This window comes from Butyrivibrio sp. X503 (assembly GCF_003625475.1).
GTDB lineage: Bacteria > Bacillota > Clostridia > Lachnospirales > Lachnospiraceae > Butyrivibrio.
On sequence record NZ_RAIQ01000010.1, the window covers coordinates 1 to 103,488 of the forward strand.

The following is a 103,488-nucleotide window of genomic DNA, read 5'->3' on the forward strand; positions in this document are numbered from 1 at the left end:
AGTTGATCCGGTCAAAACTAAGCTTGGCTTTTGTTCTGTCCGTTAATTTACTAAATCTTTGTTCTGAATTATTCTCTTAATGTAATGACCAGGTCTTGCGAAATGCTTCGCATTTCCCAAGCTTTTGCGTTCGCAAAATGAAATCTGAAATAATCAGTTCTCTGCAAGCAAGCTTGCTCGACCTGCTTATTTCATCTTTCGCCCTGCTCATTGCTTTTTGGAATTTTTCAGGGTTGCATTACTGTTTATTTGTCAAGGTACAAGGAGCCTAAAACCCGCTCCAGTGCTGCGTTTGCGGCATTTCTGTCTGCATCAGCAACGAATATAAATATATCACTGCGTATCATCCATGTCAACAACTATTTTCAAAAATTTTTGATTTTTTTTGAAGTTTTATTTTTCTATGAATAAAACGCCCAGTGTTCCGGGGCCGCAATGCGAGGAAATAACGCCTCCCGCGCGGGTTTCGATTATCTCGTTAAAGCATCCGAGTTCAGTCAGATATGATCGAACCATATCTACTATCTCTTTATCGCATCCGGAATGTGTGATAAATACTCTGTCGGACTTGGCATTCTTAAGCGCATCCTCCATGTCTTTAACGTAGTCAATTATGTACTTCTTAGGAAGCCCTCTGTACTTCTTCTCTGGTCCCATCTTGCCGTCTTTTACACCGATCCTTGGATGAAGCTTTAATGCATTGCCGACTAAAGCCGCAAGGCCAGAGCACCTTCCGCCTCTGTAAAGATATGTGAGAGTATCGATGACAAAGCTTGCTCTTACCTTGGATCTGAGCGCCAGGATATACTCTTCTATCTCCGCTGCGCTCTTTCCATTGCGTGCAAGCTCACATGCTTCTATCACCTGAAGTCCTATACCGGTAGAAAGATTCTCTGAATCGATCACGCGGATCTTATCCTCCATTTCAAGCTCCTGCGCTGCAAGCTTACAATTCGAATAGTTAGCGGACATCGATGAAGATATTGTAAACACAACGTATTCATCCGCCCCATTTTCTTTTATCTTATCCATAATATCCGTAACGGAAGCTGCCGCCGTCTTGGGCGTCTCTCCTGTCTTGTCCGACCACTCATATAGTTTTCCCGGAGTAATGTTTACTCCGTCAAGATATTCCTCGTCTCCAAGTCTTACATACAGAGGAAGGATTGTGATGCCATATCTTTCAATCAGTCCTTTCGAAAGATCACATGTGCTGTCTGCAATTATTTTTACCATTGTCTTCTCCCTTTTTTCAACAAAGATAAAGGCCGATGATCTCGGCCTTTAGAAGTCTTATTTAAGTATTACTTTTGTATCCTTGCCGTCTCTTGTTACTATCAGTCCCAAGTTCTCGACGTTTGAAGTGTTCTTTTCATCTATCTGCGTAAGCACCACCAAGCTCTCATGAGCTCTTGAATCTATTGTGCCTATATACGAAGAAAGATCGTTCGGCAGGAACGTGACCGAAGTATATCCAAGGTTCTTGCCGTTTAAAAGAATCTGGAACAAAAGATTAAGCTTAAGCATATTTACGCTTTTAGCATTGTCGGACGCATTATAAAGATCGAATCTAAGTACAAGAAGTCTCTTGCCCTTATCTGCATTAACAACATAGCTCTTGGAGCTCTCAGGGTACGTCTTTGAAATGGAATATCCCTGATATGACAGGAAGATATCATCCATTATCTCTCTTGATTCATCATCCGACATTACGACCGCATTCGGATCTGCCGCGTAAGAGTCTTCTCCTGAACCGCCTTCACTGACTTCATCCGCATTCTTTTCATCGCTTTCGGAAGGCTTGGCATTTTCGTCGACCTTATTTACATCAGAGCCCTCGCTTGCCTCATTCTCATTTTCAACGTCGCTGCCATCGGATGACTCTATAGAAGACGCATCCGCAAATTCATCCCCTGAGGAAAAAGAGCTTCCTTCTTCGAACATGTCCTCAGCTCTTGGACCAACATCCGCAAAAGCATCATGCATCTCTTCTTCCTGCTTTTTATTCTGTTGCTCGATCATCTCTTGTGCAATAACCGGATCGACGTATGTAAGCTTGCTCTCTCCGTTATTGGAATATTTCATTAAAAGACCTACCGCATACTCCACGGTCTGGTCATACTGCTCCTCGGTCATTGTCGGAAACTTTTCTCCGCACGCCGTAAGAGCCAGCGCTGCACTTATAATAACAGCCACTCCCAAATACTTTTTTGCACTCATAAGATATCCCTCATATTATTTGGTCTCGAGTTCAAAATAGAATTCAACGCCGTTGTCATAATTGATAACGCCGTAATCCTGATTCATACTCTCCATTATAGCCTTAACTATGGACAAGCCAACGCCGCTTCCGCCGTACTCCCTGGTCCTTGCTTTATCGACCTTGTAAAACTTATCCCAGATATGCTCCAAGCTGTCCTCGGGGATCGGACTACCCGTGTTAAACACAGATACTCTCACCTTGTTTTCTTTCTCTGTGATCTTGATATCCACTACTCTTTCGCCGCCTATATGGTTAAGAGCATTGCTGTAATAGTTCTGCAAAACCTCTTCTACTCTGAATTCATCTCCCCATACAAATATCGGCTTATAATTTCCTATCTTAACGGTTGCTTCCTTCTGTTTGGCCAAAAGCTCCGCAGATCTGACATAGTTGGTAACCAGCTCGACGATGTCAAATCTCTCCATCGTAGCATTTTCATTACCGAATTCAAGCTGATTGAGCGTAAGGAGTTTTTTTACCATGATATTCATCTTGGACGCTTCATCCATTATGACTTCACAATAAAAATCTCTGCTCTCCTCATCGTCGTTGATGCCTTCTTTAAGACCTTCCGCATAGCCTTGGATAAGAGCTATCGGAGTCTTAAGTTCATGAGATACGTTTGAAAGGAATTCCTTTCTCATCTCATCTATTTCTTCCTTCTTGGCGATATCCTGCCTAAGAGCTATATTCGCATTCTTAAGATCTCGAAGTGACGCCTCGAGGATCTCGGACAATTCGTTCATGTTCTGTCCGAGTATATCTATCTCATTTTTATGTTCGTTTTGATCTTCATACTTAGCTTCGAAATTAAGCTTTTTCATCTCATCGGAGATCTGATAAAGCTTTTTGATCGGAGCCGTAACCTTTTTTGATATAAAAAGAACCAGTATCGCACCGATAGACAATGCAGTAAAAGCGGTCATTGCCATAAAGGTGTTGGAAATCTTAACGTTCTCTCTGATACTCTGCATGGCCGTTCTGACCATAACAATATATTTACCTTCAGTAACTCCCCAGATCTCCAGATACTCCGTATCACTCTCAAGATCCCTGTCGACCTGCATGGTAATATTATTTATCTCATCCGTTTTTATAATGGTTATTTCATTGTTCGGATTCGGCTCTTCGGTAAGAATATTGTATAATTCTTTTGCCATGGCATCACCGCTTCGCTGAGAAAACGATGTTGCTTTAACATTAGTCGGATACTCAAAGACGATCATCTCGATATTATATCTGTCACAAGTCTCTCTTGTCTTTTTATCAAATTCTACGGATGTAATATCAATACCGTTTGAAATATCTGACAATGTTGCATTGTACGCATTATGAATAGTCTCAATCTTATCCTTTACATAGAATTTCTCCATAAAAAGAACGTTCATGATAATACAAAAGCCGAACGAAATGATCATTGTCATAAGAAACGCCATGCTGATCTCAAGACGGATAGAATGAGTTATGCTTTTGTTGTAGCCGGTATTACTGGTTTGTTTCAAACTTATACCCCATTCCCCATATCGTCTTTATGAGGTCGCCTTTGTTTCCGAGTTTTCCTCTGAGCTTCTTAACATGAGTGTCTATAGTACGTGCATCACCGAAATAATCATAATTCCACACGTTATTAAGTATCTTTTCCCTGGAAAGGGCAACTCCCTTGTTCTCGAAAAAGAAGCTAAGGAGCTCGAATTCCTTGTAGCTAAGATCAACTTCTTTGCCGTCAACAAATACACTGTGGGCAACTTTATTGATAGTTATGCCACCGGCCTCCATAACCTGATTGTTGACGGACTGATTAGTCCTTCTGAGAATCGCGGAAACTCTTGCCGCAAGAATCTTGGGGCTAAAGGGCTTTGAAATATATTCATCAACTCCGAGTTCAAATCCAAGGAGCTCATCTCTCTCCTCAGACTTAGCGGTAAGCATAATGATCGGAACCTTTGAGTTGTTTCTTATCTCTCTGCAAACTTCCCAGCCGTCTCTTTTGGGCATCATAACATCAAGAATAATAAGAGAAATGTCTTTATCCTCGTAGAACATGTCCAAAGCCTGCTGGCCGTCTCCTGCCTCCAAAACAATATATCCGTCTTTTATAAGAAAGTCTTTGACGAGTTTACGCATACGGCTCTCGTCATCCACCACCAAAATCTTCAAGTCATCCACTGCCTATTCCTCCTCGAAATTCTAGTTATCACCAATATCACCATCATACCGCTGTGGTGCTTCGATGCCAAGTTTTTTTTCTGCTTCGCGAACCGCCTTTTCTCTTTCCTTGAGCTCTTCGTCCCAAGCCGAATAGCGATTCGTTATATTTCTTTTATAGTTGATAATGTTATCACTGTCACTTTTGGAAGCTATAACAAACATCACGATCACAAGTATCGCAAGTACAATATTAAGTATTATGGAAAAGATTTTTCCAAAATCCGCCGCGCCTTCATTCTTCGGCGGTTTAACTCTTTGCTGTGCGGCAATATTTTCAAACGCCGAATGCCTGGTAAAGGTAACGTTAAGTGGTATCGGAATAAGATCTTCCTGCGAATATCCGCTCTCTAAAAGCTTATTTCTAAGATCCATTAAATACTGCCAGCCTATGGGCGACTTAAATATCTTATTTTCTATAGCTTTTTCGTATACAGCTTTTATATCGCTCGGGCGGCTTGCATTTATCTTTGTTTCCAAAAGCTTTATTTTGGATTCATCCATAGAAGCCTTTTTGGCATCATCCTCATTAAGGAACTCATAACCGCCCACTATGAACTTGCTGTCAGCATTGTTGTTATCAGCCATACTCCGCTCCGTACGCCACGGTAAAGACGCTTACGCTCCTAGCCTTCAACGTCTTGTTTCTAAATGCCAAAGGCTTGGGCCTGTTGTTATAATACTTACCTTCATCATCTCCGGTATCGGCGCAAAGTGTCCAATACGAACCGGCCGGTGCTCCCGGAAGCATGATCTGTATATCTTCCCAATAAGCGTTTATCGCAATATATACTATATCATCATGTCCCTTTTTATCATAGTAGCCCGCATATCTGATACAGATTACTCTGGAATCCTTGGTTATGTTACCGTTGTCCGGATTCTCGGTATGCACGGAAATAAAGGGTAGTCCGCACTTTGCCGGTTCGAGATCTTTCCTGATACAGGGATGCTTTCTTCTAAACTGAATGATATTCCTGTAATAATCATAATAATCTCTGTTCTTTTCAATGAGACTCCAATCAAGCCACGATATCTCATTGTCCTGACAGTACGCGTTATTATTTCCAAACTGAGTATTGCCAAACTCATCTCCGGCGTACAACATAGGCGTACCTCTGCTGCACATAAGAACGGTGATTGCATTTCTCATCATTCTGAAACGAAGATCAAGGATACCCGGATCGTCGGTGTCACCTTCCGCGCCACAGTTCCAGCTTCTGTTGTCGTTGGCACCGTCCGTATTGTTCCATCCGTTTTCTTCGTTATGTTTACTATTATAAGAATAAAGGTCATAGAGTGTAAAGCCGTCATGACAGGTTATAAAGTTGACCGACGACTCATATCCGAGATACGATCCTCCATACATGTCCATCGAACCCGTAATGCGCTTAACGGCTTCCGGCGCAGCCCATATATCTCCCTTAAGATATGACCTTATATCATCCCTGTATTTACCGTTCCATTCAGCCCAGCGTTTCCAGGAAGGGAAATTACCCACCTGATATACACCGCCTGCATCCCACGCCTCGGCAATAAGCTTAACGTCTCCGAGGATCGGGTCATAAGCAATACGCTGAAGAAGCGGAGGTCTGTCCATAGGCGCACCGTCCTGATCTCTGCCCAGGATACTTGCAAGATCGAATCTAAAACCGTCTACTCTGTATTCCTCAACCCAATATCTAAGGCACTGAACAATAAACTCCTGAACCATCGGGTGATTGCAATTCATGGTATTTCCGCAACCGCTGAAATTGTAATACTCACCGTGAGGGGTCAAAAGATAATAGATATTATTATCAAATCCCTTAAAAGAGATAAACGGTCCATGCTCGTTACCTTCAGCCGTGTGATTGAAAACAACGTCAAGAATAACTTCAATACCATTGGCCTTAAGCGCATTTATCATCTGCTTAAGCTCAAGACCTTCGTTATTATGTTCCGCCTCACACGCATAGCTGGTATTCGGAGCAAAAAAAGCAATGGTATTATAGCCCCAGTAATCCAAAAGCGTTCTACCGTTATGCTCTCGCATATCCCTTGTTTCATCAAATTCAAAAATAGGCATAAGCTCAACGGCTGTTATACCAAGCTTCTTAAGGTAATCAGCCTTCTCTTTTATGCCCTCAAAGGTTCCGCCGTGTGTTACACCCGAAGATTTATCCTTGGTAAAGCCTCTTACGTGCATTTCATAGATGATCGAATCGCACATAGGTATCTCGGGATTTCTCGTTACATTCCACTCGAAATAGTTCCTTACGACTCTGGCCCTGTATTCATCCTCACCGTAAGACTTCTCTCCCCATATTCTCTGACCGGAAACAGCCTTGGCAAACGGATCGAGCAAGGTATTCTTCTTATCAAACAAAAGACCCTTCTCCGGCTCCCACGGACCGTCAACGCGATAATTGTACTCCAAATTCTCAATATCAAGGCCAAAGACGATCATAGAATACACTTTGCCTATCTTATAACTCTCGGGAAAAGGAATCTCCGCAAACGCGTTCTTATCACCTCTTTTATATAAAAGAAGTGTTATGGAGGTTGCTCCGTTGGAATATACGGTAAAGTTGATGATGGAGTCATTAAGCATAGTTGCACCATACATGCTGTAGACCCCGGGTCTGATCTTATAACCGTTCACTTCATCGAGCCAGACAAGTTGACGGTTAATATCATCCTTGGCTAGGATTTCAGCACGATGTGATTCAACATCAATCTTCTTTTTACCGGACCTATGTCTTCTATACTCACTCATGCTTTAATTTTACCACATTATTTATTAAATATCCGTGAAAAAAACGGCTGTTTAACGAAAACAGCCGTTTCAAATACACAATGAAAATGTAAAAATCGCCCCACGGTATTAACCATGGGGCGACAAATATACTCATATGAATTAAACAGGGTATGCACCGTTCTTGGTATCAGCCTCAGAAACATCAACAGATGTCTGCTGAGCCATACGATACTTGAAGAAGTCTGTTGCAACCTGAGGGAAGAGTGCGTATGAAAGAACGTCCTCATCCTGCTGCTTCCACTGCTTAACATCCTCTTCGAACTTATTAAGTCCGGGCTCGAGCTTGTCAGCGGGTCTGCATGTGATAACCTCTCTGTCGCCGATGATCTTCTTCTGAACCTCGGGATTGAAAGGCTTGATTGTCTTACCGTACTCACCTGCAAGGAGATCCTTGGTCTGATCAGTAGCAACCTTGTATCTCTCACCCATAAGTACGTTCATAACAGCCTGTGTACCAACGATCTGTGATGAAGGTGTAACAAGCGGAGGCTCACCGAAGTCCTTACGAACCTGAGGGATCTCCTCAAGCACTGTGTCGTACTTATCGCTTGCGTTCTGCTCCTTGAGCTGGCTAACCATGTTGGAAAGCATTCCGCCGGGAACCTGATACATAAGAGTCTTGATGTTAACACCAAGAACCTTAGGATCCATAAGTCCGCTTGCGAGGCACTCCTCTCTGTAAGGTCTGAAGTGATCTGCAATCTTAGCAAGAAGCTTCTGATCAAGACCTGTCTCGAAAGGCTGTCCCTTGAATGCCTCAACCATAACCTCAGTAGCGGGCTGTGATGTTCCGAGTGCGAAAGGTGAAATAGCGCAGTCGATGATATCAACACCTGCCTCAGCAGCCTTCATGTATGTCATGCTGGCAACACCTGAAGTGTAATGTGTATGAAGGTCGATAGGAAGCTTTGTAGCACTCTTAAGAGCTTTAACAAGCTTCTCTGCCTCATAAGGAAGAAGAAGTCCTGCCATGTCCTTGATACAGATAGAATCTGCACCCATAGACTCGATATCCTTAGCGATATTCATCCAGTACTCTTCTGTGTATGCATCACCAAGTGTGTATGCAAGAGCGATCTGTGCGTGGCCGCCCTCTTTCTTACATGCCTTAACTGAAGCCTCAAGGTTTCTAAGGTCGTTAAGACAGTCGAAAATTCTGATTATATCAATACCGTTGGCGATTGACTTCTGAACGAAGTAATCAACAACGTCATCGGGATAATGCTTGTATCCCAAAATGTTCTGTCCGCGAAGGAGCATCTGAAGCTTAGTGTTCTTGAAGCCGGCTCTGAGCTTACGAAGTCTCTCCCAAGGATCTTCCTTAAGGAATCTCATGCAAGCGTCGAATGTAGCACCGCCCCAGCACTCTACTGCGTTGTATCCAACCTGATCCATTGTCTCAATGATGGGAAGCATAACCTCTGTAGGCATTCTAGTCGCGATAAGGGACTGATGAGCGTCACGGAGTACTGTCTCATTGATACGAATGGGTTTCTTTTCCATATCTGCCATATCTGTAATCATCCTTTCTGATTATTCAAAAATCATTGTCCGATATTTATACACCGAACACCGCCATAAATGTACCGGCAACAACCGCTGTTCCGATAACACCGGCAACGTTAGGTCCCATAGCATGCATCAGAAGGAAGTTGGAAGGATCATATTCGGCTCCAACCTTCTGAGATACACGGGCTGCCATAGGAACGGCAGATACGCCCGCAGAACCGATAAGCGGATTGATCTTGCCTCTGGTAATAAAGCAAAGCAGTTTACCCAAAAGACATCCTGCCGCAGTACCGAAAGCAAAAGCAATAAGTCCGAGAACAACTATGATAAGAGTTGTCTTGTTAAGGAAAGCCTCAGCACTTGTTGTAGCACCAACAGAAGTTCCGAGAAGGATAACTACAATGTACATAAGTGCGTTTGAAGCTGTCTCCTGGAGCTGACGAACAACGCCTGACTCTCTGAAGATATTTCCGAGCATCAGCATACCGATAAGAGGTGCTGTTGTAGGAAGTATCATGCTGACAACAATAGTAACTATAACAGGGAAGAGAATCTTCTCGAGCTTGCTAACTTCACGAAGCTGCTGCATTCTAATGGTTCTCTCTCTCTTTGTTGTAAGAAGCTTCATGATAGGAGGCTGGATCATGGGAACGAGCGCCATATATGAATACGCCGCAACCGCAATGGGTCCCAGGATTGAAGTCTGATGAAGCTTGGATGCAAGGAAGATGGATGTAGGACCATCCGCACCTCCGATGATTGATACTGCCGCAGCCTGCTGGTCATTGAAACCGAATGCGATAGCCATGAAGTAAGCTGCAAAAATACCGAACTGAGCGCCGGCACCCATAAGGAAGCTTATAGGATTGGCAATAAGGGGACCGAAGTCGGTCATCGCACCTACACCCATAAAAATAAGTGAAGGAAGAATAGCCCACTCATCCAAGATATAGAAATAATGGAGAAGTCCACCTGCAGCACCGTTTGCGGGAGCTGCCATAATGTCCGGATAAATATTAACTAGGAGCATACCGAATGAGATCGGTACCAAAAGCAAAGGCTCAAATCCCTTGGCAATAGCCAGATACAAAAATACAAGGGCTACAACTACCATTATGTAGTTTCCCGGTGACATTGTTGTAAATGCTGTCTGATGCCAGAGATTGGTTAATGTATTAACAACGTAATCCATTTTTTATCCTCATTTCTGTTTAAACAAATTTATAATTCTCTGACATTAGTTAAGAGTTGCAAGTACTGTTCCTGCCTCTACTGCATCACCTGCAGCTACATCGATGCTGGCAACTGTTCCGTCGGAAGGAGCAACCATAGGGATCTCCATCTTCATGGACTCAAGTGTGATAACTGTATCACCCTTCTTTACAGCCTGGCCAACACTTGCGTTAACCTTAAGTACCTTACCTGCTGCTCCGGCCTCAACCTTTACAGATCCTGCGCCTGCGCTTGCCTTCTTAACGGGTGCTGCGGGTGCCTTAACTGCGGGAGCTGCTGCGGGTGCAGAAGCTACTGCGCTTCCTGCGCCTTCTTCTACTGTTACATCATATACGTTTCCGTTTACGGTTATAGTATAGTTCTTCATTGTATCTCCTTTCATCACACATCAAAGTCTGATGTGTACGATGCTTATATTAGAATTTTTTCCAATTACTGTTTACTTTTCTTATAGACCTTACACGGAAACCGTCTGTGCTTCCGCTTCCCTCATATGCCGCGATTGCTGCCGCGATAACCGCAACAAGCTCTGCGTCACTTGAAAGATCTTCCTTCTCGGCAATCTGACCCACAGTGTTGTCGATAGCCTTTTCGGCGATAGTCTTCTTATCATTTTTCTTAGTGCCAAGCTTCTGTATCAGAGGGAACAGGCATATGATAAGTGAAATTGTGATAAGGATTGAAAAGGCCATTCCCATTCCCATAAGTGTATTGAGTCCGGCATTCTCAAGCTTCTCGCCAATTGTCTTATCAGCTGTTACACCGATGTCGGTAGTCTCATAATTCATAATGCTGACAACATCAGCTACCTGTAATTCAGGGGTAGGAGTAAATTTGTTATCAAGGTAGATGACCATATCAGCATAATGTTTGGTTCCATGTAATCTACCGGTCAAAACAAGTTGCCCCTTATTGTTCATTTCATAGCTAATCGATTCGACGTTTATATCATCAGCCAAAGTGTCTTTCGAGCCATATCCTATCTGATCTATAGCTTTGTACCAGCTCTCATATCCCTTTCGGAATGTCTCATACTTTTCATCGCTAAAATAATAGCCATACACTAAAGACAGATATGCCTTTTCTTCGAAGTTTTCCGGAGTAACACCTTTTTTGTAGAATGCTTCAAAAAAGTCATCTTCGATATCATCCGCCAATTGTTTTAGATGATCCTCATCATAATATTTAGGTATATATCTGCTCTCATCAACACTGTTCTGCGCCGTCTGCTGCTCCTGCTTGCCACAACCGGTAAAGCAAAGAAGGCAGCTTAGCATAACGCCCAAAACTAAAAATTTATGCTTCATTTTGAGTGCTCCCTTCATTAAACTGTGCCGTGTTTCTTGGCAGGACGCTCATCTCTCTTTGTAAAAAGCATCTCGAAAGCTCCGATTACATACTTTCTTGTGTCGGCTGCAGCGATGATCTCATCAACGTATCCTCTTGCAGCTGCGCTCTTCACATTGTTCTGAAGCTGTGCATAATCTGCAGCAGTCTTAGAAACAGTATCTGCATCCTTGCCGTCACAAATGATCTTAGCGGCAAGAGAAGCGTCCATTGTTCCGATCTGAGCATCAGGCCAGCTGATAGTAACATCTGCTCCGATAGCCTTGGAGTTCATGATCACATAAGCACTTCCGAAAGCCTTACCTGTGATAACGTTAACCTTAGGCACTGTAGCATTTGCAAGTGCATATACAAGCTTGCCCGCAGCCTTTGCAACACGCTTCTCGTTGCACTGGCATGAAACAAAGCCTGTAGAATTTGTAAGTGTAAGAACGGGAAGATCGAAAGCATCGCAGAAGTTAACGAATTCGGCAGCCTTCTCACATGCGCCTGCAGAAAGCTTATCCTCAAACTTCTCTGCCTCTTTGCCATTCTCATCGTATACGGCTGTACGGTTACCAACAAGACCTACGGTTGCTCCGTTAAGTCTGATGAAACCTGTCACCATATCTTTTGCAAAGTTTCTCTTTGTCTCAAAGAAAATTCCGTTATCTGAAATCTGTCTTGCGATAACTGAAGGATCGGCTACTGCGCCGTCAAGATTCTCACATGCTCTGTTGAGATCGTCAGAGCACTCCTCATATGAATCTCCGTCCTCGTTGTTTGAAGGAAGGATAGAAACGAGCTCTCTGATCTGAGCATAGATTGATGCCTCATCGGCAACTACATCAATATTGCTTGTGTTGGCGCTCTGCCAATCAGCACTTGATGTATCACATTTCTCTTTATAATTACCCTCAAGAGCGTTGGGTGAGTTAACAAAAAGCTTACCCTTGGATGACTCAATGAAAGTAAAGTCTGTAATGGAAGGAATCAAAGCAAGTCCGCCACCACATGATCCGAAAACAGCTGTGATCTGAGGAACAACACCTGATGCCTCCACCTGCTTAAGATAAATCTCGCCAAATGCGTTGAGCGCATCTGTTGCCTCCTGAAGACGAAGTCCCGCTGAATCGATAAGTCCGATTACAGGAGATCCTGTCTTGATTGCCAGTTCATACAGGCGAACGATCTTCTTAGCATGCATCTCGCCGATAGATCCGCCAAGTACTGACGCATCCTGGCTGTATACATACACCAGATTGCCGTCGATAACACCATATCCGGTAACGACTCCGTCTGATGGTGTTTCTTCCTGTTTCAGATTGAAATCTGTGTTTCTGGCTGTCACAAGAGCACCAATTTCAACGAAACTGTTTTCGTCGAGCAAAGAGTTGATTCTTATACTCGCTTGTGAAGAACTACTCATTTTTTTAACCTCCGTAAATATATTTAAGTAATGCTTATTCCTAAAATGAACGCAACTTAACACAGAGTATAGTATAACATAAAAGCACCAAAAAAAAAGGGAAAACGCACAATTTTTTCGGCGTTTTCCCACTGTTTAAACCACTTAAATATCAAGTTTTACATCTATCTCTTTTTCGGCCTGAGCCTTGAATTCTTCAACCTGTACCGTTCCTATTGTCGGAAGCTCTTCAAGGGAGCGAACTCCGAAGCTTCTAAGGAACTCTTCGGTTGTTCCGAAAAGAAGAGGTCTTCCCGGAGCATCAAGCCTTCCAAGCTCTTTTACCAGTCCGAACTCAACCAGCCTGTTTACGGCATGATCACTGTTTACACCTCTTATCTTTTCAACCTCAAGTCTTGTGATAGGTTGCTTGTATGCGATGATAGACAGCGTCTCCATGAGTGAATCGGTAAGCACCGCCTTCTTGGGAGTCTTGGCTATCTTTACTAGATACTCGTACATTTCCTTTTTGGTGCAGAGCTGAACTGCGTTATCAAGCTCGATAAGTCCTATTCCGCTGTCGTCCTGTTCATATTTGTTCTTGAGATAATCGATGTGGTCCTTGACCTCTCTTACACTAACCTCCATTGCCTTAGACAACGTGCTTATCTCAACAGAATCTCCCATTGCAAAAAGAATGGCTTCTATAATAGCTGCGCCTTCTCTACTCGTCATATCTTTTAACTTGCCTTTCTCGAAGTAATTATTATATCTCCGAACGTATCTTCCTGTTCGATCTCTATCTCGCCAAGCTTCATCTCCTCAAGCATAACAAGGAAAGTAACGATGATCTCGGTCTTGCTGTGCTGCTTTTCAAGAAGACTTCTGAAACTGAATCTCTTGTGTTCACGGATATATGCCTTGATATAAAGCGTCTTGGCGTCCATGTCGACTTCTTCCTTCTCGATGTTTCCGAACTTACTTCTGATAGGATCGACCTTGTCTTCCTGTCTTTTCAAAAGATCCTGGAAAATCGCGTTAAGCTTACTCAAAGTGGCATCTCCGATAAGATCCGAGAAATCGATCGGAACCTCAAATTCGCGAACTTCCTTCGGGATATCTTTTTGCCTGTACCACTGCATGTCGGCGTCCATCTGTCTATCCTTGAGCTCGTAAGCCATATACTTGTACATCTTATACTCAAGAAGCTTCTCAACAAGCTCGGCTCTCGGATCTTCTTCCTCACCTTCTTCATTAACTTCCTTGGGAAGAAGCATCTTACATTTGATATCTATAAGTGTCGCCGCCATAACAAGGAATTCACTGGTAACTTCCATATCTTCCTTGTGCATCGCATTGATATATTCCATGTACTGTTCTGTGATCGTAACAATAGGAATATCGTAGATATCTATTTGGTTTTTATCGATCAGATGCATAAGAAGGTCCATCGGTCCTTCAAACACCTGAAGCTTGATCTCAAGTGACATCTTTTACCTCATGTAATCTGATAACATCAATTTCTCCGGGATTGAACATTCTCACGTGAATGGTGTGTGTTCCAAGCCCTCTTGAAAGGATCATGCGCTTACTTCCGATCTTAAACTCTCCGCCGTCATACTTAGGAAAAAGAGCTATCGATGGAGAAACAACTCCTCCCAGAAGCGGAAGTCTTATTATACCGCCGTGTACATGGCCCGCAAGTGAAAGATCCGCTCCCCAATTTGCATATTCGGGAAAATACTGCGGATTGTGCGCAATAAGTACTTGATATTTATCTTTGGAAGCAGAGCCGACAAGCTTTGAGATATAACCTGTATCCATCTGCTTCTTCTTTATTTTTCTGAAATACTCCAAAGGAAGATCAAGTCCGGTAATGCGGACCTTATTATCCTCCATGTTGACCGAGTCATTTTCAAGAATGATGACGCCGGCTCTTTTCAAAGTATCTTTATATCTGTCGTAGAAGTTACCGTATTTCTTGGTGAAGGTCTTTACCTTCTTTTCGTGATTGCCGTTGGCCATGTAGACCTTATATTTACCTGCAAGCTCCGTAAGAACGTGAAGTCCTGCCTCATACTGTATCCTGCCGTGGATCTTCATGCCGATGAACATGTCGCCTGCGCACATCACGGCGTCAGGTGCAATATCATCAATAGCCTTTAAAAGTCTGTCGTTGCTGTCGCCGTAAACATAGCCGTGAAGATCGGAAAGAAGGACGATCTTGAGATCGCGATCGATCTTGTCGGTATCTATGTCATAAGTGCGGACAACAAAGTTGTGAGTATCATGGTAGATGACCGCGATACATAATATAACAAGCGCCGCAACCGCAGCGATGATGATATACAAAAGCATAATCTCTTTTCCTTATTCGCATTTCAAAACAGCAAGAATATTTTAGCATATAAATGTGAAGGTCAAAAGCAAATTTACATAAAATATGATATACGAATTGCTCCATGGCTGACGCCAATATCATACAAAAAAATCCCCGGATAATCATCCAGGGATTTTAAAATCTGACTTAGTTATATTTGCGCTTTCTAGCTGCCTCAGACTTCTTCTTGCGTCTAACGCTAGGCTTCTCGTAATGTTCTCTCTTACGAATCTCCTGCTGGATACCAGCCTTGGCACAGCTTCTCTTGAAGCGACGAAGCGCGCTATCCAAAGTCTCGTTTTCTTTTACTACTACAGTTGACATCTCTACTCTTACCCTCCCTTCAGTCCCTTCAAGTACATGACTGATTGGGTTATTTATTATGATCTGAGCCTAAAAACTCACATAACATGAATAATTATATCATAAAAAATTTAGGCGTCAAGCATTATTTTCAGACTTTTACTGAAGTGCTTCTTTTAACACTTCAAGGTTTGCCTGCATTACAGAAAGGTAAGTTGTTCCGTTTGCAACATCCTCGGATGTTGTAGACTGCATCGAATCAAGAGTAAGGATGTTCTGATCCTTGCTTTTTGTATTGTTCTTGATTGTCTCGGCAATCTTCTTATCGGGACCTTCGATAGTCATGATACTCTTAAGTCCAAGCTCATCAACTTTTCCGGCAAGGAAAGCGATAGTCTCAAAGCTGGCCTCAGTCTCAGCTGAGCATCCGACAAATGCAGCATAGTAATCAAGACCATAATCATCAACAAGATATCTGAAAGGGAATCTGTCTCCGAAAAGAAGTGTCTTGTTTGCAGCTGCTGAAGTTACGCTCTTATACTCTCCGTCAAGGTTATTGAGTTTCTGCTTGTATGCATTGGCATTCTCTGTATAAGTAGCGGCGTTATCGGCATCTACCTTTGAAAGGCCGTCCGCTATAGCGTCACAGATAATAGAAGCATTTGTAAGTGAAAGCCATACGTGCTCGTCGTACTCAACTTCCTCTTCTTCTCCTTCTTCTCCCTCTTCGCCTTCTTCCTCTTCTTCAGCTTCCATTCCTTCTACAACTTCCTCTTCCTTGACATTTCCGCCAAGAACATCGAGAAGATTGATAACAACCATATCTTTATTGGTAGCTTCCTTGAGTGCATCGTCAACCCACTCATCGGATTCGCCGCCGACATAGATGAACATGTCGCAGGAAACAATCTTCATAATATCATCTGCCGTAGGCTGATAAGAATGAAGATCAACCCCGTTATCAAGAAGCATTGTGATCTCCGCTTTGTCGGAAGCATCTCCGACAATATTCTTAACCCAATCATATTCAGGGAAAATAGTTGTAACAATGCTTATTTTGTCTCCTGAAGCCACAGCTTCAACAGAAGCCTCTTCCTCAGCGGCTTCGCTGTCCATTTTGGAAAGCGTACTCTCCGTTGTATTTCCCTGTGTCGCTGCATTATTTCCGCATCCCGTGAATGCACAGACTGTGAGTATTGCAGCCATAATAAAAGCTAGTCTCTTTTTCATACCGGTCTTGTCCTTTCGTCAATATATAATCGCATACAGAATGACTATTTCTGCACAAAGAAAAATGCAATACATTTGCAAATCACTTGCAGTTTAAGATTTTAGCAATCACATAACTGCTTGTCAATAGTATTTGCAAATCTATTGCATTTTAAAACCGATAATATTTATCACTGTCTGTCCCATGTATTGGTCTTAAGGGAATGAAGCACGAATCTACCATCGCTGCCTGCCTTTCCGCTGCAGGTAGATAAGGTAAGTATAGAATCTCTTTTGGAAAAATCGATATCTGATGGAAGTTTAATGAAGCTGTTTCTTTTTATAAAAGAAACAAAGTTATCATATTCATTATCGGTTGCAACCACGCTGTAAGCGCCGCTACCGCTAGATGTCACATAATATGCAAAAGCCTCATATTCGTAAACCTTATCATCCGTATAAACATAAAGCTTTGCATTATCTCCCGTCATAAAGCTACTCTTGGTCCCGTTCAGCGTCTTAAGGGATCCAAACATGGAACCGTCTTTCATGTTATGACCAAAGATAATGTCGTGTTTCCCGCAAAAGCACGAATCACTCAATATATCTTCATACAGACATCCGGCCTTATTATAACTGCCGTCAAAGGTCCTGGTCATGTACTCATCGATCTCTTTTTCTTTTACAACGGGATAACTGATCGAAAGATACGGAAAATAAAGCCATCCGGTAAAATCGGCATTCACCGATCGGAGCTTATCTACATCTATTGAAAGACGCGGATAATCTCCAACCTTCTCAAATTCACCGGATACGTCTTTTACATTTTCTTCTCTGATCTTGTCGTACTCAAGCTTAGCGTCATTGTAATGCCTCACATCGAAATACAGATTGACGAGATGAAAAACAATTATGAAAGCAAGTACCGCTATTATTATTGATCTGATCTTTTTATCCTTAAGCATTCCCACTCTTCACTCTTTCCGGAGGATCAAGTTGCCTTTCTAAATTGTTATTTCTTACATACTCAAGAAGCGATAAAAACTCTGCTCCAAGAAGATTGCTGAGTTCGGCATCGCTGAAATTACACTGATTGAGAGCGCACAAAACACTGATGCCATATGTGTAAATCCACATATGCTCAAACAGATACCTCGCCTGTTTTGAGGACAACGAATAAACGTTTGAAATAACTTCTTCAAACTTGTTGTCTACGATATGGCTGGAAAATACTTCATCAAAGCTCGTGGGTTTGTCAAAAGAAGACATAAAGATCATCTTGAATAGATTAGGTTCTCTGGATGCAAAAAGAATGATCTGCATTCCGGCTTTTTTGAATGGGGGATCAAATTTCATCGCTTCATTTGCATAACTTGAAACGAGCATACGAGCGGCTTTTTTAACTTCACTCCTAAGCTCATCCATGTTTTCAAACGCTGTAAAGATGGGTCTTGCGGAACATCCCAGCACATCCGCAAGTTCTCTGGCAGTAAGAGCATCCGCTCCTTTTTGGCGCACAAGCTCAAGACCTGCGTCTACCATTTGTTCTCGTGTAAAACGTGGTTTTGGGGGCATAAAAACTATCTCTTTTCAATTATTATATAAGTGGTGTGACCTACTACAATCACACTATAATTATATAGCAAAAAATCGATAAAAAAAAAGGGGTTCATTGCCGCTTTCCCTTAATATATGCGTAATAAAAGTCACCCATTCTCCAAAAGCCGCGCAGAAAAGGCTTTTGGAGAATCACAGTTTATTTTTTTCTTATGCCACCAAAAAAGGATGCCCCTCTCCTGGCATCCTTTTCGGGGAATCCGTCGATTCCACCCTCACCTCATAAAAAATCATCGCAAACAACGCTTTTGCAAAAAGAAAAATAGAAATAAAACTTTAAAAGCATGCTACAAAAACATTTGTTTTGCAACACTTGTTTTATAACATTTTTTCGTTGAGTTGTCAATAATATAACAAGCGTGGTATGCAAAATTATCCAATTTGATTTTCAAGTACAGCCTTTGCTTCGGTAATGGCATCCGCAATTCCTGCGGGATTCTTACCGCCGGCCTGAGCCATATTGGGACGACCGCCGCCACCACCGCCAACCTTGGGTGCGATAGCCTTAACAAGGTTTCCTGCATGAGCACCCTTAGCCATAGCTTCATCTGTAGCCATAGTTACAAGGTTAACCTTGCCATCACACTCGGAGATAAGAACTACAACGCCCTCTCCGATCTTGGTCTTCATCTGATCGCCGAGATCTCTGAGTCCGTTCATATCAACACCCTTAAGTGATACTGCAAGAAGCTTAACGCCCTTAACTTCCTCAACCTTGTCGGTAACATCACCGAGTGCAGCCTGAGCCTCTTTACTCTTAAGTGACTCGTTCTCGCTCTTAAGTGCCTTGAGCTCATCCTGAAGCTTCTTGATGTGCTCAGCGATATCTGAAGAATTAGCCTTGAGAAGCTTTGCAGCCTCATTGAGCTTATTCTCTGTATTCTTGTAATACTCTCTTGCATTGCTTCCTGTAAGAGCCTCTATTCTACGTACGCCTGCGGCAACACCGCTCTCTGATACGATCTTGAAGATTCCCACGTGGCTTGTGTTGGCAACATGTGTACCACCGCAAAGCTCTGTTGAGAAATCTCCCATCTTAACTACTCTTACAACATCGCCGTACTTCTCACCAAAAAGAGCCATTGCTCCGGTCTTCTTGGCATCTTCCATAGACATTTCCTGAGTAACAACGGGAAGTGCCTCTGCGATCTTCTCGTTAACAAGATCCTCAACCTTCTGAAGTTCCTCAGCTGTCATAGCCTGATGATGGCTAAAGTCAAATCTTGTCTTGTCGGGATCCTGATATGATCCTGCCTGCTCAACATGGTCACCCAAAACAACTCTGAGTGCCTTCTGAAGAAGGTGAGTTGCCGAATGGTTTCTGCAAGTCTTTGCTCTGTTTTCTGAGTCTACAGAAAGCTTAACGGCTGTGCCGTTCTTGATGCTTCCCTTTACAACCTGTCCAACATGTGCAATTCTTCCGCCTGCAACATGGATAGTCTCTTCAACCTTAAACTCTGTTCCGTCAGCTGTGATGGTTCCGATATCACCGATCTGTCCACCCATTGTTCCGTAGAAAGGTGTCTTGTCTGTGATAACAGTTCCCTTAGCGCCTTCTGTAAGTTCCTCGGCAAGGCCGTTCTCATCTGCGATGGCAACAACCTTGGCATCTGCGTTAAGCTCTGTATAGCCTACAAACTCACAAGTTACGGACTCATCAAGTGAATCGAATACGTTCTTTCCTGCGTCGAGATTAGCTGAGAAGTTCTGATTGTCTCTTGCCTTCTGCTTCTGCTCTTCCATTGACTCAGCAAAGCCCTTCTCATCAACAAGAAGTCCTTCTTCCTCTGCAAGCTCAACAGTAAGCTCAACAGGGAATCCGTATGTATCGTAAAGGAAGAATGCGTCTTTACCGCCGATCTCCTTCTTTCCTTCTTCTCTTGTCTTATCAAGAATCTTCTTGAACTCTTTCATACCGTTCTCAAGAGTGCTCTCAAAACGAGCGATCTCACGAGAAAGCTCAGTAAGAACATACTCGCGGTTCTTTACAAGAAGAGGATAGCTCTCTGCATAAACCTCATCGATAAAGATAGCTGCGATTCCAAGAATCTGATCCTTGTTAAGAGAAAGAGCTCTCGCATGTCTTACCGCACGGCGAATAAGTCTTCTCAAGATATAACCTGCTCCCGTGTTTGAAGGAAGGAGCTTTTTCTCATCGCCGATAAGCATAACGGATGTACGAATATGATCGGCGAGGATACGGATAGATCTTGTTGTCTTCTCATCCTCGTTGTACTTAACGTTTGCATTCTTTTCAATATACTGAACTGCAGGTACGAAAACATCTACCTGATATACGTCCTTGGTTCCGTTAAGGAAAGCAAGGATACGCTCAAGTCCCCAACCAGTATCAACGTTCTTCTGTGAAAGAGGTGTGAGTGAACCATCGTGATGCTTCTCATACTGCATAAATACGTCATTACCAAGCTCTGTATATTTACCGCATGAGCATCCGGGACCGCAATCGGGACCGCAGTCCGGCTTATCTGCTATATAGAACATCTCTGAGTCGGGTCCGCAAGGTCCGTACTCAAGTCCCCACCAGTTATCCTCAGCGGGAAGATAATAGATATTCTCTTTCTTAAAGCCTGAAGCGATACGATACTGAGCACCCTCTTCGTCTCTGGGTGCATTCTCGTCACCTGCAAAAACAGTAGCTGCAAGGTGGTCCGCATCAAAACCGAAAACCTGTGTAAGAAGCTCAAAGCTCCATTTGCAACGCTCTTCCTTGAAATAATCTCCAAGGCTCCAGCTACCCATCATCTCAAAGAAGGTAACATGGCTCTTATCACCTACGGAATCGATATCATTGGTTCTTACGCATCCCTGAACATTGCAAAGTCTTGTTCCGAGAGGATGCTTCTTACCGAGAAGATAAGGCATAAGAGGCTGCATACCCGCAACATTGAACATAACACCTGTTGAACCGTCGGATACAAGTGAAACTGCTCCCACATCAACATGTCCGCGATCTATATAGAACTGCTTCCATGTCTTACGCAGTTCATTGGCTGTAAATTGTCTCATAATAATATATGCTCCTTCTATCCGAAAGTCTTAGAATGTAAACTTGTCGGCAAAATATGCTTCAAGCTCGTCGATGGCAACACGCTCCTGTTCCATGCTGTCTCTGAATCTAACGGTAACCTTGCCGTCTGTCTCTGAATCGAAATCATATGTGATGCAGAAAGGAGTTCCGATCTCATCCTGACGACGATATCTCTTACCGATGTTTCCACGGTCATCAAACTCGCAGTTATATTTCTTGGAAAGCTGAGTATAGATCTTCTCAGCACCCTCATTAAGCTTCTTTGAAAGAGGAAGGATACCGATCTTAACAGGTGCAAGAGCGGGATGGAAATGAAGAACTGTTCTTACATCACCCTCTCCGATTTCCTCTTCGTCGTAAGCTCCGCAAAGGAATGCAAGAACAACACGATCCGCACCGAGAGAAGGCTCGATAACGTAAGGAATGTATCTCTTATTCTGAACATCATCAAAGTAAGTAAGATCTTCGCTTGATGTCTCCTGATGTCTTGTGAGGTCATAATCGGTTCTGTCGGCGATACCCCAAAGCTCGCCCCATCCGAACGGGAAGAGGAACTCGATATCGCTTGTTGCCTTACTGTAGAATGAAAGCTCTTCCTTCTCATGGTCACGAACTCTCATCTCATCTTCTTTCATGCCAAGGCTCTTAAGCCAGTTAATGCAGTAATCTTTCCAATACGCAAACCACTCAAGATCTGTATCGGGTTCACAGAAGAACTCAAGCTCCATCTGCTCAAATTCTCTAGTTCTGAATGTGAAGTTACCGGGTGTGATCTCGTTTCTGAATGACTTACCGATCTGTCCGATACCGAAAGGAATCTTCTTACGGGATGTTCTCTGAACATTCTTGAAGTTTACGAAGATACCCTGCGCAGTCTCGGGACGAAGGTATACAGTATTCTTGGCATCCTCCGTTACACCCTGGAATGTCTTAAACATAAGATTGAACTGTCTGATATCGGTAAAGTTATGCTTACCGCAGGAAGGACAAGGAACGTTGTTATCTTCGATGAACTGCATCATCTTCTCATTGCTCCAAGCATCAACAGAGCCTTCAAGAGCGATGCCTTTCTCTGCTGCAAAGTCCTCAATGATCTTGTCGGCACGGAATCTCTCATGACACTCTTTACAATCCATAAGAGGATCTGAAAAGCTTCCCAAATGTCCACTTGCTACCCAAGTCTGAGGGTTCATAAGAATGGCACAGTCAACTCCCACATTGTAAGGGCTCTCCTGAACAAATTTCTGCCACCAAGCTTTCTTAACATTGTTCTTAAGCTCAACACCAAGGTTACCGTAATCCCAAGTATTGGCAAGTCCGCCGTAAATCTCAGAGCCCGGGTAAATAAAGCCTCTTCCCTTAGCAAGAGCTATAATTTTTTCCATTGTCTTTGCACTGTTTTCCATAACTTTCTCCATTCCTGCGAATTAAATTAGTAATTTATTTTGAAAGAAGAAGCACGATCGCACCTTCGTTTTCATCCGAAAGCACCGCTTCCTTTTTGCCGCTGACATTGACGCCCTGTGTCGCATATTCGATCTTGTAGGGAGTCTTAATTTTCACTTTTTCATCGCAAACAACAACATGCTTGTCGGCATACTGTTCCTTCCAATCATCGGGAAGCTTGTTATCTCCCGTCCCGACCATATCTGCGGATATCTCATAACCTTTCTCCTGCGCTTCGGAAAGTGTTCCGTAGAATAATGAAACACCGTTAAAGCCTGCATAATCAACTGCGCTCTCATAATTCATAACAAGCTTGATCGTCTTTTTCTCTTCGTCATATTTGATAGAATCGACGGTCACCTTTGTCGTCAGATACTCAGAGTTATAATCGGAAACCTTGGTATTTACCATCTCCGTCAACTCGTTAACATCATAGTTGGGCTCACTAAAGCTCTCACAGATATAATTCTTGACAGCGCCGTTCTTGGAAACCTCAACCCTTGTGGTATCATCAGCCTTTCCGCATGCACCCATCAATACACCGATAACAGCAATGCACATCACCGCTGCCATCTTAACTATATTTCTTTTTATCATATTTCTTTTTATCATATTTCTCTTTTCTGATATAAATGTCATATCAAATTCTCTCCAAAATATCAGTCTTTACGCAAACAAAGTTATTATATCCAAATCGTTTTTCTTTTTCAACTTTATAAAGTATCAGATACCTTCAAGCATTTCAAGACTCTTTAACGGTCTGTCTATAAACCTTCGTCTGAAATCGTCGGTTACGGCGATAAGCTGAGCCAGGACTTCGTCCTTAACGGTAAAAGAGTACAGCTTTTCAAGCGGACTTCTTACTATATAATCCATCGAGTATTTGGTTGCCTCAAGAAGATTTTTACCCTCTGGAATTCCGGGATACTCTCCTTCTATAGAAAGCGCCCTTAGCTCATAGATACATCTGACCAGCCTGTTAGGAATATTCTCATTCAAAAGAGCTTTCAAGGAAATATACAAGAGATTCAAAAGCCCAACATCTTCGCTGTTTTCTCTTGTATAGTAGCTTGCAAGCTCCAAAAGATACGTCCCGTAAAACGCCGCATCGAGATCTTGTCTGAAGCCTTCAAAAAAATTATCAATGTCGGCCTCAACTATCGTATACGATGTCTTTGATGCAAAAAGCTTGAACGTTCCAAAGCAAAAAGGTTCAACACATCCTCCGAGTTTGCTTCCGGGTTTTCTTGCACTTCTTGCAAAGGCGGTTATCTTGCCCCTGTCGGAAGTAAAAAGAGTTACTACCCAGTCGTAATCTCCCGTAGGGGAATGTTTGAGGACAATGCCTCTTACGATTACCAGATCTTCCATAGTTATTGTTACCTACTAATCCAGTGTTACTTATAGTTTTTGACGTCATAGCCAAAGCTCTTAAGCTGAGTCTTGTCATCACGCCAGTCTTTTCTTACCTTGACCCAGAGCTGAAGATTGACCTTCATTCCGACAAGTTCTTCTATATCGCGTCTTGCCGTGCTGCCTATCTTCTTAAGCATCGATCCGCCTTTTCCTATGACGATGCCCTTGTGAGAATCCCTCTCGCAGATGATCGTTGCTTCGATATCCATGAGCTCTTTGTCTTCTCTTTCGCGCATTCTTTCTATTGTAACGGCGATGCCGTGTGGAACTTCATCCTTCATGAGTCTCAGTGCCTTTTCCCTGATGATCTCGGCCACGATATTTCTCTCTGGCTGATCGGTCAGAGTATCCTCATCGTAGAAAGGAGGTCCGACAGGCAAAAACTCTTTTATCGCATTCATAACTTCGTCTATATTGATCCTGCGAAGTGCCGCAGTATGAACAACTTTGGCAAAGTCCATATGACTTCTGTATGCATCCTCAAACTTGGAAAGGTTCTCTTTATCGACCGTATCTATCTTGTTGATAACAAGGATAACCGGCTTCTTGCAAGCTTTAAGCTCTTCGATGATTCCTTTCTCACCGGCGCCTATAAAGGTGCTCGGCTCAACAAGCCAAAGTACAACGTCGACTTCATCAAGAGTGCTCTTGGCGACCTTAGTCATGTACTCACCGAGCTTGTTTTTGCTCTCATGAATACCCGGTGTGTCAAGAAAGATCATCTGACATTCATCGTCCGTGTATACGGTCATTATTCTGTTTCTGGTGGTCTGTGGCTTACTTGAGGTGATCGCTATTTTCTGCCCGATAAGTTGATTCATGAGAGTCGACTTACCGACATTGGGACGACCTATAAGTGTCACAAAACCTGTCTTGAAATTATTTTCCATCTTTACCTTCTGTATTATCCTGAGGTTTATTATCCTGCTGCTTCAATGCTGCATTTCTCTTTGCCGGATTCTTCTTATTACTGCGTTTAATAATAAATACAACTATAAATGCAACGATCGCAAGGAGCAAGAGCTGAGGAATATGGATAACGAACCAGATAAAGAATTCTTTAAGTCCGATTCCTATTGAGCGTAAGCTCTCCATAAAGCCTTCGCCCATTCTCTCAAACGCGCCCTTTTCCTCTGTGGGTGAGTACTTGGCTACTTCCTCTATGCCCAAATAAACCGTACTGTAATTTACTTTATTGTCATAAGTACGAAGCTGTGACTCAATGCTCTCGAGCTGATATCTTACATCGGAAAGCTTGTCCTGAACAGCAATAATATCTTCGATCTTTTCAGCAGATTCAAGAATTGCAAGAAGGCTCTTTTCCTCTGCCTTAAGAGCATTTTTCCTGCTCTCAAGATCCACATAGCTCAAAGTAACGTCTTCTACATTGGAAGATTTACTTGTGATGTTGGATGCGGTCTCAACAGTCTCAATAAAGCCGTTAAGCTTATCCGCGGGAATTCTTATCGTGTAATTAGCTGTTCTGACTATCTGTCCCGAAGAATATCTGCTTCCGTTGTATATATTGCTTGATTCCACGTATCCGCCAAGCTCTGTTACCCTAGCCGTTATCTTGGTTATAGTATCATCAAGATTCTCCGATTCAGCAGAAATATTCACTGTAGTAATGAGTTTACGAGTCGGATCCGATACCTGTCCCGAAGGCTCCGAGCCTTCGCCGTAATCGGCGCTCTGCTCATTGCTGTCCGCTTCAGCCATCTCGTAAACGCCACCCGCTTCTTCGGGGGCCGCATTCTTGCCGGCAAAATACTGAGTGTTACCGCTGCTTGAACTTCCGCATCCCGATATCACAATTGCAAAAGACATTAAACAAGCTAAAACAATACCAACTCTTTTTTTCATGATCAATTCCCCCGTGGAATAATAAATCATCCCTTGTTTACAAGTTGCTCGATATTATCAAACAGTTTCTTACTCTTTTCAATCTTATCCGCTGCACCGATAACGCACAGGCACTCGTCCGCCATAAACGCATCGACATATTCGGCAAGACCTCTTATCGTCTCCTTGGTCGTTCCAAGAAGCTGATCTCTGTTCCTTTGAATATTCTCCATCTTGGCATTGCACATATAAGCTGTAAGCCCGTACGTACCCTTTCCTGAAGGAGTCTTGGGCGTATCAAGATCCGATATCGCACCTATTATATACTGAAGGATAACTCTGTCATCCTCATCAAAGTTTCGAAGATACTCGGAAGCATTTTCAAATACCTTGATACTGTTGTCGAGATTGGGATCTCTGTAAGTCACAAATGCGGCGTCGCCGTTCTTGGCGTAGCTGCTCATGCAGCCGTAGGCGCCTCCCAAAACTCTGATGTTCTTCCAAAGATAATCATACCCCATCATTACCTTGAGAACTCTGAGTGCACCGTTATATACAAGTCCCTTGGTCGCAAAGTTACCTGCGCGGCACACATACTGAACCTGCCCTGCAGTCTTAAACGCCTCATTCTTCTTAACAGGCTTAAACACAAGCTCTTTTTTATCATAAGCTTCCGTAATAAGACTGTCCGCAAACTTCTTGCTCTGCTCCGGAACACCCTCGTATTCGGCCTTTGTTCCCGTTACATCGACAAGAAGATTTTCGGGTCTGAAAATAGCCTTGGTAAGCTCTTTAAGCGTACCGGTAATTTCTTTCGCTCCATCCTTTGTTTTGAACTTTGCAATTAGCTTCTCCAGATGTCTGAAATAGCCGATCCCGCTCACGCTGTCCGAAACTATAGCCGCAGGTGACACATAACTCATTGCACGAATTGCCGCGGTCTGATGTCCGGCAGATGCAAGATCTGACTGCATTCTTGCATACTGCTCATCAAGGATCTCGGAAATTCTCTTTTCATCATCAAAAAGAGAATTAATAATGATCTCTTTTACCAGGTCAAAAGCGTAGCTTAAATTGCCGTGAAGGACTTTTACGCTGACTTCAAATACCGTTTTAAACTTAGTAGGATCGTCGGCGTCTGTGTAAGTACTGATAGCTCCGCTTATTCCGCCTGTCCTGATATTGATCTCGTTATAAAGATCTTTATATGTATAATTCTTGGTATCGAGCATTCCGATCACCTTCTTCAAGGTGGCCGCATAAGGAATCATCTCCGACTCGATATTTTTAAGATCAAAAACAAAGGTTATATAGTCGATTCCGTTGGTGAAGATATCATGGAAAAGAACATCCACACCGTTCTCATTCTTTTTCTCAAAAACAAACTGTTCGGATGTTTTCTTTAAGTCTTCAAGCTTAAGAAGCGGAATCTTTTTAAGATCCTCCGGAGAATCGGGAGTATCCTGATACTCTTTAAGCTCCCTGGTCTCTCTGACAATTGTCTCGATCTCTTCTTTGCTTAGCGAATCCTTGTAATCCGAAAGCTTCTTCTTAAGCTCCTCATCCTTTTTTGCTGAAAGGCCGGGCTCGGGCTCAAGCATAACTATGGTTCTGTGAGTGTTATCAAGAAGATATTTTTGGATAAGCTCCTCGAAATAGCGCCCCTCAACTTCCTTCTTAAGCTCGGCAAAAGTTTCATTGGCTTCAACATTGATCCAAGGAAGATTGTCATCGTAAAGCCAGCTGTCGAAGGTCTGAAGTCCATACAAAAGACCCTTTGGATACCTTCCGAAATCAGCCTCTCTGTACTTAAACTCATCGTAGCTGAGTCCTGCCAAAAGAGCCTTCTTATCGATTCCGTTTTTGACCTGATTTTCCAAAACTTCTCTTATTGTCTCAACGAATTCGTCCTTCTGCTCCTTGTCGGCATTCTTGGCAATTATTGAAAAGATTGGCTGCTGAATACTGTTGTCATACTCACTGTAAACATCCTGTCCGATCCCTTTGTCGATAAGCGCCTTCTTGATGGGCGCTCCCGGTGCTGAGCAAAGCGCATAATCCAAAATGTCAAAAGCAATGTAAAGCTTTTTATCAAGTGTGGATCCGACGCTGCAGTTATATGAAAGATAAGTATTTCTGCTGATCTCGTCATCAGAAAGAACTGAATATTTCTTTTTGATCTCTTTAGGCGCATCAAAGGCAGGCTGTCTTCCGATAGCGGAATCAACCTCGATCTTATCAAAAGCTGAAAGATAAGCTTTATCAATATAATTAAGCTTCTCTTCCATATCCATATTTCCATAGAGATAAATATAGCTGTTGGAAGGATGATAATACTTCCTGTGGAAATCAAGATAATCCTCATACGTAAGTGTGGGGATCACATCGGGGTCACCGCCCGACTCGATTCCATATGTTGTATCGGGATAAAGAGAAGCCTGAATCTCTCTTGAGAAAACATCATCCGCGGATGAAAAAGCTCCCTTCATCTCGTTGTAAACAACTCCGTTTATCGTAAGCTCGGAGGACTCATCCTCCATCTCATAATGCCAACCTTCCTGGCGGAAGATCTTTTCAGTATTATAGATATTCGGATAAAAAACCGCATCAAGATAAACATGCATAAGATTCTGAAAATCAGTATCATTGCAGCTAGCTACGGGATATACGGTTTTATCCGGAAATGTCATCGCATTGATGAAAGTATTGAGTGAACCCTTAACGAGTTCAACAAAAGGATCCTTAATAGGGAAATCCCTTGATCCGCAAAGAACGGTGTGCTCTATGATGTGAGCAACTCCCGTCGAGTCCTTAGGCGGAGTTCTAAAGCCTATTGCAAAGACTTTATTCTCATCATCATTGGACAAAAGAGCTACTCTGGCGCCCGTTTTCTTATGTCTATAGACGAAGCTGTCCGAATTCAGATCGTCTATTCTTCTGCTCTCGACAAGCTCGTAAGCAGGTACATTTAAATTCTTCATTATCGGTTTCGTCCCCTCATTTGTTTTTTATTTATATGTCGAAGTCATCCCCTTCTTCCAACTGAATATCAAAATCATCGCTGAAAGTATTACGGGATGCATCTTTATTATCTACATCATTTTTATCTTTTCTGTTGAGCGCGATCTTACCTTCAAACTGCGGTACCTTCTTTTTGGGTCTTTCGCGCTTTATCTCGTCTGAATCTGCCTCAGTCTCCTTGGGAAGTACCATTCCTTCCGGTACAAAGAAAGGCTCTTCTTCCTTAGGTGCTGCCTGCATCTGTTCTTCTCTTTCTGCTATCATCTTTTCTCTCATTTCGGGAAGTGTTAATTCACGATCTTCTGGAATATCCTCAGAAGACTCTTCTTCCTCGGATGCCTCGTCTTCGTATTCTTCAGCTTCTTCGTCGACGTCCTCTTCGTATTCTTCGTCGGCAGCCTCTTCCGGCTCTTCGTCGGCGTCCTCTTCCGGTTCTTCGTCGGCGTCCTCTTCCGGTTCTTCGACAGCATCTTCTTCTACTTCTTCATCATATTCAGTAGAAACGTCAGTCTCTTGCTCTTCGTATGACTCATCATCGCGCTCGGGTCTTACAACTTCAGCTGTGCCCGTTCCAAGTGAAGCCTGCGCCTCAGGCTCATATTCTTCTTCATCCGCTGGTTCCATCGCAATAACCGAAGCAACGCAAGCGATAACAAAACCAAATAGAACGGTCAACATAAGAGCGCCGCTCATCCTGGTCGATCCCAAAACAGGAGTTGCCGCAAAAAGAATGACTATTGACAAAAGAATCGGTGAAACCTTGTCAACTTCGGTGTTTTTCCAAAAGCCAACAATAATTCCAGACATCACAATAAATATTATGAAATAAATGAGCTTAAAATCCGCAAAAGTCCAGAAAGCATCATATGAATTTACGTTGTGGAAGAAATATCCGTACCACTTGCCAATAACGGTTCCAAAGCCTGCCGCTCCGCCCTCCTGGAAGATCATAAGGAAGAACGAAATTGCTGCGCCCGCAATAACGAATATTAATCTCACAAGCTCTTTTCCCACGGTACTGTTTCGTAAAATAAGTACAGGAATAAGAAGCGGAAGCACTGCGATAAAAGTTCCCGCATCTACATAACCCATAAATCCTATAACAGCTCCGACAATTACATACCAGATGATACACAGATTGCCGGTATACGAATTATCGGAAGCTTTTCTAAGAAAGATCGCCACAAGCAATAGCTCTATTCCAAACATGCACAAGAAAAGAGGATCCGTCGTAAGCGTAAGTTCTTTAAAGCTTTCAAGGAAAGGCGGCAAAAATGCCACAAATCCGGCGTACACTAGTGAAGCTGTTTTGCCCAAAAGGAGCTTAACGGCAATTGCCGAAAGGATTATGAATATACATGATAAAACAGCGGAAAAAATATACGCTATAGACATTCTGTTGCCGGTAAAAAGTAAGATGCCGCTCAGAATTTTAGAAAAAGTAACAGATAAAAGACCGTTGTCCGGAACCTTATTTGTTCCGCCAATGACCGCATTCTCATATAAAGAACGTTGTCCGGAAATTTCTGCGTTTGAATTGGCAAGCAAAAAGAATCTGGTAATAAATCCACCGACAACAATACATATCATCAGCACGGTATATATTACGTCAAACGCTTTCTTTTTGTCTAGTTTGTACAATTCAAGAGAATCGCTCAGATTTCCGAGGAAATACGTGAGCGTATTCATAATTGCTATACCGAGAACAGTAAATGTCGCGGTATATAAAATGATATTGCTTTCAGGGAAAAGTCCTGATTTAAAGCCGGATCCCGCCACCATAAGTACATTGACGATCACGAATAAAACCCAGATGATTATTGCCGGCAATTTATGCTTAAATTTCATTTTCAGAACTCCCCTTTTCGCAAATTTTAGTTTCAGTTACTCTTCAGGCTCTTCCCAGTTATGATAAACAGCCTGCACATCATCATCCTCATCAAGAAGATCAAGGATTCTCTGAAGATACTTAACTGTCTCGGGATCAGTTACCTGAACATAGTTCTGAGGGATCATTGTAACCTCAGCAGAAGCTGTCTCAATGTTCTCTTTTCCGAGCGCCTCAACTACAGCCTGGAAATTCTCAGGTGTTGTAAGGATCTCGTAGCTGTCATCTTCCTCGTTGAAATCATCTGCGCCTGCGTCAAGAACAAGCATCATAAGATCGTCTGAAGACATGCTGCAAACTTCTTTATCGATAAGGATCTGACCCTTGTTGTCAAACATGTATGATACGCAGCCGGGAGTACCAACGTTACCGTTGCCCTTTGTGAATGCACTCTTTACGTTGGCTGCTGTTCTGTTCTGGTTATCTGTAAGTGCCTCAACGATGATAGCTGTTCCGCCGGGGCCGTATCCTTCGTATGTAATGCTCTTGTAATCTACTCCGCCTTCTGCGCCGGAAGCCTTTTTGATACCACGCTCAATAGTGTCGTTGGGCATGTTGTTGGCCTTAGCCTTGGCAATTACGGTTGCAAGCTTAAAGTTATTATTTGGATCGGGTCCGCCTTCCTTAACCGCTACCGCGATTTCTCTACCGATGATAGTGAAAATTTTTCCCTTTGCCGCATCATTCTTTTCTTTCTTATGCTTGATGTTGGCAAATTTTGAATGTCCTGACATAAAAACTTCCTTTCGTAAAAATTCTATTTTGCTATTTCAACTTCGTCGTCCTGCTCTGCGATCTCCTCCTTCGGGAGCTTCTTCATAAGCACACTCTGTATCTTATGATTTTCAACAGAAAGAATCGTGAAACTATAGCCTTCAACATCGACGCTGAATTCAACGTCATCTTCGGGTATCCTGTCGAGCTTGGAAATAAGGAAACCGTTGAGAGTCTCAAATTCTGTATCCTCAAAAGACATCTCGAATTTCTTTTCAAGCACTTCAAGCGGTGTCATACCGTCGACAATGAACTCACCCTGATTCTTGGTAGGTTTGATGTAATCCTCATCCTCGTCGTATTCATCAAGGATGTTACCCACGATCTCTTCAAGAATATCCTCCATCGACACAAGACCGGCCGTCTGACCGTACTCATCAATAACGATGACCATCTGCGTCTTGGAAGACTGCATGTTATGGAAAAGAGAATCGATATTTCTTGTCTCGGGAACAAACTTGGGCTGACGAAGCAATCCCTTGATCTTCCTGATCGGAAGGTCATTGTCTGTCTCCTCCGAGAGCTTCTTCATCGCATCTCTTATATGCATGATACCTATGATGTGATCGATGTCATCAAGATACACGGGGAATCTTGAATTGTTCGTATCCATCATAAAGTTGACTGCCTGTTTAAGCGTAAGGTTGGCATCTATTGCAACCATTGCGTTTCTGTTGGTCATGATATCCTGAGCCTCTTTATCCGAAAACTCAAAGATATTACTGATCATGTCGGCCTCAGTCTCCTGAAGCACGCCCTGTTCCTGACCTTCGGAAACCATTGACTTGATCTCTTCTTCGGTCACATCGTCAAGATTCTCGTCTCCTCTTACTCCAAAGAGATAAAGAACCGCACCGGAAAAACCGTGAATCAGAAGAACAAACGGGTAAAAGACAATCTGCAGGAACTTAACGGGATAATAGCATGCATACGCCCATCCCTTTGCCTTCCTGCCGGCAAGCCTTGCAGGAATAGCTATTCCAAAGCACATGATAAAAAACACGATAACAAAGCATGTTACAAACCATACAATTGCGCTCATGCATAAATTGTCTTTAAAACCGAAAAGGTATATAAGGTACTTGGCTATTCCCGTCACAACAACGGCGCCGAGCAGCATATTTACAAGCATGCAAACGAGCTGAATCGCTTCATCAAACATATGTCTCTTGGGGTTTTCCAAAAGACGCAAGATTCCGCTTTTCATTATGCTCTTTTTCTCTTGATTGTCTTTTTCAACATCATCTTCTTTGACATGCGCTATTGCCACACAAAAGCCGTGAACAAAGATATCCGCCAAAAGAATTATGAAAAACAAAAAAATACTGACAGAAGGCAAGCCTTCGTCCATAGTCCGTCCTCCTATAATATAAAAATCTCCCGAAAACCACGGAAAGTACCAAATTAAAATATATCATATTTTTGTCAGTTGTTCAAAAACGCTTCTTCGCTTCGGTATATTGAACGTTTATCTCTTGGAGTGCCGCGGTATCACCGTCCATGTTGTCGGGATGATAGAGCTTTACGAGACTCTTGTACTTGCGCTCTACGCTCTCTTTACTGTTGCAGCCGGCAAAGAAATTGAAGGATCCGACGTTCACGGTCTGCCGTGCACCGGAGGATGCACTTTGCGAATCATTCTCGGAATATCTTCCTCGGCGAGAATGATCCTCTATATAATCTTCGTTATATTCATCATCCTCGTAATCTTCCTCATCATAGTACTCGGGATCTTCTTCCTCATACTCTTCATCATATTCATCTACACCGTATTCATCATCGTTATATCTGTCATATCTGCGGCGATCTCTTCTGCGACCATGCTTTCCGCGAAAATAGTCGCGCTCACTGTCTTCATAGTCATCTCCGTCCAAGTCTTCTTCATCCTCGTAATCTTCTCCGTAGAACTCGTCAGCGGTCCTGCGTTTTTTTCCTTCTGCATTGGCAGCCTCTTCGTAGCCGCCCTTTTTAAGCCAATTGGCATACTTCTTCTCGTAATGTTTTTTGCCTGATTCAGGGAACATCTTGTAATAGCGTCCCATAAACTGCTCGGTAAAAGATTTTCCGAGGATAGCCCTAAGCACGTAGATTACAGCATCTATCGCCACGGCAATAAACAACACAATTCCGTATGATTCAAAAACCGTGATCATAAGAAGAACCGTCGCAACGGGAATCAACATAATAACAGTAAATAGGATCAGGAAAAAGAAAGCCACAGAACCCTTAAACGGATAGACCTCGCTCATCCACCACGTCTTGACGTTAATATAAGTATCCATGACATTCTTGCTTCCGATTATCAAAAGCTTCTCCGCTTCGTGCTTGATACCCTCACTTGCCGAACTGCTTTCGGTAATGCTTATAAGCCCACCTATGTTTCCGGTCACCAGAATAAATAAGTTGAGAACAAAAAGAAGCGCCACGCATACAGCCGTTACGGGCAAAAGACAAACCAAAAATTTAAACAGCTTAAGTATAAGCCCCAAAAACCATGAAAGCATGGAAAAAACAGCTTTTAACACCGATATAAAAAGACCTGCGACAGTTCCCGCCGCCATCGACAATAACGAAATCATCAGATATACTCTGCTCCCTTGCAAAACATTTCTTCTCAAATTTTATACGAAATAAAGCCCCGTGTCGAGCAACATATTTAGCCTTGGTACTCGACACAATCACTTATAAATGATAATGTTTATCTATCGAAATAACGCATATGACATGAAAAGAGGAGACTTTAATAAAATGGGGATAATCAAGAAATTCTTCAAAAGGCACCGCGCACTTATCTATTTTGCAGCACTGATACCGTTTTTCGTATCCTGCTACGGCTACTATATAACAGGTAAATTCTCGTTTTGGGAATTCGTATATGCAGCGATCGCCGTCTACTTTGTAAATCCCGTATCCGAAGACGTTAATGCTTTTATATTATTCGGTGAGATCACATCCGTGATCGTTACCGCAAGCATCATCTTAAGCGTCCTGAAATACGCTTACGCCAAGATCGAACACTTTTTTATCAGATTACGAAAAGACTCAACGGTTGTATACACAGACAATGACCTTGGCTACGCCCTTGCTTCGTCTTTAAAACACGGATACGCTACGAAAAATGACTCCCGTCCCGAGAAGGTAAAAAACCACATCGTGATGTTTGAAGACGATGCCAAGAATATCACATTTTACAGCCAGAACGAGACAAGATTAAAAGATCAAAAAGTATACATGATGATGTCCGAGCTTGATTCCACGCTCCTTAAGGCAACAGACACATCCGAAGCCGATCTTCACTTCTTTAATACAAACGAGCTTCTGGCGCGAGATTACTGGAAAAAATACAATCTGTACGACCACAAACGCGACAGCTTTAAGATCGCGATAATAGGTGAAAATGATGTTGCCGAAGCAATCTTTAAATACGGTTATCTCAACAACCTTTATACTTTGGAACAGTCTTTTGAATATCATATCTGGGGACTCACGGGCGCCAAGGCTACCTTCATCGGTAATCTCCCGACTGAAAACAATGATAAGATCATAATCCATAAGGAAAGCCCGTTTGAATCATGCGATTCCTTCAGGAACATAGACAGAGTGATCTACTGCCACGAAAACAACAGCATCGACATGATACAGATGATCCTCTATGTCAATCCGACTGCAGAGATTCATTGCTATTTCAAAGAAGAAACAAGCTACGAAGATATCTACGATTCTGACAAGATCATTACCTTCGGAGCTCTTGACGATCTTCTTACGGAAGAAAGCGTTAAAAACGAGAGTCTGTATCTTCAGGGCAAGCTCTTCAACTACGACTACTCCCTCAGATATTCCGAAAGAACCGCACCTTCCGACTATAAAAATGAGATGGAAAACGAGTGGAAAAAACTCAGCGGATTTAAAAAGAGCTCAAGTATCGCCAGAGCCGATCATTACTGGATAGAAATGAAATTAAAAGAAGACGGTATTCTCTCGGACGAGGACGAAGACGCACTCAAGATCGAGCATATCAGATGGAGTCGCTTCCACTTTATAAATCACTGGTCTTACGCTGAAAAAAGAGATAACGAGCGAAGACGCCATAATCTTCTCGTTCCTTACGAGCAGCTTGCCCGGTCGGAAAAAGAAAAAGACGGCATCTATGATGCCTTGATAAAAAAAGATATTGAAAGACTCATTTAAATATTTTCAATAAAATGCGCCGATGGCTTAACCATCGGCGTTTATTATTATCTTACAAATTTTCTGGGCACACGCTTATTAATATCGCATGTAAGCTCGTAGTTAAATCTTCCGCTCATTTCTCCCAAAAGCTCAGCGGATATCTCCTCTCCGCTCGTTTTGTCTTTTCCAAGGAGAATTACCTCATCGCCCTCTTTTGCTTCGGGGATATCCGTTACATCGACCATAAACTGATCCATACAGACTCTTCCAAGAATCTGAGCTCGCATTCCTCGTATAAGAACGTACCCTTTGCTTGAAAGGCTCCTTGGATAACCGTCGCCGTAGCCAACGGGAATCGTCGCAATCCTTGTATTCTTATCGCAGACATGCGTTCCGCCATAGCTTACGGGCGTTCCCGCAGCAACCTCTTTTATCATGACTATATGACTTATAAGCTCCATAACAGGCTTAAGATCCACAATATCCTTAGGCACTTCTTCAGAAGGCCACATTCCGTACATAGTAACGCCGGCTCTTACCATATCCATAGAAGACTCGGGAACGGCTATTATACTTGCGGAATTCGCGCAGTGATGAAGCTCGATCTTTCGTCCGAGCTTCTCTTCGGCATCACTTACAAAACCCGCAAACACGAGCTCTCTTTCTTTTACATTGGTAAGATCCTTCTCATCCGCTCTCGCAAAATGAGTAAAGATGCCTTCTATCTTTAAAGACTTCTCTTTTTCCGTTTCCAGAACAAAAGAGATTCCTGTATCATCCGGATGTATTCCTATTCTGGACATTCCTGTGTCGACCGCTATATGTATGGGCGCAGGCTCATTTAACGAACCTTCTTTAAGAAGCTTGTCAGCGCACTGCGAAAGCTCTTTTACCATATCAGCTCTGAAAACAGTGGGTCTGATCCCCTCTCTTAGCATTCTCTCGTAAGCATAGGGAAAAGTGTATCCGAGAATGAGAATTGGCTTATTTATGCCGTTATCTCTAAGCTCAAACGCCTCTTCAGCGGTAGCTGTCGCATATCCCCAGATATAATCTTTTGTTTCGAGGTCCTTCGCGATCTCCACACTTCCGTGTCCATATGCATCTGTCTTAATAACCGCCATGATCTTGGTACCCTCAGGTATATTGGCGCGCATGGAATCAAGGTTATATTCCACCGCCGAAAGATCGATCTTGGCGCAAACTCTCAAAAACTCGTTCTGCATTTTATTTCAGGATATCCTCCAATTCATCAACTATATCCGTCGCGGTCATTGACAGCTTTCCGTGCTTTCCGGCCGCGATATTGCCGGCTGCTCCGTGAATGTAAGCGCCAAGGCATGCCGCTTCAAATCCGGTAAGCTCATAGCCTAAAAGTGCACCTAAAACGCCAGTAAGCACGTCTCCGCTCCCTGCCGTGGCCATTCCGTCATTGCCGCTCATATTAATATAAATCTTTTTCGCATTGCTGTCACTTACGATGCTGCGCGCATCCTTGCAAATAACCGTGCAGTGAAGCTCATTGGCAAGCTCCTTGGGATACTCAAGAAGATGCTCCTTGCAATCGGCTACGCTTGTATTGTAAAGCCTTGCAAATTCGCCAAGATGCGGCGTTATTATGAGCTTCTTACCTCCAGCCGCATAGTTGGAAACAAGCCCCCTTAAGTTCTTGTCATCAGCTATTATATTGAGCGCATCCGCATCCGCAACAATATCCTTGTCGTAATTTTCAAACAGTGTCCTTACAAGCTCAATACCCTTGCCGTCCGTTCCTATTCCGGGTCCAATTATCGCACAGGATGACCATTTCATAGCTTCAGATAATTTGGGTAATATCGGCTCGAAGTCCTCATAAGTGTTAAGAAGAGCTTCGGGCAAAAGAGTCTTCACGGCATCGGCGTTTTCGGCCGCCGTAAATACCATCACCATACCTGCTCCCGATTTAAGGCAAGCCCCCGCCGCCAAAATACATGCTCCGCTTATTGTCTTGGAGCCTGCAATAACGAGGACTTTTCCGTTTGTACCCTTATTGGAATCTTTTTTCCTCTCAGGTAAAATATCCTTCACTTCATCGTCATACCAAAAGAATGTCGGTTCTTTGGTCAAAAAGCTCTCATCAGTGATCCCGGCGTCTTTAACAAGAAGTTTGCCCGTATATTCGCATCCCGGATACAACAGATGTCCTATTTTCACCTGATTGAAAGTCACGGTAGAATCAGCCATCACGGCACAGCCCATAACTTTGCCGTTGTCAGCGTTTATTCCCGAAGGAATATCTACCGAAACAACGAACATGTCATCAAGTCTCTCTTTTTTGCAATCATTGATGTAGTTAATGGCATCCTCAAAAGTGCCTGTAATATTCCTTGATAGGCCTATACCGAACATTGCATCTACTATGATATCCCATTCGGCAACGCTTTTGTTGTCTCTTATATTGGAAAAAGTGTCAGTGGTTATTCCGTAGCTTCCGCAGATCTTAAGCTGCATCAAAAGAAGGTCGCTGCATTTGGTCGGATCACCGATAACGCACAGATTTACAAGATAGCCTCTTTGCTTAAGAAGCCTTGCGATACACGCTCCGTCTCCGCCATTGTTACCGACTCCGGCAAATACGAGTGCCCTGCGTTTTCTTGTGATCTTTCTTTCCTCAGCGTATCTGTCTATCTCATCGCACACCGAAAGTGACGCCCTTTCCATAAGGATCTCGGTCTGGACGCCGAAAATCTGCGATGTGTTTCTGTCGTACTGCTTCATCTCGCTGCTTGTTACTGCATATCTCATAGTAGTTTTCCCCTTTTTGCGTTTTTTCTTTCCTTTACTGTTTCCTTATAAGATCATATTATGCGCAAAAGGCTGCCCGAGGGCAGCCTTCTAATCTTACTTATTCAACAAATTCTCCATCCTGCGCACTTCTCGGTCTTCTGATGGGATGCCTTCTGTTGGGATCGTATTTGAGATCAAATATCTCCATAACTTCAGGTCCAAATATCTGATGCATGTAGGAATAGAGATTGTAATTCTCCATCTCCGCTTCCTGCATATGGATTATATTCTTCTTGAGTTCAACTCTCACTTTGGATACCCAGTCATCAAGCTCAAGGATGTACTCGGTATTGTCGTGAAGCCTCTCATAGCAGACATTCATGGTCTCGACCATAAGCTTATAATCCACGTCGTAAATTTCTCTGGATAGCTCTGTCAGCTCTTCGCTATAAGAATCAATCCTGTCATTGCACTCAGAGATAAGCCTTGTTCTATCCTGTATCTCTTTCTCGATAGCGGGATTGTCACTCTTACCGGCCTTATCGCGAAGCGGGACGATCTCACCAAGAAGCTTCTTCTTGAGCTTCTTGATATCCTTGGTCTCTCCTCGAAGCTTGGAATCCCTCTCGACCAGTGCATTCAGTTGATCCGCCAGCTCTTTGATCTCAGGCGACATTTCCGTCTGTGTAAAAAGCTGATGCCATTTGTTATCAAGCGTCAGAATGGGAATTTTCTTCCCTTCAAGCGCAGACATATAGACTTTATTGTCTTTTGCCATTACTTTTTCTCACCCGGGTTTAATGTTTGTTCGTATCTGTTAATATTATACGATAGTTTCATCAAACTGTCAGATAAATGTACGTTCTCAACCTGTATAGAGCTCGGAACCTCGAGATCTACGTGCGCGAAGTTCCATATAGCCTTGATCCCACACTCGGAAAGTCTGTGTGCCATAGGCACGGCCTGGTCCTTTGGAATCGTCAGTACGGCTATTTCAATCTTGTTCTTACGGACAAAATCCTCGACCTCATCTATCGGGCGAACCTCAACATCTCTTATCTTGGTTCCGAAAAGCGACGGATCTCTGTCAAAAGCGCCCTTAAATACAAAACCTCTTCTGGTAAAATTGGTGTATCCGGCAATAGCCTTACCCAGATGCCCTGCTCCAATGATCACAAGACTGTGCTCCTTGTCGATGCCGAGTATCTTACTTATCTCATCATAAAGATAGCCGACATTATATCCATATCCCTGCTGTCCAAATCCGCCGAAATTATTAAAATCCTGCCTGATCTGGGAAGCAGTAACCTTCATTAATTCGCTGAGTTCCTGAGAAGAAATCCTCTCGACACCCTTTTCCTTAAGGTCACCTAAATATCTGAAATAACGTGGGAGTCTCCCTATGACGGCTTGAGAAATCTCTTTTTCTGCCATATTCAGCTCCTCCTCATAATTATTAAGCGGAATCAACATCCGAATGGATTGTTAAGAATTCCACAAGTCAATTATAGCCGCGCGTTAAATCTATGTCAAACGAAAATAACGAAAAAAACAGAGGCATCACGCCGATGATGCCCCTGCATGAATGTGTCTTATTATACATTTAAGGTTTGAAATAGCTCATTGCTTCAGTCATATTACCCAAAAGTTCTTCCTGAACCATATTTGTGTACGTATTGGTAATCTCAACACCGCTTATTATCGTAAGCACGGCTGCGATACCAACAAGAGCAACAAACCAAATCTCGTATATTTTTTAATACAATATTATTATATCAAACAGAAACATAAATGCACATTACATTTACATAGCGGGCAAAAACCATTATCATATTGAGGTACAACACGAAATCAGAAAGAGGTTTATTTATGTCTTATAAGGATTATATGGTAAGAGCTACCGCAGCAAATGCGCAGATCAGAGCTTTTGCCGCCACAACCAAAGACCTTGCGGAGTATGCAAGAAAAGTTCACGGCTTGTCTCCTATCGCGGCCGCAGCGCTTGGAAGACTCATGACAGGAACCGTTATGATGGGTACGATGATGGACAATGACGACGATCTCATCACAGTCAAGATAGACGGCGACGGTCCTATGAAAGGCGCTCTCGCAACGGCTGACAGACACGGAAACGTCAAGGGTTATGTCATCAACCCTCTTGTAATAATGGAGCCTAACGCTTCGGGACATCTCAATGTCGGAGGAGGATTTGGCGAAGGCACAATGACAGTCATAAGAGATATGGGGTTAAAAGAGCCTTATGTAGGCCAGGTACCTCTTTATTCAGGCGAGGTCGCAGAGGACTTCACATACTATTTTTCCAAATCCGAACAGACACCTTCATCGGTCGGACTCGGCGTTCTGGTAGAAAGAGAAAATTTATCGGTTATCGCGGCAGGCGGCTTTATCATTCAGCTTCTGCCCTTTGCAGACGATGCGACGATAGATCAACTTGAAGAAAACTTAAAGAAGTTTACTTCCGTAACTGATATCTTAAAGGCGGAAAAAACTCCTGAGGAGCTACTTAATATTCTTCTTGAAGGCTTTGATATCGAGATCACGGATACGGTCGATCTCAATTTTTATTGCAACTGCGACAAAGACAGAGTCGAAAGAGCTCTCATGCTCATCGGAAAAAAAGAGCTTGATGAGATGATCGAAGAAAACAAAGACTTTGATGTATGCTGTCACTTCTGCAACAAGAAGTATACTTTTTCTCCCGATGATCTTAAGAAAATAAGGCAACGTGCCAAGTAATTTTTCTTCCGCTGAGTTATAATTATTTCTATACAAAATAATAAAAGGGAAAAGGAGGTTTGGTATGAAAACAATTACCAAAATGACAAGGCTTCTTGCATCTGCACTTGCTATTGCGCTCTTCTTTACATTAAGCGTACCGACATTTGCATACGATGCACCGGCCGATGTCAGAACAATCGCAGCTATACCCGGGGAACTTACAGGTAAAACAATTATCTTACAGACGAACGACGTACACGGTGCGATCGGCAAATACGCGTATGTTGCTTCGCTCAAAGAAAATCTTGCAGGAAGAGGCGCTGATGTCATCCTCGTTGATTCAGGTGACTTTAGCCAGGGAACTCCTTATGTAAGTGCTTCCAAGGGCGCTACTGCTGTAACTGTCATGAACGCAGCAGGCTACGATGTGGTTACTCTCGGAAATCACGAATTCGATTACGGTTACGATCAGCTCAGATCCAATCTGTCACAGGCCAAATTCAAAGTTCTTTGTGCGGATGTTCTTGATGCAAACGGTAATCCTATTTATGATCCCAACTATGTACTTACCACAGCTTCAGGACTTAAGCTTGGTTTCTTCGGAATGGAAACTCCCGAAACTCAGACCAAGGTTAATCCCGGTCTCATCAAAGGAATCTCTTTCCTTTCAAAGTCAGATATCTACAAATGTGCACAAGCTCAGACCGATGCATTAAAGAGTCAGGGCGCCGATCTTGTTATTTGTCTTTCACACCTTGGTGTAGATGAAGAATCAGCTCCCGACGGCCACAGAAGTATTGATATGTATGCCAAGACTAAAGGCATCGACCTTATTCTGGACGGTCACTCTCACACTGTTATGACTAAGGGTGCCAAGAACGAGCCTGTTCTTTCTACAGGAACAAAGGTTGAAAACATCGGCGTTGTAATTATCGATAACGCTTCCAAAAAGATTGAAGACAATTTCCTTATTTCACTTGACGGTCTTCAGCCTGAAGTAAAGTCTTTCAATGTTGCCAACGATATCATCAAAAAGATTGATAACGAGTACAATGTTGTATTTGCCAAGAGCGAAACTCTCCTTGACGGAAACAAAGCTCCCGGCAACAGAACTCAGGAAACAAACCTCGGCGATCTCATCACAGATGCTCTTAAGTGGAGCGTTCTTAAGACTGACGGAGCCGTAACAGTTGATAAAGACCACGTTGTTGCGATCACAAACGGCGGTGGAATCAGAGCGACAATTAAGGCAGGCAATGTTACAAAGGCAGACCTCAACACTGTTCTTCCTTTCGGAAATACAGTAGCCGTTGTATACGTTACCGGTGAAGAGCTCCTCGAAGCACTTGAAGCTTCAACATTCGCAGCTCCCGAGGCCGTAGGCGGATATCCTCAGACTTCCGGAATCAAGTTTATCCTTGATACAACAAAGCCTTTCGCACAGGGTACAGCTTATCCGAAGTCAACCTACTATGCTCCTTCCAAGATAAACCGTGTAACTATTCAGAGCATCAACGATCAGCCGTTTAATCCTAAGGATACCTACGCCGTAGTTACCAACAATTTCTGCGCTGCAGGCGGCGATACATATTATTCATTCGTAAACGCAAGCTCACAGTACGATACGGGTATTGTAATGGATGAGGCTGTTATGGACTATGTAAACGAAGTCCTCGGCGGAACCGTTACATCTGCTCAGTACGGCAAGGTTCGCGGCGACCAGACGATCATCACTGCAGACACCGATGCAGCTACAATAGCTGATGCAAAAGCAGCCGTTCAGGGCAGCGCCGGCACTCAGGCTACCGAAGCTACGGCTGAAGAAAAAGCAGAAGCTCCTGCCGAGGCTAAAACTGAGGAAAAAGCTGCTGAGGCTGCTCCTGAAGCAATGACTGAGGAGCCCGCAAAAGCTGAGACTGCTACAGAGACTCCTGCAGAAACAGCACCCGCTGCTGAAGCTGCTCCTGCCGACACACAGCCTTCCGCTGAGACATACGTTGTTGTTCCCGGCGACAATCTCTGGAAGATTGCAGCTGCTGTATACGGCGACGGAAATAAATGGTCAGTGATCTACGACCTTAATAAAGATGTCCTCAAGGATGCAAACAGCATCAAAGTCGGACAGGAATTAAAGGTTAAATAATCTCAAATCACAAAGCACTAATAAAGGTTTTGGATAGAAAATCCCACCGGGCCGGTGCCCGGTGGGATTTTCTTAATTCTGTATCAGTAATTTTTCCTGCATAGTTTTGTCAGTATGCTCTGAGAAAACCAAGATGTTTTTCCGGCATGCATATTTGCGCTGTACTCACATTCCCCATTCTTAGTTTTCTCTATTTCATCTGAAAAAACATATTTCCCCTTTATTATCTGTGTGTGTGAATTTATAAGCGTTTCTTTCCCCATTTATAATGACCCTTCCATCTATAAACGCGGTTATAAGTCTCAATCCTGTGCTACGTCCTCTGTCTGAGCTTCTACAGCCTTAGCATCAAATTTCAATGCTGCGAAAATATCCTTAATTCTAAGGAATCCTGCTGTCTTGGAAGGCTCTTTATCCAGAACTTCAAGTCCTTCTGCATATGCAGGTGAAGTTGTATCAAAAGCGGGAATAGTCATTACCCACTCTGCTCCCTGATAATCAAAATGACATCTCTTTGCTACAGGAACTTTCTCGCAAAGGTACTTGATAACATCAGGTGTCATGGATATCTTGTCCTTGAAATAAATGTCTACAACCTCAAGTGAAGCTGCGTCCTGTCCTGCTGCGTTCATCTGTGCCTGAACCTGATCCGCAATGCTCTTGATCGCAATGTCATTAAAGTTAACGATTGCAGGAGCTGAAGGCTCTGCTGTGTTTTCCGATCTATCATCTGAGGAGCTTCCGCCCTTATTAACTACTACATCCTTTACTTCACCATACTCATTGCTGATCTGTGAAACAATGAGATTAAGCACATCAGGTGTAAAAGCAACAGTTGCATTAAGTGAAGAAATATATAATGTATAAGATCCGTCATCATTCTTGCTAAGTCCATAACCAAGACCTGCATAATTGCCGCTAAGCTGTCCGTTATCGGAGATAGCATATCCGTCTTTAGCCTTAAGTGTGATTGTACCGGCAATTTCTATAGGACTTCCGCTTTCAGCAGTCTTAACATACTGGAATTTATTAACTTCATCCTCTGTAAAACCATTGAATGAAACATCAATATTATCTGCGCCATTTACAAGTATCGCATGGTATTGATTATCTACCGTAACAAAATCCTTGTTGGTATCTGCTTCCTGTCCATAGCTGTTGATGATTCGGATCGTTCCGTTAAGATTGGTAGTTCCACTCTCTGCAACCACTTCATTACTGAGAGTTCCATAATAATAATTATCAATTGTTATGATATCTTCCGGCTTAAATCCGCTATATACCGTTCCGCCGATATTCAAGAGAATACTACCATTTCCGATACGATCATCACTGGTATAAATTGAACCGCCTAAGACCTCACCACCTTCACGATTGTTGGTAATATCTCCGTCAACCATTACAACCTGCCCGTAATTATCAATAATATGACCACCGAGCATTCCCACGGCGCCATGGTTTTCGTATACTACTCCTTCGTAATTAGCCGAGATAAAATTAGTATTATCTTCTACTACACCATAGTTGTTTGTAATCTCTAGATTATTAGTTGCAACATGACCGTAATTATTAGTAATTTGTTTATTATTGACAGCTACCGTTCCTTCTTCGTTATTATTTGTAATAAAGCCAAGATTCTCATCTACTGTACCGTTATTGTTCTCAATAACCCAAGTGTTCTCTTCTACAACTCCGTTATTGTTTTCAAGCTCTCCGTCATTTGTGACAATCTTTCCGTTGTTGTTTTCCATTGTATCCCCGTTTTCCAACTCAAGAATTGCCTCGTCCTCTTCAGTATCGGGAACCTCTGCCGCAAATGCGCTTACAGGCATTACCACTGATGCTGCTACAGGTGTAACTCCTAAAGCTGCTGACAACAAAACTACTGCTAACTTTTTTGAAACATACTTACTTCTTCTCATACCTACTCCTTTTCTGCGTTTGTGCTTTGCATTCACCCCCCGTCTCTTCTGAATACATTGCCCCTTTGTTAATTGTTATGATTATATATTAACGTAAATTTTATATTTGTCAACTATATTTTAATATTTTTTAAAATTATTTTTATAAAATTTTCAATTCATGATTCATATAAAAATACCAAGATACAAATAAACCTTGGGAAACACCAGTTTTTCCCAAGGTTTATTGTTTTATCGTCTTAAGTTGATTATAGTTAACATTTTGCAACACGTGTTGCATAACGTTTTATTACTGTGCAACTTCCGTAACAGTAAATCCTACCTTCTCAAATATCTCCGCAACCCTCATGAAACCTGCAGCTTTACCTTTCTCTTTTGACAAAGCATCAATTGCCTCAATGTACTCAGGTGAAGAAGTATCAACAACCGGTATATCCAAAGCATACAGCTTGCCTTCATAAGTAAAATAGCATCTCTTAGCCAAAGTACCGTCTTCGCAAAGAGTCTTCACTACCGGTACACTAAGATCGGTAATCGATCCAAAGCCAAGCTCCAGCACCTTGTACGAATGAGCGTTACTTCCGCCTCTGGGTGCTCTGGTCTTCTCTTCTATGGGAATATATACGCGCGGTCCGTCATTTACACTGTATACCAAACCACGACCATTATTCTCGACGCCGGGAACAGAGGCTGTATCCGACTGTCCACCGGACACACTATCCATAGGCTTCTCGCCAACAGTACCGGCAACTGCTTCGTCTTTATCTTCGGATACTTTAAGATGAAGATCCTCGAGTGTGATCGATACATTTCCCGTAAGCGATGAAAAGCTTACCGTATATGATCCGTCTTCGTTTTTGTTAAGGCTATATGCATACTTGTCAGTCTCTCCTGAAAGCTGTCCGTCATCAGAAAGAACGTGACCGGGAGTTGCCCTAAAAGTTATCTTTCCTTCAATGGGTGTTTCTCCGGAAACAGACTTGGTTTCTGTATACCACTTCTTATCCATACCATTCTGTGTAAATCCGGAATAATCAAAAACTATATTCTCTGTTTCTTCCACCTCAACAGAATGATACTGATAATCTACTGTCAGATATTCTTTTTCCGGAAGCTCCTCATCGCTGAAACTGTTGATGATATGGATAGTGCCGTGCTGTGCGTTAGCGTCTTCATAACCGGCTCCCATAAACTCATCATATCTTCGTATAGCCCCGGAATAGTAATTAACCACCACACAGTTATTCTCAGGAAGCCCGCCACTTATCACTTCTCCTCCGAGATTGTAGATAACGAAATTGTCTCCATTACCCTCATCATCTATGGCATATCCTGTTCTTCCGCCCAATACCTGTCCGCCTTCATTATTGTTTACGACAGTTCCGGTTGGATTGATAACGAAGAAATAATTGTTTTCTATCTTTCCAAAGTTAAATGGAACATTGGCATTATTATCGATAATTGTTCCGTAATTATTCTTCACAACAGCGCTTTTATCCGCATTTTCATTAATGATACCGTCATTCCTGTTTACATATCCCCTGTTGGTCTCCATGACCTCATTATCAGCTATGTTTTCCACGCTCTCATTCCTGGGATTATTCGGAACAGTTTCTTTTTCTACATTATTCACAGCTGAGCCGTCACTCGGAGTATCCCCATTATCAACTACTACATCCGTTACTTCACCGTGGTCTTCACTGATCTCAGAAACAATAAGATTAAGCATCTCAGGTGAAAGCGCAACATCCCCGGTAAGAGAAGAAATGTTTACCGTATAAGATCCGTCTTCATTCTTACTAAGAGCATACGCTATCTTATCCGTCTCTCCTGAAAGCTGTCCGTTATCGGAAAGAGAATAACCGTCTTTTGCCTTAAGCGTGATTGTACCGGCGATCTCAACAGGTTCACCATTTTTAGCAGTCTGGATATACTGTGTGTAATCCACATCATCCCGCACAAAATTGTCATATGTAACGTCTGTGTTATCGGCATCATATAATTCCACACTGTTGTATCTATTCTCTACCGTAACAAAATCTTTGTCGGTATCGCCTTTTTCACCAAACTTATTGGTAATGTGGATTGTTCCGTTGCAGGTAATTTCACCGTCAGGTGTATCTACCGTATTTTTCAGATCACCGTAATAATAATTTCTGATAGTCAGATCATCTTCAGATTTAGCTCCGCTTACTACCGTTCCGCCTCTGTTATTTGCAACAACAGCGCTGCTGATTCGAGCGTCATCAGGATCGAGTGTACTTCCGTAAACAACACCGCCCGTATAATTATTCTGCACAGCGCCTTCTTCAACAATAGTAGCTTCAGAATAATTCTCTACAATATTTCCGCTGTTCTCACCGACACTGCCGTTATTGGCTATGATCAAAGCCGAATTGTTGCCCACTGCTTTGTCATTATTCTCAATTATGTCAGTATTATTACCTACATAACCGGCATTGCACAAAACACGACCGGCGTTATTGATAACAGTGGCATCCGTATCATTTAATTCAACATAATAATTGTTGTTGATAATGCGATCTCTGTTGTTGTTAACAGTATTATTATTATCAATGACATCATGCTTGTTTTCGCCTACAACGCCATTATTACTTATAACCCTCGAATTATTTTCACCAACAACTCCGTTTTTATCGTTATTGACTATCTCAGCGTTATTGGTAAAAACAAGCCCGTTATTGTTTAAGATCGTACCGTCATTGGCCCCAACTGTAGAATAATTTGTGTTGATCTTTCCATAGTTGGCTTCAATATATTCACCTGTCGCAGGAGCAGCTTCAGGTTCTGATTCAGGAACAGTCGCCTGTTCAGCATCAGGCGCAGGCTCTGCTGTAGTCTCAGGTGCAGGTTCTTCTGTAGTCTCCGGCGTACTCTCAGTTGCGGATTCCTGTACAGCCTCAGGTGCAGGTTCCGTCGCTGCCTCAGATGCATCTTCTGATGCATTTTCCTGTGAAGCCTCCATTGCTACCTCTTTAGTCTCATCATCAGCACTCTCCTCGGCAGCATACGAATCCACCTGCATTGTCATGCCAGCAACAATAGGAGTAAACACCATCGCTGCTGATAATAAAATCCTCGCAAGTTCTTTTGAAACAAATCTCTGTCTTCTCATTTCCCTCTCCTTTTAAGCGTTTTATTTTTCCCCATATGAATATCAAATTGTTTTAAAATCTTTTCACTCAATGATTTTTGCTGACACTAAGATGCAGATCCTTAAGCGTGATCTCAGCATTTCCATTAAGATCTGTGATATTCACTGTATAAGAGCCATCGCGGTGCTTATCAAGTGTGTATGAAAACTTATCTGTTTCCCCGCTTGTTTTTCCTGTATCACATAGCTTGTATCCATGTTTAGCTTTAAGCGTAATGGAAGAATTGACCTGAACGGGTTCACCGTTTTCAGCAACAAGCGCATACTCTTTTTCATCAAAATCGCTGTAAACAAAGCCTGTATATGACACGTCTACGTTGTCGGCATCCTTGATTTCCACGAAATGATAATGCTTATCTACGCTGATGAAACTCTTATCAACAACACCCTTTTCATCCGCGATCGCATCTACACCTTCCTCGGAAAAGTCATTGAGGATATGGATCTTACCGATCTCTCCGCCTTCATCATTGGTGGGATTATCATAATTTCCCAAAACCTCACCATAATAAAAGTTGGTTACAGTAAGCAGGTCATCGGAATCATAACCGGCATAGAGCCTTCCGCCGTTGTTATATGTAACGGTTCCGCTTCCCTTTTCCGCTTCTCCGTTTTCATCATATTCAGCGCCTCCGACTACAGAAGCAGTCTCATTGTTGTTAAGCACGTTTCCGGTAATATTAAACACCAGCGCATTATGGTAATTGTTGTTTATCTCACCATAGTTGTTATGCACGCCCATTTCGTTGTAATCAACTGTTCCAAAGTTGTTTTCAACTCCCCATTCCTGAGCGTAATTCCATCCTAGGAAACCATAGTTGTTTGAAATGGAACCATCATTCTTATCAACAGTTCCGAAATTGTTTACCATGTTTTCCGACAAGAATTCCACATAACCGCCTTCCGGATTATCCGAAACCGGCTCCGCCGCAAACGTTGTGATCGGCATAAGCATGACCGATGTCGACAGCAAAGCAGCTACTGCTTTCTTTGAAAAAATTTTGTTTCTCATTTACTCTCTCCTTTTTGTTTTTATTTTTATCAGGTCAAAAAACGACCATAATAAACCTGTTACACGCTCACGCTCCGATAATATCCAGATGAAGCTCTTTTAGCGAGATCTCAGCATCCCCTGACAACGAAGTAATCCTCACCGTATAAGAACCGTCATCATTCTTATCAAGAACATAAGACAGCTTGCCCGTATCCCCTTCAAGCAGACCGTCATCAATAAGCTCATAGCCATCCCCGGCTTTTATCGTGATTGTTGATGTTATATTGACAGGCTCCGAACCTTCAGAAATCTCTGCATAATGTTTTTTATTATAGTCGCCAACAGTAAATCCTTCATAGATAATATCAGCATTGCCGGCATCTTTTACATCAACGTAGTGATAATGCTTATCTACCGTGATGAAATCATTGTTTTCAATTCCTTCTTCGGAAAAATCGTTTATAATATGGATCTTACCTTTGTTAGGCTCATTCTCGCCCGATGCAGCGCGGGTATAGCCCTGAACAATATCACCGTAATAATAATTATTTATTGTCAAAAGGTCATCAGAACAATATCCGTTTACAACAGTTCCGCCAATGTTATTGACAACAGTACTATCAGTTCCTTCTGATTCGTCAAAAGAGCTTTCTACGTCGTACTGTCTTCCGCCGATCACACCGGCTTCCTCGAAATTATTGACAACAGTTCCGCCGACATTGGCAACATAACCGCGTCTGAAATTATTGGTCACTTCCCCAAAGTTAAAATAGACCAATCCGCTATTTTGGCTTATCGTGCCAAAATTATTCAGAACTTCCGAATCCTGATTGTCTGCGCCGATCACGCCGTGATTATTCTCAATAGACGAATCGTTGGTATCGACAGTGCCATAGTTATTTGCCATGTATTCCGACACATACTCTACAAATCCATCTTTTGGATTGTCAGAAGTTACAGGCTGTTCCCACGCAAAAGCACTGACAGGTATTAGCATCGCGCCTAACGCAGGTGCGGTCGCAAACGACGCCGACAACAGTATTGCCACAACATTCTTAGAAAAACTCTTTTTCCTCATATAACTCTCCTTTCACACATATAGTTTTTGCTATAAAAAAATAGAGGAAATACCGGTGTTCCCCAGTATTTCCCCTATTAATTTATTCATGTCATTGATTATTCGGCAGCTTCCTGCTCTTCTACTACCTTAGTAGCAAATCCGAGCTTCTCAAAGATCTGTGTGATTCTAAGGAAACCGGCTGTATGAGCGGGCTCTTTATCCAATGTATCAAGACCTTCTGCATACGCGGGTGCAACAAGGTCGAATGCAGGAATAAACATTACATATTCCTGATCCTTGTAATCGAAATGGCATCTCTTAGCTACAGGCACCTTCTCGCAAAGATACTTGATAACATCAGGTGTCATATCAATCTTATCACCAAAGTAAATATCAACAACCTCAAGCGCTGCAATATCATTACCGTTAGCAGCTACCTGCTTCTGAACCTGCTCAGTGATGCTCTTGATAGCAGCATCCGTGAGATTGAAGCCTGCGGGTGCAGCTTTCTCAGCAGCGCTTCCTGAATTTGAGTTATCAGATGAAGAATGACTGCTCTCCTTTACTACGATAACTTCATCTTCTTTAATCTCATCAAGGTTTACTACAGTGTCGCCAATCTTAACTTCTGAAGCTTCATCACCCGTCAGCTCTGAAACGATAAGATGAAGCATCTCGGGCGTAAGAAGAACACTACCCTTAAGTGAATTGATGTTAACAGTATATGAGCCGTCTTCATTCTTTCCAAGGCTATATGAAATTTTCTCAAGCTCTCCGCTAGTCTGACCATCATCAGTAATCTTATATCCATCGTTCGCTTTAATTGTAATAATTCCTGTGATAGGAATATCAACTTTATTGACACCGGTCTGAACCCAAACTCCTACGTGGTGAGTTCCGCCATCCTCGAGTTTTTCCGCTACAAACTGAAATGAGTCCCCATCATCCCATGTATAAGTAGCTGTCACATTATCGATATCATCAAATTGCACTCCATGATACTGATTATCCACAAGAACAAGATCATCATCCTTGTACTCATCCTTGCCATAATTATTAATGATATGAACTTTACCTAATCTATTTTGATCAAGATCTCTATAGACTGAAATGCCACCCAAAAAGCCATATTCATCAGCAAAATCAGTATTGTATCCCGTATCAATATGTCCGGAATAAGATTCATTGATAGTTATAACATCATTTTCTCCGGCTCCATTAATAATATTGCCATAATTGATATTAACCGTGTTAATATATGGACCTTCATTCGCTTCTTTATCACAGTACGTTCCGGGATAACCTATAACTGTTCCGGTAGGGAGGTTTCTATCTACATTTCCCGTGCTATTGTAAACATATCCACTGTTATCTCCTACTTCACCGTCATTTTTAAAAATAGCTGTATATTTAGCGGTATTATCTACATGACCTGTATTATTATTAACCTCGTAATTGTTTTCATCAATTTGACCGTCATTATATCTTACGGCGTTATTGTTATCCTTTACATATGCACCATCACTGTTATGTTCAATAATGCCTTCATTTTTTGTCACAGTGCCATTGTTAACATCCATGATCTTGCCAAAAGGAACTTCATCCACCGGCTCATCAAGCGGAGCATTATTATCAGGGATAGGATCTGCACCAAGATCTTCAGCTTGAATAACGCTATCCATCTCCGCATGCGCATCAATCGGTGCTGCCATACTTCCAAAAATCGGTGCAATCACAATTGTTGCAGCCATTAAAATTACTGCTAATTTTTTCGAAATAAATTCTTTTCTTCTCATACTCTCTCCTTCTCGGTAGTATTAGTATTAGTCCGACACTTGTCCCCCTTTATGCAAAAGCCTGACCTGATTAGTATTTACTTATATATATTACCATTAATTTTATAAAAAGCTACATCTTTTTTAATATTATCCTGAATTATTTTTCTGATTGTGGAAACTCGATTTTTATTAACAGTTTCCACAATTTTATCCACAAATTTGTTCAAAGAAAAATCACATTTATAATTCAATCCAGTCATTATCATGTTTTCATGAATTTATCGAGAAGATTTTTCGTAACCTTTGTTTGACATGTTTTTATAATTTTGCTACGGTGTACGAGTGTTCCCCAAACACAAAACGCTTATAAAAGGATAGGGTATTTTATAACATCGGAGCTTCGGCTCCAAGAAAGTTCGATATTCGCGTCAAAGCGAATTCTTTAATTATAGATGTGAGTAACACTAAAATGATCTACAGTAATTGAATTTAAAAATCATATTCAAAAAATATCTAAACAGAATTCAAAATAAAAATCTCCAAACTAAACACCGTTTCTCATATCTATAATATTCTATCCTGAATTAACACAAGAAAAATTCAACCATAAGGAGGTAAAGTATTTTGAGAAAAAAAATTTTTCTTAAAAGCATGCTGACAGCCGCAATGGCAATGAGCATGTTCTGTTCTACCGTAGGTGCGACTACCGCTTTCGCGGCAGGAGACGAAGTAGTATCTTTTGATATTTCCACAGACAGGATATGCAATGAAGAAAACAACTTTTTGGATAAATTATTAGAACAAGATCTATCCGAAAAAATAATTCTTGTTTCCACCAATGATACTCATGGTGCTCTTTTGGATTTTACCTACGTTTCGCAGTTAAGAAACTTGCTCAAAGGAAAAGGCGCTGAAGTTCTTATTGTAGATTCAGGTGATTTTAGTACCGACAAAGACGTAAAAGGCGGCTATACGCAAAAGAGTACACTACTGGGAAAGCCTTCTAACAGCACAAAAGGTATTGCTCCGGTAAAAATAATGAACGCTGTAGGTTATGACGTCATATGTTTAGGTAATCATGAATTTGAAGATGACGTAACTGATTTAGATGCCATCCTTAATGAAATTGATTTCCCAATAGTGGATGCTAATATTTCGAAAAGCAAATATTCGGATAAAATTAAACCTCATTTAGTTTTAGGCGAGAATGCAAATATAGGCTTTTTCGGTCTCGATACCCTAGAAAACAATAGTTGGTATGAAGATTATAAATTTGAGCATTCTGAAAATGCAGCTTCTTTACATGATAAAGCAAAGACTGAGGTAGAAGCTTTAAAAAAAGCAGATGTAATTATCGGTCTAACCCATCTTGGAGTTGATGATGCCCCGGGCGGAAAAGTATTTAAAGATACCAAAAAAAGCGAAAAATACATAGCCCCTACCAATCCCAATCAGGATACATACGATAAATATGACAATCTATACCCTGAAGGAATCAGAAGTGTAGATTTATTTGCTGATGTTACCGGAATCGATCTTTTACTTGATGGTCATTCACATACAACATTTACAGGATGTGCAAATTTTAAAGAATTCAACATTCAGTCGAACGGAATTCAGTTCCAGAATATCGGTGTTGTAGTAATAGGAAAAGATAATAGCGGCGAATATAAAATCGAAAATAGATTTCTGATTCCCGAGAAATATTATGATGAAATCGGTGAAGACAAACAGATTTCCGGTTATATCGGATATGTTCTTGATACCGTAAAAGAGCTTACCAAAAACAACAAAAAAATAGATGCAGAAAAAGCCAGAAAAGAAATAAAGGATTACGATCCTGATACAGACTATTCTAAATACTACATAGAAATCAATAAAGATACTTATAACACATTAGGAAACGCTAATTCATCCAATTCAAACAGATCATCTAAAAGATCCGGCAAAAACAAGCGTGACTTCATCGATGAAGCTGAAGACTCCGCTTCTATCGAGGCAAGTCTCCCCGAAAGCGAACTCGAAGCAGCTGATGCAGCAAGCAGCGCAAGCCTTGAAAATACAGACGCCGCAAACGATGCAAGTTCCGAGGACGAAGCAAATATCGAAGCATCATCTGAAGAGATATCTTCAGACGCTTCTTCAGCCGAACAGTCCAAAGATAATTCAGGCAATAACGGTGGTCATCACCGTGAGCGTCATCACAATCGTAACCGAAAACACGGTTTCGGCGGCTGATGACGGTATCACCTTAACTATCTGACACATACAGCAACCCGTAAACACAACACATAGGAGGTGAATTACATTGAAAAGAAAATTCGCTTTTAAAAGTCTGCTGTCACTAGCAGTAGCGGGCACCCTCTTCTGCGGCAGCGCCATTTCTGCATTTGCGGAAGATACCGGAGATTACAAAGTACAAACGCCTAATCCCGAAGATGAAACCACTCTTGAAACAATAGCTAAAAAATATAATAATGATCTATCCAATAAAGTAGTTATCGTTTCATCGAACGACACTCATGGAGCAATACTTCAATTTGCTTATTTTGCAGCCATAAAAAACTATTTTGAAAAAGACTTAAAAGCGTCGGGAGTCCTTCTTGTTGATTCCGGTGATTTCTGTGAAGATAAAAAAGAAAAGGATAGTAAAGTTAACGGAGAAAAAGAAAAGTTAAGAATAGCAGACTATAAACTATTTGGATATTTATCTGAAGCCAAACATCCGGAAAGATCAGTAGAACTAATGAATGCTGCCGGATATGATTATGCTTGTCTTGGAAACCATGAATTTGATAAAGGCGAAGGAACTTTTAATACACTTGTATCTAACGCAGATTTCCAAATTCTGGATGCAAATATAACCAATAACGGTAAATATAATTTTAAAGATAATGCTATTGCCACTTTCGAAAAAAGTCCATTAAAAATCGGATTATTCGGTTTGGACACACATGAAATTGAGGCCTCACTCAAAAACATAAAAGGACTGAGTGTAAAAACCGGAAAAGACCTATATAATTGCGCTGCAGAACAGGTAATAGACTTAAAGCAGCAAAACGCAGATCTTATTGTATGTCTTTCACACTTAGGCTTGCAAAAAGATTTTGTTAAAAACAAAAACAATCATAATGATGTTGGAGAAGGCGGAAAAAGAAGCGTCGATGTATATGCTGTAGTTCCGGAAAAAGTAAAAGAAATATCTAAAAATGAAATAGAAGGTCAAATCGACCTCATGCTTGATGCTCACTCCCATACTGCAATATTCGCCGGAGCAAATAATGAACCTATTATGTCCGGACAGATATGGGGTAACTTCCTTGGTATTACAATAATTGACAATGAATCCAAACAAATGGATAGATATCTCCTTTCAGATCAAAACTACGAGAAAATATTTGGAACTACCGCTGAAGAACGTGTATCAAACCTTAAGGCTCATGGTGCCGGTGAAGTAATCAAGCTTCTTGAAGAATACACAGGCAAAGACGCCGAAACACTCTTCGATTACGATTATAACGGTAATTCTTCAAGCGATAAGAACCCCGGCAATACCGGCAGACACGGCAAAAACGGTAAGGACGACAAAAACGACAAAAACAACAAGAATGATAAATACGGCAGACACGGTCGAAATTCCGGTAAGAACGACGACAAGAACAATGGTAAGAACAACAATAGCAGATTCGGTAAGCGCAGCTTCGAGTACGATGAGGAAGATACCGAGTTTGAAGAAGAGATTGAGGCTGTAGAGGATTCTTCTGTAGAGGCAAGCACAACTGAGGAAGATGCTCAGATCACAAGCGAAGCCATTGATGAAAACAGCGCTACTCTCGACGAGCAGACTACAGACGAACCTACTGATGAAGCTTCACAGGACAGCAGCGAAACTTCAGAACAGGATAACGCTGAACAGAGTGAAGAAACTGATGTAGAGCCTGCAGCTTGATAAAACCAAATTTCCATTGTAACTGATATCTCACCGCTTCGGCGGAAAAAACACATAAAAATAATTGCGTAGATACATAAATATATAAAAAAGAGCACAGCCCTTTTGATACGGTCCAAAAGGTGTTGTGCTCTTTCTTATTTAAAACAATCATCACTGCTCTTATATCAAACAATTGTCACTTTACAAGGTCTCCGTAGCAAGAAGGCCTTCTGTCTCTAAATAGTCCCCATGAAGATCTCATCTTTTTAATCTCTTCAAAATCATACTCGGCATAGATAATCTCTTCCTTGTCGCGACTTGCTTTGGCGATAACATCGCCCGTCTGATCCGTAAGGAAGCTGCTTCCGTAGAAGCATAACGAAGACTTCTGACCGCCGTTTTCCTCACAAGGCTCAACATCCTCTTTTCCGATTCTGTTTGCTGCGGCAACGGGTATGATATTTGCAGCGGAATGTCCCTGCATCGTTCTCATCCAATGGCCTGAACTATCCACATCAAGAATCGGTTCCGAACCGATCGCTGTAGGATACAGGATAATATCAGCTCCGCCAAGTGCGAGGCACCTCGCTGTCTCAGGGAACCACTGATCCCAGCAGATTCCGACACCGATATTTCCGGCGAAAGTCTTAAATACTTTAAAGCCTGTATTTCCGGGAGTAAAATAAAACTTCTCCTGATAATAGTGATCGTCCGGAATATGAGTTTTTCTGTAAACTCCGACAATCTTGCCGTCAGCGTCTATCATCGCAACGGAATTATAAAAAACATTCTCATCCTTTTCAAAAACGCTTATCGGCATGACCACTTTGTTTTCCTTGCAGAACTCACTAAAATACTTAACTGCAGGATTATCAAGAATCGGAACCGCAAGCTCATAGTAGTCATATCTTCTCTCCTGGCAGAAATATTTTCTTTCAAAAAGCTCTGACAAAAGAATTATCTTTGCGCCGTTATCTGCCGCTTTTTTAGCAAGCTCTGCGGCTTTCTTTATACTGTTTTCAACCTGCTCTTTATCGGACGCACATGGCGCTCCGCAGGCGTATTGGATACATGCAACTTTCGTAAGTGACATCATCCCTCTCCTTTATTTGCATTCTTAATTATCACTCTATTTATGTATATCAAGTAGCTATTTATGACTATTATCCACGCGGTATTTGCTGCGTGATACAGTGAATATTTCCTCCGCCGAGCAAAATATCCCTCGCGGGAATTCCAATCACTTCCCTACCTGGGCACAGCTTCTTAAGTATCTCCAGCGCCCTCTTATCGCTGTTCTCATTCGCACCGCCAAACATCGGAACAAGCACAGCGCCATTTATATAGTAGTAATTGACATAACTCGCAGCAAGTCTCTCACCGACCTCGCGGAAATCCTCGCCCTCTTCAAACTCATAGTTATCAAGGTCTCTTTCCGTGATCAAAATACGATGATCCGGGATTGGAAGCTTGTGGATCACAATCTCTCTGCCCTTCGCATCCTTCTGCGACTTAAGATATTCATAAGAGGCAAAAGAAAGCTCGTACTGCGGATCGTTCCTGTCATCCGTCCACGCAAGCACAACCTCACCGGGCGCCACAAACGCGCACACATTGTCGACATGCTCGTTGGTCTCGTCGTTGTAGATTCCCCTCGGAAGCCACAATATCTTTTCCGCTCCAAGATAAATCTTTAACTTCTCTTCTATCTCTTCTTTGGACAGCGACGGATTCCTTCCCTTACTCAAAAGACAACTCTCCGTCACCATAACCGTTCCTTCGCCGTCGGAATGGATTGATCCGCCCTCAAGAACAAAAGGCGCAGCGTCATAACAGTCATAGCCCGCATGCTCCATAAACTTACAAGCAAGCGCATCGTCCTTATCCCAATCGGCATAGAGCCCATCATACTCTCCGCCCCATGCGTTAAAGCTCCAGTTGATGCCTCTGACCGATCCGTCTCCGTCAACAACAAAAGTCGGTCCGACATCCCTTGCCCAGGCATCGTCCGAATCTATCGCAATTACTTCTTTTCTCATGTCAAACTCAGAACGAGAAAGACCTGTCGCAGGAAAAAGACTCTCCAAAAAACCGCACGCCTCATCATAAAAATCCGAAGAAACAGCCAAAAAAAGCTTCTCCCTCTTCATGATCTCGGTGTGGATCCTGCCGAAAGAATTAAGCGCTCCGCTCCTGTCTTTTCCCCAGCTTCCGGGACGAGTCGGATATATCATAAGGGTTCCTTCATGCTCCGCAAACTCCGCGGGCATAAAGAAACCGTCTTTGTCAGGTGTTGTATGTAACCTCTTCATATATGTTCCTATAAATCACAATCTCATCTTGAAGTCGTCGTAACCAAAGCGCTTAAGCACCTCAACCTCGCCGTCATCATGCATTATATCGATATCGGGAAGCGGCATTCCGTTAAAAGTATTGTTCTTGACCATGCTGTAGATCGCCATATCCTCAAAATACAGCCTGTCGCCGATTCCGATCTCTTTATCAAAACTGTAGTCGCCTATAATATCCCCCGCAAGGCACGTCCTCGACGAAAGCCTGTACGTATTGGCAAGCTCTCCCGCTTCACCGCTGTCACGAAGCGGCGGCCTATACGGCATCTCAAGAACGTCAGGCATGTGACAAGCCGCCGAAGTATCAAGAATAAGCACAGGATACTTCTCCGTCTTAACAATGTCCATCACGGTCGTCACAAGAAGTCCCGCGTCAAGCGCGATCGCTTCGCCCGGCTCAAGATAAACATCGATACCGTAAGTATCTTTTATCCTCTTAACAAGCTTAATAAGCCCTTCTCTGTCGTAATCTTCCTTGGTTATGTGATGTCCGCCGCCAAGGTTGATCCACTTGATCTTGCCCTCTTCGCCTTTTCTTGTAGGGAAGAATCGTTTAAAAGAGCTTTCGACTTCAAGAAATGTCTTTTCAAGCGGCTCAAATCCCTGTTCGCACAATGTATGGAAATGAAGCCCCGAAACGCCCTTGGGAAGCATGTCTCCAAGATCCGTGTTTCTTATTCCGAGCCTTGACCCCGAAGCACACGGATCATAGATCTCATGCCCTTCCTGCGTGCTGTACTCGGGATTTATTCGAAGCCCCACAAAGAGACGTCCGTTTTTGACATTCTTCTCCCAGACTTCTCTGTGATGCTCAAGCTGCGTAAGTGAATTAAAGACCATGTGGTCGCAGATCTCACACAGCTCCTTTATCTCATCATCATTAAAAGCAGGCTCAAAAACATGATTTTCGATCTTGCGCTTCCCCTTTAAAGGTTCAACCATCTCTTCTTTTGCAAGCCTTGCTTCATATAACCCCGAAGCCGTAGCTCCGGACAAATACTCACCTATCATAGGATAAGTCTTATATGCGGAAAAAGCCTTCTGCGCAAGAAGTATCTTGGCACCCGACTCTTTCTGCACATAGCTTAAGATCTCAAGGTTTTCTTTTAATTTCTTTTCATCAATTACATAAGCAGGAGTTGTGATCTCCGATATCTTCATCCGTTTTCTCCCAGAGTTTCAATATGCAGTCAAACCGCTGCTTCTATGCACGTAGCGTCAATCCACAAGAGCGGGATTCTCATCAACCACCCAAGGAAGTCCGTACTCATTAAGCATCTCCATGTAAGGATCGGGATCGAACTCATCCGTTGTGTATACACCGGGTTTCTTCCACTGTCCGTTAACAACAAGAGCAGTTCCGATCATCGCAGGCACACCTGTTGTGTAGCTGATAGCCTGGCTTCCGAGCTCCTTGTAGCATTCCTGATGATCACATACATTGTAGATGTAAACTGTCTTTTCTTTTCCGTCCTTGATTCCGCGGAAGATACAGCCAATATTTGTCTTTCCGACTGTTCTCGGTCCAAGGCTTGCGGGATCGGGAAGAAGTGCCTTTAAGAACTGGATGGGCACGATTTCTTTTCCCTCAAAGTTAATGGGACTTGTTGAAAGCATTCCGACATCCTCAAGGCAACGCATATGATCAAGATAGCTCTGACCGAACGTCATGAAGAAACGGATTCTTTTTACCTCGGGGAAGTTTCTTCCGAGAGCCTCGATCTCCTCGTGATGAAGAAGGTACATGTCCTTCTCTCCGACCTCAGGGAAGTTGTAAACTCTCTTGATCTCCATGGGCTTAGTCTCAACCCAGTGTCCGTCCTCCCAGTAGCTTCCGTTCGCACTAACTTCGCGAAGGTTGATCTCGGGATTAAAGTTGGTCGCAAAAGCGTAACCGTGGTCACCGCCGTTGCAATCAAGAATATCGATAGTGTGAATCTCGTCAAAATAATGCTTCTTGGCATAAGCGGTAAATACGCTTGTTACGCCGGGATCGAAGCCTGTTCCGAGAAGGCCTGTGATACCTGCCTCCTTGAACTTATCCATATAAGCCCACTGCCAGCTGTAGTCAAAATAAGCTGTGAAACCCTTTTCCTTACAGCGCTTCTCGTAAATCTCGCGCCACTTCGGATCATCCGTATCCTCAGGCTCATAGTTGGCTGTGTCGATATAATCAACCTTGCACTCAAGGCAAGCGTCCATGATAACAAGATCCTGATAAGGAAGCGCAACGTTAAGAACCGCGTCAGGCTGATACTCCTTGATAAGTGCGATCAGCTCATTCACGTCATCGGCATTAACCGCCTTTGTTGTGATCTTTACGCTGCTTCCGCTCTTTTCGATCTTATCTTTTAAAGCGTCGCACTTGGAAACCGTGCGGCTTGCTATGCAAAGCTCCGTAAATGTCTTGCTGTTCTGACAGCACTTCTGTATTGCAACCTGTGCGACTCCGCCGCAACCAATAACAAGTAATCTGCTCATATATGCTCCTTTCTTATTAGATAACACGGATTGCTCCGCGCAAAGCGCTCTCGCAATCCTAAAAACATTCGGAAACCATGGGGCCCCTGCCCCACTAATTCCTCATGTTTTTCAGGTCATGAAGTAATTCGCCCACTTACAAGCAAGCTTGCAGTGGCCTCTTACTTATGACCGTGTTATCTAGACATATCCTCCTCTTCCTGTAATAAGTCTTCTACGTACTTGGGCAGCATGAACGCTCCCTTATGCAAATGCGTGGTGTAGTACCACGTCTTGATTCCTCTCTCATCCCATCTGTCAGGATTGAAATCCTTGAGCGGATGGTACTTCTTGCTGGCAAAACCAAAGAGCCAGTAACCTGCGGGGCATGTGGGGATATGCGCCTGATAAACCCTGTTAACCGGGAATACTCTGAACGCCTTCCTGTGCATCGCTCTGCAGCTCTCCTCGTCCTCATCGTAGAACGGACTTCCGTGCTGATACACCATGATGCCGTCGTCGTGAAGCGCCTTGTAGCAGCTTCCGTAGAACTCCTTGGTAAAAAGACCTGCCTCATGGCCAAGGGGCTCGGTCGCATCGTTGATTATAAGATCATACATATCCTCGCACTTACGAAGATACTTAAGTCCGTCCTGATAATAGATATGAACTCTGTCATCCTCAAGTCCGATCGCATTGTCCGGGAAATACTGCTTGCAGACATCCACAAACATGTTGTCCGGTTCAACAACGTCAATTACCTTGATCTCCTCATAGTGAGTAAGCTCTCTGGCAACACCTCCGTCGCCGCCACCAAGAACCAGGACTCTCTGAACCTTGGGGTGAACCGCCATCGGGACATGAACAATCATCTCATCATAAGTAAACTCATCCTTCTCGGAAAAGATAATATTACCGTCCGAAGTAAGGAACTTGCCAAACTCAGGTGAGTCAAAAACGTCTATTCTCTGAAATTCGCTGCTACCGGAAAAGAGCTGTTTGCTGATCCTGATGCTGATCTTAACGTTTCCGGTATGCATATCGCTAAACCAATAATCCATCTCTGCCATTATCGATCTCCTATAAACGCAACTATATAGCGTGTCTATAAACTATTATATCTTTTTAATCATCAAAAATCACTTAAGCATGATCACTTGAGTACAAAAAGCTCGGAAATATCCTCACTCTCGGGCCCCTGCATGGAACAACCTTTTTCCCTTGCAGTCGTGATGTAGTCAAGTATCTCCTCCGTGATAACCTCACCCGGCGAAAGGATCGGTATTCCCGGCGGATAACACATAACAGACTCCGCACTTATCCTGCCGACTGAATTCTCGATAGAAACAGGCTCTTTTTCCGCATAAAAAGCTTCCTGAGGTGTCGCCTTAACAATAGGTGTCACGTACTCCGCAGAGAAAAAGCTCTGCTCAGGCTTGGAATAAAGTCTTCTGATATCGGCAAGCGCTCCCGCAAGTCTCTCAATATCCTGCAGCCTGTCGCCGATTGAAATATATGCCATGACATTGGACAGATCACCAAACTCCATCTGAATGTCATATTCATCTCTCAGAAGGTCATAGACCTCGATACCTGTAAGACCGATGCTTCTGGTATTTACGACAAGCTTAGTCTCATCGAAATCATATATGCTTCCGCCGTTAATAAGCTCATTGCCATAAGCGTAGTAGCCGCCGATATCGTTGATCTCTTCTCTCGCGTACTGCGCCATCTTGGTTACTTTGGCAAAGCTGTCCGCTCCGTTGAGCGCAAGATTTCTTCTTGAAATATCAAGACTTCCGAGCAAAAGATAACTTGCACTCGTAGTCTGCGTAAGATTCACAACCCTACTGATATATCCGACATTAGCACCTTCTCCGCACAAAAGAACCGAGCTCTGCGTAAGACTTCCGCCCGACTTGTGCATACTTATCGCTGCCATGTCCGCACCCGCAGCCATAGCATTTAAAGGAAGTCCCGGTCCGAAATACAAATGCGTTCCGTGAGCCTCGTCAACAAGCGCCTTCATGCCATTCTTGTGAGCAAGCTCGACGATTGCCTTAATATCTGAACAGATACCGTAATAAGAAGGATTATTAATAAGGATAGCTTTCGCATCCGGATTCTCTTTTACCGCCTTCTTAACGTCCGCAATCTCCATTCCGAGCGGGATTCCAAGCTTCGTATCAACTTTGGGATCGATATATACCGGAACCGCGCCGCAAAGAATAAGCGCATTGATCGCACTCTTGTGCACGTTCCTCGGCATGATGATCTTCTCGCCCTTTTTAACGGTAGAAAGAACCATCGCCTGAACCGCGCTCGTCGTTCCGTTGACCATCATGAACGCATGCGCTGCACCGAAAGCATCAGCCATGAGCTCCTCCGCATCCTTAATAACCGATACCGGATGACAAAGATTATCAAGTGGCTTCATTGAATTAACGTCTACACTGACGCATCTATCTCCCAGGAAACTCACAAGCTCGGGATTACCTCTGCCCCTCTTGTGTCCCGGAACGTCAAAGGGAACAACCCTCTGCTTACGAAATCTCTCTATAGCCTCGTAGACAGGCGCTTTCTTTTGTCTGCTAAGGTCCAACTTGCCGATCCTCCTACCAAATAAAACTTCGCGAGTAAAAGGGAGCGGTGCGAGTCTTCGCACTACTCCCCGTTAAAATCCAATTGTACAGTAAACTTATAATACTATATATTGCTTCATTATGAAAGTAAAAAATTTGTATACAATCTTTTATTTGGCAAGCGCTGAAAAAAGCCTTTTTTCAGCCTCCGATGAGCTTCATATATGAATCAAGCTCTTCGTCTCTAAAGCAGCAGATATACACATTCATAAGGATTCCCTCATGCGCCGTGAGCCACTCCGTTATCGCGGTAAGAGCGACCTCCGCTGCTTCATCCAAAGGATAGCCATACACCCCTGTTGATATGCAAGGAAAAGCAACACTCTTAAATCCGCCTTCCAGCGCTTTCTCAAGGCTGCTTGTATAGCACGAAGCAAGGAGCTGTGCATCCTCATCGGATCCGCTGTACACAGGGCCGACGGTATGTATGATGGCATCGGCAAAAGAAATATCGTAAGCACCTGTCACCTTGGCATCACCCGTATCGCATCCTCCAAGTGTCCTACACTCAGAAAGAAGCCCCGGTCCAGCAGCCTTATGAATAGCTCCGTCCACTCCGCCTCCGCCAAGAAGCGTATTATTTGCGGCATTGACGATAGCCGCCGCATGAACGTCCAAAACTCCGCCTCTCACGATAGTAATAAACGCGCTCCTGTCATACTCAAGGATCATATGTATCATATCCTTATTAATAACAATCTTTTTATCCCAAGGATTGATCATATATCCAATGCACTTAGGCCAGTTATCAATTGCTTCAAAAAGAGTCTTCACCGGCTGACCTATGCAGGCCGTGGGCTGGCCCTTATCTATCTCCTCTTTACTTGTAAAAAGAGGTATGAAATACTCACCGTTTTCATTCACGACAAGATGTCTGAATTTGATCTGAATATTTTCATCAGGGTCTGCGTTATCGCCGTCGCCTGATTTCCCTTTGCCGCTCATAATATTAAGTAGTTCCTCGGAAGCATCTATAGGAACCAGGAAATCCATACCGTTTACAATCCCGTCCGAAAGCACATCAAAAATGGGCTCCGGCGGAGAATCTTCGCCTGCAAAATAACAGTTGTAGATCGCACGTTCAAGTTCCTTTAAGTTATCTCCCATATTCCCTCCTGCATTTCGCTATATATCAATATTATAACGCATATTCGGCGGCATATTCACTATTTTTCGATACAGGCCGTTATCAGAATATAATACCAAAAGTATGCTTTTCACCGGTGGCTACAATTTCATCGCCCTGTGTAACTTCAAATGTAGCGCCGTCCCAGCCGTTAAGCTTTATTATTCCTTTTACTCCTGATGCATTATCGGTAAATTCAAGCTCTCCGTTACCCTTATCAGTAAATGAGCCCTCTAAGTCTTTTTCTCTGTAAAGAGCTATTTTGGCAACGTTATCTCCTTCCATTCCTTGTGTGATCACAAGAGTGCTGTATATTTCACCCGTTCCCTGGTCATCGACGTATGTGCCGTAAATTCCTCTCTCAGGCATTTTAAAGCTGTCACCGTTAATCTTGGCAAGCTCGTTTGCAAGGACGATACATCTGTTGTAAGTAAGATTTTCCATGCAGCCATTATAAAGAAGAGGGTATATTGTTCCGCTTTCTTCTCGTGGTCCGATATCTGCAATGATCACACTATCCTTCATCGAATTCCAAGTTCTCTGCTTAGCAAGAAGATCATCCTTGCCCTTAGCATCCGCGCTTTTAGATATCCTGTCCCAAAGACTGTTAAGCTCTGAGTCCCAAACAGTAAGTGACCAATTCGATGCCATATTCATGTCAGCCTGACCCACGGCTTTGGATGCAAATTTCCGATACTTATCCGCAACCTTTGAAACCGCATCTAACTCATCCTGAACAGAACTTGCTCCTGCTATTGCCGCATCCACGTCTTTCTTAATATCGGCGCTGTAATCAGCCATAAAATCCTTGGTGGGATCTACATCGGAGCCGGTAACCGTCTCCTTGGAATCGGATGACTTGCTGCTGTCAGCCGTTTCCTGCGAAGCCTCCGCAGCACTTGTATCGCTGTCTTCCGACTTCTCAACACTTGCGCTCTCACCATCAGCCTCAGTATCTGTGACGGTATTATCCGAAGCCTCAGCGTCGCTTGAATCCTGCGCTTCTGCATCCGCACCGGATTCCTGCTCTGTCTGAGTCTCATTCACCGTTTCAAAACCCGCATCATTGCCTTCTGCAACTTCCCCACTGCATCCGGCAAGCGTTAATATTGTAATCATCAATGCACAAAAAACTGTTTTCCTTTTCATAAGCGTATTCTCCTTGATTAAAATACATGTAACATTTATATAACATGATATCACATATCAAGAAAAAATCAATTTCCGCGCGGCTTTACAGCTTTCTATCAAGCTTAATACAAAAAACAGCCCCCTTTTTCAGGGGGCTAGGATACACATATTAACTATTAATTTTTAGGGGATAATATCTTTATTTCTTGTTTTACAAACTTGTTCCATTCATCATTAAGCTCATCAAGCTTTTCTTGCTTATGTTTGCCCAACATAGAAAACTGAATAGAATTAAATACCAGCCTCTTAATAGCACCCAAACCAATCAACTGTGAATAATATATTTCCCAGAAATCATATGCTAATCCGTTATAATTGAATATCTGCGGATCGTCGTTACAAATAACACAGTTGATCCCTCGTTTCATATATTCTGCAATCGGATGGATCCGCAGATCCTGAGTATATTTAAGTAACTGGTTACTGATAGGACAAACCTCCAAGGTAACATTTCTATGCCTGACTTCCTCCAATACATCCGGGAAATGATACAAGTTAACACCATGACCGATTCTTACAGAGCCTAAAGTGACAGCAGAGAAAAGATTCTTATTATCCGCCCAGCAGCTCTCTCCATCGTGGAAGAAGAAAGGAACATCTACCAGTTTTTCATCATCAAAAAAGGCTTGGGAAACATCATGGGTATTCCATCCGCGATCTTCTTCGCTAACCAGATCATATCCAACTATAAATGGTTCTCCATCTTCCATAATTGTATTTCTATAGCATTTAACCCAATCAATATCGTTTTTATAACCGGCTATTGTTTCCTCCAAAGACTTCTTCTTTCCTCTGCTCGATGTAACTATCAAACGTACGGAAAAACTTTTCTTTAATCCTTCAGCGTATTTTTTGGCTTCTTGATAAGCTTGATAAATAAGCTCAACTGATTCGAATTTTTCCTTGCCGGGATCATCAGGTACAAAAGCCTTTTCTGATAATTCATCATCATTTGACTCCTTAAGTATACTTGGACCAAATCGAAGTTCAACATGGTTTGTATTGTCACCTATCATCTTTAAGAAGGCACGCTTATAGTATTCATAATAAATTTTTCTTATACTCAAAACATGATATACTCTCTGGAATATCTTATCGAATTCATCCCAGATATATTTTTCTTCGTTTACACTGTTCTCTGAAATGGTCAGGTACGAAAGCAATTCTCTCTGCTCCTCTTTACTAAGCTCCTTGATTCTTTTATAATTGGTTGGAATTTCGTTTTTTAGATAAAAAACAGTATACTTATAAATCTTTCGAACTTTATCATCTTTATTATAATTAACAACAACGGCGCCATCACCTTGATTGTCATAATCCATGAGCAGTTTCCAAAAATCATCTGCACTTAGCGTAGAGCTAGTGTGAATATGGAGATTTGCGCCCTTTGGCATCCTCTGAAATGTTCCATAAAGCTTGTCTGCCCCAATCATATCCTTGACTTCATAAAACGGTCTCATAGGTGGGAAAATTCTTGGCGGATCATCTGAATCTCTAACAGCATAAACATGCTTATCACCTATGAGATCTTCCCTGATATTATTCATCAATGAATCCAGTTCCTGTTCCTCTTTTGTTAGATTCACTATATAGCCGTAATCGTCCTTCATATCATCATTTACTAAGTCATTGTACTTCTTTAAATACTCCTTATAAGTCATTCCCGCGTAGCCCGATGCAATCTTCTTACCATCTTTCATTGATTATCCTCCTTTTTAGATAAACATTTACTTTCCCACTTAAATTGATCATCAGGTCTTATACTATTTTAGACACCAAAAAAGCGATAATCCCTAAATGAATTATCGCTAAAAATTATTTCAAAAAATTGTGCATGATTGCGAAAACGAAAAACCGTATTTTTCATACAATCCGTCGTGATCCGTTGAAATACATTTCCTTTTTAAGGCAATGATCACCCCGGGCTTTAACTATAATGCCTTATCCTAAGCTCAATCCCCGTATCATCGGATAACCGCTTGCATTTCTCAATGTCTTCACCGGGAAGCACGTCGACGATCGACCACTTCACATCTTTTATCTTTCCCTTACATTTTAACGCAAAATCGATCATTTTCTCAAATCCATTTTCAAATCCTGGTCTTGTCACTTCCTGATACTTCTGCGTATCCGGCGCATTTAGGCTGATCGACACGCTATCGATAACCTCAGACAGCTCGGGAACTATATTGCGTCCGTTCTCCTCATTTCCAAGTCCGTTCGTATTAAGGCGAGTCTTAAGCCCCTTTTCTTCCTTTGCGATCTTAGCCGCCGCAAGAAGTGTATTCAAAGCACAGGTCGGCTCTCCGTATCCGCAAAAGACAAGCTCGTCAAATCCCGTAAAATCATAGTTTTTAATCGCATTAATAATCTCCTCTTTCGAAGGATTCTTCTCATGCCAAAGAGTATCGGCGCTTCCGACGCCATCCTTTAAAGACCTAATGCAAAAGGTGCAGCTGCAATTACACTTATTTGTGATATTCGCATAAACCGAATTCTTGTAAGTATATAAAATATCTGCCATCGTGAAATCTCCTTACGTCGTGTATTTTAAAACAGTCTTCTTTATTCCCGCGCCGTCAAATGCCGCTCCCGCGATGTAGAAAAAGAGTGCGCTTCCGCCCGACTGAATCAGGCTTCCCGAAAACGCCGATATGATCGCAGTCTTGCTTCCAAATAAGATCATCTCTGCAATGTAATAGCCTGTTGCCGAGATAAAAAAAGCTATGACAGGTGCCAGCAGATTTCGCTTTGATAAAAATCTCTTGCTTTTGCTTGAAAACGGTAAGACGATAAGCATCTTTATTATCATCGTAGCTATCGTCCACATAGGCGCTGTCAAGAGATCCGCGATTCCTCCGCCGAGTGCTCCCACAATAAGCGCATACGGAAAGGGCAAAAAAGCTGCCGCAAGGTATATCACCGAATCGCCGAAATGAATGTATCCACCATTCATACCAACCGGGATATGAAAAATATATGCCGTAAAGATAACGGTCATTGCCGTCATCATGCCCGTTAGTGCCATAAGCTTTGTCTTTGAGCCGGATTGTATGTTTTTTTCTGTCATAATAAAATCTCCTCCGATAAGTCTTTATAGTTTATTCAAAACCTTTTCAAAAGAAACTCCGTAATTTCTGTCGCTTTCTGTGGTCGCATCAATCGCTTCACCGATAAAATCCGCAGCAGCCGTTGTCGCAGCCACAGTATCTTTTCCGTTTAAGATATTTCCCATGAGAACAGCCGCAAACAGATCTCCCGTTCCGGAATAGCTTCTTTTGTTGGTCTTACATCGAATAACCTTTGCTTCGCCGTTAGAATAAACAAGATTGCATACCTCGTTTTCTTTTCCCGGAATACCTGTGACCACAACGTCCTGCCCGTCATTTGCTCTCACCTTAAAGGCAATATCCGCTATCTTCGCAATGTCTTTTTCCTCGGTAAAAGAAATGTCGGCTTTCTTTGGATCCTCCCCGGCAAGAAGGTACAATTCCGTAAGATTGGGCGTTATAACATTGGCCTTCTTCGAAAGCTCTTTTATCTTGGAAATAAGTCCTTCTGAAAAATTCGGAAAGCACTTACCGGCATCACCCATAACAGGATCGACCAAAAGCACTGTATCTTTTCGGTTAAAAGAATCTGCAAAATCCATGACGCTGTCGACCATCTGCTCATTTGGAATATATCCCGTAATAACGCCGTCGAAGGCCTCTCCCATCTTAGACCACTCTGTTTTACTGTGCTCTACCATATCTCCCGTATCGTGCATATAAAAAGACGGAAAGCCTGTCTGCGCAGTAAGAACAGCGGTAGGAACCGGGCAAACCTCAATACCCATCGCAGATAACACCGCTATGTCCGCGATAAGCGAGCATTTTCCAAAGCCTGACAGATCATTAATTGCTGCAACCCTCATATTCTCAAGTCCTCTCGTTATAATAGTAAAATATTTAAATGAAACTTTACTCCATTTCTGGATATAGAAAAATAGTCAATTTAAGTTTTTTTCTTATAACCAGTTTTTTGGGCAAAAAAACAGCGGAGAATAATACTACTCTCCGCCGCCTCTAGCTAACTAAGTTATTATATTATTTAAGATCTTCCATCTTTACTTCGCTTCCGCTATTGATCTTATCTGTAAGACCCTCTGAAGCTTCCTTGTCAGCGATCTTCTTATCTACTTCCTTCAAAGTAAGAGGTTTAAGGCCTTCGCCCTCAAGGAACTGCATAAATGCATTGCTGCTGTCATAATTGGAATCATCGTCATTAAATACGCCGTAATAGTACTCCCAAGTATTCCTTGTCTCATCGCCGGCATTCTCGATAATTTTTGAATATGTATATACGTTATCAGAGTCGTCTTCCAAAGTATTATTAAAATCAAAACTAAGGAAAGCATAGCTGTCATCAAGCTTGATATCCTGAGGAAGTGTATGTGTTGTTCCGTTAAACCTCAGATCTCCTCTGGGTGTTCCGGGTTCAACATATTCGCTTACATAAGCTCTGTAAATAAAATGATACTCACCGTCAGCGTCGATAAAGCTCTTATCGGTTGAGAAAGCGCCCCATCCGTCGTTTCCGCTTCCGAGAATAGCACCGTACTCATTTAATTCAACGGTGTATCTATCCCATGAATCCTTTGAATAAATAAGCTTGAGCGCGCCGTCATATTCCTTTACGACTACAGTAAGAGAATAAGGTACTTCTTCAGCGTTGCTAAAGTCAAGTGCAAGCTCTTTTACACCGTCCGCGCCGCAGTCAATGTATGAATATTTTACACTGTCATACTTAACATCCATACCGCTGTCCTTACTAACGGCATCGGAAATTGCCTGCTTAAGCTCATCGAGCGTACATTCCTTACCTTTGACATCACTTAGACTGATATACTCGCCAAAGTCATTCTCTGTATCTACAAGAACTTTTGTCTCGTTATTCAAAAAACTTTCATAGAGCGCTTCACCGCTCTTATCGGATGCCGAAGTCTGAGATGAAGTATCATCTGCAGTTTCTGCATCTTCTGTCTTTTCAGTATCTGTTTCGCCTGTGCCGGTTTCCTGTCCGTTCTCAGCTGTGATCTGCTCGGAATCAAATCCTGCATCTACGCCGGTTTCATTGGAACAAGCACATAATACCAAGCCACACGCGATAATTGCTGTCAGTGATCTAAGTTTCATTTTTTATTTCCTCTCAATCTGTACACTTGCTAAGTGATGCGCCGCCACTGTAACTATCGGCAAACTTACTCTCTTCCCATGTCTCGTAATACTCAAGTGTTGAGCTGTCAGCCTCGGAAGTCTGGAATGTATACTGAACTCCCTTGCTGCTCTCAGCCTGAATCTTCACTCCGTTTGCTGTCTTCTCTGAAGACTTGATCTTATCTGAGTGATCAAGAACGAACTCTCCGTTCTTCTTGTGTCCGTATTTGATCTCTGTATCGGTAAACTGTACATAAAAATCAGGCTGCATATCATCGCCGTCCATATATCCGATGGAACCTGTTGACCATGTACCGTCAACTGTTACGCTGTCACCTGACTTGGCATCGGTTGTCTTTGAATCGGTTGTCTTTGTATCTGCCTGTGATGCACTGCTCTTACTGTCGGCAGCGTCTGAACTCTTTGCAGTATCTGCTGCTGTAGAAGCCTCTGATGAAGCCTCTGTTGAAGCCTCGGAAGCTGCCTCGGCAGATACATCAACATCTGCCTCATCCTCTTTTGTCTCAACTGAAATATCTGTGTTTGCAACTGCGCTGATCTCCTCAGAAGCTCCCTCTACAGGCTCAGTAACAGCCTCACCTGTACAAGCTGTGAGCATCATAGCTGCTGCAATTATAGGTAAAATAAGCTTTCTTTTCATAATCTTTCCTTCCTTTTATGTAAAATTAATGTAACAATTCAATAACATACTATCACAATTTTTTAAAAATGCCAACCCCTGCCATAAATTTTCATTCATGTATTGGCGCGTAGCGGTCTATGACGAATAATGGTACTCTCTTTTTTCGTTACCTACTTTGTAATAGAGCGTTTTCTTTTCCCTATCCAAGGACACGAAATCGCCCTCGTGAAGAGATGCATACCTGTTATCGTCTGCCGAAAAATCCACGTCGATATTCCTATGATCATAGCCAAACTCCACCGGTTCCATGGTATCTCCGAAATCCGACTCTCGATCAACAGCCGTGATCATAAAATAAGTAAGATCGTTCGGACTTTTATCCGGAAGACCCCATGTAGGATCTATAAAATATCCTGCTCCGTCTATAGTTACATATGACCAGGCGTGTTTTTTTTCGACAGGTCCTCCGATATATTGCACTGCGTCTACTCCGCACTGAAGAAGCAGATAATTATAGACGTTACTCAGATCGCCGCACATGCCTTTTTTGTCCTTAAAAGTCCTGTACGTGCCGTAAGTTCCTCTCGGAAGATTCGCCATTTTCTCAAAGGTGTTGTTGGCTGACTCCCTGTAATCATAAACGTAATTGTTTATCATATATTCATATAGGGCCACACACTTCTCAAAATCAGTGTAGTCTTTGCTGACATTCTCATTAAGTATATCCGTGACCATCTTCTCGAACTCTTTTTGCTTCCTTAAGAATTCATCTTTCGGAATGGCGTATTTGATATATCCGATGCCGTCAGCATAGCCATTCTCGCAATCGCTCTCCAAAGAGTATCTTGCCACAGGAAAAAACTCATCCAGCGGTCCACCGCTGAAGCACCAGTCGTAAACCTCCCTGCTCGGACACTCAAAAGTATCCTCGCCTGCCCTTAGGGCATCACATAGTTTAAAAAACGTCTCCCACTCCTCAGGTCCATAGGCTTCATAGAGCTTTTTAGGACAAACATGAGGATTAAAAGCAAACTTTTCGCCGGAATATACAGGCCTCCCTAACTCTGTACAAGCATCGATCTGCTTTATCGGCTTAAAGGAGCAAGACATCAGTAAAAGACATAATATGCCAGATGAGATAAGCAGCTTAAGTCTTCTCATACCTCAATCTCCTTATAATATAAAAACCGTCACTCGTAGTGAAACTCTTTTGTTTCTGTTCCTACTTTGTAATATAAAGTCTTAGTCTTTATGTCTAAAGACTGAAACTCACCCTCATGAAGAACCGCATATCTGTCATCTGTCGCCGTAAAATCAATTCCGGTATTCTTGTGATCGTAGTAAATAGTCAAAGGATGCATATCGGAAAATTCAGGCTCACGATCCGCCGAAGTCATCATAAAATACTGAAGATCGGTGCCCGACTGATCGGGAAGTCCCCAGGTAGGATCGATAAAATATCCCACTCCGTCAATAGTCACGTATGTCCATGCATGCCCCTCTCCGAAGACATTTCCCTCGTATTTCACCGCATCTACTCCGCACTGAAGAAGCAGATAGTTATACACTGAGCTCAGATCGTCACAGACACCTTTTTTATCCCTGAAGGTTCTGTAAGTACCGTATGTTCCCGCAGGAAGATCATTCATTTTACTAACATCGCAATACTGCAGCTCCTCATAATCATAAGCATAGTTATTTACCATGTATTCATAAAGAGCGATGCACTTCTCGAAATCAGTGTAATCCTTGTCGACATTTTCATTTACAATGTCCATGACTGTCTTCTCAAATTCTTTTTGCTTCTTTACAAATTCATCTTTCGGAATCTCATAGGTAATATGTCCCACGCCATCCGTATATCCGTCTGTAAAATTCATTTCAGTATTATGTCTGGCTACAGGCATATATTCATCCAGAGGCGCTCCGCTGAAACACCACTCATATATCTCCCTACTCGGACACTCAAAAGTATCTTCACCTGCCCTTAGGGCATCACACAGTTTAAAAAACGTCTCCCACTCCTCAGCTCCGTAGGCATCATAAAGCTTTTTAGGAGAAACATGAGGGTTAAAAGAAAAATCCTCATCCGAAACCACAGACTCCTCAGAAACAGTTGAAGAATCCGAAGATGCATCTGTTGATGCGTTCGAAGCACCGTCTGTTGATGCTCCTTCCCCGGAAATTTCTGTAGAAGCTTCTGTACTACCATCTTCCGTTGTCTGTTCATATGTTGCATTGCCGGTATTTTCAACAGGTCCCGAAGGCTTAGTACAAGCCGTCAGGATAATCCCGCAAAGTAATACTGCCAATAGATTTCTTTTTCTCATAATATATTTACTCCGTTTATGTCTCAGGCATCATAGTGGTACTCACATGTTTCACCGCCCAATTCATAATAAACAACCTTATTTTCAGTATCCATAGACAAGAACGTTCCGCCTCTAAGTACTTGGAATCTCTCATCAACGGCGCTATAACTCATACAGTTATTAAAATACTTATATCTAAATTTAAGAGGAAAAATCCTTTTCTTAATATTTGCCTTTCTTTCAGCGTCTGTCATCATAAAATATGTGAGATTGGCTGTATGGTTCTTGGTTGTTCCCCATGTAGGATCTATATGATATTCGTTACCGTTAATTCTTACGTAAGACCACCTATGACCATTCGCACCATATGTCATTGCATCAACTCCGCACTGAAGAAGCAGATAAGTATATACTCCGCTAAACTCAGCACAAACGCCGCTTCTAGTCATAATACCTTTGCGGATTCCGACATCCTCACTTTTATGATCCTCGGAAAATTCTGCTTTACCTGTTACTACATCATCCTCTTCCCAGTCGATTCCATAGTTTCGTGCTATGTAATCATAAAGTGCAAAACATTTTTCAACATCCGTATAGTCCTTGGTAACGCACTCTCTCAGAATATTTTCAACTTCCTGTTCAAATTCGCGCTCTTTTTCAACAACTTCATTCTTCGGAATCAGATAAACGATATAACCTATACCATCAGAAAAATATGAATTATTCAAATCTATATAAGGATAAGCTCCCGGAAAAAAAGCTCTCATCATGTCTAAACATAATCTAAATGTATCCTCATCGGCACACGCAAAACCATCGTCTCCGTCTCTAACGGCATCACACAGATCGTAAAATGAATTCCATGCATCATCACCGTATGAATCATGGATCAACGGAACATCTACATGTGGATTAAAAGAATAATAAATATCCGAAGAATTCTGCTCAATTGAATATTCCGTACCTTCCTCGAAAGCTCCGGTTACATTGGAAGATGTTTCGTTAGATTCAATTGTCACTGTTGATACTTCTGTCACAACATTATCCGTGTTTTCAATCTGCTGCTCAGTCGCTTTACCGGCGCATGCAGTCATCATCATTCCGCACAATACTAATGCAATAATTGCTTTAAATTTCATTTTCATTACCCCTTTCCTTTTCCCATTTCAATTTCAAAAAAATTTATAAGCGCATTGTATTTTTATTTCATTTTATATGTCGGGTATTGTAACAAAGTTTTTAAAAAAAAGCAAATTTTATATTATAAAAAGCCGGATCAAACGATCCGACTTTCAGTATTCATGCGAGTTTATCGTCAAAAAATATTAATTATCATGTCCAACCTTATGAGCATTTTCTTCGTCCCACTCGTCATAGATATCGATGGCAGGATTTTCTTTCAGCTCACGATAACAATCACTGTTGTAAAAAGCTTCAATAGCCAAGCTGTCACGGACGGGGCCGTTTTTTACTGTAGTGTAGAGACTAAGGTTCACGCGGTCAAAGTACTTAAGTCCGGTAGCAATATCTTTTTCAAGCTGCTGCATAGTCTGGCCTTCCATTCCGAACATGATGTTTATCCATGAGAAGTGGCGGGCAATCTGCTCGGGCGTCACCCCCGGAAGGCCTTTATGAAGGATGTCCTCTCTGATGTGTTCATCGAAGGTCTCAACGCCGCAGCGAAAGATTGTTTTGATCCCGCATTGTCCAAAGAAGTCTGTGAAAAAGGGATTTGCATCTCTGTAGATGTAATGTCCTTCGAGGATAACTGTGTCTATACCTTTCTCTTTGCAGGTTTCACGAATATAATTAAGCGTTGTAAACGGAAGCTCGGTATATGACGCAGAGCATGTGACTTCCAGTATATTCGAGCCTACTTCTCTTCCCTTTACCTGCGCCAGTACTTTTTTATTTACAGTATCGCAAGCTAGTACCGAAGAAGATTTATCATCCTGATAATCACAGAAAGCGCATTTCCCCCAGGAACATCCAAGGGATACAAGAAGGACGTTTTCTCTTTTCATGGAGCTTGTATTCTCGTCTACAAGCTGATAGCGTACAAGATCGTAGATCATGCGACTTTCTCCTTGGATTCGACAGCTTCATTATCATTTTCTTTTGACAATAAAATTCCACTGCTGCGGTTAAGAATACCTGCGAGGTATAAAAACGGTGTATCGCAGAGAGCGATCAGCATCTCGATAATTGAACCGGCCACAGCTATCTCAAGGCAATAAAGAAGCGGAAATGTTCCGATGAATGCAAGAACCGAAAAGCCGAAGTTCTCTGCGCAGTTGCAAAGAATGGTTGATATATTGTTTCTAAACCACATGTGCTTTCCGTTTGTCTTTTGCTTGATCTTCTGGTAAATGATAACGTCTACCCAGTTGGATAATATAAACATGACGCCGGATGCAGTTGTGATCCTTACGGACATGGCAAAAATACTCTTCATTCCGGAATCTACTGTATCGTAAGAATTTGGTATAAACGCCTGTGTAAAGAGCGCAAAGATTATGTAAGCGATAAGGGCAGCTGCTGCTATCTTAACAGCGTTTTTGCTGGCTTTTTCGCCGTATTTTTCATTGAGAATGTCCGTTGTAAGGTAGGTCGAAGCGAACATGACATTACCGAGCGCAGTTGATATTCCGGCGATGTCAACTTGCTTGGAAACCTGGATATTGGCAAAAACAACGGCAAGCGCCATCCATGTGTAGAGACCGAATTTGCCGAATAGTTTGTCCATTAAAAGTACGCCGTAAAAGCACACTATCAGTTCTAAAATTCCCAAAGATATATTCATTTCTTTATAACCTTTCTTATATGTATATGGTTGCAGGGGAAGTTAGATTCGGAGCGGATTCTCGTCGCTCGCAGCGTGGATTAGGCGTATGCCCGGCGCTTCGCGCACGGATTCTCCGAGAATAAAGCGGCATTTCGCTCGCGAAATATTTCCTATGATATAAAAAGGCTCTGCGCACAGTTACGCAGAGCTATCAGAATGTATGGTAATACACTGTTCCTAACTAGCCCTGGTTTTGTTTATCGACAGGATGGTGCAAACGAACTGTCGGGGTTACGTAATGTAACAGCCTTGGGTAGTTTACTATGGTGTGAGGATAGTGTCAAGAGGATTTTTCGGATGATTTTTTTGCAAAAGAGGTTTTGCAAGAGAGTTTTCGATGAGATTTGCAAAGCGAATCGTCGTCCGTGCACGCCAATCGCGCTTCTCTTCGATTTGACATGTCATTTTTGCCCGTATTATCAGCATTTCATTCAATATTTGGAGGAAAACGGCAGTGACTGAGCACGCATATCAAGCATTTCTGTTGAAACGCATGCTTTTTTGGAAAAATCGAGCACGCATATCCGCAAGAAAAGCCGTTTGGCATGTCGAAAAACGGTATTGTGATAAGTTTTGGGGAGTAGGCCATGCCTAGGGTGCCGAATGATTCTCAGTAAATGTGTTATACAAGAAAGTGCACTGACGGAGGTAAAGATATGGAGAAATTCTTGGATACATTTATGAATAAGATGATTACCTTTTCTATAGCTCATACAATAGAAACCGCCACCACTGTTCTGCAAGTAAGCTTGTTCACTGTGGTGGCGGTTTCTATTGTCGTCCGTTGTCGTAAAGCTCGCACACTCAAAAAATCAAGCGCGCCTACGGCGCACTATAATAACAAAGAACCCCATCATACCAAGCGAGCTTGGTGATGGGGTTCTTCATTATTAAACCACTACGTGGTGCTTGATTTTTTGAGTGATGAGTTTTACTCGTTATCGCTCACATCATCATGTTAGGATTTCCTGCGGGCATTGCGGGAGCAGGCTCTTTGATTGTTGCAACTGCAGCTTCAGTTGTAAGGAAGCTTGATGCAACGCTGGTAGCGTTCTGGATTGCGCTTCTTGTAACCTTGGCGGGATCGATGATTCCGTCCTTAACCATGTCTACATACTTCTCTGAGTATGCGTTGAAACCTACGCCTACCTTGCTCTCTTTTACCTTGTTAACGATAACTGATCCGTCGAGACCTGCATTGTTGGCGATGTGGAAAAGCGGAGCCTCAAGTGCCTTAAGAACTACGTTAGCACCTGTCTTCTCATCTCCCTCAAGCTCAGAAGCAAGCTTCTCAACTTCCTTAGAAGCGTGGATGTAAGCTGAACCACCACCGAAGATGATTCCTTCTTCTACTGCTGCTCTTGTTGCGTTAAGAGCATCTTCCATTCTGTACTTAGCTTCTTTCATCTCTGTCTCTGTAGCTGCACCGACTCTGATAACCGCTACGCCGCCTGCGAGTTTAGCAAGACGCTCCTGAAGCTTCTCTTTATCGAAATCAGATGTTGTATCTTCGATCTGCTTTTTGATCTGTGCGATTCTAGCCTGAATCTCTTTCTTAACTCCGAGACCGTCAACGATTGTTGTCTTCTCTTTTTCTACCTTGATGCTCTTAGCTCTTCCAAGGTCATCCATTGTTGTATCCTTAAGCTCAAGGCCAAGGTCTGAAGAAATAACCTTACCGCCTGTAAGGATTGCGATATCCTCAAGCATAGCTTTTCTTCTGTCGCCGTAGCCGGGAGCCTTAACTGCTACTACATTGAATGTTCCGCGAAGCTTGTTAACGATAAGAGTTGTAAGTGCCTCACCGTCAACGTCCTCAGCGATGATAAGGAGCTTAGATCCTGTCTTAACGATCTGCTCAAGAAGAGGAAGGATATCCTGGATGTTGGAGATCTTCTTATCTGTAATAAGAACAAAAGGATCCTCGAGGTTAGCTTCCATCTTGTCCATATCTGTTGCCATGTAAGCTGAGATATATCCTCTGTCGAACTGCATTCCTTCAACGAGGTCAAGCTCAGTCTGCATTGTCTTGGACTCTTCGATTGTGATAACGCCGTCGTTTGAAACCTTCTCCATAGCGTCAGCGATCATCTGTCCAACTTCGTCGTCTCCTGAAGAAACAGCGGCAACTCTCATGATCTGATCTTTGCCCTTAACCTTTGTAGCCATCTTGCTGATAGCTGCAACTGCGCAATCAGTAGCCTTCTTCATACCTTTTCTGAGCACGATGGGGTTAGCGCCTGCTGCGAGGTTCTTAACGCCTTCGTTGATCATTGCCTGTGCAAGAACTGTAGCTGTTGTTGTTCCGTCACCTGCTACGTCGTTTGTCTTTGTAGCAACTTCTTTTACAAGCTGAGCGCCCATGTTCTCATAAGCATCCTCAAGCTCGATCTCTTTTGCAATAGTTACACCGTCGTTGGTGATCGTGGGTGCACCATAGGACTTGTCGAGAACTACGTTTCTTCCCTTAGGTCCGATTGTTACTCTTACTGTATCTGCAAGCTTATTAACGCCTTCTACCATAGCTGTGCGGGCGTCAGCACCGTACTTGATTGTCTTAGCCATTATTGTTTTCCTCCATATATTAATAAAAATAATTCTCTGTACAAGTACAGAATTATTTGACCTTTCATCCCTTTATTATCGCCAGGATGTCGTTCTGCTTAACGATGATGTATGTTACGTCGTCGAGCTTAACCTCTGTTCCGGCGTATTTAGAATAGATGACGTTGTCACCCTTCTTAACCTGCATCTTAACTTCCTTGCCGTCTACAACTCCGCCGGGTCCAACAGCGATAACCTCAGCCTGCTGGGGCTTCTCCTTCTCTGCTCCGGGAAGAACGATTCCGGACTTGGTTGTTTCCTCTGCTTCAAGTGCCTTGAGCACAACTCTGTCTGCAAGTGGTTGTAACTTCATTATGGTGCCTCCTTTATATAATAGGTTCTATTATCTTTTTAATTGTTAGCACTCTTTTATCTCGAGTGCTAACTCCTAAGAACATATATTAGTTATTTAGGTCTGTATGTGCAAACGCGGATATACTACGTTTTCTCGTTATATCTTTTTATTACTCTTAATTACTCTTTATTTCTTCCATTTTCTGTTATTTATCTCAAAAAGCTGCTAAAATGCTATAAATTACGCGCGTTTGAGTTTATAGTTTTATTCCCTGCGATAAGATTTATTTTAGATTTATTTTATTATAAAGAAATTGCAATTAAACGATTTACGGAGCATAATACAATTACTTAAAATACATATCAAAACACGGAGGTTTTGAAGTTTGCATGACGCAAGCGGATTGGCAAGGAGGTAATGCCTATGAGTGCTAACATTTTCAGTAGCTTATCAGGTTCATATAATTATGTTAATGATATGAGCAATCTTGTATCCGACTACTCCAGCATCAAGAACGGATCTTACGGATCTTTGATGAAATCGTATGTTAAAAAAGTCGGCAATCAGAATGCGCTCGATGCGTATCGCAAGACGGGTTCGACAGCTTCTGTAGAAGCTCAGGAAAAAGAGACTGTTAAGACTCCCAAAACCGTTAAAACGGTTTCCGAGATGACAAAAGAAGCAGCTGCTACAACCACAAAGAAGACTGACAGCACCGTTAACACAGCCGATAAGTACGAGAAGCTTAAATCAAACTGGCTTGACAATCAGCTCAAGCAGTACGATAAGGATGCGACAAAGACAACTGCAGCGGATACATCGGTATCACTGGATACTACAGTATAAATCAATACGGGTTCGCTAAACAAAATCTACTGATCAGATCAAAATCTCTCATATAACAAACGGCAGGATCATCTCCCTGTCGTTTGTTTTTTTGTGTAGGCCGGTAGCGAGAGGGGCCACTTTTTTCGGCATTTTATTTGCTTTTTCCCCTCGATTCCTTTATAATCAGAAAATATATGGTGCATTTTTTACATAAGGGGAACACAAGTGCAGCCATACTTTTGGTAACAATACACAATTTTACGCAAAAAGGAAAGGAAGTGAATATGAACTTAAAGAAGACGAACGCTCTGCGCTTGTTCATGTCTACCGTTGTAACCACGACAACAATGGTAATGTGTGCAGCGCCCGTACATGCCGAAAACCTCGGCTCTACGATCAGCCTTGAGGAATCAGGTGCTGAGCTTGAAAATGTCGAAAGAGGTGAATGCCCGTATACATGGGTCACCGTCAGCGATGGGGCCACTCAGGTCCTCTACCCCTCCGGAGGAATGTACAGCATCATGTACGATCTTCGGTATTTTTCAAACGGTAATGATTTTTCTCACCAAGATTATCAGACCGCAAACGGATGCGGCGGCTACAAATCTCTATCAGAGCATCCCGATTTTCTTAATTCATTAAAGGAAACTCTTCAGAATGCCAGAAACAGCGGCACATCTATTGTTCTTAGATTTTCTTACGCAAGTGATAACACAGCAGGAAACGAACCTTCCAAGACAGGTGAAAACGGCGCTGAGCCCGATATCGACCTTATCCTAAAGCACATCTCTGAATTAGCACCGGTAATAAATGAATATAAAGACACTGTGCTTGCAGTTGAATGCGGAATGTACGGTCCTTGGGGCGAGATGCATACTTCAATGTACGATGAGCCTCAGTACTACAGTCAGCTTTCAAAGGCATGGCTTTCAAATCTTGATTCAAACATCAAGGTTCTCGTAAGATCACCCAAGCACCTCATGGCTCATTACGGCTTTGGTGACAAAGGTGACGAATTTGCAGCAGCTATCGATAACGGCAGCCTGAGACTTGATCCAAGACTTGGTATGTACAACGACGGTTATCTCGGTACTTCAACCGATGTCGGAACCTTCGGAGCAGAAAACAGCGGCTCTTACATCACTCGTGAGACAGCAGCGGATCTTCTTCAGAGAATGGACACTGTTCCTTACGGCGGTGAGATGGCTTATCTTACCCTATCCGATCTACAGAGCAACGGCTCTATCATCTACGACGAGCCCGCGCTCATGGGTGAGCTCTACATGACCCATTTATCATATCTTCACAATATAAACGAAAGCGGACACACTATCGCCGGCGAGCTCGATAAGCTCACTGTTTCCGAAGACTTCATTCTTCCCGGCGCTGACAAGAAAGACTTCGCACCTTACATCGACAAGTCTTACAGAGAATTTATCCGCGATCACATGGGATATCGTCTCCTGGTAAAAGAATCTGATATGTCCGAAACCCTTGATTCAGACGGAACCTTTACTATGACAGGTGCCATCAAGAACACCGGCTTTGGTAATTTCCTTACAGATAAAAAAGCTGAAGTAATCCTTAAAAACGGCGATGACACCTTCGTTTCAAGCATTGATAACTTTAATGCAAAAGAACTAAAGTCACTCGCAACCATGAATTATGACTGGAGCTTTGAAGTACCTTCGGAACTCTCCGCCGGTAACTGGGACGTTTATTTAAGGATCAAGAACGCCACCGACACAGGCGAAACATCAAAAACAGGCATCGCCTTTGCAAACAAGGACTGCTTCGATGAGGATCTTTGCGCCAACAAGATCGGAACGATCAGTATCTCATCTGACGACATAAAAGAAACTCCGGATCAGCCCGGCACTGATGCTTCAACTGATGAGCCCGGAGCTGCTACATCGACGGACGAGCCCGGCACCGACGCTTCTACCGACGAGCCCGGCACCGACGCTTCTACCGACGAACCAGGCACCGATGCTTCTAACGATGATCAGGGCAAAACCGACAAGGACAAAAAAGATTCTTGTGACGGTAAGGACAAGAAAGACAAAAAAGACGACAAACACGATCATCACAAGAAAAACGACAAAAAGAACAATTACGGAAAGAAGAATTCCAAGACCTATAAATTCAAAAGATTCAAATATAAAAAGCATTAAGTAATCATCATAATATCAAAAGAAAGGAGTGGCTAGCCACTCCTTTTCTACTCTTCTGCCTCGCGCGGAATATCTTTTCCGTGGAGGTCCACGTAGTTTTCTTTAAGGGCGATTGCCCAGTATTTCTCAGGGATATCGGGCCAATGAACGACGCCTCTTTCCTGCTCGCAAAGACGCATTGCACGAAGTAGGATCGTCTCATTGATGTCGACACCGGTGCGGATCGTGTGCATTGCTGAGGCAGCCCAGGCGGGTGCCATCGTGATAAGCTCCGATGCCTTGAATTCTCTGATAATCTCTTTTCTGTTGTAATCAAGCTGAATCTGCTCTTCTTCCCAATTCTTGCCCGTTCCGTGAAGAATGCAGAACTGCGTCTTTCCTTCGTGATACCACGGAATCCCGATAGATCCCGGATTCACAGCCTTTTTTCCTCTGTAGACATATGTATCCTGCACATGATTGTGGCCGTGCAGCAAAAGATTAGTCTTAAGATGCGCGATTATCCTCTTGGTATTTCTCTTTTCCCTAAACATAAGCTCGGCAGTGTTCTCGGGTGATCCGTGGCAGATCTCAAAAGGCGGATATCCCTTGATCTCGCATAGCATATAATTCGGCAGAGAATCAAAAAACTCAAGATCCTTTTCCGTCAGGTTCTCATATGTATAGAGGAGCGAGCCGCTCGCGGAGCCTTTTTTCCAATTGCCCTTTCCTTCCTTCCAATAGTCCAGAAGGTACTCCTCGCGATTTCCTCTGATGATATAAGTATTAAAATACTGCTTCAGCACATAAATAAGCTCCATCGTCTTCTGCGGATTGGGGCAGTCCGTCACGTAGTCGCCAAGAAGAGCAAAGTTCGTGATACCTTTGCCCATCGCATAATCAATGCACGCCTGGAGAGCCGTGTGATTGGCATGTATGTCGCTGAAAACCGCAATGTCCGTCATATCAGGTTAAAACTCCGTTCCTCAAACTGTCTTGTAAAGAGCTCATAGTAGTAGCCTTTTTGATTCATCAGCTCACTATGCTTACCTCTCTCAATTATTTTACCATCTTGTACGACCAAAATGATATCCGCATCAACAATTGTTGATAATCTATGCGCGATGACAAAAGAAGTCCTGCCTTTTGTAACGATTCCGATGGCGTCCTGTATTTTTTTCTCAGTAACGACATCGATGGATGAAGTCGCTTCGTCGAGAATCAAAATCCTCGGATCGGCGAGTATCGCCCTTGCAAAAGAAAGAAGCTGCTTCTCTCCCGTCGATAGCATATCTCCGTCTTCTCCGACATCCGCATCAAGCCCCTTGTCCATCTTTCGAACGACATCCGAAGCCGACACAAGGTCAAGCGCTTTCCATATCTCTTCATCCGTCGCATCCGGCTTACCGTATCTTAAATTATCCCTTACGGAACCCGAGAAAAGATGCGGTGTCTGAAGGACGTATCCGATGTTACTGTGAAGCCAGAGCTGCGACCTAGCCGCTGCGTCTTTTCCGTCGATAAGGACATAACCCTTTGTCGGTTTAAAAAATCTGCAGACAAGATTTACGAGCGTCGACTTTCCGGCGCCTGTCTCACCGACTATAGCAACGTTGGTTCCCTGAGGAACCTTAAGATTAAAGTGCTCAAGAACGTACTCATCTCCGTCCGGATAATGGAAGGAAACGTCCTTAAACTCGATGTCTCCGATAAGCTCCTCCCAGTTCTCTTTCTTGGGATTGAAAGTATCGCCGTATTTTTCGATAACTTCGGGAGTATCGAATACATCGGACTTTTCCTCGATCAGCTTAAAAAATCTCTCGACGTTAACCTGCACCGTGATAAGCTCGGAAAGCGTCACGATAACGTTCTGCACAGGCTCCATGAGCGCAAGCGCATATGATAAAAAGACTGAGAGCGTGCCGATTCCAAGGACCTCTTTCATCGTCATGATTCCGCCCTTATACAAAACAAGTGCAAGCGCTAACGATGAAAGCATGGTAACGGATGCGGTAAAAAATGCCGAATAATGCGCGGCGTTTACCGATGTCCTAAACATCTTCTTTGTATCTTTTTCAAAATCCGCCTGTATCTTATCCTCAACAACAAGCGTCTTTATCGCCTTGGCGCCTGTTATTCCTTCGTTGAAGTTACCCGTTATGGTCGAATTGATCTCACGGACCTTTCTGTTTATCGCGATCAGTCTTTTCTGAAAGTAAGTCGCGAGAACGACCGTAACCGGCACAATCGCCATAACAATAAGCGCAAGCCTTACGTTTTGAATTAGCATCATGATCAAAACGCAGACGATAAAAGAGCCGTTCCAGACAATGTCCATCATTCTCCACGACACCATGAGACCAATCTTTCCGGTATCACTCATGACACGCGCATGAATGTAACCCACGTTGTTCTGATTAAAGTAGGCAAAAGAAAGCTCTTGAAGATGATTAAACGCAGCGTTTCTTAAGTCTCTGTCCATGCCCATCTCGACCTGTCCGCAGATGTATGTGCAGACAAAGTTATCAACTACCAAAACAATCAAAAGAGCAACGTATAAAATTGTAAAGATCGGTAATCCCTTAAGTGTTCCCTTTCCGACAAAATTGTCGATCGCATACTTGTTGAAGATTGGAATAAACGAATCAAGGAGTGAACTCAAAACTCCCAGACTTACCATAAACACTATCTTCCAAAGGTATGGCTTTATGTAAGGATACAGCTTAGGGATTCCGAAAAATTTAAGATTCGTACCTGTTGTACTGTTTTCCTTTTTCATATTCCCTGCTTCTGAATATCATATATTCTCTTGTAAATTCCGTTATTTGCAACAAGCTCATCGTGCGAGCCGATCTCGGCAACCTTGCCCTTATCAAGAACAAGAATGGTATCCGCATGCATGAGCGTAGTGATCCTGTGTGATATGAGAATGACCGTTGTTCCGACAGTCGTCTCGGAAAGTGCCTTTCTGATCCTTGCATCCGTCCTTGTATCAACTGCGGAAAGCGAATCGTCAAAGATCATAATAGGTGGTTTACCCATAAGCATCTGCGCGATCGCGGTCCTCTGTTTCTGACCGCCCGAGAGCGTCACTCCCCTCTCTCCGACGTACGTTTCATAGCCTTTGTTAAAGTTACGTATCGCTTCATCAAGATCCGCAATCTTGGCGGCATCACGAACTTCCTTGAAACTCGCGTCACTCTGTGTTATCGCTATGTTTTCGGATAACGTACCTGAAAAAAGAAAAGGCTCCTGAAGCACAAGGCCGATGTTGCGCCGTAGGTAGCTGCGCTTGATATCCTTGATGTCGACATCGCCTATCGTGATCCTGCCGGAATTCTCTGCCGTTTCGACATCTCCTGTGCTTTCCGGAAGATCGTATAGCTTGTCCATCAGATACATAAGCGTCGATTTACCCGAGCCCGTTCCGCCCAGAACTCCGAAGGTCGTGCCCGCTTTTATCCTAAAGCTGACATTGCTAAGAACATCCTCCGTTCCGTTTCCGTATTTGTACGATACGTTATCAAATACAATATCCCTGCTCATCGGAGGCTCTACCGCATTCTCACTGTCTTTTTCCTCTTCGGAATTCATGATGTAACGAAGCCTGTCAATCGAAACTCCCGCCTTACTCATCTCGGAGATGATCCTTCCGAGCGCTCTTACGGGCCATGTGAGCATCGCGTTAAGTGAAACAAAAGCTATGTATTCACCGACCGTGATGCTGTTTTGAACGCACAGCACGGCACCTATGATAGTCACGAGCATAACCTGAAGACCCGAAATAAGGTCATTAGATGCCCAGAACGCAGACAACGTGCGGATCAGGTCGATCCAGAGATTTGTATAGTGATAGTTCTGCGTTTCAAATCTCTCTTTTTCATAGGCTTCTCTTCCGAATGCACGAACGACGCGCACTCCCGTGAGGTTCTCCTGAGCTGTTGCGGAAAGCCTTCCCTCCTCACTGTCAGCCTTTTCAAAGCCCTTACTGATCCTTCTGTGAAAAAGACAAGAATACAGCACAATGATCGGAATAAAAACCGCCGAGAATATCGTAAGGTAGCCGCTTATTCCGAGCATAAAATACATTGCGACAGCAATCCTTACAGTGATCCTAAAAAGATTGATCATCTGCTCGGATACGAAATTCTTGATGGTATCGACATCGGAAGTGCATCGCTGGATAATATCTCCCGTGTGATTCTCCGAATGCCATGCAAAAGGAAGGCGTATGATGTGCTCGAAAAGAGTATCTCGCATTCGCCTTGTAAATTTCTCCGCCGCTATTGAATTAAAAAGCTTGAATAAATATCTAAAGAGAGCCGTTGCTATCGCACATCCTGCGACAACAAGCGCCATAAGATAAAGATGTACTCTCAGATAGTCCCTTCCTCCAAGCATATTTATCACGTGATCGATATAACTCGGGACGCTGCTGTCCGCAGCGTCCACGAGAAGAAAATCAACCGTATACTGCACGAATTTCGGACTTACGAGTTCAAAAAATGTCACAAGTACCGAGCATATCATGCTTATTACAAAAAAGATCACGCTTCCCTTGAGGAAGTATAGGACCATTTGTGATTTTGTTTTATATTTATTGTTCATGTATAAACCTATGGTCAGTATCGGCCATGGCTGTTATAAGCCCGTAAAGAGCCGGGTTACTTCAAAGACTCTTTTATTGAGCTTGCAAGACCTGCGATTCCCTGAATGTTGGAGGGAACGATAATCTTGGTTGCCTGTCCGTCAGAAGCTTTCTCAAAGGCTTCAAGGCTCTTAAGTGTAAGAACGGACTCATCCGCACCTGCCTCTTTGAGCATCTTGATACCTTCCGCATTAGCCTGCTGCACGCTCTTGATAGCCGCTGCCTGACCTTCTGCCTCTCGTATTTTCTTTTCCTTCTCAGCTTCAGCTCTAAGAATTGTTGCCTGCTTATCAGCCTCAGCCTGGAGGATCTTACTCTGTTTCTCACCCTCTGCAACGGTGATCTGTGACTGCTTCTCACCTTCCGCGAAGAGGATCTTTTCTCTCTTTTCACGCTCAGCCTTCATCTGCTTCTCCATCGCGTCACGAATCTGCTCCGGAGGATTGATGTTCTTAAGCTCGACTCTTGTGATCTTGATTCCCCAAGGATCGGTAGCGATATCAAGCGCATCCTGCATCTGTGCGTTGATCTGATCTCTTGATGTAAGTGTCTCATCGAGTGTAAGTGAACCGATAACGTTACGAAGTGTGGTCGCTGTGAGGTTCTCGATGGCTCCGATAGGATTTCTTACTCCGTAAGCGTAAGCCTTGGGATCTGAAATTCTAAAGAAGACGATGGAATCAATCTGCATTGTTACGTTATCCTGTGTGATAACGGGCTGAGGCGGGAAGTCGCAGTACTGCTCCTTGAGGTCCACCTGTCTTGCCACTCTGTCTATAAAAGGAACTTTGAAGTGAAGACCTACATCCCAAGTCTCCTTATAAGCTCCGAGTCTCTCAATTACAAATGAATGTGCCTGAGGCACGATCCTGATGTTGGCTGCAAGTATGATAATAGCCAGAACGACTACTATTCCAATAAAATAAGTAAATGATGTCATGGTTTTTCCTCCCTTGTATATAAGTAATTATTTTTTACATAAAATCTCTTTTTACGATAAGCTTGTTGCCCTCGACCTTTACGACTGTAACTTCGGTCCCCTCAGGGATTGTGATATTACTGTCCTCGGATCTGGCAAGCCATATAGAACCTTCATATTCGACTTTACCGGTCTCTTCGAGATTGTCGATCTTGGTCTTTACGATCAGTTTCTTCCCTATTACCGAATCGATATTGGTTTTCTCTATGTTATTGTTTAGGTACTTGGCCGCCAGCGGTCTTACCGCCGCAATACTCACTATCGACACAATTGCAAAAACAGCAATCTGCACCGGAATACTCGCTCCAAATGCCGCAAAAAACATCGCAACAAAACATCCCGCCGCGAACCATATAGTCACAAGTCCAACGGTAGCAAGCTCAATAACAGCTAAGATTACAGTGAGTATCAGCCAGAAAGCAGCCGGTGTAGACATTATATTCATAAGATGCCCCCTTCCCCTGTATATTACTCGTATTATACAGTTTTTTTCACAAAAAATCTATTTTTATTATGTTTTCATGTTTTTTTATGTTTTTTTATCACTTTAATGTTTGATTATTAGTGAATTTAAGACTATCATATATATATAGTGTTGCATTATGCGTAGTCTGTTTTTCGGAGGATAAAAAATTGTCGATACCGATTACATACGATAATTTCAAAACTTATGTTTCTTTATGCAACGCCCCGTGCGCGATATTATCGGTTGAGCGTAGGGGGGAAGGAGTTTGCGGAGACATAAAAGTTGTTGCCGCCAATGATTCTTTCAGCATGACCAACGAGGATGTTGAAGGAAAGCTTTACACGGACTATTTTCCAAAAGATCCTAAATTTGAAGACATTTGCTATAAGGCGGCATTTGAAGGAGAATCTTATCACGCTTATCTCGACACCAGAAAGATTTACGGATTCTGGACCGAGAACTCCACTATTCCGATCGTTCATGAAGAAGGATCGAATATCGGCTATTGCCAACTGACATATTTTCTGACAAAAGAGATGGATACGGGCAAATATTCTATTATTGCACCCGATATTGCGACATTTGTCATCGAAACCTGTTTAAAACTACGAGGAGACGATGATTTCTATACCAAGATGGACACGGTAACCAAAGATATCCGTGAATTCACGGACAGCTATGCCGCAAGTATAATGACCATCTCAAGAGATCTATATAAATTCGATGTCATTTCCGAAAACGTGCAAAATAACGAGGTTTGCCTTAGAGATATCTTTTCCGATGTTCCTTATGAAATTGTAGAATCATGGGAAGAACTGGTGGCTGATACCAACTGCATTGTTATAAGAAACGAAGATGATATGCAGTACTATGAATCCAAGGCTCCCGAATGGGTCAGGACCCTTCGAGATAACGATGTCAGGACCCTTTGCCTCGTTCCGTTCATACATCAGAACACCATAATCGGATATCTTTATATCACGAACTTTGATGTGACGAATTTAACCAAGATAAAGAATACGATCGAACTACTCTCCGTCTTCCTTTCGTCGGAGACCGCTCACCACATCTTTATAGAAAGGCTCAGGAGCCTCAGCCTTATCGATGCAAGAACCGGTGTTTATAACAGAAATGCCATGAACAACAAGGTCGATGAGCTCGCGGCTCAGCTTAGCATCAAGCCGATTCCTTTCAGCGTTGCTTTTTGCTATCTCAACACTCTTAAAACAGTTAACAAGGACGGCGGACACGAGGCAGGAAATAAGCTCCTTAAGGAAGCAGCTCAGCTTCTGAAGGACACCTTTAAAAATGACTATATTTACAGGTCATCCGGTGATGAATTTGCCATTATCTCCACTAGCTCGACAGAAAAAGAGTTTGAAGAAAAGGTAAAGAGACTTAAAGAAAAAGCCAAAGATCCCGCGTGGATCTATTTCACGGTCGGATATTACACAGACAACACAGACGGAGCACTTCATTCGGCAATGCGCTACGCAAACAAATACGAGCGCGAGTTCAACGAAGAGTTTTATTATAACTATCCCGATATGGTTAAATAAGAGTTTTCAAAAGGACGGTATGCAAAATGAGTAATGATCTTTATGTGAGATTAAAAGCTGCAGTCAATGCCATAACGCCTTCAGCTGCAATCTTTGAGGTTGAAGTTGACGGTGAGGGCAAATTTAAAGAGATGCGTTATTTTGCCATAAACAAATCATTTATCATGGACTGCATGGCTATGTTCTTCCAAAACGAAGAAGATAATCAAAAAGACATGGCTCAGAAAGTAAAAGAGCTTGAAAAAAAAATGGAAGGCGCCGAATATACAATAAATGTTCCTAAGGAGCCGAAATTTGAAGATTTCTGCTACAGAGCCGCATGGAAAAAGCAGCCTATTCATACCTATGTCGATACAACAATGATGTACGGCTACTGGACTGAGGATTACATGATTCCGATAGAAGTTTCCGATGAAGAAAGAAAGCCGAATGTAGCATATTGTCAGTTTATGTACACTCTCAACAAGGAGATGGACACCAATAAATATTCAAACGTATCTCCCGATATAGCTTCTTTCGTTATAAGAACTTGTCTTGAGCTTAGAAATGAGAAGGACTTCTACTCCAGCATGGACACTGTAACAAGTTACATTCGTGAATATACAGCCTCAAACGCAGCCAGTGTTTTAAGTTACCAAGCCGATCTTGAAAAATACGAAGTAATAAGCGGTGCGGTGGACGATCCGAACGTAAGCTTAAAAGAGATATTCAAACAGGTTCCCTTCTCTGTCATAGCAAGCTGGGAACGGTTATTCAAAACATCAAATTGCATCATTATAAAGGACGAAAATGATCTGGCACATTATGAATCCCTTGCCCCGGAATGGATTGCCACATTAAAGCCTTATGGAATTTTCAGCTTATGCCTGGTTCCGTTTATCCATCAAGGTTCGATAATAGGCTTCCTCTATATCACCAACTTTGATGTAACAAGCGTAACTCGCGTAAAAGAAACAATTGAGATGGTCTCCTTCTTCTTATCCGCAGAAGTTGCCAATCATCTCTTCCTTGAAAGACTCGAATACTTAAGTAATGTAGATATCCTTACAGGCGTAAAGAACAGAAACTGCATGAACGTAGACGTTGACGAGCTTGCTCTTAAGATGGAATTCGATCCAAGACCGTTTACCGTTGCATTCTGTGATCTTAACGGCCTCAAGACAATAAATGACAATCAGGGACATGACGCCGGTGATAAGCTTATTGTAGCAGCCGCAAATATCCTAAAGGAAGTATTCCCTGATGACAATATCTACAGAGCGGGCGGTGATGAGTTCTCGATCATCTCCACTCACGGAAGCGAAGAAGACTTTAAAAAGAAAGTTGACAGGCTACGCGAACTTGCAAGCGATCCCGAATGGCTATGCTTCGCCATAGGCTATTATCACGACGAGACCGAAGGAAAACTAAGGCTCGCCATGAGATATGCCGATGAGCGGATGTACAAAGATAAAAATGAATTCTATAAGGCGCATCCTGAAAAGAGACGATAAAAAAAGCCCCGGAGGAAAATCCTCCGGGGATTTTATTATCAGTAGAAGTTCGACTCTCGCACTTCGTGCTCGATCGAACGACCTTGCTTACTAGGTTCGAAAGAACCTCACCAAGTAATCAAGGTCAGAATTTACCAGCCTTTGCAGCTTCTTCGATTGAAACGGCTGTAGAAACAGTCATACCAACCATCGGGTTGTTACCAGCGCCGATAAGACCCATCATCTCAACGTGAGCGGGAACTGATGAAGATCCTGCGAACTGAGCATCTGAGTGCATACGACCCATAGTATCTGTCATACCGTAAGAAGCGGGACCTGCAGCCATGTTATCGGGGTGAAGTGTACGTCCTGTACCACCGCCTGAAGCAACTGAGAAGTACTTCTTGCCTGCCTCTGTACGCTCCTTCTTGTATGTTCCTGCAACGGGATGCTGGAATCTTGTAGGATTGGTTGAGTTACCTGTGATAGATACGTCAACGTTCTCCTTCCACATGATAGCAACACCTTCCTGTACGTCGTTAGCGCCGTAGCAGTTAACCTTTGCACGAGGTGAATCAGCATCCTTAGAATAGCACTTTCTGAATACTTCCTTTACCTCGCCTGTGTAATAATCGTACTGAGTCTCAACATATGTGAAACCGTTGATACGAGAAATGATCTGAGCTGCGTCTTTTCCAAGACCGTTAAGAATAACTCTAAGGGGTTTCTGACGAACCTTGTTAGCCTTCTCAGCGATACCGATAGCACCCTCAGCAGCAGCGAATGACTCGTGACCTGCAAGGAATGCGAAGCACTCTGTATCCTCTTCAAGAAGCATCTTACCAAGGTTACCGTGTCCAAGACCAACCTTACGACGGTCTGCAACAGATCCGGGGATGCAGAAAGCCTGAAGACCGATACCGATTGCAGCAGCAGCCTCAGAAGCCTTGCGGCAGCCCTTCTTGATAGCGATAGCGGCACCTACTGTGTAAGCCCACTTAGCGTTCTCGAAACAGATAGGCTGAATACCTTCGATGAGCTTGTAAACATCGATGCCTGCAGCCATTGTAATATCTTTACACTCTTCTACTGAAGAAATCCCATACTCCTTAAGGCAAGCCAGGATCTGGGGCTCTCTTCTTTCATATGATTCAAATAAAGCCATTTTATATTCCTCCTTACCTTCAATTACTCTTTTCTGGGATCAATGAATCTGGCAGCGTCAGCAACACGTCCGTACTGACCCTTAGCCTTCTCTATAGCTGTGTTAGCGTCATCACCGGCCTTGATGAAATCCATCATCTTGCCGAAGTTAACATACTTGTATCCGATGATCTCGTCGTTCTCATCAAGAGCAACCTCTGTGATGTAACCATCAGTAAGCTCAAGATAACGAGGTCCCTTATCAAGTGTTCCGTAAGTTGTACCAACCATTGAACGAGCACCCTTACCAAGATCCTCAAGACCTGCACCGATAACAAGTCCGCCCTCTGAGAATGCAGACTGTGTTCTTCCGTATACGATCTGAAGGAAGAGCTCTCTCATAGCTGTGTTGATAGCGTCACAAACAAGGTCTGTGTTGAGAGCCTCAAGAACTGTAAGTCCGGGAAGAATCTCAGATGCCATAGCTGCTGAATGTGTCATTCCTGAGCAACCGATTGTCTCTACAAGTGCCTCCTGAATGATACCTTCCTTAACGTTAAGTGAAAGCTTGCAGCAACCCTGCTGAGGTGCACACCAGCCGATACCGTGTGTATAGCCGGAAATATCCTTAACCTCTTTGGACTGAACCCACTTAGCCTCTTCGGGAATAGGGGCAGCGCCATGATGTACCCCTTGTGTTACGGGACACATATTCTTTACCTCTGTTGAGTAAATCATGTGAAAATCTCCTTTCATATTGTAAAGTAATTATTCATTACTTACTACCTGATTTGTTTAGACTGACCATAGATGTGCCTGCCAAGCACGGTCATAGATGGCAAACGTATATTTCTCAAAAAAGAGTTGCCAAACACATTCGCCAAAACCTATTTTTACATAAAACTGCGCATATTTCAATGGTAATGTTATTATTTTAACATGATACAGGCGTCATAAGTCCAAAATGCGTACATGCTTGCATATTTAGTCTTCCGTTTTCTCTACAATGTGATCCTTATCTTTAAAGATATGATGCGCAGGAATACAGCCTCTTACGCAAGAAAGAGGATATACATTGGACCATCTTCCGATCACCGTTCCGGGGTTAAGAACACTGTTGCATCCAACCTCAACGTTGTCTCCGAGCATAGCTCCCATTTTCTTGAGCCCCGTCTCTACCTTGTCGTTCTCTCCGTTCTTAACAACAACAAGCTTTTTGTCGCTCTTAACGTTGGATGTGATTGAGCCTGCGCCCATGTGTGACTTAAAGCCGAGGATCGAATCTCCGACATAGTTGTAATGAGGAACCTGAACCTTATTAAAGAGGATTACGTTCTTAAGCTCTGTTGAGTTTCCTACAACCGCGCCCTTTCCAACGATCGCACTTCCTCTGATAAACGCACACTGTCTTACTTCCGCGTCCTCATCGATGATGCAAGGTCCGCCGATATAAGCGGAGTCAAAAACCTTCGCGCTCTTTGCAACCCAGACATTCTCGCCGCGCTTTTCAAACTTATCTGCGGGAAGCTTGTTTCCGAGCTCTATGATATAATCCTTGATCCCTGCAAGAAGCTCCCACGGATACTCCTTGGTCTTCATGAAATCCGCAGCGATAGTCTCGTTCAGATCATACATATTTGAAATCTTAAATTCTTCCATTTTAATTCTCCTTTACTTTATCGGAAGCCTTCTTGCCGGCAGACTTCTTGGCTGTTCCGGCCTTCTTTGCTCCGCTCTTAGCTGTGCTCTTATAATTTGATGCAACGTAGTCAAACCTTGAACGCAAAAGACCTCTGTAATCGTTGTCCTTAACAAGGTTCGTCCTCTTACTTACGAAGTCGTCGAGCTTAGTCATATACTCATTTTCCGAGATCTCGCCGTTTGCAACGCCGGTAAGTCCCTTCTCCCAGCTTGCCGTAAGCGCGGGATTGAGCATGGGCTTCATCGAGCACGCAACGGTCTCATAGACCATCTCTCCCATCTGTGTGGGCGTGATTATCTGGGTCTTTTTATTAAGATTAAGGTACTTAATGTTGACGAGCTTAGTAAGTATACCCGCTCTCGTCGCACTCGTTCCGATTCCCGAGCCCTTGATCTGAGCGCGTAGCTCCTCATCTTCGATAAACTGTCCGGCATTCTCCATCGTAAGGATGATCGTTCCGGAGTTGTATCTCTTGGGCGGCGAAGTCTCGCCTTCTTTTAGGTTAAAAGACTCTGCGGGGAGCTTGTCGCCCTTCTTTAATTTCTGAAGGTGCTCGAAGAGTTCCTCATCGGTCACGGTCTCCTCTTCGCTCTCCTTATTGTCGTCCTTGTCATCATTATTCTTGGCCTTGTCCTTAAAGAAGGAATAGTCCATAACATGCAGATATCCCTTGGCAGTCAATATCTTGAAGTTTGCAAAAAAGCTCTCGATCTTGCCTTCGTGTTCCTTACTGTCCATGGTAAGTGAAAGCGCCACTTTACTGTAGGTCGCTGACGGGTAAAAGACGGCCAGAAAACGCCTTACTATTATCTCATAGACCTTGGCCGACGTTGGGCTTAAGCTCTGAAGCGCCGACAATCCCTGGCCTGTCGGAATAATTGCATAGTGGTCTGTAATTGCTTTGTCGTTGACATATCTTGTCTTCTCAATACCTTTATAGGACTCATGCTGCAGGATTGCCTTGGCAAACACGGCGCACGGTTCATACGAAGTAAGTCCCTTTATATTCTGACTGATGACCTTGGCGATGGCACTAGACATTACACGCGCATCGGTTCTTGGATAAGTCGTCAGTTTCTTTTCATATAATTCCTGAGCTACAGCCAGCGTCTCGTCGGGATTTATCTTAAAAAATCTCGAGCAGTCATTTTGAAGCTCCGCAAGGTTATACAGAAGCGGCGCGTTCTTGACTTCTTTTTTCTTCTCACACTTAACTACTGTGGCTTCCACAGGAACAGCACCGAGAGACGTTATCAGCTCCTGCGCATCCTCTTTGGTCTTAAAGCCCTTCTCGCTGTAGAGCTTGGGCGAATTGTCGTAGAAAGATTCGGGCGTAACTCTCCACTCGGCATCACACTCTTTTCCGCCGATATTGATGCCCGCAAGCACGCGGTAAAAAGGCGTCTTTACAAACTCTCGTATCTCTCTTTCCCTGTCGACTACAATGCCCAAAACGCAGGTCATTACTCGTCCGACCGAAATAACGCACTTATCAAGATTAAGGTAATTCTTGATGGAATACGCATATTTCAGCGTCAGAGCCCTGGAGAAATTGATACCCATGAGGTAATCCTCTTTTGCCCTAAGAAAAGCGGAAGCGCCGAGATTATCATACTCGGAGTCATCCTTGGCTTCTCGTATTCCGCGCAGGATCTCATCCTCGGTCTGCGAATCGATCCAGACTCTTTTACGCGTCTTACCTGTAACGCCCGCCTGCATGTCAACGAGACGGTATATGTATTCACCCTCGCGTCCCGAGTCGGTGCATATATATATCGTATCGACGTCGTCTCTGGTCAAAAGACCTTTCACGGTCCTAAACTGCTTGGAAACATTCCCTATAACTTCGTATTTAAAATTCTGTGGGATAAAAGGAAGTGTGTCGAGCGACCACCTCTTGTACTTATCGTCGTAGACTTCAGGATAGCTCATGGTTACCAGATGTCCGACGCACCACGTTACGATAGCATCATCAGACTCCAGGTAACCGTCTTTCCTGGAAAAATTTATCTTCATCGCCGAGGCAAAAGCCTGGGCAACACTAGGTTTTTCAGCAATGTAAACGCTCTTAGCCATTCGTCAATTCATCTATACCTATGAGTCTCAGCTTGGAATCAGGCTTCATCGACGCATCAATCAGCCAAGCGTCAAACCCTACCGTTGAGAACAGATAGAAATAATCTCCCTCAAGTCTTGCTTTTTGTGCGCAGGACCAAAGGCTCTCCAAGTCGGCGTGAGTCGCCTGTTTCTGCCAAAAACACATTCCAATGGCGGTATCTCCGGTATCGCTCTGTACGATGATATCGAGATTGCCGGATTTTCCTATCCACTCACCCTCTTCAGATACATCGAACGGAAAAACTCCTCTGTCCATGCACCTGTACAGGTATTCGCGACATACCGTCTTGAAATATTCCGATGCGTAGCTTTGCATTCCTGCCGATATAAATATATCATAAAATTGCTCCGCAGGCATCTGCGTAAGACTACTTTCATTTGGGAAGATAAATCTGAAATAGAAATCCAGCAAAGGGTCCTCTATCTTATAGGCTCCTTTTACAACATTCTCTCTTCCCGCATTTCCGAATGAATAAACCTTACTGGCAAAATCATGATGAATCAAGGTCTTAAGATAAACCGATATCTTGGCTCTTGAAAAGCCCGTTGCATGATAAATATCGTTGAGCTTGTTAATGCCTCTTGCCATAACGGACAGGATCGTGTGATAAACAGACGTCTCTCTTAAATCCTTGGATGTAAGCCTGAGCGCCTCTCCGTAAAGATATGACGAAGGATCAAGGATATTCTTGCACACGTTTTCTTTAAAGGATAAAGAATCGTCAAAGTATCTCCATAAAGCCGTCTGACCGCCAAGTACAGAATACGAAAGAACCGCGTCTTTGTAGCTCATCTTGGGATAGAATGCTCTCATTGAAGAAAACGGAAGAGGTTTGATTTTCCTGAATCCGACTATATCGGCAGCGAAGCTTCCCATCTGTCCGACCATGCTGTTTTCGACCCAGTTGATATCGTGGCTCACAAGAAGAACGAGTATCTGCCTGTATCTGCCATACTCTTTTACAAAGCTTACAAGCGACTCCATGAAACCGGGGCTTGTCTTAATGATATTCTCGAAATTCCTGACAATAAAAATAAACGGAGCCTTGCCTGCAGATTCCGCACAGGCTGTAAAGATATCTGAGTAAGTCGGATCGTCTTTGACGGCGATCCTGTTACTTTTAAGTTCTCCGGTCCACAAAAAGAGCTGCTCCCTCTCAGATGCGGAGCGAGCAGAATAATAAAAGCTCTTTCTGTTTTCCGTAAATTTGGACAAAAGAGCAGAATGCTCAATATTCCTGTGTCCGTAGACAACAAGAATATTGGATAATCCGCTCTCATAGTATCTGTTTAAAAAACGTAAATCTTCTGATCTTTGCGCTTCCATCATTATACTTTTATCACTTTTTGTTGATGTATCCGCTTGCCTTAAGAAGCTCTGCGCACTCTACGGCTCCGCCTGCAGCACCACGAAGTGTGTTGTGTGAAAGACCAACGAACTTCCAATCGTAAACGCTGTCCTCACGGATTCTTCCGATGCTTACGCCCATACCGTTCTCATAGTTAACATCAAGTGTGATCTGAGGTCTGTTGTCCTCCTGCATGTACTGGATGAACTGCTTGGGAGCGCTGGGAAGCTCGAGTTTCTGAGGAAGTCCCGAGAACTGCTCAAGTTTCTCGATGAGCTGCTCCTTTGTAGGGTTCTTTTTGAACTTAACGAATGCAGCAGCTGTGTGTCCGTAAAGAACAGGGATTCTGATGCACTGGCATGTGATCTTAACGTCATCGGCAGGAACGATCACGCCGTTCTCAACCTTACCCCAGATTCTGAGGGGCTCTTTCTCTGACTTCTCTTCCTCACCTGAAATGAAAGGAATAACGTTGCCAACCATCTCGGGCCACTCTTCGAAGTTCTTACCTGCACCTGAGATAGCCTGGTATGTTGTAGCTACTACCTCGTAGGGCTCAAACTCTTTCCATGCTGTAAGAGCGGGTGTGTAGCTCTGGATTGAGCAGTTGGGCTTAACAGCGATGAAACCTGCGTTTGTGCCAAGTCTCTTTTTCTGGAACTCGATAACATCCATATGCTCAGGATTGATCTCAGGGATGATCATGGGAACATCGGGTGTCCATCTGTGTGCACTGTTATTGGAAACAACAGGTGTCTCAGTCTTAGCGTACTCTTCCTCGATAGCCTTGATCTCATCCTTAGACATGTTTACGGCTGAAAGAACAAAATCAACGTCCTCAGAAACGCCCTTAACATCAGTAACGTCCTTGATAACGATGTTCTTGATTGAATCGGGAATAGGACCATCCATCTTCCATCTGTTTCCTACTGCCTCTTCGTAAGTCTGTCCTGCAGAACGAGGGCTGGCTGCGATTGTCTTAACCTCAAACCAAGGGTGATTGTTGAGGATAGAGATGAATCTCTGTCCGACCATTCCTGTACCGCCAAGTACGGCAACCTGCAATTTGTTACTCATAATACTGTTACTCCTCCTAAAATTAAATATGATCCTTTATGTGAAAAAATATATTTGCCTGTTTATCAGTGCATCTCGAACTCTTTAAGGAACTTGCCGTTGAGCTCTATTACCTTCTTCATCGCATCCGCTCCGGGAGCTCCGATAGTAAGACGCTTGCTTACGCATGTCTCAAGGCTGATCGCATCAAAGATATCTTCGTCAAAAAGCTCGGAGAATTCCTTCAGCTCTTTTAACTCAAGATCATCGATCGCGCACTTCTTATCTATACAATAAAGAACAAGTCTTCCGATAACAGAATGCGCATCTCTAAACGGCATTCCCTTATTTACCAGGTAATCTGCCGCATCAGTAGCGTTGGTAAAGCCCATCATCGCGCTCTTTTCCATCGGTTCCTTATTGAATTTGATAGTTCTTAGCATGTCTGCAAATAATGTAAGGCAGTCAGAAACTGTATCGATCGCATCGAATGCCGCCTCCTTGTCCTCCTGCATATCCTTGTTGTATGCAAGCGGAATGCCCTTCATAGTTGTCAAAAGAGACATCAAGTCGCCATACACTCGACCTGTCTTACCTCTTACAAGCTCCGCGATGTCGGGATTCTTCTTCTGCGGCATAATGCTGCTTCCGGTTGAATACGCATCGTCTATGTCTACAAATCTGTACTCATTGCAGTTCCAGATGATGATCTCTTCGCTGAATCTTGAAAGATGCATCATGATCGTAGACAGCGCTGATAAGAACTCTATAAGGTAATCTCTGTCGGATACGGAATCCATGCTGTTGAGCGTCGGTCCGTAGAAATCAAGGAGCTGCGCCGTGTACTCTCTGTCAAGAGGATACGTTGTTCCTGCAAGTGCTCCTGCTCCCAAAGGACAATAGTTCATTCTATTATATATGTCCTTCATCCTTAAGATATCTCTTTTGAACATCTCAAAGTATGCGCCCACGTGGTGAGCAAGTGTAACGGGCTGTGCCTTCTGAAGGTGTGTGAATCCCGGCATGTAAGTGTCGATGCCGTCCTTCATGATGGTGTCGAGCGTTTCAAGCATGTTCTTAAGAAGTCCTGCCATGTGCTCGACTTCGCCCCTTGCGTAAAGTCTCATATCAAGTGCAACCTGATCGTTACGGCTGCGTCCCGTGTGTACCTTCTTGCCGGCATCTCCCACTCTCTCGATGAGGTTAGCCTCAAGAAAACTGTGGATGTCTTCATACTTGGTGCTGATCTCAAGCTTACCTGCCTTGACATCCTCAAGGATCGAATCAAGCCCCTTTAATATGAGGTCTCTCTCTTCCTCAGTGATGATGCCCTGCTTGGCAAGCATTGTCGCATGAGCCTTGCTGCCTCGTACATCCACTTCCAAAAATCTCTTATCGAACGTGATGGAAGCGTTAAAATTCCATGCCAGTTCGTTGATACTTCCTGTAAATCTACCGCCCCAAAGTTGCGCCATTTTATTATTCTCCGCTTTTTCATAGTAAAGTAATAAAAAATTATAATCACAACTTAACATATATAAATTCCAAAGACAATGTAAAATATTGACCAAATCTTTTTGGGTTTCAAAAGAAGTTTTGGGCAAAAAAACAAATGTCCGCGTAACGCGGACATTTGCATTAATTTTTTCAACAATTGTTTGCGATTTAACCCCACAGTCTGTGGCTTGGTTCTCACTCTATGATTGCAATCTGACAAGAGCTCATGGTCTCAAGCGCTGCCTTGTGCTTGTCGGAAGTTACTCCCGCGCAGCAGGAAGCATCTACACTGATATTTATCTCAGGAAGATTGGCCTTTATTAAAAGAGCATTCGAAACAACGCAGATGTCGGTGCAAACACCGATAAGTTCTACAGAAATTTCCTCTTTTGCAGCGATCTCTTTTATCTTGGCTGCTAGGTCAACAGATCCAAATGTAGGCTTATTTACATATGTTATCTTGTCTGCGTCCTTCTTGGAATCAAGGGCTTTCTGCACTTCGGCATCTATCTGCCAGCCCGCGCTTCCCTCGATGCAATGCTCAACGGGAAGGTTCTTGCCCTCCTGAGTGGTCATATAGTCAGACTGATGTGTATCTCTTGTAACGAAGATATCTTCGGATGCATACTCGCCTATCTTCTTAACAACGGCAGGCACCACCGCCTGCGCTTCCTTGGTTCCGAGCGCTCCGTCAACAAAGTCTTTTTGCATATCAACGACAACCAGTAGTTTTCTCATCATTCTCTCCTCATAAAGTAGTCATAAGTATTATTCAAAGTATTGTACTACTTCATGATATTGTCAAGGTGTGAGATGCGGCTGCGCCCGCCGAGGCCCTCCGCCATTCGCTTGGGATGCGGCTGCGCTCCGCCGCCAAGTCTTAGTCTCCTATCGACACCAGCCCGCAATTCATGGCTATAGCTTCATTCGCCAATTCCATCAGATCGCTGATGATACAATATCCCTCTTCTGCCTCTTCATGATCATCCAGTAGCCTGTCTCTGATCACTGTCTCACAAAGCTTAGCAATCTCTTTTACCTCGCTTACATTCAAGCTTACATCCGCGTAGGGATCTATATTGCAGATCGGCGAAAGATCCGGCTCTGCGCCCCTTGAGATCTTGGAAAGAAATACCAGTAACTCATCATTTAATTCAACGTTCCTGTCAGCGGGATCAACCGATCTTACGTCATCTCCCAAATATATATTCATCTTTGCCTCTTCTTGTTATGATAGTTTCAGGTCCTTTTTTATTTGCAAAAAATATTTCTCAACCTTCGTCAGCTCTTCTTTATCCGCAACTTTTTTTCTCAAAACACTTATCAATCTATCAAAAAACACCTTGTTCTCAATATGTAAAACAACATCATCTTCTATAAAGGGCTTAAAAAGCAAAACCGACACATAGCCTTCTTTATAGTCCTCATCATCTTCTTCATATGTACAATATGAGATTTCGTTTCCTGCAATTTTCTGCTCAGCTAAACGAATAATATGAATATCATCCAGCCTGTCCCCAAATAGAAAAGTGCCTATAATGAATTCTTCCAGCAAATCTTCATCCATGAATCATTCCTCCTGCGTTACTGATCCGTGGTCTATTTCGGCATGAGTCCATCTTCTTTCACGATCGTTTAGTTTTCGCATATTCCTCTTTCCTTTAACCAGATCAGTATTTCTTCATAGGCCTTTACGCCTTCATGTATATTGTTTGATTCAAATAATTCCATGAGTTTTTTGATGTGATGAAACAATTCTTCCTCACTGATCTCCTTACAATAATTATCATCAGCAAAAAAGTCATTTTCCAGCCATTCATAACTCTCATAAGGTTTCATGTCAGAATCAAGCCCGCACTCAAACACCTCAACAGGCCCAACAGATGATTGCATTATCAGTACGATGTTTCCATTGGAATCAGGGCTTGTCTTAGGTAGAGAATAGTACCATCTGCCGTTACGTATATCTGAGAAACTCATTGCGTTTGTGTTATCCTTCTTTCCTTATAGCTTACAGCGTTACTCTGATCATTCTACAGTGTATAAATAAGGCAAGCAACCTCCGGTTCATGCCTCTTTTCGCAATTTCCCGATTTACGGCATGTTATTTTGGGCTTTTATTCATGCCTCTTTTCGACTTTTCTTGATTAGAGGCATGTGGATTTGCTTCTTTTTACATGCCTCTTTTTGGCTTTTCTTGATTAGAGGCATGTAGATTCACTTCTTTTTACATGCCTCTTTTTGGCTTTTCTTAATTATAGGCATGTAGATTCACTTCTTTTTACATGCCTCTTTTCGACTTTTCCTGATTAGAGGCATGTAAATTTGCTTCTTTTTACATGCCTCCTTTCGACTTTTCTTGATTAGAGGCATGTAAATTTGCTTCTTTTTACATGCCTCTTTTTGGCTTTTCTTGATTAGAGGCATGTGGATTTGCTTCTTTTTACATGCCTCTTTTTGGCTTTTCTTGATTAGAGGCATGTA

Annotated in this window: 86 protein-coding genes; 9 read left to right on the forward strand and 77 right to left on the reverse strand. The window is 42.9% G+C overall.

Translation table 11 applies throughout. The annotated features are described in order from the left end of the window. Positions 1–393: 393 nt before the first annotated feature. The 29 genes from D6853_RS14045 to D6853_RS14185 form a co-directional block, all read right to left on the reverse strand. Positions 394–1,236, reverse strand: a complete 843-nt coding sequence (locus D6853_RS14045) for a DegV family protein (protein ID WP_120658639.1) — start codon at positions 1,234–1,236, stop codon at positions 394–396. A 57-nt stretch (positions 1,237–1,293) separates the two neighbouring features. Beyond that, complete coding sequence (locus D6853_RS14050; protein WP_120658640.1) at positions 1,294–2,220, reverse strand: hypothetical protein; 927 nt, start codon at positions 2,218–2,220, stop codon at positions 1,294–1,296. 15 nt (positions 2,221–2,235) lie between these two features. After that, the gene (locus D6853_RS14055) at positions 2,236–3,765 is read right to left on the reverse strand and encodes a sensor histidine kinase (RefSeq protein ID WP_243108368.1); all 1,530 of its coding nucleotides are present in this window, start codon (positions 3,763–3,765) and stop codon (positions 2,236–2,238) included. Then, on the reverse strand, positions 3,749–4,429 hold the full coding sequence (locus D6853_RS14060) for a response regulator transcription factor (protein WP_120658641.1): 681 nt from the start codon (positions 4,427–4,429) through the stop codon (positions 3,749–3,751). Before D6853_RS14060 ends, D6853_RS14055 begins: the two co-directional genes overlap by 17 nt. 21 nt (positions 4,430–4,450) lie before the next feature. After that, positions 4,451–5,056 (reverse strand): hypothetical protein, encoded by a 606-nt coding sequence (locus tag D6853_RS14065; RefSeq protein WP_120658642.1) that lies wholly within the window; start codon positions 5,054–5,056, stop codon positions 4,451–4,453. Continuing rightward, positions 5,049–7,226: a glycogen debranching protein GlgX gene (gene glgX / locus D6853_RS14070; RefSeq protein ID WP_120658643.1), complete on the reverse strand. Its 2,178-nt coding sequence runs from the start codon at positions 7,224–7,226 to the stop codon at positions 5,049–5,051. The genes D6853_RS14065 and glgX overlap by 8 nt, the downstream gene beginning before the upstream one ends. Positions 7,227–7,367: 141 nt before the next feature. After that, entirely contained in the window at positions 7,368–8,780 is a 1,413-nt protein-coding gene (locus D6853_RS14075; protein WP_120658644.1) for an oxaloacetate decarboxylase subunit alpha, read from the reverse strand. Between the two features lie 46 nt (positions 8,781–8,826). Next, a complete protein-coding gene (locus D6853_RS14080) occupies positions 8,827–9,969 on the reverse strand; it encodes a sodium ion-translocating decarboxylase subunit beta (protein WP_120658645.1) in 1,143 nt (380 codons plus the stop codon). A 45-nt stretch (positions 9,970–10,014) separates the two neighbouring features. Continuing rightward, positions 10,015–10,377: a biotin/lipoyl-containing protein gene (locus D6853_RS14085; RefSeq protein ID WP_120658646.1), complete on the reverse strand. Its 363-nt coding sequence runs from the start codon at positions 10,375–10,377 to the stop codon at positions 10,015–10,017. A gap of 49 nt (positions 10,378–10,426) precedes the next feature. Further along, positions 10,427–11,317, reverse strand: coding sequence for an OadG family transporter subunit (locus tag D6853_RS14090; protein WP_158588766.1), 891 nt, complete (start codon positions 11,315–11,317; stop codon positions 10,427–10,429). Positions 11,318–11,334: 17 nt separating this feature from the next. Continuing rightward, positions 11,335–12,765, reverse strand: a complete 1,431-nt coding sequence (locus D6853_RS14095; protein WP_120658648.1) for an acyl-CoA carboxylase subunit beta — start codon at positions 12,763–12,765, stop codon at positions 11,335–11,337. Between the two features lie 144 nt (positions 12,766–12,909). Beyond that, entirely contained in the window at positions 12,910–13,479 is a 570-nt protein-coding gene (gene scpB, locus D6853_RS14100) for an SMC-Scp complex subunit ScpB (RefSeq protein WP_092249487.1), read from the reverse strand. Positions 13,480–13,484: 5 nt separating this feature from the next. After that, entirely contained in the window at positions 13,485–14,234 is a 750-nt protein-coding gene (locus D6853_RS14105; protein ID WP_120658649.1) for a segregation and condensation protein A, read from the reverse strand. Continuing rightward, a complete protein-coding gene (locus D6853_RS14110) occupies positions 14,224–15,102 on the reverse strand; it encodes a metallophosphoesterase (protein WP_243108369.1) in 879 nt (292 codons plus the stop codon). The genes D6853_RS14105 and D6853_RS14110 overlap by 11 nt, the downstream gene beginning before the upstream one ends. Positions 15,103–15,271: 169 nt before the next feature. Continuing rightward, complete coding sequence (gene rpsU, locus D6853_RS14115; protein ID WP_013280615.1) at positions 15,272–15,448, reverse strand: 30S ribosomal protein S21; 177 nt, start codon at positions 15,446–15,448, stop codon at positions 15,272–15,274. 138 nt (positions 15,449–15,586) lie between these two features. Further along, on the reverse strand, positions 15,587–16,657 hold the full coding sequence (locus D6853_RS14120; protein ID WP_120658650.1) for a metal ABC transporter substrate-binding protein: 1,071 nt from the start codon (positions 16,655–16,657) through the stop codon (positions 15,587–15,589). A 170-nt stretch (positions 16,658–16,827) separates the two neighbouring features. Beyond that, the gene (locus tag D6853_RS14125; RefSeq protein WP_120658651.1) at positions 16,828–17,601 is read right to left on the reverse strand and encodes a class B sortase; all 774 of its coding nucleotides are present in this window, start codon (positions 17,599–17,601) and stop codon (positions 16,828–16,830) included. Next, on the reverse strand, positions 17,594–18,178 hold the full coding sequence (locus tag D6853_RS14130; RefSeq protein ID WP_158588768.1) for a TetR/AcrR family transcriptional regulator: 585 nt from the start codon (positions 18,176–18,178) through the stop codon (positions 17,594–17,596). The genes D6853_RS14125 and D6853_RS14130 overlap by 8 nt, the downstream gene beginning before the upstream one ends. A 447-nt stretch (positions 18,179–18,625) precedes the next feature. Continuing rightward, complete coding sequence (alaS, locus tag D6853_RS14135) at positions 18,626–21,280, reverse strand: alanine--tRNA ligase (RefSeq protein WP_120658653.1); 2,655 nt, start codon at positions 21,278–21,280, stop codon at positions 18,626–18,628. Between the two features lie 30 nt (positions 21,281–21,310). Beyond that, positions 21,311–22,708 (reverse strand): glycine--tRNA ligase, encoded by a 1,398-nt coding sequence (locus tag D6853_RS14140; protein ID WP_120658654.1) that lies wholly within the window; start codon positions 22,706–22,708, stop codon positions 21,311–21,313. Between the two features lie 34 nt (positions 22,709–22,742). Continuing rightward, entirely contained in the window at positions 22,743–23,387 is a 645-nt protein-coding gene (locus D6853_RS14145) for a hypothetical protein (RefSeq protein WP_120658655.1), read from the reverse strand. An 84-nt stretch (positions 23,388–23,471) separates the two neighbouring features. Further along, positions 23,472–24,119, reverse strand: coding sequence for a DNA repair protein RecO (gene recO, locus D6853_RS14150; RefSeq protein WP_120658656.1), 648 nt, complete (start codon positions 24,117–24,119; stop codon positions 23,472–23,474). 26 nt (positions 24,120–24,145) lie between these two features. After that, positions 24,146–25,054, reverse strand: coding sequence for a GTPase Era (gene era / locus D6853_RS14155; protein WP_120658657.1), 909 nt, complete (start codon positions 25,052–25,054; stop codon positions 24,146–24,148). Further along, positions 25,044–26,027 (reverse strand): DUF4349 domain-containing protein, encoded by a 984-nt coding sequence (locus D6853_RS14160; RefSeq protein WP_158588770.1) that lies wholly within the window; start codon positions 26,025–26,027, stop codon positions 25,044–25,046. Before D6853_RS14160 ends, era begins: the two co-directional genes overlap by 11 nt. A gap of 26 nt (positions 26,028–26,053) precedes the next feature. After that, positions 26,054–28,987, reverse strand: a complete 2,934-nt coding sequence (locus D6853_RS14165; protein ID WP_120658659.1) for an insulinase family protein — start codon at positions 28,985–28,987, stop codon at positions 26,054–26,056. A gap of 31 nt (positions 28,988–29,018) precedes the next feature. Continuing rightward, positions 29,019–30,875 carry a hypothetical protein gene (locus D6853_RS14170; RefSeq protein WP_120658660.1) on the reverse strand — a complete coding sequence of 619 codons (1,857 nt, stop codon included), beginning with the start codon at positions 30,873–30,875 and terminating at the stop codon, positions 29,019–29,021. 36 nt (positions 30,876–30,911) lie between these two features. After that, positions 30,912–31,649 (reverse strand): YebC/PmpR family DNA-binding transcriptional regulator, encoded by a 738-nt coding sequence (locus tag D6853_RS14175; RefSeq protein ID WP_120658661.1) that lies wholly within the window; start codon positions 31,647–31,649, stop codon positions 30,912–30,914. A gap of 23 nt (positions 31,650–31,672) precedes the next feature. Next, positions 31,673–33,040: a hemolysin family protein gene (locus D6853_RS14180; protein ID WP_120658662.1), complete on the reverse strand. Its 1,368-nt coding sequence runs from the start codon at positions 33,038–33,040 to the stop codon at positions 31,673–31,675. Positions 33,041–33,122: 82 nt separating this feature from the next. Beyond that, on the reverse strand, positions 33,123–34,268 hold the full coding sequence (locus D6853_RS14185) for a hypothetical protein (protein WP_147367777.1): 1,146 nt from the start codon (positions 34,266–34,268) through the stop codon (positions 33,123–33,125). A 169-nt stretch (positions 34,269–34,437) separates the two neighbouring features. Between D6853_RS14185 and D6853_RS14190 the strand changes: the two genes are divergently transcribed. Beyond that, positions 34,438–35,877 carry a RyR domain-containing protein gene (locus D6853_RS14190; protein ID WP_158588771.1) on the forward strand — a complete coding sequence of 480 codons (1,440 nt, stop codon included), beginning with the start codon at positions 34,438–34,440 and terminating at the stop codon, positions 35,875–35,877. Positions 35,878–35,924: 47 nt separating this feature from the next. On the opposite strand, the gene alr is transcribed toward D6853_RS14190, so the two are convergent. The 4 genes from alr to D6853_RS14210 form a co-directional block, all read right to left on the reverse strand. Further along, the gene (gene alr / locus D6853_RS14195; RefSeq protein ID WP_120658665.1) at positions 35,925–37,085 is read right to left on the reverse strand and encodes an alanine racemase; all 1,161 of its coding nucleotides are present in this window, start codon (positions 37,083–37,085) and stop codon (positions 35,925–35,927) included. Position 37,086: 1 nt separating this feature from the next. After that, positions 37,087–38,643 carry an NAD(P)H-hydrate dehydratase gene (locus D6853_RS14200; protein ID WP_120658666.1) on the reverse strand — a complete coding sequence of 519 codons (1,557 nt, stop codon included), beginning with the start codon at positions 38,641–38,643 and terminating at the stop codon, positions 37,087–37,089. Positions 38,644–38,743: 100 nt separating this feature from the next. Then, positions 38,744–39,403, reverse strand: a complete 660-nt coding sequence (locus D6853_RS14205; protein ID WP_120658667.1) for a hypothetical protein — start codon at positions 39,401–39,403, stop codon at positions 38,744–38,746. After that, entirely contained in the window at positions 39,403–40,059 is a 657-nt protein-coding gene (locus D6853_RS14210) for a redox-sensing transcriptional repressor Rex (RefSeq protein ID WP_120658668.1), read from the reverse strand. The genes D6853_RS14205 and D6853_RS14210 overlap by 1 nt, the downstream gene beginning before the upstream one ends. Positions 40,060–40,494: 435 nt before the next feature. On the opposite strand from D6853_RS14210, the gene hslO reads away from it, so the two are divergent. Both hslO and D6853_RS14220 read left to right on the forward strand, forming a co-directional pair. Beyond that, positions 40,495–41,382 carry an Hsp33 family molecular chaperone HslO gene (hslO, locus tag D6853_RS14215; protein WP_120658669.1) on the forward strand — a complete coding sequence of 296 codons (888 nt, stop codon included), beginning with the start codon at positions 40,495–40,497 and terminating at the stop codon, positions 41,380–41,382. A gap of 64 nt (positions 41,383–41,446) precedes the next feature. Continuing rightward, positions 41,447–43,507 (forward strand): 5'-nucleotidase C-terminal domain-containing protein, encoded by a 2,061-nt coding sequence (locus D6853_RS14220; RefSeq protein ID WP_158588772.1) that lies wholly within the window; start codon positions 41,447–41,449, stop codon positions 43,505–43,507. 83 nt (positions 43,508–43,590) lie between these two features. Here D6853_RS14220 and D6853_RS14225 read toward each other — a convergent pair whose 3' ends face one another. From D6853_RS14225 to D6853_RS14250, 6 genes are all read right to left on the reverse strand, one after another. Beyond that, entirely contained in the window at positions 43,591–43,770 is a 180-nt protein-coding gene (locus D6853_RS14225; RefSeq protein WP_120658670.1) for a hypothetical protein, read from the reverse strand. A 39-nt stretch (positions 43,771–43,809) separates the two neighbouring features. Next, the gene (locus D6853_RS14230) at positions 43,810–45,429 is read right to left on the reverse strand and encodes a hypothetical protein (protein WP_147367778.1); all 1,620 of its coding nucleotides are present in this window, start codon (positions 45,427–45,429) and stop codon (positions 43,810–43,812) included. 289 nt (positions 45,430–45,718) lie between these two features. Further along, on the reverse strand, positions 45,719–48,565 hold the full coding sequence (locus tag D6853_RS14235) for a hypothetical protein (RefSeq protein ID WP_120658672.1): 2,847 nt from the start codon (positions 48,563–48,565) through the stop codon (positions 45,719–45,721). A gap of 67 nt (positions 48,566–48,632) precedes the next feature. Continuing rightward, the gene (locus D6853_RS14240; protein ID WP_120658673.1) at positions 48,633–49,616 is read right to left on the reverse strand and encodes a hypothetical protein; all 984 of its coding nucleotides are present in this window, start codon (positions 49,614–49,616) and stop codon (positions 48,633–48,635) included. Positions 49,617–49,683: 67 nt separating this feature from the next. Further along, positions 49,684–50,676, reverse strand: a complete 993-nt coding sequence (locus D6853_RS14245; protein WP_120658674.1) for a hypothetical protein — start codon at positions 50,674–50,676, stop codon at positions 49,684–49,686. 98 nt (positions 50,677–50,774) lie between these two features. Beyond that, on the reverse strand, positions 50,775–52,454 hold the full coding sequence (locus tag D6853_RS14250; RefSeq protein WP_120658675.1) for a hypothetical protein: 1,680 nt from the start codon (positions 52,452–52,454) through the stop codon (positions 50,775–50,777). Positions 52,455–53,060: 606 nt separating this feature from the next. Between D6853_RS14250 and D6853_RS14255 the strand changes: the two genes are divergently transcribed. Further along, positions 53,061–54,674 (forward strand): metallophosphoesterase, encoded by a 1,614-nt coding sequence (locus D6853_RS14255; protein WP_120658676.1) that lies wholly within the window; start codon positions 53,061–53,063, stop codon positions 54,672–54,674. 70 nt (positions 54,675–54,744) lie between these two features. After that, positions 54,745–56,385 (forward strand): hypothetical protein, encoded by a 1,641-nt coding sequence (locus D6853_RS14260; protein WP_120658677.1) that lies wholly within the window; start codon positions 54,745–54,747, stop codon positions 56,383–56,385. 178 nt (positions 56,386–56,563) lie between these two features. Here the strand turns inward: D6853_RS14260 and D6853_RS14265 are convergent, their stop codons facing one another. From D6853_RS14265 to D6853_RS14375, 21 genes are all read right to left on the reverse strand, one after another. After that, on the reverse strand, positions 56,564–57,460 hold the full coding sequence (locus tag D6853_RS14265) for a nitrilase-related carbon-nitrogen hydrolase (RefSeq protein WP_330542505.1): 897 nt from the start codon (positions 57,458–57,460) through the stop codon (positions 56,564–56,566). A gap of 70 nt (positions 57,461–57,530) precedes the next feature. Then, positions 57,531–58,679, reverse strand: a complete 1,149-nt coding sequence (aguA, locus tag D6853_RS14270; RefSeq protein ID WP_120658679.1) for an agmatine deiminase — start codon at positions 58,677–58,679, stop codon at positions 57,531–57,533. Positions 58,680–58,694: 15 nt separating this feature from the next. Next, a complete protein-coding gene (gene nspC / locus D6853_RS14275; protein WP_120658680.1) occupies positions 58,695–59,879 on the reverse strand; it encodes a carboxynorspermidine decarboxylase in 1,185 nt (394 codons plus the stop codon). 57 nt (positions 59,880–59,936) lie between these two features. Further along, the gene (locus tag D6853_RS14280; protein ID WP_120658681.1) at positions 59,937–61,199 is read right to left on the reverse strand and encodes a saccharopine dehydrogenase family protein; all 1,263 of its coding nucleotides are present in this window, start codon (positions 61,197–61,199) and stop codon (positions 59,937–59,939) included. Positions 61,200–61,375: 176 nt separating this feature from the next. After that, positions 61,376–62,239 (reverse strand): polyamine aminopropyltransferase, encoded by an 864-nt coding sequence (speE, locus tag D6853_RS14285; RefSeq protein WP_120658721.1) that lies wholly within the window; start codon positions 62,237–62,239, stop codon positions 61,376–61,378. Positions 62,240–62,331: 92 nt separating this feature from the next. Then, complete coding sequence (locus D6853_RS14290; RefSeq protein ID WP_120658682.1) at positions 62,332–63,780, reverse strand: aminotransferase class I/II-fold pyridoxal phosphate-dependent enzyme; 1,449 nt, start codon at positions 63,778–63,780, stop codon at positions 62,332–62,334. A 181-nt stretch (positions 63,781–63,961) separates the two neighbouring features. Continuing rightward, the gene (locus D6853_RS15605) at positions 63,962–64,927 is read right to left on the reverse strand and encodes a macro domain-containing protein (RefSeq protein ID WP_120658683.1); all 966 of its coding nucleotides are present in this window, start codon (positions 64,925–64,927) and stop codon (positions 63,962–63,964) included. 82 nt (positions 64,928–65,009) lie between these two features. After that, positions 65,010–66,095 (reverse strand): lysozyme inhibitor LprI family protein, encoded by a 1,086-nt coding sequence (locus D6853_RS14300; protein ID WP_120658684.1) that lies wholly within the window; start codon positions 66,093–66,095, stop codon positions 65,010–65,012. A 158-nt stretch (positions 66,096–66,253) separates the two neighbouring features. Then, a complete protein-coding gene (locus D6853_RS14305; protein WP_120658685.1) occupies positions 66,254–67,837 on the reverse strand; it encodes a hypothetical protein in 1,584 nt (527 codons plus the stop codon). 227 nt (positions 67,838–68,064) lie between these two features. After that, positions 68,065–68,661: a TIGR04100 family radical SAM protein gene (locus D6853_RS14310; RefSeq protein ID WP_120658686.1), complete on the reverse strand. Its 597-nt coding sequence runs from the start codon at positions 68,659–68,661 to the stop codon at positions 68,065–68,067. A gap of 12 nt (positions 68,662–68,673) precedes the next feature. Further along, the gene (locus tag D6853_RS14315; protein ID WP_120658687.1) at positions 68,674–69,207 is read right to left on the reverse strand and encodes a TIGR04002 family protein; all 534 of its coding nucleotides are present in this window, start codon (positions 69,205–69,207) and stop codon (positions 68,674–68,676) included. A 24-nt stretch (positions 69,208–69,231) separates the two neighbouring features. Continuing rightward, on the reverse strand, positions 69,232–70,053 hold the full coding sequence (locus D6853_RS14320; RefSeq protein WP_120658688.1) for a pyridoxamine kinase: 822 nt from the start codon (positions 70,051–70,053) through the stop codon (positions 69,232–69,234). Positions 70,054–70,225: 172 nt separating this feature from the next. Then, positions 70,226–71,314, reverse strand: a complete 1,089-nt coding sequence (locus tag D6853_RS14325) for a hypothetical protein (RefSeq protein ID WP_120658689.1) — start codon at positions 71,312–71,314, stop codon at positions 70,226–70,228. Between the two features lie 13 nt (positions 71,315–71,327). Continuing rightward, a complete protein-coding gene (locus D6853_RS14330) occupies positions 71,328–71,996 on the reverse strand; it encodes a hypothetical protein (RefSeq protein WP_120658690.1) in 669 nt (222 codons plus the stop codon). A 117-nt stretch (positions 71,997–72,113) separates the two neighbouring features. Further along, a complete protein-coding gene (locus D6853_RS14335) occupies positions 72,114–73,139 on the reverse strand; it encodes a transglutaminase domain-containing protein (RefSeq protein WP_120658691.1) in 1,026 nt (341 codons plus the stop codon). A gap of 29 nt (positions 73,140–73,168) precedes the next feature. Next, positions 73,169–74,308 (reverse strand): transglutaminase domain-containing protein, encoded by a 1,140-nt coding sequence (locus tag D6853_RS14340; RefSeq protein WP_120658692.1) that lies wholly within the window; start codon positions 74,306–74,308, stop codon positions 73,169–73,171. Between the two features lie 23 nt (positions 74,309–74,331). Further along, positions 74,332–75,429, reverse strand: a complete 1,098-nt coding sequence (locus D6853_RS14345) for a hypothetical protein (protein WP_147367779.1) — start codon at positions 75,427–75,429, stop codon at positions 74,332–74,334. 186 nt (positions 75,430–75,615) lie between these two features. Further along, the gene (locus tag D6853_RS14350) at positions 75,616–76,365 is read right to left on the reverse strand and encodes a radical SAM protein (RefSeq protein ID WP_120658694.1); all 750 of its coding nucleotides are present in this window, start codon (positions 76,363–76,365) and stop codon (positions 75,616–75,618) included. Beyond that, positions 76,362–77,036 carry a queuosine precursor transporter gene (locus D6853_RS14355; RefSeq protein WP_158588774.1) on the reverse strand — a complete coding sequence of 225 codons (675 nt, stop codon included), beginning with the start codon at positions 77,034–77,036 and terminating at the stop codon, positions 76,362–76,364. The genes D6853_RS14350 and D6853_RS14355 overlap by 4 nt, the downstream gene beginning before the upstream one ends. A gap of 1,044 nt (positions 77,037–78,080) precedes the next feature. Next, on the reverse strand, positions 78,081–79,700 hold the full coding sequence (groL, locus tag D6853_RS14370) for a chaperonin GroEL (RefSeq protein ID WP_120658698.1): 1,620 nt from the start codon (positions 79,698–79,700) through the stop codon (positions 78,081–78,083). A 64-nt stretch (positions 79,701–79,764) separates the two neighbouring features. After that, positions 79,765–80,052, reverse strand: a complete 288-nt coding sequence (locus tag D6853_RS14375; protein ID WP_092247695.1) for a co-chaperone GroES — start codon at positions 80,050–80,052, stop codon at positions 79,765–79,767. Between the two features lie 405 nt (positions 80,053–80,457). On the opposite strand from D6853_RS14375, the gene D6853_RS14380 reads away from it, so the two are divergent. Both D6853_RS14380 and D6853_RS14385 read left to right on the forward strand, forming a co-directional pair. Then, positions 80,458–80,880, forward strand: coding sequence for a hypothetical protein (locus D6853_RS14380; RefSeq protein ID WP_120658699.1), 423 nt, complete (start codon positions 80,458–80,460; stop codon positions 80,878–80,880). A gap of 266 nt (positions 80,881–81,146) precedes the next feature. Continuing rightward, a complete protein-coding gene (locus tag D6853_RS14385) occupies positions 81,147–83,036 on the forward strand; it encodes a DUF4832 domain-containing protein (RefSeq protein WP_158588775.1) in 1,890 nt (629 codons plus the stop codon). Between the two features lie 47 nt (positions 83,037–83,083). Here the strand turns inward: D6853_RS14385 and D6853_RS14390 are convergent, their stop codons facing one another. Genes D6853_RS14390 through D6853_RS14410 form a run of 5 tightly spaced genes read right to left on the reverse strand, consistent with a single transcriptional unit; the run spans position 83,084 to position 89,087 of the window. Continuing rightward, positions 83,084–83,980, reverse strand: a complete 897-nt coding sequence (locus tag D6853_RS14390) for a metallophosphoesterase family protein (RefSeq protein WP_120658701.1) — start codon at positions 83,978–83,980, stop codon at positions 83,084–83,086. After that, positions 83,977–85,794 (reverse strand): ABC transporter ATP-binding protein, encoded by a 1,818-nt coding sequence (locus tag D6853_RS14395; protein ID WP_120658702.1) that lies wholly within the window; start codon positions 85,792–85,794, stop codon positions 83,977–83,979. The genes D6853_RS14390 and D6853_RS14395 overlap by 4 nt, the downstream gene beginning before the upstream one ends. After that, positions 85,791–87,623, reverse strand: coding sequence for an ABC transporter ATP-binding protein (locus D6853_RS14400; RefSeq protein WP_120658703.1), 1,833 nt, complete (start codon positions 87,621–87,623; stop codon positions 85,791–85,793). The genes D6853_RS14395 and D6853_RS14400 overlap by 4 nt, the downstream gene beginning before the upstream one ends. A gap of 56 nt (positions 87,624–87,679) precedes the next feature. Continuing rightward, positions 87,680–88,603: an SPFH domain-containing protein gene (locus D6853_RS14405; protein ID WP_120658704.1), complete on the reverse strand. Its 924-nt coding sequence runs from the start codon at positions 88,601–88,603 to the stop codon at positions 87,680–87,682. 34 nt (positions 88,604–88,637) lie between these two features. Continuing rightward, positions 88,638–89,087 carry an NfeD family protein gene (locus tag D6853_RS14410; protein ID WP_120658705.1) on the reverse strand — a complete coding sequence of 150 codons (450 nt, stop codon included), beginning with the start codon at positions 89,085–89,087 and terminating at the stop codon, positions 88,638–88,640. Between the two features lie 188 nt (positions 89,088–89,275). Between D6853_RS14410 and D6853_RS14415 the strand changes: the two genes are divergently transcribed. Next, positions 89,276–90,667, forward strand: coding sequence for a GGDEF domain-containing protein (locus tag D6853_RS14415; protein ID WP_120658706.1), 1,392 nt, complete (start codon positions 89,276–89,278; stop codon positions 90,665–90,667). 26 nt (positions 90,668–90,693) lie between these two features. Next, the gene (locus D6853_RS14420) at positions 90,694–92,160 is read left to right on the forward strand and encodes a GGDEF domain-containing protein (protein ID WP_120658707.1); all 1,467 of its coding nucleotides are present in this window, start codon (positions 90,694–90,696) and stop codon (positions 92,158–92,160) included. A 124-nt stretch (positions 92,161–92,284) separates the two neighbouring features. Here D6853_RS14420 and D6853_RS14425 read toward each other — a convergent pair whose 3' ends face one another. From D6853_RS14425 to D6853_RS15430, 12 genes are all read right to left on the reverse strand, one after another. Further along, on the reverse strand, positions 92,285–93,304 hold the full coding sequence (locus D6853_RS14425; protein WP_120658708.1) for a GGGtGRT protein: 1,020 nt from the start codon (positions 93,302–93,304) through the stop codon (positions 92,285–92,287). A gap of 23 nt (positions 93,305–93,327) precedes the next feature. After that, positions 93,328–94,020, reverse strand: a complete 693-nt coding sequence (locus D6853_RS14430; protein WP_092250179.1) for an iron-sulfur cluster assembly scaffold protein — start codon at positions 94,018–94,020, stop codon at positions 93,328–93,330. A 246-nt stretch (positions 94,021–94,266) separates the two neighbouring features. Next, positions 94,267–94,941 carry a UDP-N-acetylglucosamine pyrophosphorylase gene (locus tag D6853_RS14435; protein WP_120658709.1) on the reverse strand — a complete coding sequence of 225 codons (675 nt, stop codon included), beginning with the start codon at positions 94,939–94,941 and terminating at the stop codon, positions 94,267–94,269. Position 94,942: 1 nt separating this feature from the next. Then, positions 94,943–97,060: a DNA topoisomerase gene (locus D6853_RS14440; RefSeq protein WP_120658710.1), complete on the reverse strand. Its 2,118-nt coding sequence runs from the start codon at positions 97,058–97,060 to the stop codon at positions 94,943–94,945. After that, positions 97,053–98,432 (reverse strand): ATP-binding protein, encoded by a 1,380-nt coding sequence (locus D6853_RS14445; RefSeq protein WP_120658711.1) that lies wholly within the window; start codon positions 98,430–98,432, stop codon positions 97,053–97,055. The genes D6853_RS14440 and D6853_RS14445 overlap by 8 nt, the downstream gene beginning before the upstream one ends. A gap of 10 nt (positions 98,433–98,442) precedes the next feature. Beyond that, positions 98,443–99,528, reverse strand: a complete 1,086-nt coding sequence (gene asd / locus D6853_RS14450) for an aspartate-semialdehyde dehydrogenase (RefSeq protein WP_120658712.1) — start codon at positions 99,526–99,528, stop codon at positions 98,443–98,445. A gap of 65 nt (positions 99,529–99,593) precedes the next feature. After that, positions 99,594–100,982 carry an argininosuccinate lyase gene (gene argH, locus D6853_RS14455; RefSeq protein ID WP_120658713.1) on the reverse strand — a complete coding sequence of 463 codons (1,389 nt, stop codon included), beginning with the start codon at positions 100,980–100,982 and terminating at the stop codon, positions 99,594–99,596. A gap of 217 nt (positions 100,983–101,199) precedes the next feature. Then, complete coding sequence (locus D6853_RS14460; protein WP_120658714.1) at positions 101,200–101,742, reverse strand: cysteine hydrolase family protein; 543 nt, start codon at positions 101,740–101,742, stop codon at positions 101,200–101,202. Positions 101,743–101,884: 142 nt separating this feature from the next. Further along, entirely contained in the window at positions 101,885–102,217 is a 333-nt protein-coding gene (locus tag D6853_RS14465) for a hypothetical protein (protein ID WP_120658715.1), read from the reverse strand. A 15-nt stretch (positions 102,218–102,232) separates the two neighbouring features. Continuing rightward, a complete protein-coding gene (locus D6853_RS14470) occupies positions 102,233–102,571 on the reverse strand; it encodes a hypothetical protein (protein WP_120658716.1) in 339 nt (112 codons plus the stop codon). A gap of 68 nt (positions 102,572–102,639) precedes the next feature. Continuing rightward, positions 102,640–102,984, reverse strand: a complete 345-nt coding sequence (locus D6853_RS14475; RefSeq protein ID WP_120658717.1) for a hypothetical protein — start codon at positions 102,982–102,984, stop codon at positions 102,640–102,642. A gap of 291 nt (positions 102,985–103,275) precedes the next feature. Next, positions 103,276–103,488 (reverse strand): hypothetical protein (locus D6853_RS15430; RefSeq protein WP_207667222.1); only part of this gene is annotated, 213 nt, incomplete at its 5' end.

Bases quoted from the DNA above. Each gene is read 5' to 3' on its own strand.
- D6853_RS14140 (WP_120658654.1), bottom strand. From the start codon at position 22,708: ATGGAAAACAGTGCAAAGACAATGGAAAAAATTATAGCTCTTGCTAAG.
- D6853_RS14200 (WP_120658666.1), bottom strand. From the start codon at position 38,643: ATGAGATATGCAGTAACAAGCAGCGAGATGAAGCAGTACGACAGAAAC.
- D6853_RS14065 (WP_120658642.1), bottom strand. From the start codon at position 5,056: ATGGCTGATAACAACAATGCTGACAGCAAGTTCATAGTGGGCGGTTAT.
- era (WP_120658657.1), bottom strand. From the start codon at position 25,054: ATGGAAAATAATTTCAAGACAGGTTTTGTGACACTTATAGGTCGTCCC.
- D6853_RS14120 (WP_120658650.1), bottom strand. From the start codon at position 16,657: ATGAAAAAGAGACTAGCTTTTATTATGGCTGCAATACTCACAGTCTGT.
- D6853_RS14045 (WP_120658639.1), bottom strand. From the start codon at position 1,236: ATGGTAAAAATAATTGCAGACAGCACATGTGATCTTTCGAAAGGACTG.
- D6853_RS14105 (WP_120658649.1), bottom strand. From the start codon at position 14,234: ATGTCACTTGAGATCAAGCTTCAGGTGTTTGAAGGACCGATGGACCTT.
- D6853_RS14435 (WP_120658709.1), bottom strand. From the start codon at position 94,941: ATGGAAGAATTTAAGATTTCAAATATGTATGATCTGAACGAGACTATC.
- aguA (WP_120658679.1), bottom strand. From the start codon at position 58,679: ATGAAGAGGTTACATACAACACCTGACAAAGACGGTTTCTTTATGCCC.
- D6853_RS14345 (WP_147367779.1), bottom strand. From the start codon at position 75,429: ATGAAATTTAAAGCAATTATTGCATTAGTATTGTGCGGAATGATGATG.
- D6853_RS14325 (WP_120658689.1), bottom strand. From the start codon at position 71,314: ATGAAACTTAGATCACTGACAGCAATTATCGCGTGTGGCTTGGTATTA.
- D6853_RS14230 (WP_147367778.1), bottom strand. From the start codon at position 45,429: ATGAGAAGAAGTAAGTATGTTTCAAAAAAGTTAGCAGTAGTTTTGTTG.
- D6853_RS14075 (WP_120658644.1), bottom strand. From the start codon at position 8,780: ATGGCAGATATGGAAAAGAAACCCATTCGTATCAATGAGACAGTACTC.
- D6853_RS14445 (WP_120658711.1), bottom strand. From the start codon at position 98,432: ATGATGGAAGCGCAAAGATCAGAAGATTTACGTTTTTTAAACAGATAC.
- alaS (WP_120658653.1), bottom strand. From the start codon at position 21,280: ATGAGACAATTTACAGCCAATGAACTGCGTAAGACATGGAAGCAGTTC.
- D6853_RS14350 (WP_120658694.1), bottom strand. From the start codon at position 76,365: ATGATCTACGATCTTGTACGCTATCAGCTTGTAGACGAGAATACAAGC.
- argH (WP_120658713.1), bottom strand. From the start codon at position 100,982: ATGGCGCAACTTTGGGGCGGTAGATTTACAGGAAGTATCAACGAACTG.
- D6853_RS14225 (WP_120658670.1), bottom strand. From the start codon at position 43,770: ATGGGGAAAGAAACGCTTATAAATTCACACACACAGATAATAAAGGGG.
- speE (WP_120658721.1), bottom strand. From the start codon at position 62,239: ATGGATTATTGGTTTAGCGATATGCATACCGGAAACGTTAAGATCAGC.
- D6853_RS14380 (WP_120658699.1), top strand. From the start codon at position 80,458: ATGAGTGCTAACATTTTCAGTAGCTTATCAGGTTCATATAATTATGTT.
- alr (WP_120658665.1), bottom strand. From the start codon at position 37,085: ATGCAGAACGAGTTTTTGAGAGTTTGCGCCAAGATCGATCTTTCGGCG.
- groL (WP_120658698.1), bottom strand. From the start codon at position 79,700: ATGGCTAAGACAATCAAGTACGGTGCTGACGCCCGCACAGCTATGGTA.
- D6853_RS14340 (WP_120658692.1), bottom strand. From the start codon at position 74,308: ATGAGAAAAAGAAATCTATTGGCAGTATTACTTTGCGGGATTATCCTG.
- D6853_RS14175 (WP_120658661.1), bottom strand. From the start codon at position 31,649: ATGTCAGGACATTCAAAATTTGCCAACATCAAGCATAAGAAAGAAAAG.
- D6853_RS14405 (WP_120658704.1), bottom strand. From the start codon at position 88,603: ATGACATCATTTACTTATTTTATTGGAATAGTAGTCGTTCTGGCTATT.
- D6853_RS14095 (WP_120658648.1), bottom strand. From the start codon at position 12,765: ATGAGTAGTTCTTCACAAGCGAGTATAAGAATCAACTCTTTGCTCGAC.
- D6853_RS14310 (WP_120658686.1), bottom strand. From the start codon at position 68,661: ATGGCAGATATTTTATATACTTACAAGAATTCGGTTTATGCGAATATC.
- D6853_RS14330 (WP_120658690.1), bottom strand. From the start codon at position 71,996: ATGAAAAGAAAGCTTATTTTACCTATAATTGCAGCAGCTATGATGCTC.
- glgX (WP_120658643.1), bottom strand. From the start codon at position 7,226: ATGAGTGAGTATAGAAGACATAGGTCCGGTAAAAAGAAGATTGATGTT.
- D6853_RS14050 (WP_120658640.1), bottom strand. From the start codon at position 2,220: ATGAGTGCAAAAAAGTATTTGGGAGTGGCTGTTATTATAAGTGCAGCG.
- hslO (WP_120658669.1), top strand. From the start codon at position 40,495: ATGTCTTATAAGGATTATATGGTAAGAGCTACCGCAGCAAATGCGCAG.
- D6853_RS14080 (WP_120658645.1), bottom strand. From the start codon at position 9,969: ATGGATTACGTTGTTAATACATTAACCAATCTCTGGCATCAGACAGCA.
- D6853_RS14190 (WP_158588771.1), top strand. From the start codon at position 34,438: ATGGGGATAATCAAGAAATTCTTCAAAAGGCACCGCGCACTTATCTAT.
- D6853_RS14210 (WP_120658668.1), bottom strand. From the start codon at position 40,059: ATGGCAGAAAAAGAGATTTCTCAAGCCGTCATAGGGAGACTCCCACGT.
- D6853_RS14300 (WP_120658684.1), bottom strand. From the start codon at position 66,095: ATGAAAAGGAAAACAGTTTTTTGTGCATTGATGATTACAATATTAACG.
- D6853_RS14245 (WP_120658674.1), bottom strand. From the start codon at position 50,676: ATGAGGAAAAAGAGTTTTTCTAAGAATGTTGTGGCAATACTGTTGTCG.
- D6853_RS14440 (WP_120658710.1), bottom strand. From the start codon at position 97,060: ATGGCTAAGAGCGTTTACATTGCTGAAAAACCTAGTGTTGCCCAGGCT.
- D6853_RS14240 (WP_120658673.1), bottom strand. From the start codon at position 49,616: ATGAGAAACAAAATTTTTTCAAAGAAAGCAGTAGCTGCTTTGCTGTCG.
- D6853_RS14165 (WP_120658659.1), bottom strand. From the start codon at position 28,987: ATGAAGAATTTAAATGTACCTGCTTACGAGCTTGTCGAGAGCAGAAGA.
- D6853_RS14400 (WP_120658703.1), bottom strand. From the start codon at position 87,623: ATGAACAATAAATATAAAACAAAATCACAAATGGTCCTATACTTCCTC.
- recO (WP_120658656.1), bottom strand. From the start codon at position 24,119: ATGGAAGATCTGGTAATCGTAAGAGGCATTGTCCTCAAACATTCCCCT.
- D6853_RS14205 (WP_120658667.1), bottom strand. From the start codon at position 39,403: ATGGCAAAAGACAATAAAGTCTATATGTCTGCGCTTGAAGGGAAGAAA.
- D6853_RS14460 (WP_120658714.1), bottom strand. From the start codon at position 101,742: ATGAGAAAACTACTGGTTGTCGTTGATATGCAAAAAGACTTTGTTGAC.
- D6853_RS14465 (WP_120658715.1), bottom strand. From the start codon at position 102,217: ATGAATATATATTTGGGAGATGACGTAAGATCGGTTGATCCCGCTGAC.
- D6853_RS14125 (WP_120658651.1), bottom strand. From the start codon at position 17,601: ATGCTTAAGGATAAAAAGATCAGATCAATAATAATAGCGGTACTTGCT.
- rpsU (WP_013280615.1), bottom strand. From the start codon at position 15,448: ATGTCAACTGTAGTAGTAAAAGAAAACGAGACTTTGGATAGCGCGCTT.
- D6853_RS14090 (WP_158588766.1), bottom strand. From the start codon at position 11,317: ATGAAGCATAAATTTTTAGTTTTGGGCGTTATGCTAAGCTGCCTTCTT.
- scpB (WP_092249487.1), bottom strand. From the start codon at position 13,479: ATGACGAGTAGAGAAGGCGCAGCTATTATAGAAGCCATTCTTTTTGCA.
- D6853_RS14425 (WP_120658708.1), bottom strand. From the start codon at position 93,304: ATGGCTTTATTTGAATCATATGAAAGAAGAGAGCCCCAGATCCTGGCT.
- D6853_RS14180 (WP_120658662.1), bottom strand. From the start codon at position 33,040: ATGGACGAAGGCTTGCCTTCTGTCAGTATTTTTTTGTTTTTCATAATT.
- D6853_RS14235 (WP_120658672.1), bottom strand. From the start codon at position 48,565: ATGAGAAGACAGAGATTTGTTTCAAAAGAACTTGCGAGGATTTTATTA.
- D6853_RS14430 (WP_092250179.1), bottom strand. From the start codon at position 94,020: ATGATTTACTCAACAGAGGTAAAGAATATGTGTCCCGTAACACAAGGG.
- D6853_RS14410 (WP_120658705.1), bottom strand. From the start codon at position 89,087: ATGAATATAATGTCTACACCGGCTGCTTTCTGGCTGATACTCACTGTA.
- D6853_RS15605 (WP_120658683.1), bottom strand. From the start codon at position 64,927: ATGGGAGATAACTTAAAGGAACTTGAACGTGCGATCTACAACTGTTAT.
- D6853_RS14470 (WP_120658716.1), bottom strand. From the start codon at position 102,571: ATGGATGAAGATTTGCTGGAAGAATTCATTATAGGCACTTTTCTATTT.
- D6853_RS14145 (WP_120658655.1), bottom strand. From the start codon at position 23,387: ATGACATTTATATCAGAAAAGAGAAATATGATAAAAAGAAATATGATA.
- D6853_RS14375 (WP_092247695.1), bottom strand. From the start codon at position 80,052: ATGAAGTTACAACCACTTGCAGACAGAGTTGTGCTCAAGGCACTTGAA.
- D6853_RS14320 (WP_120658688.1), bottom strand. From the start codon at position 70,053: ATGAGGGTTGCAGCAATTAATGATCTGTCAGGCTTTGGAAAATGCTCG.
- D6853_RS14170 (WP_120658660.1), bottom strand. From the start codon at position 30,875: ATGAAATTTAAGCATAAATTGCCGGCAATAATCATCTGGGTTTTATTC.
- D6853_RS14305 (WP_120658685.1), bottom strand. From the start codon at position 67,837: ATGAAAGATGGTAAGAAGATTGCATCGGGCTACGCGGGAATGACTTAT.
- D6853_RS14395 (WP_120658702.1), bottom strand. From the start codon at position 85,794: ATGAAAAAGGAAAACAGTACAACAGGTACGAATCTTAAATTTTTCGGA.
- asd (WP_120658712.1), bottom strand. From the start codon at position 99,528: ATGAGTAACAAATTGCAGGTTGCCGTACTTGGCGGTACAGGAATGGTC.
- D6853_RS14475 (WP_120658717.1), bottom strand. From the start codon at position 102,984: ATGAGTTTCTCAGATATACGTAACGGCAGATGGTACTATTCTCTACCT.
- D6853_RS14390 (WP_120658701.1), bottom strand. From the start codon at position 83,980: ATGACGGACATTGCGGTTTTCAGCGACATACATGCCAATCACACGGCT.
- D6853_RS14085 (WP_120658646.1), bottom strand. From the start codon at position 10,377: ATGAAGAACTATACTATAACCGTAAACGGAAACGTATATGATGTAACA.
- D6853_RS14315 (WP_120658687.1), bottom strand. From the start codon at position 69,207: ATGACAGAAAAAAACATACAATCCGGCTCAAAGACAAAGCTTATGGCA.
- D6853_RS14335 (WP_120658691.1), bottom strand. From the start codon at position 73,139: ATGAGAAGACTTAAGCTGCTTATCTCATCTGGCATATTATGTCTTTTA.
- D6853_RS14110 (WP_243108369.1), bottom strand. From the start codon at position 15,102: ATGCTTTTGTATATCATCATCGCTGCGGTTGCGGCGCTTGTTATATTA.
- D6853_RS14130 (WP_158588768.1), bottom strand. From the start codon at position 18,178: ATGGTAGACGCAGGTCTTGAGCTTGTGCGCCAAAAAGGAGCGGATGCT.
- D6853_RS14385 (WP_158588775.1), top strand. From the start codon at position 81,147: ATGAACTTAAAGAAGACGAACGCTCTGCGCTTGTTCATGTCTACCGTT.
- D6853_RS14355 (WP_158588774.1), bottom strand. From the start codon at position 77,036: ATGGACAAACTATTCGGCAAATTCGGTCTCTACACATGGATGGCGCTT.
- D6853_RS14220 (WP_158588772.1), top strand. From the start codon at position 41,447: ATGAAAACAATTACCAAAATGACAAGGCTTCTTGCATCTGCACTTGCT.
- D6853_RS14280 (WP_120658681.1), bottom strand. From the start codon at position 61,199: ATGAGCAGATTACTTGTTATTGGTTGCGGCGGAGTCGCACAGGTTGCA.
- D6853_RS14420 (WP_120658707.1), top strand. From the start codon at position 90,694: ATGAGTAATGATCTTTATGTGAGATTAAAAGCTGCAGTCAATGCCATA.
- D6853_RS14185 (WP_147367777.1), bottom strand. From the start codon at position 34,268: ATGATTTCGTTATTGTCGATGGCGGCGGGAACTGTCGCAGGTCTTTTT.
- D6853_RS14160 (WP_158588770.1), bottom strand. From the start codon at position 26,027: ATGAAAAAAAGAGTTGGTATTGTTTTAGCTTGTTTAATGTCTTTTGCA.
- nspC (WP_120658680.1), bottom strand. From the start codon at position 59,879: ATGAAGATATCGGAGATCACAACTCCTGCTTATGTAATTGATGAAAAG.
- D6853_RS14250 (WP_120658675.1), bottom strand. From the start codon at position 52,454: ATGAGAAGAAAAGAATTTATTTCGAAAAAATTAGCAGTAATTTTAATG.
- D6853_RS14265 (WP_330542505.1), bottom strand. From the start codon at position 57,460: ATGTCACTTACGAAAGTTGCATGTATCCAATACGCCTGCGGAGCGCCA.